The organism is Flavobacterium hydrocarbonoxydans (assembly GCF_009789235.1).
Classification (GTDB): Bacteria; Bacteroidota; Bacteroidia; order Flavobacteriales; family Flavobacteriaceae; genus Flavobacterium; species Flavobacterium hydrocarbonoxydans.
This window is the reverse complement of the sequence record NZ_WSTB01000001.1, coordinates 403701-519043: the sequence shown is the minus strand read 5'-3', so window position 1 is coordinate 519043 and position 115343 is coordinate 403701. Positions and strand designations below refer to the sequence as shown.

Sequence of the window (115343 nt, the reverse complement as noted above, 5' to 3'; positions counted from 1 at the left end):
TTTTCCGCCTTCCGGGCCAATATCGATAATATAGTCGGCAAGTTTTATGACGTCCATATTGTGTTCAATAACCAGAATCGTATTTCCTTTGTCAACCAGTTTATTAATCACGTCCATCAAAACTCTGATATCTTCAAAATGTAACCCAGTTGTAGGTTCGTCCAGAATATAAAAAGTGTTTCTAGTATCTTTTTTAGATAATTCGCCAGCCAGTTTAATACGCTGCGCCTCACCACCAGAAAGCGTGGTGCTTTGCTGACCCAACGTAATATAACCTAAACCAACATCCTGAATGGTTTTTACTTTTCGGTAAATCTTCGGAATGTTTTCAAAAAACGGAACCGCTTCGTCAACCGTCATATTCAACACATCCGAAATAGATTTTCCTTTGTATCGAATTTCGAGCGTTTCTCTGTTAAAACGTTTTCCCTGACAGGTTTCGCATTCTACATAAACGTCTGGTAAAAAGTTCATTTCGATCGTTCTTACTCCAGAACCTTCGCAGGTTTCGCAGCGACCGCCTTTTACATTAAAACTAAAACGACCCGCTTTGTAACCCCGAATCATACTTTCGGAAGTCATGGTAAACAGGTTTCTGATTTCGGTAAAAACTTCGGTATATGTCGCAGGATTCGAACGTGGCGTTCGCCCAATCGGACTTTGGTCAATATCGATTACTTTATCAATATGTTCTAAACCTTCAATTTTTTTGTAAGGCTGTGGTTTTTTGACACCATTAAAATAATAGGCGTTCAAAATAGGGTAGAGCGTCTCGTTTATCAAAGTCGATTTTCCACTTCCTGAAACTCCCGTCACGCAAATCAATTGTCCTAAAGGCAATTCTATCGAAACATTTTTAAGGTTGTTTCCAGTAGCTCCGGAGAGTTTCAAGAACTTTCCGTTTCCTTTACGACGTTCTTTCGGAATCTCCAATTTCATTTTTCCGTTCAGATATTGAGCGGTAATCGTGTTTGATTTTAAAGTCTCCGCGGGCGTTCCAATACTGATGATTTCTCCACCATATTTTCCTGCTTTCGGACCGATATCAATTACATAATCGGCACGTTCTATCATGTCTTTATCATGTTCTACCACAATAACAGAGTTGCCAATATCACGTAATTGTTCCAAAGAATGTATTAGTTTTTCATTATCTCTTTGGTGTAAACCAATACTTGGCTCGTCCAAAATATACAAAACACCAACCAATTGCGAACCAATCTGGGTTGCCAGTCGAATACGCTGTGCTTCACCGCCAGAAAGCGATTTTGAACTTCGGCTTAAAGCCAGATAATTCAAACCTACATTCATCAGGAAGTTCAAACGATCTTTAATTTCTTTGACCACTTCAGAAGCAATTAAAAGTTGTTTGTCAGATAAATGTGTATTCAAGTCCTGAAACCAAATGGTCAGATCCGAAATATCCATATCACACAATTCGGTAATGTTTTTTCCATTAACTCTAAAAAACTGCGCTTCTTTTTTTAAACGTGAACCTTCGCAAACCGGACAATTAATTTCGTCCATAAAATCTTTTGCCCAACGTTTTATAGTTGTAGAAGAAGTTTCGTCAAATTGATTTTTGATGAAATTCGAAATTCCTTCAAAATCTATTTTATAGTCACGTGTAACGCCTAAATCTTTGGAGTTTACAGTAAATTTATCTTTTCCGCCGTACAAAATCATTTCCATTGCTTCTTCCGGAATCTTCTCAATCGGATCGGTTATTTTAAATCCGAATTTTTCTCCGATAACTTCCAATTGCTTGAAAATCCAGGATGATTTATATTCGCCAAGTGGAGCAAAACCGCCGCTTTTGATAGATAATTTCGGATTTGGAATAATTTTCCTAACATTGATTTCATGCACGGTTCCCAAACCATTACAATGCGGACAAGCTCCTTTTGGAGAGTTGAAAGAGAATAAGTTCGGCTCCGGATTTTGATAGGATATTCCCGTTGAAGGACACATCAAATTTCTACTGAAATAACGCACTTCATTCGTATCCTGATCCAAAATCATCAGGACATTTTCGCCATGATGCATTGCTGTATTGATACTTTCGGACAAACGTTTTTGTGTGTCTGTGTTATCTTCAATAAGCATTCTGTCAACGACAATTTCGATATCGTGGGTTTTATAACGATCCAGTTTCATTCCGGATATCAAATCCTGAATTTCACCGTTTACGCGAACTTTCAAAAAGCCTTGTTTGGTAATTTGCTGGAATAATTCGGCATAATGCCCTTTTCTGGCTTTGATGACTGGTGCCAGAATATTGATTCGTTTTCCATTAAAATCCTGAATAATCAAATCTTTAATCTGCTCATCAGAATACGAAACCATTTTTTCGCCGGTGTTGTAGCTGTAAGCATCGGCACCACGGGCATAAAGAAGTCTCAGGAAATCATAAATTTCAGTAATGGTACCTACGGTAGAACGCGGACTCTTACTAGTTGTTTTTTGCTCAATGGCAATTACGGGCGAAAGTCCGTCGATTTTATCTACATCAGGACGCTCCAAACCACCTAAAAACTGTCTGGCATAAGCCGAAAAAGTTTCTACATAGCGACGCTGCCCTTCAGCATAAATTGTGTCGAATGCCAAAGAAGATTTTCCCGAACCAGAAAGCCCTGTAATCACTACAAGTTTCTCACGCGGAATAGAAATATCGATATTTTTCAGGTTATGAACTCTTGCACCAAGAACTTCAATAGTATTGTCTTTTTCTAACATAAATTTGAGCAAAACGCAAAGTTACCACTTTGATTTGTTCTTTTTGTACTAGAGTATAGAAGTTTATGTTAAAAATTGTAACAAAAAAACGCTAACCTAAGCTAGCGTTTTCGTTTTCTGGTTGCCATATATTCTTCGATGGCTTCTTTGGTGGTGTACCAGTTTCGGCCCTCTTTATAAGCATCAATTTTGCCGGTTCTGGCTAATAAACTTACATATTCATGACCGTAGGGAGTTTCAGGCTCACTCACGATATTGATTATAGGTTGGAAATCATAACTGCTTCCTGGCATTGCACCTAAATAAATATTAAGCGTACGCTCTAAAGCCTGACACATCAAAAGCATTAATTTTTGATAATTGCCATTATTCGCCTGATTGAGCGCTTCATAATATTTCTTACGGTCATTTTTAAGGATAATCGCTGGTGGAAAACCACAACAAATCAATAATAAATTCATACTTAAACGAACTGTACGGCCATTTCCATCAAAGAATGGATGTATCCAAACCAATTTATGATGGTAGATAGTTGCCAGCTCAATATCGTTTAGACCTAAAGGATTGGTGTTTATAAAATCAATTAATTCGTCCAGGTAATCTGAAACTTTATTAGCATTTGGAGGCATAAAATTAGCTCCCGAAATACGAACGCCACCATTTCGCAAACGTCCTGCAAAATCATCTTCGATAGAGCGTAAAACTAACCCATGAAGTGAGAGAATGTCAATGCTTCGAAGTTTATAATCGTCATTTACTATCGAATACAAATAATCAATTGCCTTGTCATGATTGTGTGTTTCAAAATGTTCCCGAAGCGATTTTCCTTTAATGGTAATGCCTTCCTGAATGACCATTTGGGTTTCTCGTAAACTCATGGTATTGCCTTCGATACTATTCGAATTGTATGTCCATTCTAGCGAAAGGCTTTCTCGAATTTTATGTAAAGCAATGTTGGGCAATGGTCTGCTGGTTTGCAAATCTTGCCTTTTTTGGTACAATCGCTCAAAGGTTGATTGAAATTCGGTTCTGTATGTTAGGTCTATGTTCCACATAATCCTACAAAAGTAATCATTAATATCGGATAATAAAAATTTTTACCCTATCCGATATTAAGCTATTCAATCGTCATAGCCCTTAATTTTGTTCGGTAAGCTTCAAGAGCAATAGATTTCGAAATAAATCCGAAATATTTATCGTTACGAAGTACAGGAATAAAAGCAGATTTTGATTTTTCGAATTTACTCATCACGATTTCCATGCTATCATGAGTAGAAATAGTAGCTGGAGGCGTTTTCATTACATCTTGTATCATCGTATATTTTACCCGGTACGAATTGAAAATTATTTCTCGTATATCATTAAAATGCACCACTCCAACAAGGTCTTTTTCGTTATTTACAACAGCAAAAACTACCTGATTAGAATGCGAAATTAAGTCAACCAATTTGCTTAAATGTTCGTCTGGAGAAACCGTTAAATAGTCGGTTTGAATGATAGAATCAATATCCAGAGTCGAAAGAATATTCGAATCTTTATTACTCGTAAAAGCATGCCCTTTTTTGGCTAAACCTTTTACGTCTAATGAATGTTTTTCAAATCGTTTAGAAATCGCAAAACTTATGGATGAAATAATCATCAAAGGTACCATCAAACCATAGCCACCAGTAATTTCGGCAATTAAGAAAATTGCGGTCAACGGAGCGTGAAATAATCCGCTTAGAATTCCTGCCATTCCAACCATTGTAAAATTACTTACAGGCAAATTCGCCAGTCCAGTCATATTAACTAATTTGGAAAAAAAGAAACCTAAATAGGATCCTAAAAAGAGTGCGGGAGCAAAATTCCCACCGTTTCCACCGCTTCCAATGGTTAATCCGGAAGCGAAAACTTTTAGCATCATCGTGAATCCAACGAATAATAATAAAACCCAATTGTTATCCTGATGCGATTTGAATAATGTATTCTCTAAAAGCTTTCCTGGTTCACTTTCTGATAATGTTTTGATACTTTCATAACCTTCACCAAAAAGTGTTGGAAAAATGAAGATTAAAACGGCTAATAAAGAAGCACCAAACAACGCTTTCTTGTAAGGGCTCATCTTTAGTTTTGAGAAATAATGCTCAACTCGTTGAAAATTTCTAGAATAATATATAGCGGTAAGCCCTGTTAATACTCCTAAAACCAAATAAAACGGAATGTTATGATAATCAAATGATTCTTGTTTTTTGAAAGATAAAAGTATGGTTTCATCCAAAACAATTGCAGAAATAATAGCACCTGTTGCAGCCGAAATCATGATAGGTGTAAAGGCTGAAATACTTACATCAACCAATAAAACTTCAATTGCAAAAAGAACACCAGCGATTGGAGCATTAAATGCCGCTGCAATTCCTGCCGCAACTCCGCAGCCAATCAGTAAAGTTCGGTCTTTGTAAGCTAATTTATAATTTTGAGCATAATTAGATCCAAAAGCGGCTCCCGTAATTACAATTGGGCTTTCCAATCCTGCAGAACCTCCTAAACCAACGGTAAGTGAGCTCGTAACAATCTGAGCATACATTTGCTTTTTTGGGATGATACTGGCTTTTTTGGCAACAGCATATAAAATTTGCGAAGTTCCTTTTTGAATGGTTCCGTTTAAAACTTTTTTGACAACCAAAACGGTTAGCAGAATACCCACGATAGGTAAAATACTGTTGATGAAACTAATTTTTAAGATTCCATTGATGTAGGTTGCGAAAGAGAAAACACTATGAGCAAAAGTTTTTAGAACGATTACCGCAAGAGAGCATGAGACACCCACTAAAACACTCGATAAAAAAATAAATTGCTTTGGAGTTAATAAAGATTGCGCCAATGCAATGATGCTTTCTAGTTTTCGAAAATATTTTTTTAGCATTATTTTTTAATAAAGTTTGGTCTAATGCAAATTTAACTCATAACATTTAAAAGTACCCGATTTAATTCATAAATCTTTCCGGCGTTAAAAACCAACTGCGGTATCATCGCCTCTAAAATCAGCTCCTCCTTCAAGTGAATTGTTGGGCAAAACCAAAATGGCATCCAATTTTCCGATTACGGGAGTTGCTTTTTCATTGATTAAATACCCTTTCGCTTTTAATGAATCAATCGTTTTTGGACTGAAAGTATCGGGCTCAAAAGTAATCAAATCTGGCAGCCATTGATGATGAAAGCGAGGCGCATTTACCGCTTCCTGCATACTCAAATTGTATTCGCGAACATTTAGAATCGCCTGTAAAACGGTTGTAATAATGGTTGAACCTCCTGGAGAACCTAAAACCATAAAAAGTTTTCCGTCTTTCTCCACAATAGTTGGTGTCATTGAGCTCAGCATTCTTTTTTGTGGAGCGATGCTGTTGGCTTCGTTTCCTACTAATCCAAACATATTTGGAGAACCAGGTTTAGCACTAAAATCGTCCATTTCGTTGTTTAAAAAGAAACCTAATTCGTCGCAATAATATTTAGAACCATAACCGTCATTGATAGTGGTTGTGGCTGCAACGGCATTTCCGTCTGCATCTACAATAGAGTAGTGGGTGGTTTCTAAACTTTCGTTATAATTTACTTTTCCTTCTTTTATTTCTGATGATAAACTGGCTTTTTCAACATTAAAAGTTGACATTCTGTCTTTTAAATAAGCATCGTCTAATAAAGCTTTTACCGGAATTTTCACAAAATCCGGGTCGCCTAAAAACTGACTTCTATCCGCGTAAGCTCTTCTTTCGGCTTCAACAATTACCTGAATTGCTTCTGGAGTATTATGTCCCATTTGGGCTAAGTCATAAGGTTCAATCATTTTCAGGATTTGTGCCAGACAAATTCCGCCACTGCTTGGTGGAGACATCGAGGTAATTTTTAAATCTTTATAATCAAACTGAAGTGGTTTTCTCCATTTGGCTTCATATTTTGCCAAATCTTTCATTGTAATGATTCCACCTCTTTTTTGAAGATAATCTACTAATATTTTAGCTGTTTTTCCTTTATAAAATTCGTCTCTTCCGTTTTTTAAAATTCGTTTTAAAGTTTCGGCAAGAGCCAGATATTTTATAGTATCATTTTTTTTGAATTCTGTAGCCAAAAGTGTTTTCGGGCCATTAATTTTTACGATAGCTCCACGATAAGCGTTCATGCTTCTTTCCTGCTTTTCGGTTACAATAACACCTTTTTCGGCAAGAGCAATAACTGGTTTTAGAATTTCTGACATCGGTAATTTACCCAATTTTTTATGCACAGCAAAAACTCCGGCAACTGTACCAGGAATACCAATAGCAAGAGCGGTTTCGGTACTTTTTCCTTTAATGACATTTCCATCTTTATCTAGAAACATATCTTTTGTGGCAGCCAATGGTGCTTTTTCACGATAATCGATAGAACCCACTTCGCCATTTGCTTTTCTATACACCATAAAACCACCACCACCAATATTTCCTGCAAACGGAAAGGCTACTGCCAAAGCCAATTCGGTACCCACCATGGCATCAAAAGCATTTCCGCCTTTTTTCATAATATCGACACCAATTTTTGACGCCTCCTCACGTGCAGAAACGACCATGGCTTTGGTAACAACTAATCCGGTTGGTTTTATTGGAGTTTGTTGTGCAAAACAACTAATAGAAATAAAGCTGATAAAAAGTGTAATCTTCTTCATAAAGAGAGTAATTTTTGTTTGGAATGCTGTCTTAAATCTTCAAAAAACAACGTAAATTCCTGTTCAAATTCGGCGTAAAATTCTTTTAATTCTTCGCTGGCAAATTGCATTTTCGATTCATTTTTGGAACGTCTGTCCATCTGAGTCAAAATTTTGTGAATTCCATCAACAGTCTGATAACTCGAAAGCCAGTTGTTTTCAATCATATAAGGCATCATACCCTGCGTTTTTTCGGTCAGGATGTCGTAATTTTCGTGTAATGACTGGTAGAATCTATTGATAAAATCATCCAGATTTTCATCTGAATATTTTGTCCAGTTTTTGGCCAAAAAATGATCGTAAACAATATCTACAATTACGCCGGCATAATGGTGGTATTTTTCGTGTAATCTTTTAGTGCTTTGTCTAAAAATGTCGTGCGAATCGGTATAAGTATCAATTGCGCGGTGCAGAATGATTCCTTTTTGTACCTCTTCAGGAAAATGCTCGAACTGTTTTCCCCGAATACCATCGGCCATAAAATTGCCAATTTTGATTAAATCATTGTCACCAGACAGATAAATGTGCGCTAAAAAATTCATTGTTTTTGGAGTTACTAAGCTTCTTAGAGGCTAATAGGCTTGGTTTACTTTCGTAAATGTATAAAATTTCTTTCATAAATTGAGTTGTTATAAAATTTAGTATTCATAAAAATCTTAGCAACTTAGAAGCTTAGTTACTCAGCAACTATTATATTTGTAAAACAATAACCATAACTCAGAAAAATGACTTTAATAAAATCTATTTCAGGAATACGAGGAACGATCGGTGGAAAAGTAGGAGATAACCTGACTCCTGTTGATGCTGTAAAATTTGCTTCGGCATACGGAACCTTTCTTAAAAATAATTCTTCAAAAGAAAAATTAACCGTTGTAATTGGTCGTGATGCTAGAATTTCCGGACCAATGATTCATAATTTGGTTGTCAATACATTAATTGGTTTAGGAATTAATGTAATTGATTTAGGGCTTTCGACTACGCCAACAGTTGAAGTTGCTGTACCATTAGAAAAAGCAGATGGCGGAATCATTTTGACGGCTTCACACAATCCGAAACAATGGAATGCTTTAAAATTACTGAATGAAAAAGGGGAATTTTTGAGCGGTGATGATGGTGCGAAAATTCTTGAAATTGCTGAGGCTGAAGCTTTCAATTTCTCGGATGTGGATAGTTTGGGCGAAATTACTTCAAATGATGCTTACATGGATATTCATATTGATGAAGTTTTAAACCTGCCATTGGTGGATATTGAAGCTGTAAAAGCAGCAAAATTTAAAGTAGTGGTTGATGGTGTAAATTCTTCTGGCGGAATTATTATTCCGAAATTATTAGAATTAATGGGCGTTGAAGTAGTAAAATTATACTGCGAACCAAACGGGCATTTTCCTCACAATCCTGAACCTTTAAAAGAACATTTGACTGATATTTCAGAATTGGTGGTGAAAGAAAAAGCGCATTTAGGAGTTGTCGTTGACCCAGATGTTGACCGTTTGGCTTTTATTTGCGAAGACGGTGAAATGTTTGGTGAAGAATATACTTTGGTAGCCTGCGCCGATTTTGTATTGGGTAAAACACCTGGAAATACGGTTTCGAACATGTCATCTTCACGTGCTTTGCGTGATGTAACGGTTGCTCACAACGGAAATTATGAAGCCAGTGCAGTAGGTGAGGTGAATGTGGTGGAATTAATGAAAAAAAATAATGCGATTATTGGTGGCGAAGGAAACGGCGGAATCATCTATCCTGAGTTGCATTACGGTCGCGATAGTTTGGTAGGAGTGGCTTTGTTTCTGACACATTTGGCTCAGAAAAAAATGTCGGTTTCGGCATTGAGAGCTTCTTATCCGGAATATTATATGAGCAAAAATAAAATAGAATTAACACCGCAAATTGATGTTGATGCTATTTTGGTTGCTATGACAGAAAAATATAAAAACGAAGATATTACGACAATTGACGGTGTAAAAATTGATTTCGCTACAGAATGGGTACATTTAAGAAAATCAAACACAGAACCTATTATTCGTATTTATACAGAAGCCCCTTCGCAAGAAAAAGCAGATGTTTTGGCACTTCGAATTATAGATGAAATAAAAGTGATTGCCGGAATTTAATCTTCTGAATTTCATTAAAAAAAAATACCTCTTTCATAAGTTTTGAAAGAGGTATTTTTTTTTTAGAACTAATTTTTAGTTTTTTATGATTTTGAGTGATTTTTTCACGGATCCGTAAGTTGCTGTCACAATGTAAACTCCAGTCGAAAGTTTATCTCCGATTTTAATGTCCTGATTGGTAAAATAGTCTTCAGAAGTGAAAAAAAGATTTCCTTTCAAATCAATAATAGCTATTTTTAAAGGTTCAGTTGTTGCTGATTTTATATGAAGTGTAGCTTGATTTTTAATTGGGTTTGGATAAATTGAAAAGGAATCGTCTTCTAATTTAGGATCATTCATTCCTAAACTTGAAGTGGAAACATCAATAAAGTTAAAAGTCATTTCGTTTGATTTGAATTTGATTTTCAGGTACACTTCTCCTTTTGGCAAAGCAATACCGGCAACCACTTTATCCGTAAAAGTTTGTGCACCACCTGTTGCAGAAAAGGTTTCGTCTGTTTTTACCACAACATCATTTACCAGAATATCAAATTTTCCGTCAATGCTGGCAGATGCTACTCTAAAACTCAAATCATAGGTTCCGGCTTCTGCAACATTCAGCATAAATTCATTCCAATCACCTTCGTTTATAAAATTTACATTTTGTACGGTTCCCGAATCGGTTGTGTTTTGTAAACCAGTTCCTTTTCGGCGATAGTGTTTATTGGCGGTAATTCTACCCGGAACATTCATTTTTTTAGCCGAGTACGTTTCGTTTATATAAGCTGTTCCGATAGGTTTTAAAACTCCGCTTGATGTGCTTAATAATTGCCCTTCAAGCATGTCTGTCCAGGTTATGGGAACGCGGCCAGTAAACCACGAATAACGATAAATATCAGGATCGTTTTCAAAACTCTTCACGATTTCTTTCATAAACGCCGTTTTTTCATCAGCAGTCTGAATGACTCTGTTGGCAAATTCGGTTACCCAAATTGGTTTGCCGTATTTTTTAAGCAATCCGGTAACACCAATAACAGAACCTGCGGTATTATCATAAGTATGAAAAGAGATATAATCCACTTTGCAGGTTGGGCATAAAGCAAAAAACTGATTGTGCCAAATCAAAGGATCACTATAGCCTCCATAATTATCAGGGCCATTATATGCTGGCGAAGCACTTACGATTTCAAGATTTTTTGCAGCGGCGATTTTTTCTACGTTTACCCAGGCATTTACCGCTTCCTGAGGTGTGAGTCTTGCACCATCATTAAAGTTAGGCTCATTAAAAGCCAAAAGATATTTAGCTCCGGGTTTTATTTTATTGATGAAAGCCTGAACATCGGCATCACTAATTTTTCCCCAAACCATGGGTACAAATTCTACACCGATTTCTTCGTAATCAGGATTGACATTCGCTTCGGGTTCCGGGCTCCAGTTGTACCACCAGGACACTCCTGGTTTTAAAGCTAATATATCTGCTTTCGAATGTTTCCCGTAGGCTATTCCTCGTTTTGGACTTTGGGCGTAAGTGTTAAAAATTAAAAAAGGTAAAAGTACTAAGAAGCATATTTTTTTCATCATAAATATAAATTTAGGGTTAAATTTGGGGATAGGCTAATATACTTCAAATGTAGTATGTTTCCTGATTTAATTATTCAAAAAAAACTTTACAAAAACTAATCAGTTTTATTTAAAATAAAAAAGTTCAAAAAACAATTACTGTCTTTTGAACTTTCTTTTGAAGAAGTATTATCTTCTGTGTTTCCATCTTTTATGAGTCCATAAATAGTATTCCGGAGCTTCTAAAATTTGTTTTTCTACTTCTTTTAAATAAATTTCAGTTATTTCGAAATCTTCATATTCTTTTGGGTTATCACAAATAGGGACAATGGTTGCTTCGTAATAACCTCTTTTTATTTTTTTTACTTTAATAAATAAAACACTTAAATCGTATTTTTTGGCCAGCATTTCGGCTCCGGTATGAACAGGAACTTCGATTCCCATAAAATCTTTCCAATGAAAAATGCGATCCATTTTTGGAGACTGGTCACTTGCTAAACCGTAAAGAGATAAAATTCCTTCTCGCTGATTTTGTGCCATCAACGGAATTGTTTTTTTAGTTTCTACCAGTTCTGCATCGAATCTTGTACGGATTTTTCTAACTAATTTATCAAAATATGGATTGGCAATTTTTTTATAAACTCCAATAGCTCTGAATTTTAGTTTTTGGGTAAGACTTAAAAGCCATTCCCAACTGGCATAATGAGAGGCAAATAAAACAATACTTTTCCCTTTTTGTTCATACTCTCTCATGACTTCGATATTGGTTACCGAGAATCTTTTTTCCATTTCTGCAGAAGAAATATTCATGGTTTTAATCATTTCCAGAAACATATCGCACATGTGCTGATAAAATTTCTTTTCGATTTCTTTTTGCTCAGCTTTGTTCAGATGAGGCAGTGTAAGGGCAATATTTTCACGAACCACTTTTTTACGGTATCCTAAAATATAATAGACGATAAAGTAGATGAAATCTGAGAGTAAGTAAAAAATGCGAAATGGAAGTATAGAGATAAGCCATAGTATAGGGTAGGCCAATATATAAACAAGAAATTGCATGTATCTTTTTTTTACAAAGATAAAGTAAAAATGAATATATGGACTCTTTTTGATAATGTTCTATTTTTTGATAAACAAGAAGAATGACTATATTTACGTTTCACATTAAATATATTGTATGAATACCATTTTGATAGGGATTATTGTTGCTAATGTTTTATTTAGCTACAAAGGTTTTAATGATTACGCTTTTTTTAGGAAATATGAGTTTCATGTGGGTAGTATACGTTCTGGTGAACAAATCCGAATGCTTTCATCGGGTTTTTTACATGTTGATATGATGCATTTGATTTTTAATATGCTGACACTTTGGTTTTTTGCTCCAACAGTTATTGATTATCTTGGTGATTTTTCGTTTGCTCTGGTTTACTTTGGAAGTTTAATTTTCGGGAGTCTGCTGACTATGATTTTTCACAAAAATGATTACAGTTATAGGGCTGTAGGGGCTTCCGGAGCTGTAACAGGAGTTTTATATTCGGCTATTTTGCTGGAACCTAACTCTACAATCGGACTTTATTTTGTCATTGATATTCCGGCTTATCTTTTTGGGATTTTATATTTGTTGTATTCTATTTATGGAATGAAAGCCCAAAATGATAACATTGGACATACGGCGCATTTTGGAGGTGCTGTAGGCGGTTATTTGATTACCCTGATAAAAAATCCTTCTTTAATGGTTGATCATAGCCTGATGACTATTTTGTTGGCAATCCCTATTTTGATACTTTTTGCAATGGCAAAATTGGGTAAATTATAATGCTGGCATAACTTTTGAAAAGCTTCAATCAAACAAATTTTAAATATATACAAGATGAAAAAATTAGCCTTATTTTTAACTATTATTTTTATGACAATGTCTTACGGTCAGGAGATCAAACAAGTTCCGCAAATTAATACAAATGGTGAGGGTAAAGTAAAAGTAGCGCCAGATCAGGTTTGTATTTCGGCTACAGTAGAAACCAAAGGAAATAATGCTAAAGACGTAAAAAAGCAAAATGACGAAAAAATGGATGCCGTTTTGAAATTCATCAAAAAAATGAATATCCCAACAGCAGATTTCAAAACCAAACAAGTTTCTTTAAATCCTATATACGATTACGAAAAAAAGAAAACGAGTTACAATGCTACGCAAACAGTAGAAATTGTAGTGAAAGATTTATCTAAATACGATGAATTGATGGAAGGTCTGGTACAACAAGGTATCAATCGTATTGATAATGTTGTTTTTGAATCTTCTAAATTAGCGCAATATCAATCAGAGGCCAGAAAATTAGCTATTAAAGATGCTAAATCAAAGGCAGAAGATTATGTGTCAGTTTTGGGACAAAAAGTTGGTAAAGCGATTACTATTACTGATAATTCACAAGTGTATCCTCCAAGACCGGTTTATATGGCGATGAAAGCGGAATCTATGGATGCTTCCGGAGCTTCAAATGAAACTTTAGCCATTGGAGAAATCGAAATTACAGCTACTGTAAGTGTGAGTTTTATTTTAGACTAACACTATATAAATTCCAATTTTTTAAAATCCAAATTCCAAATTTTTGCTTGGGATTTGGATTTTTTTTTGATTAAAAAGGAATGTTTTCGAACAAAAAAAGCCCTAATTTTCATTAGGACTTTTATCGGGAGGGCAAATTATAACTTCATATAAAACCTAATTAAATAGGTCTTTTATAAACGGTTACATCATCTACCCACATCATGGTGGTAGTAAACAGGTTTATTTTATTTGGATCTATAAAATTAGAATCTTTAGATCCCACATTCATATTTAAAATAATCGAGTGTTTTCCGAAATTATTAAAATTAAGATTGGCTGCGCTACTATTGGTGTAAGTTGCAACGGTTACATTATCCACTTTTATGGTTACGGTTACTACGTTGTTTTTCATTTTCCAGAAAGATTCATATAAATGCCATCCGTTATTTCCGTTTATATTGAAATTCGCTGGGTAGTTTCTTTCTGCCGAGTTGCCTAAAAGGTTGTTTCCTACAGAAGTTCCATAAAAAATATTCGAAGTAAAACGACTTGCATTAGGGGCAAAAGAGTATCCTTCCAGAATATCAATTTCTCCTTGCGTTGGCCAGGCATTTCCCTGCACAGACCAAAAGGCAGGCCAGGCACCGTAAGTATCTGTGAAAGATTTATAGGTCCCACCGTCCATTGCAATTAATTTGATATTGGCAGAAAGCATATACTCGGTATTGTTTTCCGGTTTGTACTGGTAATTAGAAGTAATAAAACCAGATTGGTATTTGTAGGTACTCAATTTTGTAGTTTTGATTTCCAAACATTGTTTACCATCTCTCCATTGTGTGGTAGGCACAGAGCTGTAATAATCGCAATACCAGGAATTATAATCTGCCCGTTGTTCTTTTGTCCATTGTGAAAGGTTCGAGCCTACATCGAATGTTTCCTCAAATTGTTTCACCCACGGTGCAGCAGCTACCTTACTGGTAGTGTTGTTTGTATTTACAATTGCCAATTGGTCTTCTGCTCCAGGAGTTATATTTTCCGAGCAGGACACTAATCCTAATACACAGGCTAGTGTAAAGGAGAATAAATTTAATTTTTTCATAATTTTTGTGGTTAATTTATAGTTATAGTAAAGCATTAATTATGATTGACATGAGTACTTGAGATCAGTAATCAAACGAACATTTAATTTTTTTTTAATTAATCATCAAATAATCAAGTTGGTAAACAGCCTAATCAAAGGCTGTTTTAAAAATTTAATCCAACCCTTCTAAAAATCCGGTATGCGAACTTTTTACAGCAAAATTGGAATCATATAATAACGGCCAGTCATTTCCAACATGGTTCAGTTCAGTACTATACGGAATCCAGGATTCATTATCCTTCATTCCCCAAACCGTTAAGGCATATTTATTTGCTGCCGGCAACGCATTATAGATTTTTACAATCTCTTTGTATTTTTCTTTTTGCGCCAGCCTTCTTTCATTTGTAAAAGTGGAGATGTCGTTAGATTGATTTACTTGTATGTCTAATTCAGAAATATGAATTTTCAGGCCTTTTGTCACAGCTCTGTTAAGATCGGTTTCTATTTGAGCTTTGGTTGGGCTCAAATACGTGTTGTGCATTTGAAAACCAATACCATCAATAAGATTACTTGCTTTTAAATCATCAACAATAGTAAATACTCTGTCTTGTTTTGGGATGTTAGTTGAGGTAGCATAATCATTATAAAACAATAATAAAGAGGTGTCTCCTGCCGCATTTGCAGCATCTCTTGCCCACTGAAAACAATCTTTGATATAATTAGGTCCCATTCGCTGCAGAAAAATAGTATTTCTCATGTTCCCGCCATTATCATCTGCAGCTTCATTGACTACATCCCAGGATTTTACTTTTCCTGCATAATGAGTCACAACATCCGTAATGTATTTTTTTACTTCTAATGCGAATTCGGCATCCGTACCAGAAAAATCCTTTAGCCAGTTGGGTACTGCATTGTGCCATACCAAAGCATGACCGTGAACATTGATACCATTAGCATTTCCGTAAGCCACAATTTTATCTGCAGCTGCCCAGTTGTAAACGCCACTTGCCGTAGAAATGGGATCCATTTTCATTTCGTATTCGGCAGAAATACTGCTAAATTCATTTTTCAAAATGATATCATAACCACTTCCGCTGGTTAATTGTGCTGCTTTTACTGCCATACCTACAAAAAATGGATTGGCTACTTTATTTGCTTTTACTTTTAAAAAGGTAGGATCTTCAGGAATGCCGCTTAAACCTGTAGTTACGACACTAATAACATTGGAATAGCCTGAAATTTCTGTTTCATTTTTGGCTCTGACTCTGTAAAAATATTGCGTACCTGCTGTTAAACCTACTACCACTTCGTTTAAATCAGTTACAGGTTTTGACTCGTAACCGGATACAAAAGAGGTGAAATTTTCGTTGGTAGAAACATCCAAAAGATAGCTTTTCGAATTCGAAACGTAATTCCATTTTGCTCTAAAACCATTGTCAACGACTTCTTTTGGTGCATTTGCAATTGGAGCTTCTAAAGTAGCAGCCACTTCGTTATCGTCCTTTGAGCAAGAATTCAAACAAAAGAAGAGACTGGTGAGTATTAGTAAAAATTTAATTTTCATACTGTTATTTATTATAGAATATTTTTTTTGTTGGCCTGAATACTCTTATTTATAGTTTCTGTTTTATTATTTATTATATGATGTAATCCGTTGGGTATAATGAATAAAAAAATTAATTAAACATATAGAAAACATAGATTTTATGATTTTGAAAAAAGTAAATCAAAAAGAAACTAGTTTCTCACACATAGCTATGTGTCTTAATGCAAGTGAAACGCCTTTTTTGAGTTCAATAAACTATGTTTTCTATGTGTTAAAAATAATTCACCCAACTGGTTATGATTTAGTTTTAAAAAGAGGCTGCTTTTGATGACAACCTCTTTTTAGTTAAAACATACAATGATTATTGGTAGCGAATTTTGATATTATCAAATTTTATTGCACTAGGATTAGGTGTATCACCCTGAGCGATTCCTACTTTTATTTCACTAACTTTTGAAGCATCCAACGCAGCAGCGGAATTCGCACCAAAACCGTAATTGTCTTTAAAATCAGCCAGATTTAGCGTTTTAGTAGTCCAATTGACATCGGTTACTTTAAAATTATAACCATAATTGACACCATCAATAGTATTCAGCTGAATGGCAAATTGTGCTCCTACAACATTCGCGCTTACATCAATATCAATAAAAGTTTTCGTTGCATCATTATTTGTAGCGGAAAGAAAACCAGCACCAGTTCCGGCACTGCTTCCGTTATAGCCATTGGCAGTAGAGCCAGACCAAATTAAGGTTGCATAATTTCCCGTTGGGCCACCCGTAGTATTTGCGTTAAATGTATCGATATCACCATAAGAAGTCCACTCGGTTCTAAGACCATTTCCGTCAAAATCACACACCAGAATTACGGTAGCAAAATTGATAGTTTTTGTTGCTGATCCTCCCGGTGTAGTAACCACTAACTCTGAACCTGACGTTGCATTTGCCGGTAAACCGATAATAATCGACGAAGCCGAATTTCTGGAATAACTAAGTGATTTTCCTCCTAAAGTAACCGAGGAAACATTGTAAAACCAGGTACCTTCAATTTCTAATGGAAATCCTGGAGTTGCTACTGCCGGAATTGTTTTTGTAATTGTAGGAACAGGCTGTAAAAGCTCAATTTCTTTGGTAACAGAACCCGTTGCGGTTGTAAATGTAATAGGCTGTTTTCCAAATCGGCTTCCTAGTTTTTCATCAAAGGGAATAGTGAAAATAAACGCTTTTTCAGAATTATGGTTCGGATTGAAACTGATATCAATTTTATTATCCAGCGTAATCTTTTTTAAACCTGTTAATCCCTGACCTTCGACTCTGACTTTATTTAGAGGAAAGGCCTGATTAAGTAAATCGCCGGGTTCAGCAACCATTGCATCTACATTTGCAGTAGTCATATCATCATTTTGACAGGCCGTAAAAGAAACCAAAGCCAAAAGAATTATAATGCTATATTTTATTTTATTGATCATAGTATAGATTAATTAAAGTTAAAAGGAACCGGAGCTTCTAATAGGGAAGGATTAGTATCAATAGCAGACTGCGGCAATGGCAATTCAAAATAATTGCTTCCCGGAGTTATTTTTCTGGAAATTAAATCGGTTCTGGCATCATCAGAATAAAAACCAATTTCCTGCTGCGAAATAATAGCTGTTGCTTCAGCCAGACCACGACGTTTTAAATCAAAGAAATATTGTCCTTCAAGCGCGAATTCAACCCTTCTTTCATTAAACAAATCATTTCTTGTAAGTACTGTTTTAATTGGTAATCCCGCTCTCACTCGCACTTCATTGAAAGAACTTAAAGCCACTGCAGAAGTTGTCGAATTGGCTCCAGCCAAAATCGCTTCAGCATTCATTAGTAAAACATCAGAATAGCGGAGTATAATGGTGTTTTGCGATGTTCTCATAAAAAACACATCGTTTCTTTCGGCTGCAGAACCTACAATGTATTTTCTGAAGTTAGCTCCTGTTGAGGATAAGATTTTTTTGTATATAAAGCCACCTTGATTTTTTAATAATTCAGGGTAAAAATCACCATCGGTCATGATGGTACTCTTCTTTCTGGTATCGTTGGGTTCAAATCCGCTTTGTAATGAAATAGAAGGAAGGTAAACGCCCCAGCCGTCTCCGCCACCTGTAATTCCCGTACCTCCAGGAACGATATAAGCCTGATTGGTGTTTTGAGTTCCCCATTCGGTTGCAATCGCTTTCCATTGCAAAGCAAACATACTCTCTGCACTATTATTATTTTCCGGACTGCTAAATAAGTTGCCGTAATCCTGAATTAAAGAGTATTGGTTTCCGATAATTTTCTGGGTTAAAGCTGCTGAGGCTGCATATTCATTTAAAGTCAAATGCACTTTTGCCAAAATACCCATTGCCGCGAATTTAGTCACATATCCTTTTTTTAATGATCTTTCAGGTAAATTTTGAACGGCGTATTCTAAATCCAGTTTTATAAATTTATAAACATCCGAAACCAGATTTCTTTTGGGTTGTGCTGCAGAACCTGCTTTAGCAATGATTGGCACGGCTCCAAAAGTTCTCACCAGATAAAAATAAGCATTGGCTCTCATAAATCGGGATATGGCTATAGCATTTTTATACGATGCTTCAGGCAGTTCGCTCTTTCTGTCTTCAACCAGACTCATTAAATTATTAGATTGATCAATAACCGAAAATAAAGAAACATATCCTTCGGTCAGGATGGGATTTTGAGACGTAACCTGAGCATCTTTAAACTGTGCATAAGCACCATCAAATGTAAAAGCGTTTCCGGCGTACATATCGCCTACAGCGATCAGAAATTTATCATTAAAAGTAAACCAAGGTTTAAAATATAAACTCTCGGCAATTCCGTCAAAAGCGGTAATTCCTTCGGGTAAATCTCCTGGAGTTAGCTGATTTTCTGATGGTGCATCCAAAAACTCATCGGAACAGGAAAATAAAGACAGTAATGGCAGCAGCATTCCTATCATAAAAAGTTTAAAAAGTTTTTTCATAACTATTTTTTTATATTAACGATTGTGAATCATTACGTTAAATGTGTTTTTTATCAATTTTAGAATTCCAGATTCACACCCAGAGAAGTGGTTCTTGGTACAGGGTAGCGACCTAAATCAATACCGCTCAGTGTGATGTTTTGATCTAAATTTCCTAATGCAGGATCAAAACCGGAATATTTTGTAAACGTGTATAAATTTTGAACATTTACATACAATCTGACTTTTGAGATAATGGATTTTTCGAAAATCTTACTTGGTAAATCATAGCTCAAAGAGACATTTTGAATTCTTAAATAAGAACCGTCTTCCACAAATCTGTCCGAAATTCTGCCATTACCATTTGGATCATTAAGTGTAATTCTTGGCACATCGGTATTTTCGTTTACGCCAGTTTCAAAAGCATTTAGAGCCTGAGTACTTACATTTGCAAACCGGTCTCCAAATCCAGGATAAATTCCATCTGTGTAATGACGCGTGAAGTTGTAGATTTCGTTACCCTGACTTCCGGTTAAAACCACTGATAAACTGATGTTTTTGTATTTAAAATTATTGGTAAAGGCGTACGTAAAATCAGGAATAGCACTTCCGAGTGCAGCCTGATCTTTCGCATCAATTTTTCCGTCGTTATTCATATCCTTAAAACGAATATCTCCAACTCCAGTTCCGGTTTCCTGAATTGGCCCAGCTGCTAATTCAGCGTCATTTTTGAATAATCCATCTGTAACATAACCGTAAAATTGTCCTACGGGTTCGCCTTCAGTAGTTCTGGTAACGGTATATAAATCAAACTGTACTTTTCCTAATAACGATTTGCCTTCACCCTGAAAACTGGTGAGTTCATTTTTGTATTTAGAAAAAAGAATAGTACTGTCCCAAGTGAAATTATCAGTAACAATATTTCTTGTATTCAGGGTAAGTTCGATACCTTTTGTTACGATTTCACCCGTATTCAGGTAGTAATTAAGCGCACTCTGATTCGATTCGTCATTGATTTGCTTAGTCAGGAAATCAGAAGAATTTTTAATATAATAATCAAAATCTACTTTTACTCTGTTGTTCAGCATCGCCAGTTCAAAACCAGCATTGAAAGATTTAAGAGATTCCCATTTAATATCAGGATTTCCTAAATTATCAATTGTTGGTGATACACCTCCAAAAGGAGAGGAAAGCAGCGATAAAATAGTCTGATACCTGTTGGGCGGAATATTTTGATTTCCTACCGAACCATAACCCACTCTGAATTTTAAGTAATCGATTTTATCTGATAAAGGCTCAAAGAAACTTTCGTTACTCACAGTCCATCCTCCTGAAAACGAAGGGAAATAACCCCATTTGTTATTAGGCCCAAAGTTCGACGAAGCATCTGCTCTTAAAGAAGCTGAAAAAGAATAGCGGTCTGAAAAACTATAATTTAATCTCGAAATATACGATGCCATCGACCATCTGCCAGAACCATTTCCGTTAAGGGCAGTATCAATATCACCTATGTTTAAGTTCGTAAAATCTTTGTTTAAAAACTCACCCGTTCTGTAACCGCTTAAATATTCGTAACGGCTTTCCTGAGCTTCCTGACCCAATAAGAAAGTAAAGTTGTGGTTCTCGCTTATTGTTTTATTATAAGTCAGGTAATTTTTAATGTTCCAATAATAGCTTTGATCCTGCTGTTTGAATGATTTGTTTAACAGTTCAGAGACATTTCCTAAAGTATATTTAGGGGCAAAAGACCTGTTTTTTGAAAAATTCAAATCATACCCTAATTCAGATCTGAAAACCAATCCTTTTATAAGCGTAAAATCAGCAAATAAATTTCCGTTAATTTTAAATCTTTCTGTAGTAGCATTATTGTATTCAGATAGCGCAATCGGGTTGGTAGCTTCATTTGCCGAAGATCCTAAACCACTTGTTGGTCCCGCATAAGAACCATCAGCGTATCTAACGGGTAATTCAGGAGATTGTCTTAAGGTATTCATAACCAGACCACCTCTGTCATCGTTTCGTACTACTTGTTGCGAAGAATGACTTATGGACATATTGTTACCTATTTTCAACCAGGATTTTACATTAGAATCTACATTCAATCGCATGGATAATCTACTAAAGTCGGAGTTTAAAACAATACCTTCCTGATCAAAATAATTTAGAGAGGTATAATAACGGGTACCTTCTTTTTCGCCAGAGAATGACAATTGATGATTGTACATGGTAGCGGATCTAAAGAGTTCATCCTGCCAGTTTGTTCCATTTCCTAATAAATCAGGTTTTTGATATTGATAGGGGATAGGCTCACCATTTAATTTGAAAATTTTTGACTGGTATTTGGCATATTGAGGTAAGTTTAAAACATCAACAGAATTGGTAACGTCCTGATTTGCCACATAGGTTTCGTATGTAAATTTTGACTTTCCTTTTTTACCTTTTTTGGTTGTAATCAAGACGACACCATTGGCACCATTGGCACCATAAATAGCCGTTGCCGAAGCATCCTTTAGAATATCAATAGTTTCGATATCCGAAATATTCAGACCCGACAAAGCAGAGTTTTTAGTTTGTCCGTTTCCTCCGCCTAATGCGCTAAACGAGAAAGAGTCATTGTTTTTATCTGCAAAAACAGGCGTTCCATCAATAACATACAAAGGTTCATTACCATTAATAGAGGTAATTCCTCTAATTTGTACCGAAATTCCTCCTCCAGGTGTACCGGAGTTTTGAGTTACGTTTACACCAGCAGCTTTACCTACAAGAGCCTGATCGATAGAAGTAAAGGGCTTGTCCTGAATTTCAGAAGCTTTAATAGAGGAAACAGCACCATTTATATCTTTTCTTTTTGAAGTTCCGTATCCTATAACAACTACTTCGTTTAATTTTTCCAGGTCATTAACCATGACTACCTGCATCAGCGATTTTGTATCAGCCGGCAATACTAAATTTTTATAGCCCACATAGCTAAAAAGCAACGTCGCTTTTGGTTCTACATTGTTTAAAGTAAAACTACCATCAAAATCGGTAGTTGTTCCGGTTTTTGTTCCTTGTACGAGTACACTAACACCCGGCAGGGCGTCTCCCCCTGATGTTACTTTACCTTTAACAGTTTGTGCAAAGAAAAAATTTCCCCACATACATACTATTAAACACAATAGTTTTTTTAATGTTCTTTTCTGCATAAAATTTGGTCGTTTAGAATTTTGATTTTAAATAATTAGTTAGAAAAACATTTAATACAAGGTTCATTTCTCTATTCAATATTTGAATTTTGATACGAAACCGTTTTCTTAAATATTTCTTAACGAAAGTAAAATCTAGCGTAGTGCCATCGTAGAACAGATGAAGCATATTGTGCAACAGATGTTGCAATACAAACGGCTAAGTCCCTGTAATCAGTGAAATAGAAAATAAAATCATCAAAAACTACTGCTGAAGTATTGCTAAAAAAAGGGTGTGAAAAATAGGGTTTATATAAAAATAAACAACAATGTTTTTGAAATACGGATTTTTGGTAAAACCTGAAAGTGCTTTTTTTTGAAAAATTTGACTTACAAAAAAAAATCTCTTTCAAAAAGAAATAACACTTCATTATCTTATCCAAAGGATTCTATACCATCTGGAAGAGAATAATTTTGGAATTGATTTTATAAGCAGTTTTCTTAGACATACCCAGATCAATACAACTTAATATATGTTTTTCAGAACAAGAAAAGAATGCCGGTTATAAACTTTTAAAAACTAAAATAATCGAAAATCAGAAAATTTATCTTGAAAATTACTTTTGACAAATATTTTCTGAAGACGAATCCAAAAGCTAAACGATAGATACTAGTCTAAAGATGTGGTGCACTATATGGAGAAAGTAAATTAATATATTAAAAATATTTACAATAAAAAAAAACAGTAAATTTGATTACTAATTTTACAATAAGAAATCATGTTTCTAAAAGAAATAACACTTACAAATTTTAAATGTCTTGCAGATATCAGTTTATCTTTTGAGAAGGATAAGAAGAGCAATAGAAAATGGACTTTAATTTTGGGAGAAAATGGAACGGGGAAAAGTAATGTTCTAAAAGCTATAGCCTTAGTTACTTCTGGAAGTAATGCGCTAGGAGAACTTTTAGGAAATATAGATTCTTGGATAAAATTTGGCGAAAATAATTGTTCAATTAAGGCAGTAATAGAAACAAAAAAAGGTGAAGAGCGGGATATTTCTCTAAAATTTGAAAGAGGAGATAATCTTTCGAAAGTTATTTCTAACAATAGAGAATCTTTATATTTAATTGATAGTGCTATTGAAAATGCAAATAGGAATTATTTTATTGTTGCTTACGGTGCAAGCAGAAGATTATCAAATGAAGTATTCTCTAATTTTGACAAAAACAGAAATGCACGTTCTATGAACGTTAGAAACTTATTTGATAATTCTTCAACATTAAATCCTTTAACTGCATGGATTATTGAGCTGGATTACCGTTCTGGAGAGGAAGGAATTAATTTGGTAAAAGAAGCATTGCAAGATTTTTTGCCTGGAATTGTATTTCACTCCATAGACAAAGAAAAGAAGCAAGTAATCTTTGAGACAGTTGACGGATTAATTTCGCTTGATCAATTAAGTGACGGATATCAAAATATGGCTGCCTGGATAGGAGATTTGCTTTTTAGGATTACTGAAGCTTTTAGAAGTTATAGTAAGCCGTTAGAATCAAGAGGTCTTTTATTGATAGATGAATTAGATCTGCATCTGCATCCTAAATGGCAGAGAAAGTTATTGGACTTTATAGGTAATAAACTTCCAAATTTTCAAGTTGTTGCCACAACACATTCTCCGCTTACGGCACAACAAGCAGATACGGGAGAATTATTTGCTTTAAAAAGAAATGATTCTAATGTTGTTGAAATTATACCGTTCATAGGTTCCCCGAAATCATTATTAATTAATCAATTACTAATGACTCCTATTTTCGGATTAGAAACAGATGAAAGTTATGAGATACAGAATGTTAAAAAAGAATATGAGGTTTTAAAATCTAAAGGAGATTCTTTAAATGATACGGAAAAGAAAATGATGAAGATTGTAAAAGGCAAATTAAAAAATCTGCCTCAGAGAAATCTACAAACTTCAAGTTCGAAAGAATTAGAACTGCTTGAAAAGATTGAAGAGAAACTAAAAATCAAGATGTAGTTTATGATATCTTTACAACGACTGAGAACTTCCGGAGCTATAAATGCTAAATACCGTGGCGCTGCTAAACGTGAAAGAGATATAGAATTAATGTTGGCGCAAAGATCTTTTTTAATTGACAATACTAAACCAATTTCATTTAGAAGTGCATTTTGGAAAACGGCAAAAACACAGCTAAAAAAAGAAAGTTTTGGAAAATGTGCATATTGTGAAGCTAATACTGATGTTGTAGCACATGGTGATGTAGAGCATTACAGACCCAAGAGTATTTATTGGTGGTTAGCCTACACTTATGATAATTATTTATTTGCCTGTCAAATTTGTAATCAAACTTATAAAAGTAATAATTTCCCAATTAGAGGAGTTAATTTGTACCCTTCTCCTTTACTACTTGATAGTAGTACAGACGCAGAAATTAATTTGCTTGCAGGGAATATCTCGCCTGATCCGATTGATATAGGGGAAAATTATACTCTTCAAACCTATAGCGATGAACATTTTCAAGAACAGGCTTTGTTACTCAATCCATATTTTGACAATCCTGAGGCTTACTTTGCTTATGAAGCAGACGATTTAACCCAAGAAGTAAAGATTATTCCAAGGGAAACACAATATGCAGAATACGTAAAAGCTGCGGAGGATTTTTATGGAATAAATCGTATAGAATTAAAAAACCTGAGATATTCTGTTTTTAAAAGTTTTAGGATTTTTAAAGCATCAATTCCTGCCATTTCTGACCCTAATATTAGAAGAGATTTAGAAGATCAAATAGAGGATATGCTTTCAAGTAGCTATAATTTTGCAGGGATGAACAGATATTTCAATACGATATTATAATTATGATATTTATATATTTCAAAAGAAGCTGTCTTTTCGGACTGCTTCTTTTGAAAAACTTTTAACCTTTTGAAGATTGTTTTTTTAGGTTTTATTCTTTTGTTCTTTTTTCCTGCGTAGGCAGATGCCCGTATTTTATTCTATAACATTTGGCCAGATAGGAGGGAGAAGCAAACCCTACTTTATAGCTAATTTCGTTGATGTTATTATTTCCTTGTTCGATTAATTGTTTGGCTTTTTCCAATCGTACATTTCTAATAAACTCATTGACCGAAACACCCGTTAATGTTTTTATTTTTCGATACAATTGACTTCGGCTCAAGAAGATTTTTGAGGACAATAACTCTACAGTCAGTTCTGGTTCACTAATGTTTTCATTGATAAAATGAAGAATTTTTTGAATGAATTCATTGTCCAGCGAAGTGGTTTTTTCTTTACCATCTTTTGTAATTCCGCTATAAAATTTCTTAAACATAATCTGCCTGCTTGTAATGAGCTGTGCCAGACTTGATTTTAGAATATCTAATTCAAAAGGTTTACTCAAATACATATCTGCACCAGAATCGATACCTTCTAATCGGTCTTTTACCATCGCTTTAGCCGATAACATTAATAAAGGAATGTGACTTGTTTTTAAGTCTCCTTTTATGTTTTTACACAATTGCAATCCGTCCATTACAGGCATGATGACATCGGTAATGATTAAATCCGGTAATTTTTGAACCGCAAGATCGTAACCTTTCTGACCATTTTCGGCTACCAGAACTTTATAGGTTTTACTCAGTTCCTGTTTTAAATAATTTCGTAGTTCAGGATTATCTTCTACAACCAAAACAGTGTGTGATTTTGCAGTTGAGGTGCTAGAATCTTCTATTTCCTGATCTATGAAATAATCTTCATCAGATTGATTATCAGGAGTGTCAAGCAGAAATTGATTTTTGTTTTTTTCTATTTTAAAAACCTCGTCAACGACTTCATTTTTCTTATAAAAAGATTTGCCTAACGGAAACGTTACCATAAATTGGGTGCCTTGTCCTACCTGACTTGAAACATCAATTTTGCCTTTATGAAGCTCGACAAACTCTTTTACAACCTCTAAACCAATACCTGTACTGCCGTAATAATCTTTATTGACATTGTTGACCTGATAAAATCGGTCAAAAATACGTTTCAAATCTTTTTTATGAATTCCTGAACCTGTATCGGTTATGGTTATCGAAAAGGATGGAACCCTCTCTCCATTAATTACCAGCAAGCTTTCTGTTTCTGATTTAGTTATAGCAATCGTGATAGAACCATTGTCTGGTGTAAATTTGAAAGCATTCGAAATAATATTAAAAATTATTTTTTCTAACATTTTAGGGTCCAGCCAATCTTCCAGTTCCTCTAATGTTGACTCAAAATGAATCGTAATATTTCGTGTAGCGGCTTCTTCATTAAAATAACTGATAATTTCTTCTGTAAAAGCGATCACCTCGATTTTTTTAGCCTGAAGAAATATTTTATTAAATTCTAATTTATTAAAATCCATCAGCTCATTGATAAGTCTGGAAAGCCTATCAGAACTTTTGTGTACGATTTTTAATTTATGATGCACTTCGGGAGATAATTTTTTACTTCTTAAAATATCTTCTAACGGATTGATAATTAGTGTTAAAGGTGTTCTGAATTCATGTGAAATATTAGTAAAAAACTGCAATTTCTTATTGTTTAATTTCTCTAACTGAATGGTTTTTTCTTTCTCTAAAAGGATCGCTTGCCTGGCTTTAAAACGATTCTGGTAAATTTTATTCAGATATATAATTAGGAAAACTAAAATAGCGGAATATAGTAAATAGGCCCAGATAGTTTTCCACCAGGGAGGCAGGATTTTTATTTTTAGTTCTAATTGATCATTACTCCAGGAGCCGTCTTCATTAGCCGATTTTACTTTAAAAACATAATTGCCCGGCGCCAGATTGGTGTAGGTGGCTGTTCTGTTATTTCCGGCATAATTCCAGTCTTTTTCGAAACCCTGAAGGTAATAGGCGTATTGATTTTTTTTAGAATAATTATAATTGATTCCAACATATTCAATCGTAAAAACCGATTGGGTATAGTTGAGCATAATTTCTTTAGTCTGAGAAATTACTTTGGTTAACGGCGATGCATCTTCATTGGGTTTTACAGAGCGATTGAATAATTTGAAATCACTAAAATACAAACGTGGTGCTTTTTCGGTTTTTTGGATTTCGTTTGGGTTAAAATAATTGACACCTTCGTAACTCCCAAAATACAAATCACCATTACCGTCTTTAAAGACCGCATTATTATTAAAATCGTTATCTACAAGCCCGTCATCTTTATTGAAATTGATGCTTTTTTTATTTTTTAAATCGAGTTTTGTTAATCCAGATCCGCCGCTAATCCATAAAGCACCATTGTTGTCCGCAATGATTGCACGAACTGATTTTTCTTCAAAATTTGGGAAATCGTCATAATTGGAAAACAGTTTGTTTTTTTTATTATAACTAAACAAGCCCTGAGCATCCGTTCCTATCCATATTGTTTTATCATTAGATTCATAAATCGATAAAATAGTTTGAATGCTGTTGTCCTTCGGGATGTTCCTGAACATGGCATCCCGCATTTTTGTGACTTTAAAAGCAGTATCATCTTTTAGATTTACCTGATACAATCCTAAAATAGTTCCTACCCACAAAATATCATCAGAGTCAACAAAAACCTTACGGATAAAAGCTTTATCCAAACTATTTTCTACAAAAGGTTTCGAGTCACAATGAATAAATGTATTACTCTTAGGATCAAAATAATGCAGCCCTTTTATAAAAGTTCCTATCCAGATTCGGCCTTTCGAATCTTCTGAAAAACTAAAAATCCGATTCGATTTTAATTCCGCTGTATTTCGGGTGTTGTAATTGATAAATCGGGTAATTCCATTTTTCAAAAAGTAGATGCCACGATCCCAGCTTCCTAACCAGATATTTTGTTTGCTATCAATTAGGATGGTCTGAATATCACCCGCATCGAGGCCAGAATAATAATTTTGATTGTTTTTATTTACGTGAATAAAACTTTTTGCGGCAAGATTATAAATATCCAGTCCACCGCCTTCAGTGCTTATCAGCAAATTGCCTTTTTTATCTTTTACGACAGAAGTTACATAACTGGTTTGTAAAGAATTATCATTATTAACGAGCGCTTCAAGCGAATTGAATTTGTTATTGGGTTTATCAAGTACGCCCAATCCTTTATTAAAATACCCTAACCATAAACGCTTTTCTTTATCTTCATATAAAGACCAAACCGAATTCGATTTTAAACTAAAATTATCGTACTTACTGTACAAATACTTTTTAAGCACTTGTCCTTTATAATTTACGACCAATAAGCCATCATTCTCGGTACCACAAATGATATAATCCAAGCTGCTTTGTACAATAGACAGGATTTTATTTTTGGTAATAAAATAATTTTCAAATTGGTAATTATCGGTTTCAGGTTTAATTTTTATCAGGCCGTTTTCAGTGGTTCCGAGCCATAAATACCCAAATTTATCTATAACAAGATTCTCAATATCATTCAATAAAGGTTCTCTTTTGAATTTATCTTTATAAACCTGCTTCACTTTTCCGTTCAAATCAAGTTCTAAAAGGCCATAATTTGTTCCAAAATAAATAGTACCCTGCTTATTTTTTACAGAACATTTAATTAGAAAATCGGGTCTGCTTAATAATTTTGATGGTACCAAAGAAACTTTCTGGGTTTTTATATTTAATTTGAATAACCCAAAACCATAAGCCCCAATGAATAAATTGCCGTTGTGATCCTGAATAATTGTTTTTACCGTTATAGGCTCGCGATATCCTTTCGTAATGGCATCTTCAATATTAATTTTTGTAAAATTATCAAGATCTCTATTGTACAGACACAAACCTTCATCTGTACCTACCCACAGATTATTATTAGAATCAATAAAAGTGGTAAAAATAAAGTTGCTGTTTACTGATCCTGGTTTTTTATCATATTGGTAGCCATAATAGTTTACACCATCGTACCGATACAAACCCGCACCGGTAGTTCCTATCCAAATAAAGCCATTTTTGTCCTGAATGATAGAGGAAACGGCTCTTTTTGAAGTGGTTTCCTGTATGCTTCTAAATTGATAGTTGTCAAATTTATTTTGAGAAAAAAGACAACTTACAAACACAAAATAGCATACAAGAATATATTTAATATTTTTCATGGAGATTTAAGGTCATTATTTATCAACGATGTCTGAAAATAATCTTTTGTTTTTGGATATAAAAAACAATATTACTAAAACTAAACAGAAAGCTTTGTTTTTCAGAACAAATTTTACTGTATTGCTAAAAAATAGGAGCTCGATTGATATTTTTTTAGGGATTAATCGTACCCGCAAATATACTTTTTGAGTTAGAAATTAGAATAGCAAATTTGAAGCATAAAGCAGGACAAATGATGTATTTGCTATAGAATGTTATTATAAAAACTACATTAATTAACCTCAATATTTAATTGTAGAATCTTTGAAACACAACTCTTGAATCTGAAATTTTATTTTGAATATTAAAATTTGCGCATAAAAAAAGTCCTAATTGTTATTAGGACTTTTTTTTAGTAAAAGCAGGATTTGAATTATAATATAAACCTATTTTAGTGTGCCAAAACTAAATTATCTGTTACTGCTTGAAGCGGTAATTTTTCCTAAGCGTAATCTGAAATCGGGTCTTTTAGAATCGAATATATCAACAAATGTTTCTTTGTTATCGCTTTTAGAATGTACATTAGAAAATAAAATGTTGCCATACCAGTGCTCTAAATCTTCTTCGTTTCTATTGCCATCTGTAACGATATTTGCGGTACATAAGTTGAAAAACATTTCCTCAAATTTTATTTTTTTAAGATTGGCATCATTAATTTCTGTTTTTTCGTCTATTATGACAGCAGGATTAAACCCGGAAACTACACTACGCTTCATTTCAAGAGATGCGTTTTCAGCAATGTAAACCGCTTCTTTAACTAAACCAGACTGAATATCAGCAGTAATGTTTTCGCTGTCATTTAGCAATGTAATATTGTCAGCTGTAACAAAAGTGTGTTTTTTAGTAAAATCTGTTTCATTTTTGTTTTCGTATGATTTTACTTCTAAGCAACGAGAACCATCTTTGTTACTGGATAAATAAGAAGATCTTACAGCCAATGAATTGTATAAACGACATTGAGCTCCCTGAGTAAATTTATAATCGTCGTTAATTGATTTATAGGAAACAAATTTAGTAGCATTTACATCTCCTCCATAAAAAGCAAATGAGTTACCACCACAATAGCTAACCATAATATTCTCTAGTATTGTCTGACTGCCAACACCTGCAATGGTTAAACCGTTGAAGGTATTTGTACCCTTAATGTTTTTTCCGGCAAATTCGATTCTTACAAATCTTAAAATACCAGAGTTTGAAGATGCATTCTCACCTCCGTAGGTGGTTAAGGTAGGGTCAAGATCTAAGTTATAAGAGCCAATATTTCCAAATTTATTAATAGGAGCTTCGCCAAGAAGGACAATACCTCCCCAGTCTCCCGCTTTTTTCATGCTGCGGTTTGAAGTAAATACAATTGGATCTGTTTCTAAACCGTCTGCAATAAGCTGTGCGCCTTTTGTAATAACCAGTGTTCCTTTTGTTTGGAAATCACCAATAATTAAAGTTCCCGGTTCGATCGTTAAAACAGCATTATTAGTTACATAAACGTTTCCCTGAAGAACATATACATTTTTTTTGAGCAGTTTGGTATTAACTGAAATGTTTCCTGCTAAAATTTGGTTAGGTTCTCCATATTCTACTTTATGAGGTTTAAATTCAGACCAGTTGCTCAACCAGTTTGTGTAACCAATGATTCCTTTTTCCTGTTGCGCATTCATACTTGTAACTGTTAAAAACACACAGATAATTTGGGTAATTTTTTTCATAACAAGGGGGATTTTATTCGTTTTAATTTTTGGTATTTTTTGAGAATTTTTAAAATTCTATTTGGTTTTTTTTTATATAAAACACTTATATTGATAGTGTTAGTACAAAATTTTAGGCATTTTATTCAATAGCTGGCTGTACCCGTTTCAAGTTAAGTTTCCTAAATAGTTGATAAAAGGATATACTTTTAAAAATTATCAAAGAAAAAAGCAGAGAATTCTGGGTTTAAAAAACGAAGCGTCTAGAAAAGCTGATAGAGGTGTAGATACGTATAACGTTGTATCTGATAAATGGATGGAATACCGTATATTAAGCGATTTTTAAAAATTTTAAAATCTACTAATTTAATTAGGTAAGGTGTATTTAAAGTCGTGCTTTCTGAAGTGGTAGCACGATATTTTATTTTCTTTTTAACTGTAAAAGGATCATCGTTTTCTTTAGCATCTGCTGAAGTTGATGAGGAAATAAGCTGAAGTTTAGAAGCTGTAAAGTTATTTTTAAAATTAAACTTCTTATGTTCACAAGTAGCTGTACTAAACTCTGCTTTGCTTATAAAAGCAAACAAGAGTAGTAAACTAACAACTATGAACTTTAGGTTTTTCATTTGTAAATAGGATAATTACAATTTATCTCGAAATAGGGCTTATTTTGATATGCTACAAATATAATCATTTTGAAAAAGTAATCCTTTCATAAAATTAAAAAAAGAGAAGAAATTAAAGTTTAAGTAAGTATTTGTCTGAAATTGAGGTTTTTACTGATGTTAACAAATTGCTAAACATTAAAAAAAGAGTCATAATAAAAGCTGTAGGGTATTATTCATCAAGTTGATTTAATACACATACAGCTTTTTTTTACGCTGATTGCACAAATCTTTTGTTTTAATCTATGTAATCAGCGGTTTATTTTAGGAACAGTTTTTAAGATTTATTTACCAAAATTAACTTAAAAAAAATAGTTTATTCTATCTCAATCATTTGAGAAACAAGATTACTTGTTGTTTCATTTTTTTCATCAGGCTGACTTCCTCCAATTGTGATTTTGACTTTACCTGAATGTTCTTTTAAATCTCCTTCGGCTGTAACCGATGACAAATCATCAGGGGTAAGGGTGAAGGTGATATTTTTGCTTTCGCCGGATTTTAAATTAATTCGTTCAAATCCTTTAAGGCTTTTTAGTGGCGCTTTTACAGCTGTGTTTTGATTTACGATATACAATTGGGCAACTTCTTCTCCTTCCGTTTTTCCTGTATTGGTGATTCGAACGGAAACTGGTACTGCTTCACCTTTCTTTATTTTGGAAGCTATTTTTAACTCATCATATTTAAAAGTTGTATAACTGAGTCCATACCCAAAACCATAAAGCGGACTGCCCTTAAAATAGCGATACGTTTTATTATCCATACTGTAATCAACAAAAGCAGCTAAATCCGAATCGCCTTTATAAAAAGTAACCGGCAATCTTCCGGCAGGATTATAATCGCCAAAAAGTATATCCGAGGCAGCCTCACCTGCGGCCTGACCTCCATACCACGCATTTAGTATAGCAGGAATGTTTTCGGCTTCCCAGGGAATGGCGATAGCACTACCGGTCATCATAACAAAGACCACTGGTTTTCCTGATTTTTTAAGCACTTTGAGTAGTTGGGTTTGTACTTCCGGAAGTAGGATAGAGGTACGGTCGCCACCTGAGAAGCCAGGATAATTTACAGGCATTTCTTCACCCTCAAGCTGCGGAGAAATTCCACCCACAAAAATAAAGGCATCGGCATCTTTGTTCTTATCGACAATTTTTTCAAAATCAGTTTTTTCAAAATTACCGGTATTAAGGACTACGTTTCCTTTTCCTTCTCCCTGCCAATATTCTAAAACTAATTTGTAAACCGAATTCTTTTTAGTATCTAATTTAAAGGTTTTTTCGCCCCATCTGTTTTTATCCCAGGCGTTTACGACTTCTTTTCCATTTATTAAAAAACGATATCCGTCGTCTGCACTGATTTCAAAGGTAATGGAGCCGTCCTGATCCGCTGTAAAGTCTGTCGTATAACGGGCAGAAAAATGATTGGCCTTAATCGTATTCACAACCACTTCGCCTTCCTGCCATACATTATTGATTTCCGATTCTGTTCTTACCGCTTCTGGCTTTCCTGATAGATTTTTATTGTTGAAGTACTCTGCTTTAAAACCCTGCTTTCCTTCATAACTATATTGATTTTTAAGATTTTGATACACCAGTAAAGTATCATTCGTAAAGTTGATCGCTTTTTCATAAACAATTTCAGTATTCGCACCTACTTTGTCTTTAATACCTTGTAAAACAGTTGTTAGCTTACTTGGAGTTCCGTTATAATTTCCTAAAATAGCTATGGCGTTGTCAGCATTAGGTCCAAGCACAACAATTTTCTTTAAATTTTTCTTTAACGGCAGTATGTTTTTATCATTTCTAAGCAGCACCATAGACTGTTGTGCCATTTTAAGGGCATGTGCCTTATGGTCTTCGCTTTCTAATACTGAAGAGGGAGTCTGTGCATATTTGACCATTTCTACAGGATCAAACATTCCTAATCTGAAACGAATCATAAAAAGTCTTTTTACCGAAATATCGATTTGATTTTCGCTGATTTTTCCGTTTTTTACAGCCTGAACCAAAGCTTTATAAGCATCTGTTCCACAGTCAATATCGGTACCGTGAAAAACAGCGTCTGCCGAAGCCGATTCTGCATCGGGATGTGTTTTATGGTTTTTAAAAAAATCATCGATAGCCCAACAGTCAGAGGTTACATAGCCTTCAAATTTCCATTGATTTCTTAAAATATCCGTCATCAGAATATCGCTGGCACAGCAGGGTTGTGTTCTAAAAGCATTATAAGCACACATTACACCGGCAACTTTAGACTCGGTTATTAATTTTTTAAAAGCAGGAAGATAGGTGTCCCAAAGTTCATAAGGCGTGACATCAACATCAAAAGTATGACGCAAAGATTCTGGCCCGCTGTGTACGGCATAATGCTTGGCGCAGGCTGCGGCTTTTAGGTATTTTGGGTCATCTCCCTGTAAACCTTTTACAAAATAATCTCCTAAAACAGCAGTAAGATAAGGATCTTCGCCATACGTTTCCTGGCCGCGTCCCCAACGAGGATCACGAAAAATATTAATATTCGGGGTCCAGTAGGTAAGGCCCAGATAACGTTCGTTTGTTCGGTTTAATTCGACTGCTTTATTGTATATAGCTCTTCCTTCCAGAGCAGAATAATCAGCCATTTTAAAAAGAGAATTTTTATCAAACGTAGCCGCCATTGCTATAGCCTGCGGATAAACTGTGGTTTTAAAGGGCGTTCTTGCTACTCCGTGTAAGGTTTCATTCCACCAGTCATAAGCCGGAATTCCAAGTCGGGGAATGGCAGGCGACGAATTCAGCATTTGTGCTACTTTTTCTTCCAGGGTAAGTTGCTTTACTAAATCATCGACCCGGGTTTCAAAACTCAGGCTGGTATCTTGAAAAGTATATTTTTTTGCTTGCTCCTGTGCAGTACCGTAAAATGAAATAAGAAGTAAGGTCTGAACGATAAAAATTTTGGTTTTCATGCGGTATATTTTTTTAAATGATAATTAAAATGTATAGTGCGGAAGAGCACGTTTGAAAATTTTCACAACCGATTGTGTAAAGAAATAAAAAAAATATTAATTCTGCATTTATTTTATTTAAAATTGTTTCAGAATATAAAAAAAGAGTTAATAATTTATAGTTTATTTGGTTTACTGTTTTTTGAATAAAATTATTCCAAAGAGGAATTATTATTTTTGTAAAAAAGGAATTGTATTAATAGTTATATTTACTGCCTATTTTAGTTTAAATCATGGAGGAGAATAAACATGTAACGATTTATGATATTGCCGAAAGACTAAATTTGGCCACATCAACCATATCCAGAGCTCTGAAAGACCATCACACTATAAGTGATAAAACAATAAAAAAAGTTAAAAAAACGGCCGAAGAAATGGGTTTTGTACCCAATACGCTGGCCGCAGGATTACGTGGTAATAAAACCAAAACGATTGGAGTATTGATTCCAACTGTGACGCAGCCTTTCTTATCTTCTTTGATTAGTGGTATTGAGATTACGGCTCAAAAATCTAATTATACGGTAATTATTATGCAATCGCATGATTCTTATGAGAAAGAGGTAGATATGGCGAAGTCGCTGTACAGCAATCGTGTAAGTGGTGTTATATGCTCGTTGGCGATGGAGACAAAAGATACATCGCATTTTAAGCAATTTTCGAATAACAATATTCCGCTTGTATTTGTTGACAGGGTGCCCAAAGATTACAATACTTTCAGGGTCGTTATCGATAATTTCTCGGCGGGTTATAAAGCAACAAAACACCTTATAGATCAGGGATGTAAGCGTATTGCACACCTAACAGCAGGATCGGAATACGGCAGTCTTTATAACGAAAGAAAAAGAGGCTACGTAGAGGCATTAAAAGATCACGATTTGGTTGTAGATGAAGATTTAATTATTAGCTTGGAATCGTTTACCTACGAAGAGGGAGTGAAGGCAAGCAATCAATTGTTTGATTTAAAAGATATTCCGGATGGTTTATTTGCGCCTGGAGATATTATTGCGGTAAGTGCTGTTCAGACGGCCAAAAAAAGAGGTATAAAAGTACCGGATGATTTTGCGGTGATCGGTTTTAATAATGACCCAATTTCGCAAATTATAGATCCTAATTTATCTACAATTACACATCCTGCTGAGAAAATGGGCAAAGCTTCGGCTGAAATAATCATCAAAAATTTAAAATCATTAAAAAATGAAGATGCCAAAGAAATTACTTTCTTAAATACAGAAGTACTAGTTCGGGAATCATCTGATAAAAATAAATTATAGTTTTAATTCTCTATTTTAAGATATATAGTTTATTCAGGCTGTCTGGCAATTATGTTGTCAGGCAGTTTTTTTTTGGTTTAAATAATAGCAGTTTTAGTATTAACCCGTTTGTTGGGTTGGGTGATTTTTTTTTAACACATAGAAACATAGCTTATCGAATTCAAAAAAGGCGTTTCACTTTCATTAAAACATCCCGATAGTTATCGGGACTATGTGTGAAGAAACGAGTTTCTTTTTGATTTACTTTTTCAAAATCATAAAATCTATGTTTTCTATGTGTTTAATTAAATTTTTATTCATTACAGCCAACGGATTAGTATTAATACTTTTTTCTTTTGTAAAAAAAATAGCATAACAAGTCTTCTTTTTTAATTTTTTTTCAAAAAAAGGAGCATAAAATTTTTTTCTTAAACTTCAATCTTATATTTTTACACAACCGATTGCGAAGCGCTCTATTTTTGTAATAATGTATTTTTTACAATATAATTTTGCTAAATACATTCATAATTGGGTAAAAACCTGTTTTCTAAATAAATGAAATTTAATAGTATTATCGATAAAATGGAAAGTAAAAAAAGATTTTTTTTAAAAGTAACGGCAGTATTTTTTTTAGTCTCATGGTCTTCGATAGCACAAAAGGATTATAAGTTATGGATGCAATATGATAAAATTTCAAATGCTGAAATCTTATCAAAGTACAAAGCTTCGGTTAATGGAATTGTTTCATTGGAAAACTCTGCAACTGCAAAAATTTCTTCGAATGAATTAGAAATGGCACTGAATGCGATGCTTGATTCTAAAATAGAAGTTAAATCAAAGATTGAAGCTGAAAATAGCATTATTATAGGATCAGAAAGTGTTTTGGATGCTGAAATTAGAACGCAATTGCAAAAAGATTTGACGCTTATTAATGAGGAAGGTTTTATTATTAAATCGATTTTATTTAAAAATAAAAAACAAATCGTCATCACCGGAAAGAAAGATATTGGTGTTTTGTATGGCGTTTACAGCTTTTTAAGATTAGTTCAGACGCACCAACCGATTGAGAATCTCAATATTGCAGATGCTCCAAAAACGAATATCAGAATTTTGAATCACTGGGATAATTTAGACCGAACGGTAGAACGCGGTTATGCCGGTTTTTCGTTATGGAATTGGCAAAAACTCCCAGATTTTATAGACCACCGCTATGTTGATTACGCCAGAGCTAATGCTTCGATAGGCATTAACGGAACAGTTTTGACAAATGTAAATGCAAATGCTTTGATCCTGACTCCGCAATATCTTGAAAAAGTGGAAGCTTTGGCTAATGTTTTCAGACCTTATGGCATAAAAGTGTATCTAACCGCCAGATTTTCTGCACCGATAGAAATAGGAGGTTTGAAAACCGCTGATCCAAAAGATGTAAGTGTAATGAATTGGTGGAAAGAAAAGGCAAAGGAAATTTATAAAAGAATACCTGATTTTGGAGGTTTTTTGGTAAAAGCCAATTCGGAAGGGCAGCCTGGACCTCAAAATTATGGCAGAGACCACGTTGATGGCGCCAATATGCTGGCCGATGCGGTAGCTCCTTTTGGCGGAATTGTGATGTGGAGAGCTTTTGTGTATTCCGAACATGATGCCAATGACAGAGCCAAGCAAGCCTATGCTGAGTTTGTGCCTTATGATGGAAAATTCAGGGAAAATGTGATCGTTCAGGTAAAAAACGGGGCAATCGATTTTCAACCCAGAGAACCTTTTCATCCTATGTTTGGGGCCATGCCAAAAACGCCTTTGATGATGGAGTTTCAGATCACGCAGGAATATTTAGGTTTTAGTACTCATTTGGTTTATTTACCAAAATTATTTCAGGAGGTTTTAGAATCGGATACGTATCAAAAAGGAAAAAATTCGTTGGTGGCGAAAGTGGTAGATGGCACTCTCGATAACCATAAATTAACCGGAATTGCGGGTGTTTCTAATATTGGAAATGACTTAAACTGGACCGGACATCCTTTTGCACAGGCCAATTGGTATGGCTTTGGGAGATTGGCTTGGAACCCGTATTTAGATTCCGGAGTTATTGCTGAGGAATGGATGAGAGCGACTTTTTCAAATGATGAAAAATTTATAAATCCAGTAAAAGAAATGATGCTGAAATCGCGTGAAGCGGTGGTTAATTATATGACTCCCTTAGGATTGCATCATATTATGGATACCGGGCATCATTACGGTCCAGGACCCTGGGTGAGTAATTTATCCAGACCAGAATGGAATCCCGTTTATTATCATAAAGCAGATAAAAACGGAATCGGGTTTGACCGTTCTAAAAAGGGTACTGATGCGGTTGGGCAATATGCACCAACTGTTGCCAATATTTTTGATAATCTGAAGACTTGCCCTGAAAAAGATTTATTATGGTTTCATCATGTTCCTTGGAATTACAAACTTCAAAACGGGCAAACACTCTGGAACGGTCTGGCACTTAAATATCAGGAAGGTGTCGATCAGGTAAAAGAGATGCAAACTACCTGGAAAAATGTAAAACAATATGTTGATCCAGAAAGATTTGATGAAGTAGAGATGTTACTGAACATTCAGTATAAAGAAGCTAAATGGTGGCGTGATGCGTGTTTGTTATATTTTCAGCAGTTTTCAGGAAAAGAATTACCTGACGGAGTTGAAAAACCGACACAATCATTAGACTATTTCAAATCATTACAATTTCCTTTTGCCCCGGGGAATTAATAAATTATTAAATAAAAATTATGAATACAAAAACAGCGATTGTAACCGGAGGAAATTCGGGTTTAGGATTTGCAACTGCAAAAAAACTATGCGATAATGGCGTTACAACCTATATAATTGGCCGAACAAAAGAAAAAACAGAAGAGGCCTGCAAAGAGATTGGCCCCAATGCCATTCCCGTTTTATTTGACTTAAATGATCTGGCAGGTATTCCAGCAATGATTGAAAATTTAACTAAAAACTCACCTATAGATATTTTGGTTAACAATGCCGGAATCAACCTTAAAAAAGAATTTTTAGACGTTACAGATGAAGAATTTTTAACCATCATTCACACCAATCTTTTAAGTGTTTTTGCCATCAGTAAAGCAGTGGTAAAAAACATGAAAGAAAACAAAGGCGGAAGTATTGTAAACATCAGTTCGATGGCTTCTCAATATGGTATTCCAAAAGTTATTGCGTATTCTGCCAGTAAAGGAGCCATCGAATCGATGACCAGAGCGATGGCTGTAGAATTAGCTCCGTTTGGTATTCGTGTGAACTGTGTGGCACCGGGATTTATCAAAACTAAAATGTCTGCAAAAGCATTAGACAATGACCCGGAAAGAAAAAATAAAGTGCTTTCGAGAACACCGATGGGTATTTTAGGAGAGCCATCAGATATTGCAGATGCCGTTTATTATTTTGCTTTAAACGAATCAAAATTCACTACCGGAACCATTTTGCCTGTCGATGGCGGAAATAGTATCGGATTTTAATAATTTTGGTGTTTAACAAATTAAAAAGTTAGTATTATGATAAAAATGCAGCAAACGATGCGCTGGTTTGGACCTCAGGACAGCGTGCGTTTAATCGATATTAAACAAGCCGGAGCTACCGCAATTGTAACAGCCTTGCACCAGATTCCGGTTGGCGATATCTGGACTATTGAAGCTATACAAGAAAGACAGCAAATTATTAAGGATGCCGGATTAGAATGGACAGTGGTAGAAAGTTTGCCTGTTCACGAAGAGATAAAAAGAGCAGCTGGTAATTATTTGCAATACATCGAAAATTATAAAATCAGTTTGAAAAATCTTTCCGATTGTGGGATAAAAATCATCACGTATAATTTTATGCCCATTCTGGACTGGGTAAGAACAGATCATAATTATAGCAATCAGGATAGCAGCAAAGCTTTGTTGTACAATCAATTAGCTTTTACTTTTTTTGATGTGTATTTATTAAAAAGACCAAATGCCGAAAACGAATATTCAGAAGAAGAAAAAGCAAAGGCTTTGCAATTTGGCAGCCAACTTTCAGATAGTGAAAAAGAATTGCTCTTCAAAAATGTTTTGCTAGGATTGCCGGGGAGTAAAATAAACTTTACCGCGGAGCAGATTCTTTCCTTATTAGATAATTATGCAGCTATTGATAATAAAAAATTAAGAGAGAATTTGATTTATTTTTTATCAGAAGTTGTTCCGATAGCAGCAGCATGTGGCTCTAAATTAGCAGTTCATCCGGACGATCCGCCATTTTCAGTATTAGGACTTCCGCGGATTGTTTCGACTGAAAATGATTTTAGGGAAATTTTTGAAGCAGTGCCATCATCCGCAAATGGATTGTGTTATTGCACCGGTTCTTTAGGTGCGAATCCTTCGAATAATCTGGAAAAAATAATAGACGATTTTGGTGACAGAATTCATTTTTTGCATTTACGAAATGTCATTCGTGAAAACGAGAATGTTTTTAGAGAATCGGAACACCTGAACGGAGAAGCTAAAATGGAAGCTATTATAGAAAAATTAATCGTACTGATGAACGAGCGAAACGTAAGTTTGCCCATGCGCCCGGATCACGGATTTTTGCATTCGATAGAAGAAGGAATAGAACAATATCCTGGTTATTCTTTGGTAGGAAGATTAAAAGGTCTGGCAGAATTAAGAGGTCTGGAAGCAGGTATTGGCTACAAATTGAAACAATTGAATTAGTAAATTGATGTTAAAGAAAAATAGTTCAATTTAACTCGTTGGGTAATTTTTTTTAACACATAGAAACATAGCTTATTGAAGTCAAAAAAGGCGTTTCACTCACATTAAAACACATAGCTATCTATGTGTTAAGAAACGAGTTTCTTTTTGATTTCCTTTTTTTTAAATCATAAAATCTATGTTTCTATGTGTTTAATTAAATTTTTTATTAATTACACCAACGAGTTTCAATTTAATAATTGATGATGTGGTAAAAGCAGTATAGTTTTTAAATTTAAAATGAATCGTAACCCAAATAAAAATAATAAACATGAAAGTATTTAGTCCCTTTTTACTAGCCGTGACGGCACTATTTGTCGTTAGTTGCCAATCAAAACAAGAAGAGGTTTCTTTGAAAAACAGTTACAAAGATGATTTTTATATCGGAACCGCTTTAAGTGCGGATCAAATTGAAGGAAAAGATGCCAAAGCTGATTCTTTGATTAGTAAAGAATTCAATAGTATTACTGCCGAAAATATCATGAAATCGATGTTTATTCATCCAGCAAAAGACAAATACGATTTTACGTTATCGGATAAATTTGTGGCCTATGGTGAAAAAAATAAAATGTTTATTCACGGACATACTTTGATATGGCACAGTCAGTTAGCTCCGTGGATGCAGGAAATAAAAGACAGTACAGCAATGAAAGCGTTTATGAAAGATCATATCACGACAATTGTTTCGAAATACAAAGGCCGAATCAATTCCTGGGATGTTGTCAATGAAGCTTTAAACGAAGATGGAACGCTTAGAAAATCGATTTTCTTAGAGGTTTTAGGAGAAAATTACCTAACAGATGCTTTTAAACTGGCCCAACAAGCGGACCCAAAAGTAGATTTGTATTATAACGATTATAATATAGAAGAACCTGCCAAAAGAGAAGGTACCATCCGATTAATAAAAAAAATAAAAGCAGCCGGAGGAAAAGTTGACGGAGTTGGTATTCAGGGACATTGGAGATTGGAGAGTCCTTCATTAGAGGAGATAGAAAAAAGTATTTTAGAGTATTCAGCGCTTGATTTAAAAGTAGCTTTTACAGAATTAGACATCACCGTTTTACCAAACCCTTGGGACTTGCAGGGAGCCGATGTAAACCAGAATTTTGAGGGTAATCCTAAAATGAATATGTATCCTAAAAGCCTTCCGGATTCTATCCAGACAAAATTGGCAAACCGTTATGCTTCAATCTTTAAATTGTTTTTGAAACACAAAGATAAAATAAGCAGAGTGACATTTTGGGGAGTGCATGATAAGCAGTCCTGGCTGAATGATTGGCCTATAAAAGGAAGAACCAATTATCCTTTATTGTTCGACACGCAAATGCAGCACAAAAAAGCATATAATAGTGTGATGGAATTAAAGCAAACTAAACAATAATTTAAGATAAAACAGCGGTTATAATATGGAATTTATAACAATCGGTTGTTTTTGCTTTATATATGTAAATAATGTACTCAGTATTTGTTTATTACATATATTTATATAATTTTACACAACCGATTGTTTAATTAAATAATAACATAAAAAACATCTTTATTCGGATAAAGAAATCAAGATTATTAACTTACTATTGTGATAAGAAAATCAATTGGTAACTAACTACAATAACCACAAACCATAATGAATAACATTTCTCAAAAACTTTCCATTAAAGAAAAAATAGGATACAGCCTGGGTGATTTAGCCGCAAATTTAGTTTTTCAGACCCTGATGACCTATCTGGCCTATTTTTATACCGATATATATGGATTATCACCTACGGATTCTTCCATAATCATGTTGGTAGTAGGATTAATAGCAGCCTTTATTTTTAATCCGATTATTGGAGTTTTAGCAGACAGAACTTTTAGCAAATGGGGGAAATTCAGACCATGGATTTTAGCCACCGCTATTCCGTTGGGAGTTGTTGCTTTATTAGCTTTTACAACGCCCGATTTTTCATATAAAGGAAAGGTAATCTATGCCATCGTAACCTATACATTATTATTATTGTTTTATGCAGGTAATAATTTGCCTTACAGTGCTTTAAGTGGTGTTATTACAGGTGATATGCGTGAGCGCAACAGCTTGTCTTCTTATAGATTTGTGGCGGTTATGTTTGCGCAGTTTTTTGTGCAGGTTTTTATGTTAGGAATCATTAAAAGTGCAGGAAATGGCGATAAGGCTATTGGTATAGAAAAAGTAATGACGGTTCTGGCTATCATTGGAACTATAATGTTACTGATTACTTTTTTTACTACAAAAGAACGCATCATTCCAAAACCGGAACAAAAATCCAGTATAAAAGAAGATTTGAATGATTTGATGAAAAACAAACCCTGGATAATCATGTTGAGTCTTACCACCTTAGTATTTATTACACTGGCGATGAAAGGCGGGGCTTATGTTTATTATTTCGAAAATTATGTAGATAAAGTACAGTTAGCCAGTTTTATAAAGCCCATTTTAGAAGTATTAGCCAGTTTAGGACTCAATCAGTTTGGGAATGACCCTATTGCCGCGGGATTTGGATTATTTAATGCAGGAGGAATTATTTTTATGATAGTGGGTATTACCTTATCAAAAAAACTAGCCGATAAATATGGTAAGCGTAATGTATTTGCTTCGTTTTTATTTGTTTCGACCTTATTTGTTTTAGCCTTTTACTTTTTTCCGGCAGATTCTGTTGGTCTGATGTTTTATTCTCAAATACTCCACGGATTTTTTTATGGGATAACCATACCTATTTTATGGGCCATGATCGCCGATGTTGCGGATTATTCTGAATGGCTGAACCATCGTCGCGCAACTGCGATTATTTTCTCTGCTATGATGGTGGGACTAAAAGCAGGTTTAAGTATCGGCGGTGCTTTAACGACCTTGTTTTTGGGTTATTATCATTATATCCCGAACTCATTGACTCAAACAGATACTGCTATTAATGGTATAAAATTATTAGTAAGTGTTTTTCCTGCAATACCTTTTTTAGTTGGGGTTGCCTTGTTGTTTTTTTATAAAATTAATAAAAATATGGAAGTACAAATAGAAAACGATTTAAAAGAGAGAAGAACTTAATTAGTATTAAAAAAATAAAGATTTCACTATGCCTGAAGATAGTATTGAACAAGTTAATTTTGAAGAAATTAATAAAAAAGCAATTTCGAAACCCTTGGTTTCACATATTTACACGGCTGATCCTTCAGCACATGTATTTAATAATAAGATTTACATTTATCCTTCACACGATATTGATGCCGGGATTCCGTTTAATGATAATGGAGATCATTTTGGTATGGAAGATTATCATGTTTTCTCGATGGAGAATATCACATCAGATACTGTAGATCATGGAGTTGCCTTGCATGTAGAGGATGTAGCTTGGGCAAAAAAACAAATGTGGGCACCTGATGCAGCTTGCAAAAACGGTAAATATTACTTGTATTTTCCAGCAAAACGTGCCGATGGTATTTTTCAGATTGGTGTTGCCGTGAGCGACTCTCCAGTAGGACCATTTTTGCCTCAGCCAAAACCTATAGAAGGAAGTTATAGTATTGATCCGGCTGTTTTTGAGGATGAAGATGGGAAACAGTATATTTATTTTGGCGGAATTTGGGGCGGACAGCTTCAAAAGTACCGTGACAATCAATATCATGCTGATCACGAAGAACCATCAGCAAATGAACCAGCTTTAGGACCTATTGTTGCACTTCTTACAGAAGATATGTTAGAGTTTGCAGAAAAGCCTAAAGAGATCCAGATTCTCGATCAAAACGGAAAAGTATTAGTTGCAGGAGATAACGAGCGTCGTTTTTTCGAAGCTTCGTGGGTACACAAATACAATGGTAAATATTACTTTTCGTATTCTACAGGAGATACACATTTTATTTGTTACGCTACAGGTGATAATCCTTATGGACCTTTTACGTATCAGGGCAGAATTTTAAATCCGGTTATAGGATGGACTTCACACCATTCGATATGTAAAGTTGATAATGAATGGTATTTGTTTTACCATGACTCCAGTTTATCAAAAGGAGTGACTCATTTACGAAGTATTAAGGTAACCAAAATAGAGTATCTGGAAGATGGTTCAATAGTAACCATAGATCCTTACGGAATGCAGGAATAAGCAGATTAAGATTGCTGTTTTATTAGGGATAGTATAACGATTAAAATTTTATTTTCTATGAAAAGAGGAGATGAAAAAGGCAAAAGAGCGAACAGTCATTATATTTCAAACAGTATAGAAATTGATTGTGTGATATTTAATTTTGAAGGTGAAACGCTTAAAGTTTTATTAGTTAATCAAAAAGATAATCAAGGCAACTTAAACTGGAGATTAGCCAATGACTGGATAAAAGAAGGGCAGACGATATTGAGTACTGCTCATAATATTTTAGAGGATTACATAGGCGAACAGCATTTTTATTTAGAGCAGCTTAAAGCTTTTAGTTATCCATCGCAGTCCTCAACACAGGAAGAAATTGCAATAGGATATTATGCTTTAGTAAAAAATAATGCTCAGGGTTTAACTATCAAAGAATCGATTGCAGATGCCAAATGGGTGGGTATTAATGAAGTGAATGGATTAACCGATAAGCATAAAATAATTTTAGATTACAGCGTAAAAGAGTTGCGAAAGAATATTTGCAAAAGTGCCATAGGATTTAATTTATTGCCCGAAAAATTTACATTATTACAGGTGCTGCATCTTTACGAAGAAATTTTAGGAATAGAAATAAACAAACCCAATTTTAGAAGAAAGATATTGCAAATGGGGTTGTTATATGATGCAAACGAGAAAGAAGAAGATGTATCACACAGAGCAGCAAAGTTTTACAGCTTAAACCTTAACAACAATGAATTATTATCGCAAAGAGAGATTAATTTTAATTTTAATGGTTTTTAGTGATTTATTTTAAAAAAAAATGCCAAAAAACACAATCGGTTGTGTTGTAAAATTAAGTTTTTTAGCAGAATAAGTTTTATCTTTAATAAATGATTTGTTTTTATTCAAAATATTGAAAATAAGATAGATATAGGGTTAAGGAAATTAGGCTGTAGAAATTATTAAAGTGAATAATGTGTATTTTAGATTAAAAAAATAGAAAGTAAAAAAGTATGTACTACATAGGATATGATATCGGAAGTTCTTCTGTTAAGGTAGCCCTGACAGAAGCTGCTACGGGCAAAAAAATAATTGTGCTGAATGAGCCGCAAAACGAAATGGAAATTGTGTCCTTACATTCAGACTGGGCAGAACAGGATCCGGAAATTTGGTGGCAGCACATTTGTACCGCGACTAAAAGAGCTATTCGAGATGCTAATATTGAGGCTTCAAAAATAAAAGGAATTGGTATTTCGTATCAAATGCACGGATTGGTTATTGTAGATAATAAGTGCAATCCGCTGCGTAATGCCATTATCTGGTGCGATAGCAGGGCGGTAGAAATTGGCGACAAAGCTTTCGCAGAGATTGGTAAGGAAAAGTGCGCTGAACATTTGCTCAATTCACCTGGAAATTTTACCGCTTCGAAACTAAAATGGGTAAAAGATAACGAACCTGAAATTTACAATCAGGTTTACAAATATATGTTACCGGGAGATTATATCGCGTACAAACTTACGGGGGACGTAACCACGACAAAAAATGGTTTATCTGAAGGAATGTTGTGGGATTACAAAGAAAACAAAGTAGCCAATTGGCTTTTAGATTATTATGGCATCGACCAATCGATGACACCCACAATAGTCGAAAATTTTACCAATCAAGGTGTTCTAAACGAAAAAGGAGCTAAAGAATCAGGATTGCCAGTGGGTATTCCGGTTGTTTACAGAGCAGGTGATCAGCCTAATAATGCGTTGTCTTTGAATGTTTTAAATCCCGGAGAGGTTGCCGCTACTGGTGGTACTTCGGGTGTTTTTTATGCCGTAAGCGATATTTCTACAGGAAATAAAAGCACAAGAGTAAACAATTTTGTACACGTCAATTACGATGACAAAGCACCAAAAATTGGGAAACTACTCAACATCAACGGAGCTGGAATTCAGTACCGATGGTTACGAAATAATATGGGTGATGAAACCTATGAAACCATGAACCGCAAGGCTTCGAAAATTGCGGTAGGTTCAGATGGAGTAGTAGTCATCCCGTTTGGTAATGGTGCAGAACGCATGTTCAATAACAAAAATATTGGCACACATTTTTTAAATCTAAACTTAAACATACACAACAGTTCGCATTTGTTTAGAGCTTCTCTGGAAGGAATTGCTTTTTCTTTTGTTTACGGAATGGAATGTTTAAAAGAGGATAATGCAACGATTAATGTAATCAGGGCAGGAAATGATAATTTATTTCGCTCAGAAATTTTTTCTAATACAGTTGCTACTTTGATCGGGCATGAAATCGAAATTTATAATACTACTGGAGCTGTAGGAGCTGCCAGAGCGGTGGGTCTGACAGATGGAAATTTTGAAAAATTTGGAGCCAGCATCACGACCAACGATCACGTTATGACTTTTTTACCCTTAAAAAACGCAGCCCCTTATGAAAAGGCATATCAAAATTGGAAAAAGGAATTAGAATTAATATTAACAAATAAAAAATAGAAAAATGATAGTTTTAGGCAATAAAGAATACTATAAAGGTATCGGAGAAATTAAGTTCGAAGGAAAAGAATCAGATAATCCTTTGGCGTTCAAATATTATAATCCAGATCAGGTTGTAGCTGGAAAAACCATGCGTGAGCATTTTAGATTTGCTATTGCATACTGGCACACCTTCTGCGGACAAGGAAGTGATCCGTTTGGGCCAGGAACTCAAAATTTTGCATGGGACCAGTCTTCAGACCCAATTCAGGCTGCAAAAGATAAGGCAGATGCTGCTTTTGAATTTATTAGCAAAATGGGTTTTGATTATTTCTGTTTTCACGATTATGATTTAGTTGCTGAAGGACCAACTTTTGCCGAATCAGAAAAACGTTTGGCGACGATTACAGAATACTTGAAAGAGAAAAAAGCAGCTTCTGGAATTAAACTGCTTTGGGGAACTTCAAACTGTTTTTCGAATCCAAGATTCATGAACGGTGCAGCAACCAACCCAGATTTTAATGTAGTGGCCAGAGCCGGAGGACAAGTGAAATTGGCCTTAGATGCGACAATTGCTTTAGATGGAGAAAATTATGTTTTTTGGGGAGGACGCGAGGGATACATGTCTTTACTGAATACCGATATGGGTAAAGAATTAGATAATATGGCTAAATTCCTTACTATGTCGAGAGATTATGCAAGAGCACAAGGATTTAAAGGAACGTTCTTTATCGAGCCAAAACCAATGGAGCCAACAAAACACCAATACGATTTTGACTCGGCTACGGCTATAGGTTTTTTACGTGAATATGGATTGGATAAAGATTTCAAAATCAATATTGAGGTAAATCACGCTACTTTGGCACAACATACTTTTCAGCACGAATTAGAAGTAGCTGCAAAAGCCGGAATGTTAGGAAGTATCGATGCCAACAGAGGTGATTACCAAAATGGCTGGGATACAGATCAATTCCCGAATAACATTCAGGAAACAACCGAAGCGATGCTTGTTTTCTTAAAAGCAGGAGGTTTACAAGGTGGAGGTGTTAATTTTGATGCTAAAATCAGAAGAAGTTCTACCGATATGGAAGATGTTTTCCTGGCACATATTGGCGGTGCAGACACATTTGCAAGAGCACTTTTAACAGCGGATAAAATCATTACTTCTTCTCCTTACGAAAAATTGAGAGCACAACGTTACAGTTCTTTTAGCTCTGGAAAAGGAAAAGATTTTTGTGATGGAAAATTAGATCTTCAGGATTTATATAAAATTGCTCATGAAAACGGAGAATTGGCATTGCAAAGCAGCAAACAGGAATTGTTTGAAAACATCATTAATCAATATATCTAAGAATAAAATAATCCGTTGGATGAATTTTTAACACATAGAAACATAGCTTATTGAACTTTAAAAAGACGTTTCACTTCCATTAAAACATATAGCTATGTGTGAAGAAACGAGTTTCTTTTTGATTTCCTTTTTTTAAATCATAAAATCTATGTTTTCTATGTGTTTAATTAAATTTTTATTGATTACACCCAACGGGTTAAAAGAGAATTTTGGCAATGTAATTTTTAGGTGGAAAAAGCGTTGCGGAAAAATAGTTTTTTTAGTATATGATATCTATAGAACGTTATTTTTAAGCTATCATAAAAAAAAAGAATTTTCGCAATGAGTTTTCAGAGAATGTGTGTTACGATTATGGCTTTCTTTTGAGTAAAGAATAAATCTTAGACAAATGGGTTTTAGGTTTAGTTACTATTTGGATATCGTTTATTTAGAATTCGAAAGAAAGTTGATTTAATAAAATTTAATTGCCTTTTATTAAATGTTTTTTGAAGATTAGGACACAATCTTAATGCACATTTTCGCTCACTGCTGCTTGCTAAAATCATAGGCAGTTTAATAATCAGGAATTGCGGGCTACTCAATAGTTAGTGCCAAAGCAATCCAACTTAAACAAGAGAACATGAAATTTTTTATTGACACAGCCAATTTAAATGATATTCAGGAAGCACAGTCTTTAGGAGTGTTAGATGGCGTTACGACCAATCCGTCTTTAATGGCTAAAGAAGGCATTACTGGAAAAGCCAATATATTGAAGCATTATGTAGCAATCTGTGAGATTGTTGACGGAGATGTTTCTGCTGAGGTTATTTCAACAGATTTTGAAGGAATGGTAAAAGAGGGGGAAGAATTAGCCGCTTTGCATCCGCAGATTGTAGTGAAGTTGCCTATGATTGCTGATGGAGTTAGGGCTTGCAAATATTTTTCTTCTAAAGGAATCAGAACCAATGTTACTTTGGTTTTTTCAGCAGGACAGGCTTTATTAGCCGCAAAAGCAGGAGCGACGTACGTTTCTCCATTTTTAGGAAGGTTAGATGATATCTCTACAGATGGTATGAATTTGATTTCTGAAATAAGAGAAATTTACGATAATTATGAGTACAAAACTCAAATTCTTTCGGCTTCTATAAGACATACGATGCACATTGTAAATTGTGCCAAAGTAGGATCAGATGTTATGACCGGGCCATTATCTGCTATAAAAGGATTGCTGAAGCATCCCCTGACAGACATTGGTCTGAATCAATTTATTGAAGATGCTAAAAAGATGAATATTTAATTTTTTAGGGTACCGTTTTCCCAACAAATTATACTTATTTAAAAGAAATCATTTTTTATTTTTCTAATTTTTTTTTGAAAAACTCCTTTCAGTTTGTGTTGAAGGGAGTTTTTATTTTTAACAACCGATTGTTTCTTTTGCACAATTTTATCTTCTTACTATTTTTTTGCCCAATTTGGAGCTACGGAATGTTTATTTAAATGTTATTAATCAATATTTTAGCTGTTAATTCATTTTTTTAACATTACTAATATTTCAAAATTGTCAGTTTTCAAATTAACTATTGCGGAAAAAATACACTTTGCTTTTTTATGTTTTTTTTATGATTTACAACTAAAACGTAAATTATCTACAATGTTTGTCGGTGAGATTCTTCTTTGATTATTAAAAACTTAATTTTTTTCGAATAATTTTATATATAATGTTTTTATACAGTGCTTTTTTTTAAGTATTGGTAAAAAAAAATCACACAACCGATTGTGTATTGTTTTTATTTATTTATATTTGTTTAAACAACATTTATTAATTCTTTGTTAAGAGATAGATGGGTTTTAACAAACTAACTAAACCAAAAAACGAATTTTAATTATTAAAACGAATTTTTATGACTAACTTTTTAACTATTACAAGTAAATCAAAGCATCTTAGATGCTTAGGTTTTTTGATTTTTATGTTTGTCTTTGCTGCCACCGCAAATGCACAGACAACAGTGACAGGTACAATATCGGATGTTAGTGGACCTATTCCTGGAGCTAATGTGACTCTAAAAGGGACAAAAAATGGTGTAAGTACGAGTTTCGATGGTACTTATTCTATTACCAATGTACCCAATAATGGCGTTTTGGTTTTCAGCTTTCTGGGTTTAAAAACCAAAGAAGTCTCCGTAAACGGCCAAAAACAAATAAATGTAGTACTCGAAGAAGATTTTAGTGCTCTAAAAGAAGTAGTCGTAATCGGGTACGGTGTGCAACGTAAAGAAGCCGTAACCGGATCGGTAGCTACTATTGGAGGGAAAGAACTTAACGAAGTACAATCAGCTAATATAACTCAGGCATTACAGGGTAGATTGGCAGGGGTTGAGCTAACGCAGACTTCGTCTAAACCTGGAGCGGCTATGCAGATTCGTATTCGTGGAACCAGATCACTTACAGGAAGTAATGATCCTTTAGTTGTACTGGACGGGGTTCCGTTTGCAGGTCAGATTGGTGATATTAACCCGGTTGATATTAAATCTGTTGATATTTTGAAAGACGCTTCTGCAACGGCTATTTATGGTTCTCGTGGAGCAAATGGTGTTATATTAGTAACCAGTAATAAAGGACGTAAAAACCAAAAAGCAACCTTTACCTATAATGGATTTACAGGTATCAAGCAGGTTTTTGGTAAATACGATATGATGGATGGTGCTAAATTTGCTGCACTTCGTGATTATTCTACTTTATATACTGATGGTGTTGATGAAACAAGAGATACAAATATAGACTGGCAGGATTCATTATACGGAGCTGGCGAGATGGTTAGTCATGACGTAAGTGTTTCTGGAGGTAGTGAGAGTGGTGCATACAATGCAGGATTAGGATATTACAAAGAAGAATCAGTATTACCGGGTCAAAAATACGAACGTTTTACACTAAGAGCAGGTTTAGATCAGCAATTAGGAAAATCGATCCGTATAGGATTTAATACGAATACTAATTACGCGATTACAAATGGCGATAATATTGGTACAGGAACTATTTTAGGAACTTCTCCATTAGCTAATCCTTATAATGAAGATGGATCTTTGAAAAGAACTGTTAGAATGGGAGCTGACGAAAACTGGGTTTATACAAGAGAAACGATTAGAGGTTTAGGAGATTCGTATGTAAATCAAACCAGAGCGTTTAGTTCTTATAATAATATTTTTGCAGAAGTAAAAATACCAGGTGTAGAGGGATTAAAATACCGTATGAACACCGGATTGAATTTTCGTACTTCTAACAGCGGCTATTATGAAGGATTTGGTGTATTTGATGTAAATCCAGCCACGATTTCAAATGCTTCTATTAGCAATACAATGTCAACTCAATGGCTTATCGAGAATTTATTAACGTATGATAAGACTTTTGCAGACAAACATACAATCAATTTTGTTGGGTTGTATTCAAACGAGCAGTTTACAGGAAATACTTCTCAGATAGCAAGAAACGGAATTACTTCTGATGCGTTTCAGTTTTACAACCTGGGTCAGAGTGAAGAAGAAGCCGTTATAAATCCTGCCAATCAGGATTATACACAATGGGGACTAAGTTCGTATATGGCCAGAGCGATGTATTCTTATGATAATAAATATTTTCTTTCTGCAACCGTGCGTTCAGATGGTTCATCAAGACTGGCTAAAGGAAATCAATGGGTAACGTATCCAGCTGTTTCTGCAGGATGGACTGTTTCGAATGAATCTTTTATGAAAAATCTTTCATGGGTTAATTTACTAAAATTACGTGCAGGATATGGTGAAACTTCTAATCAGGCCGTTAATCCATATGCAACTTTAGGAGCTTTGAGTACCAGACCATACAATTTTGGCAGCACAAACTCAACGGGTGTATATGTTACAGAATTGCCTAATCCGAACTTAGGATGGGAGTTTTCTACAACCTGGAATTATGGATTAGATTTTGGATTCTTTAATAATCGTTTATCCGGTACAATCGAATATTACAAAACAAATACGAAGGATATTCTGCAAAGAGTACAATTGCCTTCAACATCGGGTGTGAGCAGTTATGTTGCAAACGTAGGAGAATCTGAAAACAAAGGTTACGAAATAGCATTAAACGGTGTTATTCTGGACAATCCAGATGGACTGACCTGGTCAGTTGGTTTCAACTTTTACGCAAATGACAATAAGTTAGTAGCACTTGCTTCAGGAGCTACAAGAGATGAAGGAAACTCTTGGTTTGTAGGCCACAATATCAATTCTATTTACGATTATGAAAAAGTAGGTATCTGGCAGGAAGGTGATGCTCATATGTCTATATACGAGCCTGGTCCTACTGGTGTAAATCAACAAGGAACAGTGGTAGGGTCAATTAAAGTAAAATACACCGGAGAGTTTAATGCAGATGGTTCACCAACACGCGCCATCAATGCGAGCGACAGACAAATTATAGATACTGACCCGGATTTTCAGGGAGGTTTCAATACAAATTTAACGTATAAAGGTTTCGATTTTTCTGCCGTTGGAGCATTCAAAAGTGGCGGGGTATTAATCAGTACACTTTATGGTGGTGCTAGTTATCTTAATCTTCTTAACGGAAGAAGAAGTAACGTAGATGTGGATTACTGGACTCCTGAAAACACAGATGCTGAATTCCCTAATCCAAGAGGTATTAGAAGTGGAGATAACCCAAAATATATGTCAACAATGGGGTATTTTGACGCTTCTTATTTAAAAATTAGAGCCTTAACTTTAGGTTATACATTAGATCAGCAATTCATGAGAGATTTAGGAATTGAAAAATTGAGACTTTATGTTACAGCACAAAATCCTTTTGTACTTTTCTCTCCTTACCACAAACAGTCTGGAATGGATCCTGAAACGAATTCTTATGGAGATGAAAATCAGGCTGTAAATTCATACCAACGCAGGTTTTTGGTTATTGGAACTAATACACCTTCAACCAGAAATTTTTTATTCGGACTTAATTTAACATTTTAATCAAGAACAACCATGAAACGATATATTTATAAAAAATTAATTATAGGATCAGTAGTTTTGTTCTCCTTTGCAGGCTGCTCTGATATTTTAGAAGAAAAACCACATGACTTTTATGAGCCAGGTTATTTTAAAACAGAACAGGGAGTAATTCAGGGATTAACCTCTCATTATGCTCACTTACGCTGGATATACGGACAGGCATATTATTACAATTCTGTTCAGACCGGTACGGATGAAAATACGTACGCACAAAGTGCTGACGGAAACTTTAAAGATCATGATTTGTCTGGAGTTGGAGTTATTAATCCAAATTCGAGCAGAGCTGATGTAGTTTGGAATAATTCTTATAATGATATAAATACTGCCAGCGGAATTATTGAAAATGCTGCAGCAGTAGGTGTTGCAAGCAGTTTAATTGCGGAATCCAGATTTTTTAGAGCTTTTGATTATTTTTTATTAGTGCAAAATTTTGGAGGAGTACCTTTAGATTTAGGTGCTGGTGAATTGAAATTCAACAATCAGCCATCAAGATCTTCTAAGCGTAATACAGTTAGTGAAGTTTATACTAAAGCTATTTTTCCAGATTTGGTAACAGCTGTTAATGATTTGCCTGATGCCCCAAGATTAACTGGTACGGCAACTAAAACATTAGCCCGTTTAATGTTGGCAAAAGCTTACCTGACTTACGCCTGGTGGTTAGAAAACCCAAATAATATTCCAACTTATCCTGAAACACCTAGAACAGATCCTGATGGGCACAATGCACAATGGTATTTTCAAAAGGCTTACGATGTGGCTTTAGAAGGAATTAACAATCCGGGTACAAATGGTTTACTGGATTATTATTATGATGTTAATTTAGGATCAAATGATCGTAACAAAGAAGTCATGCTTTATGCCGATCATACTGAAGCAAGTGAATATTATAATGGTGCCAGTCTTACTTACGGAAGTGGTGGCTCACCTGATAACTTCGCTGGCTGGATGGGTACATGGAATTATACTGCAATAAGAAGTAAAAATGCAGCAGGAGGATCAGTTTCTACTGTACAGCGTGCAGCCGATCAGTTTTTAGGACGTCCTTGGACAAGAATGGCGCCACCTATTGAAGTTTTTACTAACACTTTTGCTGATAAAACAAATGATTCAAGATACGATGGAACATTTGCTGCTGTTTACCGTGGTAACTGGAATTTAAAAGGTACAGGACTAACAGATGTAGCTACACTTTACAATGCAAATTCATTACCAATAAATGCAGGTGATGCGATTTTAAGTTTCCTTAACAACGAACCTGCTACACCAATTGCATACCCTACAGGAGCAGGAGATAATGGTGTTGGTGCCGGAACTTTACCAGGAAGAGCTGATTATGTAATTTCTCCATTGGGAATAAGCAGAATTGTATATCCAGGTTTATGGAAGTTAGGACCATATCGTACAGATAACGCTGGTGGATTAGGACAACCTAATGCAGGAAGTACAAGACCTTACCCGGTTGCTAAATTTTCTGAACTTTATTTTGTAGCGGCTGAGGCTGCTGTAAAAGGAGCGACTGGTTCTATGACTGCCAGAAATCTTATCAATGTAATACGTGCACGTGCAGGAAAATGGCGTTGGGATAACAATGGTAATATGGCAAAAAGTGCAGACAATAGTGCGCTATTGACAGCTGCAACTCCTGCAGTAATTACGATTAATTATATTCTTGCGGAACGTTCTCGCGAATACTATGGCGAAGGATACCGTTGGTATGATTTAGTAAGAACTCAAAAATGGAATGAGCTTGCTGGTACGTACTCAATTGGAGGATCAAATTACGGTCAGCATACGCCAGAGGTAATTACCAGAACTATTGAGCCGCATCATTATTTACGTCCAATACCGCAAGGTCAAATAGATTTAATGGAAATGAGTGCTGCTGAAAAAGCAGAATATCAGAATCCTGGATATAACTAATTTATCATACGATGGGCAAATTTAACCATAATTATAAGTGTTGATTTTACAGAATAATGCTTTAAGTTGGTTGTGTAAGTTTGCTTAAGTTTGAAGCCGAGGGATAATTCCCTCGGCTTTTAAATTGTAAATTCAATTTAGAATAAAATGTTTTTCAGATAATTATTTTTACAGAAAATGAAGTTGATTGCAACAATCAACATTAAATATAAAACGGCATTTGTTTAAATTGAATATTTTAAAATAACCAGACATTTTTCAATAAAGAAAATGTCTATAATAAATCAGTACAAATGAAGAAATATCCTCTTTTTTTCCTACTATCATCCATATTATTTCTTTTTTCTTTTAATGGAATAACCAGCAAGGATACCCTTGTAAAAAAAACAACTCCAAAAGCACCTGTTTTTTCGAATGTGGTTTATCAGGGAGATGATGGTATTTATAAAAATAATCCATTGAAATCAGATGAATTTTATTCTCCGGTTTTACAGGGATGTTATCCTGATCCGGCTATTACCAGAAAGGGAGATGATTATTATATGGTGTGTTCCTCATTTGCCATGTTTCCGGGAGTGCCTATTTTTCATTCTAAAGATTTAGTCAATTGGACAGATTTGGGAGGAGTATTAAATAAGGTTTCGGAGTTTAATCCTCATGATACCGGTATCAGCCAGGGCGTTTATGCTCCGGGAATTACCTATAATCCTCATAATGATACTTTTTATATGATTGTAACGGCTTTTTCAGGAGGTCTGGGCAATATTATTGTTAAAACAAAAGATCCTATGAAAGGATGGGGAAGTCCTATAAAATTAGGTTTCGATGGTATTGACCCTTGTATCTTTTTTGATGATAACGGAAAAGGGTATGTAGTACACAACGATGCTCCGGATAAAGGCAAAGAATTGTATCAGGGACATCGTGTCATTAAAGTTTGGGAATATGATCTTGCAAATGATAAAGTAATTCCGGGTACGGATAAAATTATTGTAGATGGAGGAGTTGATCTTTCTAAAAAACCAATATGGATTGAAGCGCCTCACTTGTATAAAAAAGACGGACGCTATTATTTAATGTGCGCTGAAGGCGGAACCGGAGGAAATCACAGCGAGGTTATTTTTGTTAGTGATAGCCCAAAAGGACCTTTTAAACCGGCATCAAATAACCCGATTCTTACACAAAGATATTTTCCTAAAGACAGAGCCGATAAGGTAGATTGGGCGGGACATGCAGATTTGGTTCTTGGACCTGATAATAAATATTATGGTGTGTTTTTAGGCGTTCGTCCTAATGATAAAGACAGAGTAAATACAGGGCGTGAAACTTTTATGCTGCCAGTGGATTGGTCAGGAGTTTTTCCTGTTTTCGAGAATGGGTTAGTTCCTTTGGAGCCAAAAATAAAAATGCCCAACGGAGTTACTGAAAATAAGACCGGTAAAGAAGGTTTTTTCCCGAATGGAAATTTTACGTTTACCGAAAATTTTACTTCCGAAAAACTAGATTACAGATGGATAGGACTTAGAGGTCCTCGTGAAAATTTTATTTCGATAACTAAAAAAGGATTGCAGATTAATCCATTTGAAGTAAATATAAAAGAAGTAAAACCTACTTCGACACTTTTTTACAGACAAATGCACAATACTTTTTCTTTTGCCACCACTATCGATTTCAAACCGGAATCTGAAAAAGATCTGGCAGGAATTGTATGCTTACAAAATGAACGTTTTAATTATGTTTTTGGAATAACCAAAAAAGGAAAAGAAACCTATATCTTGTTAGAAAGAACAGAAAAAGGTCAATCAAAAATTATAGCAAGTACCAAAATAGAAATCAAAAAACCAATTCGTTTGCAGGTAAAAGCCACTGGAGACAGCTACCAATTTAGCTATTCACAGGATGGTGTGGTGTTCAAAAATTTAGGCGAAAGTGTTTCGGGTGACATTCTTTCGACAAATGTGGCAGGAGGCTTTACGGGAGCTTTGGTTGGATTATATGCCACTTCTGCAAATGATGCTAAGGTAGAATAAAAGAACGTTGGGTCTGTTATCAAACAAAATACTCATTATTCTTTAAAAATTAGATATGAAAAAAATATATTTTAAATGGTTATTGTTTGTACCTCTCTTCCTAATAGTTTTAGGGTGTAAATCCAGTCAGACGGCTATAAAAGAAGCAACCAAATCAACTACGGAAAATTGGGTGGGCAGCTGGGCTACGGCACAAATGTTAGTAGAACCGCATAATATGCCTCCGGCTCCAGGCCTTACAGATAATACGCTTAGGCAGATTATCAGGGTTTCAATAGGAGGAGAACGCATGAGATTGCGATTTTCAAATATATTTAGCGATCAGCCAACAGTTCTAAAATCGGTAAGTGTTGCAAATGTAGTTGCTGCTCCGGGTATTGATTCTGCAACTCAAAAAATAATTAGTTTTAATGGAAATCCCGGAATAACAATGAATCCGGAACAGGAAGTGTTTTCAGACGCCTTTGATTATACATTACAGCCAGGTCAGCTTTTAGCGATTACGATTCATTATGGCGCTGCTTCTCAAAAAACATCAGGGCATCCGGGTTCCAGAACGACCTCTTATATTTTGCCTGGTGATCATATAAATAATGCCACTTTCGAAGGGGCTATAAAGACAGATCACTGGTATTCGATTATGGGACTGGATGTTAGGGCTGATAAAAGTTCTGCGAGTATAGTTTGCTTAGGAAATTCTATTACAGACGGACGTGGATCAGGAACTAACAAACAAAACAGATGGACAGATATCTTGTCGGCCAGATTATTGGCAGATAAAAAAACAGCGAACATAGGAGTTCTCAATTTAGGAATTGGTGGCAACTGTGTCCTTAAAGGAGGATTAGGACCAACAGCATTAGATCGTTTTGACAGAGATGTATTATCTCTGAAAGGTGTAAAATGGGTATTGTTCTTAGAAGGTGTAAACGATATTGGAGGGATTAAAAATCCAGAGGATGCGCCTGTCAGAGCTCAGCAACTTATTGAAGCGTATAAAGTTATGATTGCTAAGGCTCATGCAAAAGGGATTAAAGTGTATGGCTGTACCATTTTGCCTTTCGAAAAATCATTTTATGACGCAGCACACAGACAGGAGGCCAGAGATATCGTAAACGCCTGGATTCGAAATAGTAATGCCTTCGATGCTGTAGTTGATTTTGATAAAGCAATGTCAGAAAAGGGTTCGAAAACTATTTTGTCCAATAGTCACGATGGCGATTTTTTGCATCCTAATGAACTGGGTTACCGCACTATGGGTGAAGCTATAGATTTGGATTTATTCAAATAGAAATAATTTTTAGAATTGAATTAACTCATTGGTTTGTAATTCATTGGTTTGTAATTCATTGGTTTATAATTCATTAAAAACAGATTTCTTTCACATAGATACTTATGTGTTTTGAAGTAAGTGAAACGCTTTTTTTTTTAGTGTTTAAAGCCTATGTCTCTATGTGTTAAAATTAATTCAATTGAATTTTATGAATTGATTCAGTATTTAAATGATTTTTTACAACAAAAAATACAAATAAAAATGAAGGTAATAATTAAATTTTTCGCAATCGCTGTTCTTCTTTCAATAGGACAAAAAGCCTATTCTCAGGATGCTGATTTTCATGTTTATCTGAGCCTTGGACAATCTAATATGGAAGGATATGCTAAAATAGAACCTCAGGATAAGGTAGGGGTTGACGATAGATTTCAGGTTCTGGCAGCTGTAAACTGCGCCGAAATGGATCGTAAAAAGGGAAACTGGTACACCGCAGTTCCGCCTTTATGCCGCTGCAACACAGGCTTGACTCCGATCGATTATTTTGGAAGAAATATGATTGCTAATTTGCCAAAAAACATAAAAGTTGGGGTTATAAACGTAGCCGTTGGAGGATGCAAAATTGAACTTTTTGATAAAAATAAAACGGCAGAATATGTTGCAACAGCTCCAGATTGGATGAAGGGCATATTAAAACAATACGATGACAATCCTTATCAAAGGCTTGTCGAAATGGCAAAAATTGCACAGAAAAAAGGCGTAATCAAAGGTATTTTACTGCATCAGGGAGAATCTAATACAGGTGATACACTTTGGCCAAAAAAGGTAAAAATTGTATATGACAATTTGATAAAAGACCTGAATCTGGACCCCAAAAAAGTTCCTTTACTCTCTGGAGAAACGGTGGGCGAAGAGCAGAATGGTAAATGTGCCAGCATGAATAAAATTATTGCAACACTACCTCAGACACTGCCAAATTCGTATGTAATTTCATCCAGAGGATGCACAGCCGAACCAGATATACTTCATTTTAATGCTGCGGGCTACAGAGCATTAGGAAAACGTTATGCGCAGAAAATGCTTTCTTTATTAGGATATAAATTCGAAGATCCCAAAGGAATTTTGAGAGTTCAGGCACCTCTTGGTTTCGATTTACTAAATACAAACATACCTGCGGGAAAGATAGAGACCATCAGTTATGAATCTAAAACGGTGGGATCGCAAAGAAAAGTGACCGTTTATACGCCTCCGGGATTCAATAAAAAGAAAAAATATCCTGTATTGTATCTTTTGCATGGAATAGGCGGGGATGAAAAAGAATGGCTCAACGGCGGCACACCACAGCTTATATTAGATAATCTTTATGCCGAAGGAAAAGTAGAACCTATGATTGTAGTCATGCCAAACGGCAGAGCTATGAAAGACGACAGTGCTTCTGGTAATATAATGGCAGCGGATAAAGTACAGGCTTTTGCGACTTTCGAAAAAGATTTATTAAACGATCTGATTCCTTTTATAGAAAAAAAATATCCTACGCTTAAAGACAGTCAACACCGTGCGATTGCAGGTTTGTCTATGGGCGGAGGGCAATCGTTGAATTTCGGGTTGGGCAATTTAGACCAATTTGCCTGGGTGGGTGCTTTCTCAGCTGCTCCGAATACTAAAATGCCAGAAGAGTTACTCCCAAATCCAGTAGAAGCCAAAAAGAAACTAAAACTACTCTGGATTTCCTGTGGTGATAACGATTGGTTAATTGGGAATAGCAAACGTACGCATGATTATTTATATCAAAAGGATGTACCGCATATCTATTATATCGAACCTGGTGTTCATGATTTTAAGGTTTGGAAAAATGGTTTGTATATGTTTTCGCAGTTTTTATTTAAGACTGTTGAGGAGTCAGATTTTGCAAGATATACCATTTTGGGATCACAGGCAGAAACCAATATCCGCAATGCTAAATACCCTCAAATATTGCCAGACAATCGGGTAGTTTTTAAAGTTAAAGCGCCCGAAGCTGCAAAAGTACAAATAGATTTAGGCAAAAAGTACGACATGGTAAAAGACGAAGAAGGTACCTGGAGTACAACGACAGATGTTATCAATAAGGGATTTAATTATTATTCATTACTTATTGATGGTGTAGCTGTTGCTGATCCGGCAAGTGAATCGTTTTACGGTATGGGACGTATGGCCAGCGGTATTGAAATTCCAAATAAAGAAGGTGATTTTTATGCGCTAAAGAATGTTCCGCATGGTGACATTAGAATAAAAAAATATTTTTCGAAAGCGACGAATTCCTGGCGCGAAATGTATGTTTACACGCCACCTGGTTATGATAATGGTGCACAAAAATATCCTGTTTTATACCTGTTGCATGGAGGAGGCGAAGATCAAAGCGGATGGGCAACGCAGGGAAAGGCAAATCTGATTTTGGATAATTTAATAGCAGAAAATAAAGCAAAACCAATGGTAATTGCGATGCTTGACGGCAATATGGGTAATACAGGAGGAATTGCAGGTTTTAATGAAAATGCGCTTAAAGCTTTTGAAAATGAATTAAAAAACGGCGCAATTCCGTATGTAGAAAGCAATTTTAAAGTACAAACAGATGCTAAAAACAGAGCTTTAGCAGGATTGTCTATGGGCGGATTGCAAACGCTGTATGCAGGTGTAAAAAATTCGGATTTGTTTTCCAGTATAGGAGTGTTTAGCTCTGGCTGGTGGGCTAATAATGCAACTTTATCAGCACCTCAATATGAGTTTATGAAAAACAATGCAGCAATTATTAATTCGAATATTAAAAATTTCTGGATCTCAATGGGAGGTAAAGAAGATATCGCTTATGAAAATTGCAAAATAATGATGAGTAAGTTCGATCAGCTGGGCATTAAATATAAATACAGCGAATATCCTGGCGGACATACGTGGCCAGTATGGAGACATGATTTATTTAGGTTTGCGCCATCATTGTTTAACTAAGCAAATTATTTTTTGCAAACTTTTAGAAATAACCCATTGGGTGAAATTATTTTTAACACATAGAAACATAGATTTTGTACTGTTTAAAAAGGCGTTTCACTTGCATTAAAACACATAGCTATGTGTGAAGAAACGAGTTTCTTTTTGATTTCCTTTTTTTCAAAATCATAAAATCTATGTTTTCTATGTGTTTAATTAAATTTTTATTAATTACACCCAAAACGGTTTAAATAGAATAAGACTTTACAACTTGTAAATTATTCAATTAAAAAAAATATAATGAAAAGATTTTCAACATTTATCAGCCTATTGCTCCTCATTTTTAATGCTCCTATATCAAAAGCAGCACAGCCTTTTATAACGACTAATAAAGCAGGAGATGTTATGGTATTGAAAGAGAAATCTACACCACTTTCTTTTTTTGTTAGTAACGGAACAGATACAGGAATTCTACGTGCGATTGCTAATTTACAAGCTGATTTTGAAAAAGTAACGGGAGAAAAACCTGCTGTTTTTAATCAGCAACCCAACTCTTCTTCGCCGCTGATTATCATTGGAACAATCGGAACCAATTCTGTAATTGATGATTTAATTAAAGCAAATAAAATCGACGGAAAATTACTGAAAGGCAAGAATGAAAAATTCGTTATTCAAAATATCAAAAATCCATTCAAAGGAGTAGAAGAAGCTATTGTAATTGCAGGCAGTGACAAACGCGGAACGATGTACGGAATTTACGAACTATCAGCGCAAATTGGGGTTTCTCCCTGGTATTACTGGGCTGATGTGCCTGTAGCGCAAAAAGAAAATATTTATTTTATAAAAGGAACATACAGCGATGGAGAACCAGCCGTAAAATACAGAGGGATTTTTATCAACGATGAAGCTCCGGCTTTAAGTGGTTGGTCTAAAGCAACATTTGGAGGATTTAACAGTAAGTTTTACGAAAAGGTTTTTGAATTATTACTTAGGCTGAAAGCCAATTATATATGGCCTGCGATGTGGGGAAATGCTTTTTATGATGATGATCCGGCAAGCGGACCACTGGCTAACGAAATGGGAATTGTTATTGGGACTTCGCACCATGAACCAATGGCTTTGGCACAGACTGACTGGCATCGGTACATTAAAAAAAATAATCTTCCTAATGTTTGGGACTATTCTAAAAATAAAACGGTTTTAGATGATTTCTGGAAAAGCGGAATCGAACGCAGTAAAAATTGGGAAAAAGTAGTAACCGTAGGCATGCGCGGTGATGGAGATGAGGCCATGAGTGAAGGTACCAACATAAGCTTGCTGGAAAATATTGTAAAAGAACAGCGCAAAATTTTGGCACAGGTAACCCAAAAAAAAGCCGATAAAACACCGCAGGTATGGGCTTTATATAAAGAAGTACAGGACTATTATGATCAGGGAATGCGGGTTCCGGATGATGTTATTTTATTGTTTTGTGATGATAATTGGGGAAATGTACGCAAACTTCCAGATCTTACAAAGCCTTTGCATAAAGGCGGTTACGGAATGTATTATCACTTTGATTATGTGGGAGGGCCAAGAAATTCGAAATGGATTAATATAAGTCCGATACAAAGAGTCTGGGAACAGATGAATCTTAGTTATGAACACGGGGTCGATAAAATTTGGGTGGTCAATGTAGGAGATCTTAAACCGATGGAATTCCCTATCAGTTTCTTTTTAGAAATGGCATGGAATCCTAAGAAATTCAACTCTCAGAATCTTTTTGCGTTTACCGAGAAATGGGCTCAGGATCAATTTGGAACAAAACATTCCAAAGAAATTGCCCGATTATTAAATACTTATCCGAAATACAATCGAAGAGTCACTCCGGAAATGCTGGATAGCAAAACTTACAGCCTTGAAAATTATAATGAATTCCAAACGGTAGTTACGGACTATAAGAATCTGGCACTGGATGCTTATAGAATTTACAATGATATTCCTGCGGAGTATAAAGATGCTTATTTTCAACTGGTTTTATATCCTATAGACGCCTGTAGTAATCTTTATGAAATGTATTTTGCACAGGCCAATAACAGAAAACTGGCATCAGAAAAAAACACTTTGGCCAATACTTTTGCGGATCAGGTAAAAAGCACTTTTGCAAGGGATTCAGTTCTTCAGCATAAGTACAATAATGAAATTTCAGGAGGCAAATGGACTCACATCATGGATCAGATGAGAATAGGATACAAGGCCTGGCACGACGGACCAAAAAATGTGCTGCCCGAAATTAGTTATGTATCAGAAAAAGATCAGATTGTGTCGAATGTATTTGCAGAAAAGGATGGCTATGTTGCGATCGAAGCAGAACATTTTTCGAAAGCAAATAATTCAGACAAAATTCATTGGGAAGTGATTCCTGATTTTGGAAAAACAAAAAGCGGCATTACCACTTTTCCGCAAAATAAATATCCGGGTAATCAAGAAAATGTTTTTGTAGAATATGAAATTGATTTTGTTTCAACCGGAGAATTTAATGTAGAACTGCTTTTAGCGCCTACACTTAACTTCAACAGCAATAAAGGGCTGCGTTATGAAGTTTCATTTGATGGAGAAAAACCACAGCTCATCAACTTTAACGGGCATTATCGCGGAGAATTAGGAAAATGGCAGGCAGAACACTTAATTCATTCGAATACGAAACATACGATTACAAAAAAAGGAAAACATGTTTTACGTTTCCGTGTTTTAGATCCCGGAATTGTGTTGCAGAAGATTTTGATAAATACCGGAGGACTGAAGCCATCTTATCTGGGACCGCCTGAGAGTGCAACAATCCCGCAGGACAAACTTTAAAAAAATCGTAGTTAAGACAGCAATTTTATAAAAAGGATTTCCAATTATTTGATAAGGCACGAAAATCATGAAAATATATTTTATTACCATATTGTTTTTCTTTGGATTTACATTATCTGCCCAACAGACAGATGACTTAAAGCTTTGGTATAAAACCCCTTCCGGAAAGGTTTGGGAAAATGCTTTACCAATAGGAAATGGTTTTCAGGGTGCAATGGTATATGGCAATATCGAGAAGGAAATTTTTCAGTTAAACGAAGCAACGGTCTGGAGTGGCAGTCCTAACAGAAATGATAATCCAAATGCCAAACAAGCTTTGGATGACATTAGAAAACTTCTTTTTCAGGGAGAATATACCAAAGCCGAAAAACTCATAAATGAAAATATAATTACCAAAAAATCCCACGGACAAATGTTTCAGCCCGTGGGAAATTTAGAACTGGATTTCTCCAATCAACAAGGCTATACAGATTATTATCGCGAACTGGATATAGAAAAAGCGGTAACCAAAACAGTTTATAAAAAAGCCGGTGTTACCTATACTAGGGAAGCCTTTATGTCTTTTCCTGACCGGGTTTTAGTCATACAACTTTCGGCTAATAAACCCGGAAAATTATCGTTTACGGCTGCTTTTACTTCACAGCATAAAAAACAAACACTATCGGTTACCGGTAATAATGAAATATCGCTCTCCGGCACCACAAGCGATCATGAAGGAGTTGAAGGAAAGGTGAAATTTAATGCGCTTGCCCGATTTAAAGTCAAAGGAGGCCGTGTAAATGCTGCAGGCAATTCGGTAAAAATTGAAGGAGCAGATACTGTGGTAATCTATGTTTCAATCGCTTCTAATTTTATTAATTACCAAGATATTAGTGGTGATGAAAATGAAATCGCAAAATCTTTTTTAGATAAGGCATCGGATAAAAGCTATAATAAAATGAAGAAAGATCATATAGCCTATTATCAAAAGTTTTTTAATAGAGTTTCACTTGACTTAGGAAAAACAGCCGCTTCAAAATTACCCACAGATGAAAGACTGGCAAATTTCAGAAATGTTTCAGATCCTTCTTTTGTGGCTTTGTACTATCAGTTTGGGAGATATTTATTGATTTCCTCTTCGCAGCCTGGCGGACAGCCCGCAAATCTTCAGGGAATTTGGAATCAGAGTATGAAGCCGGCATGGGATAGTAAATACACGATCAACATTAATACAGAAATGAATTATTGGCCAGCTGAAAAAACAAATTTATCTGAAATGCACGAGCCGCTCTTAAAAATGATTGGCGAACTCGCTGAAACAGGAAAAGAGACTGCAAAAGTAATGTACGGAGCACGTGGCTGGATGGCACATCATAACACCGATATATGGAGAATTAACGGCGCTGTTGACGGTGCCACCTGGGGAGTCTGGAACGCCGGAGGTGGTTGGCTGAGCCAGCATTTATGGGAGCATTATCTCTATACGGGCAATAAACAATATCTGGAATCTGTTTATGAAGTTCTTAAGGGATCGGCTGATTTTTATGCTGATTTTTTAGTTAAAGACCCTGCAAATGGATGGCTGGTTGTGGCTCCGGGTAATTCTCCTGAAAATTCCCCTGCAGCACATCAGGGTTCGGCAATGACAGCTGGTTCAACTATGGATAATCAAATTGTATTTGATGTTTTTAGCTCTGTCATAAAAGCATCAGAAATCTTAGAAAAAGATACAGAATATGCAGACAGTTTGAAAACTTTGAGAAAAAAGCTGCCTCCTATGCAGATAGGAAAATACAATCAGCTTCAGGAATGGCTTGATGATGTTGATGATCCAAAAGATAATCACCGTCATATTTCGCATTTATACGGTTTGTATCCTTCGAATCAGATTTCGCCATACAGAACTCCGGAACTTTTCGCTGCCGCAAAAAATACGCTGCTTCAGAGAGGAGATGTATCTACAGGATGGAGCATGGGCTGGAAAGTAAACTGGTGGGCCAAAATGCAGGATGGAAACCACGCTTATAAATTAATCAAAGATCAATTGACACCTGTGGGAGTAAATGAAGGAGGAGGCACGTATAACAATCTTTTTGATGCTCATCCGCCATTTCAAATAGATGGTAATTTTGGGTGTACCTCAGGAATTACAGAAATGTTGGTGCAGAGTTCTGATGGAGCAATACATATTTTTCCGGCTCTTCCTGATCACTGGACTTCAGGACGGGTTTCTGGTTTAAAAACTCGTGGAGGTTTTGAAATTGTTAATTTGGTTTGGGTAAATTCAAAACTAAAAAAGCTAGTTATTAAATCTCAATTAGGAGGTAATTTAAGATTGAGAATGGACAGTAATACCAAGTTAAAGAGTACAATTCAATTAGAAAGGGCAGTTGGAAAAAATTCAAATCCATTTTTTGAAACCGAGGAGGTTTCTCAACCTATAATTTCAAGTTTATCATCCATAAAAGTACCTGATTTGATTCCAACGACACTTTATGAGGTTCCAACAAAAACAGGGCAGGTAATAACAATCACAGCCAATTAAAATCAAAAAATAGTTGATTTAAAATTTACAAGCAAATCAGTCAAATTCTGTTTGCTGAAGTTGAGTTAAAATGCAATATTTAAATCATTTCTTTTATTTTTTTAACGTAATTTATTAAAAACAGACGATTTAAAAATACTAATGATAAAAATATAGCTTTTTTATTAAGGAATTACTTTTTTTGTTTTAAAAAGTGTTATTTTAACACTTTTTAAAACAACCGATTGTACTTGATTCATTTTGTACTTAAAAAGAGAAATAAATAGGGATGATATGTTGTTAAAAAATTAGAAAAATATTTTAAAATTAAATATTAAATATTAAAAAAAATAGAATGAAATTCAGCTTTATATTTTGTTTTTGTACACTGTTCCTGTGTCATCCTGCGAAAGCCCAAATGAAAACATTTGACTTGAATGAGGTTAGGCTAACAAAGGGACCGTTTAAGAATGCCCAGGATGTAGATCTTACGTATATTTTGGCACTCAATCCCGACAGACTTTTAGCTCCTTACCTTATAGCTTCCGGAATACCTGTAAAAGCAGAACGATACGGCAATTGGGAAAGCATGGGACTTGACGGACATATTGCAGGGCATTATCTTTCGGCCTTAGCGATGATGTATGCTTCAACCGGAAATGCAGAGATGAAAAACCGATTGGACTATATGATTTCGGAATTAGCGGTTTGTCAGGAAAAAAATGGTAATGGGTATGTGGGAGGAATTCCGCAAGGAAAGGTTTTTTGGGAACGGCTTCATAAGGGTGATATCGACGGAAGCACTTTTGGATTAAACAATACCTGGGTGCCCTTATACAATATCCATAAACTTTTTGCAGGGTTAAATGATGCGTATCAGTATGCAGATAATCAAAAAGCAAAAGATATTTTAATAAAACTCGGAGACTGGTTTATTGAACTGATACGCCCACTTTCTGACGAGCAAATTCAAAACATCTTAAAAACGGAACATGGAGGTATAAACGAATCTTTTGCCGATTTGTACAGTATCACCAAAGACAAAAAATATCTTCAGACAGCAGAAAAATTATCGCACCTGGCAATTCTGAATCCGCTATTGAAAAAAGAGGATAAATTAACAGGACTTCATGCCAATACCCAAATACCAAAAGTTATTGGTTTTGAGAAAATTGCAATACTATCTGGTAACAAAAAATGGTCGGATGCGGTAGAGTTTTTCTGGGGAAATGTTACCCAAAAACGCAGCGTTGCTTTTGGAGGGAACAGTGTTGGGGAACATTTTAATCCGATAGATGATTTTAGCAGTATGACCAAGTCAAACCAGGGCCCGGAAACCTGCAATTCGTATAACATGGAACGTTTAAGCAAGGCTTTGTTTCTGGACAAAAACGATTTGAGTTATCTCGATTTTTATGAACGAACGCTTTACAATCATATTCTGTCAAGCCAGCATCCGGAAAAAGGAGGTTTTGTTTATTTTACGCCTATCAGACCCAATCATTATCGGGTCTATTCGCAGCCCGAAACAAGTATGTGGTGCTGTGTAGGTTCTGGACTCGAAAACCATTCTAAATATGGCGAACTAATTTACAGTCATTCAGATAATGATCTTTTTGTAAATCTTTTTATTCCTTCAGTATTGCATTGGACAGAAAAAGAGATTCAGATCGAACAAACTACTAAATTCCCTTTTGAAAACACTACCAATCTTGTTTTAGAATTAAAGAAAAGCAAAACATTTTCATTGCATATCCGATTTCCTAAATGGGCTGAAAATTTTGAAGTTTTTGTAAATGGAAAAATTCAACAAATAAAAGCTGAACCAGCAACTTACGTGGTTCTTAACAGAAAATGGAAATCTGGAGATCGTATTACGGTTAAGTTCAAGACTTCGACACATTTAGAAAGTTTGCCAGACGGCTCAAATTGGAGTGCTTTTGTCAACGGACCTATTGTATTGGCTGCCAAAACATCAAACCAGGATTTAGAGGGATTATTTGCAGATGACAGCCGAATGGGACATGTTGCGGCAGGAAAATATTATCCTCTGGATCAGGCTTATGCCATGATAGGAGAAAAAGCAGATTATCTGGCAAAACTCAGGGAATTGGGCAACCTGCATTTTCGTTTAGATTCGTTAGAACTACAGCCCTTTTTTGAAATACATGATAGCCGGTATCAAATGTATTTTCAGAATTACACCCAAGAACAGTACAAGCAAAAACTTGACTTACTAAAACAACAGGAAATTGAGGCAATGGCTTTGGAATCTAAAACCATTGATAAAATTAATTGCGGAGAACAGCAGTCAGAAGTAGATCATCGTTATAAAGGTGAAAAAAGTGATTCAGGCTACGACGATGGAAAGTACTGGAGAAGTACCCGTTCTTATATTTCGTATCAATTATTAAATAAAGAAAAGTCCGGAAAATTTTTGGATATAAGCTGTATTGATGAACTTAAAATGGATGCAATTACAATTTTTGTAAACGATAAACCGGCTCAGATCATCTCTTCTGAAAATAAAATCATCAGGTTAAATATTGAGAAGATGGAAATCATAAATATCAAAATAATAGCAAAAGAGAATCAAAATTCGCCAAAAATTAATCAATTAAGAATTTTAAAATCATGAAAATCAATTATCTATATATTATAAGTTTACTGTCTTTTTTTAGTTTACAGGCACAGGAATACCCTTTTAAGAATCCGTCACTGAGTTCAACTGAACGGGCTAAAGATTTAATTTCGAGATTAACGCTTGAAGAAAAAGCAGCCTTAATGTGTGATCAAAGCGATGCAATTCCCAGATTGGGAATAAAAAAATTCAATTGGTGGAGCGAAGCCCTGCACGGTTATGCAAATAATGATAATGTTACTGTTTTTCCGGAACCCATAGGTATGGCAGCCTCATTTGACGATCAGTTGCTTTATCGTGTTTTTGATGCTGTGTCTGATGAAGCCCGTGCCAAATACAATCAGTGGATTCAGAATGGCAATGAGAACAAGCGTTTTTTAAGTCTGTCTGTCTGGACACCTAACGTAAATATCTTTAGAGATCCACGCTGGGGTCGCGGTCAGGAAACCTACGGAGAAGATCCGTACCTCACTTCACGAATGGGAGTTTCAGTGGTCAAAGGATTGCAGGGACCGGCAGATGCTAAATACCGCAAGCTTTTAGCCTGTGCGAAACATTTTGCTGTTCATTCCGGACCAGAATGGAGCCGACACGAATTGAATCTGAATAATGTGGATCCACGCGAATTATACGAAACCTATTTACCTGCTTTCAAAGCCCTGGTACAGGATGCCGATGTGCGTCAGGTGATGTGTGCCTATCAGCGTCTGGACGATGAACCTTGTTGCAGCAATACCAGATTGTTACAGCGTATTCTTCGTGATGAATGGGGGTATCAATATATGGTCGTTTCAGATTGTGGTGCCGTTACTGATTTTTATACGACTCATAAAGTTTCTTCGGATGCAACACACGCTGCATCAAAAGCCGTGCTGGCCGGAACTGATGTTGAATGTGTTTGGGATAAATATCCGTATAAAAAATTACCTGAAGCGGTTGAAAAAGATTTAATAAAAGAAGACGATATTGATAAAAGTCTGCTTCGTGTTTTAATAGGCCGTTTTGATTTAGGTGAAATGGATGATGATGCCATCGTGCCCTGGGCTCAAATTCCGGCATCGGTGTTGAATAGCAAAGAACATCAGCAGTTGGCACTTGAAATGGCTCAAAAGTCTATGACACTTTTGCAAAATAAAAACAACTTGCTGCCCTTGAATAAAAACACAAATAAAATTGCCATTATTGGTCCCAATGCTGACAATGAACCTATGTTGTGGGGAAATTACAATGGGACACCTGTAAAAACCATTACCATCAAAAGCGGAATAGAATCAAAAGTGGCCGAAAACACAATTGTTTATGATAAAGCCTGCGATTTAGTCGAGGATAAAGTGAATCAAAGTTATTTTGACCAAATTTCTTTTGAAGGAAAAAAAGGAATGAAAGCGACGTATTGGAATAACCCGAACAGAGAAGGAAAAAGTGTCGTATCGCAGCAAATTATCAATCCTATAAAAATGACTACTGCCGGACAGCATGAATTTGCTTCAGGTGTAAAATTAGAAGGTTTTTCGGCAAAATATGAAACAGAATTTTCAGCTAAAGCAAATGACACCCTTGTTTTTAAAACAGGAGCAACCGGAGTTTTCGAATTGATAGTGGATGGTAAATCGGTTGCAAAATATACCAACTGGCGAACCGTACCCGGAAATATTCCATTTGTAGTAGAAGCAGGTAAAAAATACAAAATCGAAATTCTTTTTGCCCAGTCAAACGACTGGCAGGCCAATCTTGAATTTGATTTTGGAAAAGAATTCGATATCGATTTTGGAGCTTTAATTCAAAAATTAAAAGGCATTGATACGGTAATTTTTGCAGGAGGACTTTCTACTTTGCTTGAAGGTGAAGAAATGCCGGTTTCTTATCCGGGTTTTAAAGGGGGAGACCGTACTAATATTGAGCTTCCAGCCGTTCAGAGAAAATGTTTGCAGGAGCTAAAAGCAGCAGGCAAAAAAGTAATTTTTGTAAACTGCTCAGGCTCTGCCATTGCCTTAACACCAGAGACGGCAAGCTGCGATGCTATTTTACAGGCGTGGTATCCGGGTGAATCCGGAGGACAGGCAGTTGCTGATGTTCTTTTTGGAGATTATAATCCAGCGGGTAAACTGCCTATTTCATTTTATAAAAACTCGGATAAATTAGGAGATTTTGAGGACTATTCGATGAAAGGGCGCACGTACAGATACACTACAGATGTTTTGTTTCCTTTTGGTTTTGGTTTAAACTATTCTAAATTTAGTATTGGCTCAGCAAATCTTAGTAAAACGAATATAGAAGCGAATGAAGCGACTCAATTAAATTTTTCGATAAAAAACAGCAGCAAACGCGACGGAACAGAAATTGTTCAGGTGTATGTCCGAAAAGTAAACGATACCGATGGTCCTTTAAAAACATTAAAAGCCTTTAAACGAATCGACGTAAAAGCAGGTCAAAAGCAAAATATAACCATCGATTTACCTGCCTCTTCCTTTGCATTTTATGATTCTAACACTAAAAGTCTAAAGGTAACTTCAGGCGAATATGAAGTGTATTACGGTAGTAGTTCAGATGCAAAGGATTTGCAAATGATAAAAGTAATTGTTCGATAAACCAGGATTAATCTGTTTTAACCCGTTTGGTGTAATGAATAAAAATTAAATGAAACACATAGAAAACATAGATCTTATGTTTTTGAAAAAAGGAAATCAAAAAGAAACTCGTTTCTTCACACATAGTTATGTGTTTTAATGCAAGTGAAACGTCTTTTTTGAGTTCAATAAGCTATGTTTCTATGTGTTAAAAATAATTTCACCCAATGGGTTATTTGAAATAATTATGATTTTTAAATTTTAAAATAATTACAGAAAATTACCAACTCAATACCATTAAAAAATAATAATACACAGCTTGTTATGAATTTTAAATATCTTTTATGTTTATGTCTGTTTAGTTTTTTTAAATTAAATGCACAATCGGTAAAAAGTCCCGACGGAAAACTTAAAGTGGTTCTTTCGGTTGCTAACGGAATGCCTTTTTATAGTATTTCCTATAACGAAAAAACGTTTCTTGAAAATTCGCCATTGGGTCTAAAAACGAATGTGGGTGATTTTGCTTCAGGATTAATTTTGAATCCTGAAATCCATCAGAATAAAATCGAAGACAATTATCAACTGTTTAATATTAAGGAAAGTAATGTGCATTATACAGCCAATCAAGCGGTGTTTTCTTTTACTAAAGAAAATAAACCAGCTATTGATATAGTATTCAGGGTGAGCAATAATAATGTAGCTTTTAAATATAAAATACACCCACAAAAAGAGGCACGCGCCTGTGTGGTACAGGAAGAAGCATCTGGTTTTCTGCTGCCTGATGGCACCACTACTTTTCTTTGTCCGCAGAGTAAACCCATGACGGGATATGCCAGAACAGCACCTAGTTATGAAACTTCTTATTTATACGATGCGCCCATGGGCCAAAATGGTATAGGCGAAGGTTATACATTTCCTTGTCTTTTTAAAGTAAATTCTATCGGATGGGTTTTAATATCTGAGACTGGTGTAGATAGTAATTATTGCGGCAGCAGGCTAATCGGGAAGGATAAAGGATTATATACGATAGGATTTCCAATGGAAGGAGAAAATAACGGAAACGGAACTACAGCGCCAGGCGTACCTCTTGTAGGTGAAACTCCGTGGCGTACGATTACAATAGGTGAAACACTGGCTCCCATTGTAGAAACTACGATTCCTTTTGATTTGGTTAAACCAAAATATGAAGCTTCCCAAACCTACAAATACACTAAAGGTTCCTGGAGCTGGATTATGAAAATGGATAGCAACACGACTTTTCCGGTGCAAAAGCAGTACATCGATTTTAGTGCTTCAATGGGATATGAAACTATTTTAATTGATGCCCTTTGGGATACACAAATCGGAAAAGATAAAATTGGCGAATTGGCTGCTTATGGTGCGCAAAAAGGCGTTGGTCTTTATCTATGGTACAATTCGAATGGCTATTGGAATGATGCGCCACAGGGACCGCGTGGTATGATGGATAATGCGACAAAACGTCGTCAGGAAATGGCCTGGATGAAAAGTATTGGTGTAAAGGGAATAAAAGTTGATTTTTTTGGTGGCGACAAACAAGTAACCATCAAATTATACGAAGACATCCTCACAGACGCTAATGATTTTGGGATAATGGTTATTTTTCACGGTTGTACCTTACCTAGAGGCTGGGAGCGTATGTATCCAAATTTTGCAGCAAGTGAGGCGGTTTTAGCTAGTGAAAATCTTCATTTTGGTCAGGGAAGTTGTGATAATGAAGCGGCTAATGCAGCCACTCACACTTTTATCCGAAACACAGTAGGAAGTATGGATTTTGGCGGAAGCGCCTTGAATACGTTTTACAATAGCGAAAATATTCCCAACAAAGGTTCGAAACGAATGACTTCGGATGTGTTTGCCTTAGCAACTGCGGTACTTTTTCAGAGTGGTGTACAGCATTTTGCATTGGCACCAAACAATTTGACCGATGCTCCTGACTGGGCCATAAATTTTATGAAAGAAGTGCCTACCACCTGGGATGAAGTTAGGTTTTTGGATGGATATCCAGGAAAATATGCTGTCCTTGCCCGCCGAAAAGGAACCAAGTGGTATATAGCCGGAGTAAATGCTCAAAAAGAAACTTTAAATATTAAAATTAAATTGCCTATGATTGCTGCTGGCTCTGAATTAAAATATTATTTTGATAATGACCAGTTAAACGGAAATATAAAAGCAGTAAAACTTAAAAAGAATCAGGAATTCGAAATAAAAATTCCTTGCAATGGAGCAGTAGTATTACTGAATTAAGAACAAAATTAAGGGATAAAATCCGGAAAGTTTTTTGAAGAGATAATCAACAAAAAAGTGAAATATAACTATCCGTTTCTTATACCAAACTTTTGAGAATGGCACAGATGAAACTGATTTTTACGGATTAAAGCAGTTCGTGATTTACAAAGAGCTAAGGAAAATCCGTTAGTATCGGTGCATTCCGTGTCATCTGTGTTCTGTTTTTTAATTAGTCTGCTTAGCGGACAGTCATGATAAAAAGTATGATTTAGTCTTTCACCTTAAAAAAAAATCAAATATTAGGTCAAAATAATTATTTGATTTTCAATCTAATAATGTATATTTAATCAGCTAATCATTTTTATAATGTGTACAAAAAATTGTTTAAGATTTATAGGTGTTTTATTTCTTATAGTAAATAGCCTGTTTTCTCAAAATACATTTGAAAACTATCAGTTTCGGATAGTCGATAAAGAGAATTCTAAAAGTGGTATTTATACCATTACACAGGATCAGTTTGGTATTATCTGGCTAGGAACTAATGGTGCTGGCTTATATAAATATGATGGAGTAAATTATGTAGCCTATGAGCAAAATTCGAAGGTTACAAATTCTATTAATAGCAATCTTATTTATGCAACTTACGTCGATACTCGCAACCGGTTGTGGGTAGGCACTGATGAAGGATTGTGTCTGTATAACCGAAATTTAAACTCTTTTGAAAACATCAATCTTCAAAAAAAAATAAAGAAAGATGAAAACGTAATTTCTGTAAAAAGTATTATTGAGGATACTAGCGGAAATCTTTATTTAGGAACTTTTAATAATGGTTTGCTGAAACTAAATACTGAGACTCACGAAATTACCCGACTTAAACTCGATGTTCCAGATGCCACAAATTATCTGATTAATTGTTTAGTAAAAGATAAAAAAGGAACAATTTATCTGGGGACAAACTCTGGTTTAAAAGTAGTTGATCCACTAAAAAACGAGGTTAAAAAAGTAAACATTGGCAATGATAACTCATTACTTTCCGGAACTATCATTTCGATGTATTTTGATAGCAGTCAAAACCTCTGGATTGGCAATGGATTTAAAGGATTGGTTAAGGTAGAATTATATTCAAAAGTAAAAAAAGCGCTTTCGTATCCTATTACAAAAAAAAGAATCATGTCTATACTGGCAACAGATTCTAAAACAATTCTTTGTGCCACAGAAAATGATGGACTAATCATCGTAAACGATCAGGGTGTTGTTCAGAAAAAATATGTTAACAGCAAGTTTAATAGCCGTAGTTTGAGTTCGAATTCGGTTTGGTCTTTGTTTTTAGATAAAGAAAAAAGAATCTGGTTAGGCTATTATAACAAGGGTTTAGGCATTTTTGATAAAATAAACAGCAAGGTAAATATTATCGAAAGTCTGGCAGGAAATCCGCAATCCTTACAAACCAATTGTGTTACCGGTATTGCTAAAGATAAAGAGGGGCAGCTATGGCTTTCTATGGAAGGCGGAGGAGTTGATATTTATAATCCCCGGACTAAAACCTTTAAACATATTACCAAATCAGATCCTACTTATTATTCTGGATTAACCAATGATAATATTACCAATGTTTATATTGATAAAAAGCAGAATGTATGGTTGTCGAGCTGGAATGAGGGCATTTTTATTTTAAAGAAAGGAAGCCGAAATTTCATTAACTACAGTACAAAAAATACGCCTAACCTAGTCTCAGATAATATTATGAGTGTTAGTGAAGATTCCAGAGGGGTAATGTGGATAGCAACTTTTTCTAAAGGTTTACATTATTATACGCCCTCAGATGGTAAGTTTCATCATTGTAATTCTAAACCATTTTATACTAACGGAATAGTGAATTCGGACATCAGAAAAGTAATGGTGGACTCTGATGATGTGGTTTGGGTAGGCTCAACAACGGGTTTGTACAAAGTCACGACAAAAGATTTTATTTCGTTCTCCGTAACTCCTTTTAGGGATAAAATGTCTGAGAAATACAAAAATCATAAGAGTACACATACGATTAACACCTTGTATGAAGCCAAAAACAAGGAGATTTGGATTGGTACCGATGGTGCAGGTTTGTTCAGCTACAACAAAAAGAATGATAAACTAAAATGGTACATCAACTTTAACGGACTTAATGAAAAATCAATTTCAGCAATTGTAGAATCGAATAATGGAAATATCTGGCTGAGTGGAAAAAAAGGAATTACAAAGCTTGATTTAAAAAACAACACAACTCTTAATTACTCTACTTATGACGGTTTGCTTGGAAATGATTTCAACAATAATTCGGTTTTAAAAGATGAAAACGGAATGCTTTATTTTGGTGGTTACGAAGGTTTAAATTACTTCAATCCGGCTAATATTGTTAAAAGTAAAAAACAGCTTCCGGTTTACCTGACCGATTTAAAGCTTTTTAATAAATCAGTAGGGCCACTCGAAAAAAAATCGCCACTTGTAAAAGTAATTTCTCAAACCAAAAAAATAATCCTCAGACACGATCAGTCGGTATTTACAATCGATTTTATTGCGATTAATTATTCTTTTCCTGCCCGAAATGAATTTGCTTATTATCTGGAAGGTTTCGAGGATTCGTGGAATTATGTAGGCAATAAACGCTCGGCTACTTATACCAATTTAGCACCGGGCAACTATGTTTTCAAGTTAAAAACCTCTGAAAAAAACGGAGTCTGGAGCCAAAATCCATTAGAATTAAAAATCGAAATTTTACCGCCCTGGTGGAAAACATCTTTTGCGTATCTGTTTTATACACTGTTACTGTTAGCAGCGGGTTATTTTGCAAACGAGTATTATCAAAATCGTTTTAAGCAAAAACAAATGATACAATTTGAAAAGGAAAAAGCCATTCAGATCGAAAAATTAAATAATAAAAAGCTACAATTTTTTACTAACATCTCGCATGAGTTCAGAACTCCGCTTACTTTAATTTTAAATCCATTAGGAGATATCATGAAAAACAATAGTCAGGAGTTGCCCAATGGTGTATTGAGTAAACTGCAGACGATACAAAAAAGTTCGGACAGACTTTCGAGATTAATCAATGAGTTAATGGATTTTAATCAGCTTCAGTTTAATAAAATGACTTTGAAGCTACAACTGCTTGATGTAGTTGGGTTTACAAAAGAAATGGTAAGTTATTTTGATGAAGAAGCTTTAAGCCGAGGAATTCAGCTGCAGTTTGAGTCTAACAAAACTTTATTAAAAGACTGGATAGATCCTAAAATGTTTGAAAAAATTATTTTCAATGTAATTTCAAATGCTTTTAAAGTCACTCCGGATAATGGTAAAATAAATATAAAAATAGCGTTTAATGATAACTTGAAACATTTTCCTCTGATAAGTGAAACCCATACAAATCCGTATTTTGAGATTATTATTGAAGACACCGGCGCTGGTTTAGAAAAAAAAGATATTAAACGAATTTTTGACCGTTTTTATCAGGTAAATAATTTAAACAAAGCCTATTACGGAAGTACAGGAATAGGACTGGAAGTTGTTCGTGGTTTTGTAGAAATGCACAAAGGAATAATCGAGGTAGAGAGCGAACTGGGAGTTGGTACGACTTTTAAATTATTATTTCCTATGGGAAAAGAATTTTTTAATGAAAATGAAATTTCGTTTGAAGAATTTAAAAAGGATAAAAAAATAAGTTTTACACCCATTGTCGAAAAAGCAGAGACAGAAGGAGAAGAGGAAGAAAAACACGACCGAATTTACACTATTTTGATTGTGGAAGACAATGTAGAACTTCGGAATTATTTGAAAAACGAACTTAAAAAAGAATATAAAGTTTTAGTCGCAGAAAACGGAAAGGTTGGTTTAGAATTAGCCCTGCAAAAACTACCGGATCTGATTTTGACAGATGTAATTATGCCGGTCATGAACGGCCTGGATTTGTGCAAAAATATTAAAGCGGATATAAAAACCAGTCATATTCCGTTGATGATGTTATCAGCAAAAGCATTGATTAAAGATAAATTAGAAGGAATCGATTCTGGTGCAGATATGTATTTGAGCAAACCTTTTGATATGGATATTTTGCGATCCAGTCTGGTACAATTGATCAATAGCAGGCAAATTATGTTTAATAAATTCTATAACGGAATTACGGCAAATGCGAAAGAAAAAACGACCACATTGGATAATGAATTTATAAAAAATGCCCTGAATTACATTCACGAAAATATAAGTGAGACTGATTTAAGTGTTGAGGTCTTAGCTTCTAAGGTGTTTTTGAGCCGAAGTCAGTTATATCGAAAAATAAAAACATTAACAGGTGTATCTGTCAATGAGTTTATACGAAATATTCGATTAGAAAAGGCGAACGAATTGATAGAATTAGGAAATGATAATATAACCGAGATAAGCTATAAGATGGGTTTTAGCTCTCCTTCGTATTTTACAAAATGCTACAAAGAAAAATACGGTTATCTGCCTACACATAATAACAAAAAATAGTTTTTTAAGAGAAGTATCAGAAGACGGTTTTATACCGTCTTTTTTTTGTTTTTATACTGAAATAATTAGTGCTTTTTTATTTCATCATCTCCAATTTATGAATCGGATTTTCCTTGTTTTTAAAACCGCTAAAAAAGAGAAACAGATTAGACTAAATATCGATTTTTTACCTTCAATTGTATTTTTCATAATTATTAAAAACCCATAAATCTGTCTTTCTTTTATGGATTATGAAAAAATTAAATAACAATATTATTAATATTTTATTTGTGTATTTGATTTTATAAGCTTCGTAAAATACTGAATTTGCTGATTTTTTAGCTGTTATGCTACAAATTTGATAGTTTTTGCATCAATTTTAGTATGTGAACATTATGTTAACATCATATTTTTGGATAGAACAATTTTAATAAACTAAAACCAACACTAACCATTTTTAAAACCACTATGATATGAAATGAAAACCAGATTTATTTATTGAAATCCTTTTTCTAAAATATGTTTTTAAACAACAAATAGAACTCGGAAAAATACAATTGAGAAGAAACGATAATAGCGATTTCTAAAAATTCAAAAAGACTTAGAAAATGGCTAAAATCTTAATCAATAAAATAAATAAAAATTTTGCAACCACTAATTATCTAAACCAAAACAAAAAACAATTAATATGATGTTAAAATTAAAATTTGCAATAATCGTATTGCTAATAATTAGCAATCAAAATGTGATGGCACAGTCCAAGACCATACAGGGTGTGATTACCGATTCCTCAGGATACCCTTTGCCTGGTGCCAGTGTTAATGTAGTAGGGTCAAAAAACAATACAGCAACAGATTTTGATGGGAAATATACATTAACCGGAATTAATGCTACAGACAAAATAACCTATTCGTTTGTAGGTATGGTTTCGCAAACCATTACAGTAGGAAGCCAGACAGTAATAAGCGTTAAATTAGCAGAATCTACACAAGCCTTAAATGAGGTTGTCGTTGCCTATGGTACTCAAAAGAGGACTAAAGTAACAGGAGCCATATCTACGGTAAGCGCAAAAGATATCACGGCAGTGCCTATAACGAATGCAGAATCTGCTTTACAGGGTAGAGCTGCAGGGGTTACGGTTGTCAATGGTGCACCGGGTACAAGCCCTACCGTTACTATTCGTGGATTGGCTACAATGGGTAATAGTGCTCCTTTATATGTAGTCGATGGAGTTTTAGTAGGTAACTTATCAGGATTAAACCCAAGTGATATAGAATCGATGTCGGTTTTAAAAGACGCTTCTACTACGGCTTTATATGGAGCAAAAGCGTTTAATGGGGTAATTATGGTGACTACCAAAAAAGGAAAAAAAGGACCTGGTCAGATAACGTTTAGTACCTATGTAGGTTCTCAAACGGTTACTAAAAGATATGATGTTTTAAACACACAGCAATATCTGCAGTATGCCAGCGATTTAGGAAGCAATTTAACAGCAAGAGCTGCTGAATTTGGAAATCAAACAACCGATTGGCAGGACGAAATCTTTCAGACGGGGATTATGCAGGAATATAATTTAAGTTTCTCAAACGGAACAGAGAATGCTACAAGCCGTTATTCTGCCGGATATTTGAAACAAGAAGGCGCTGTGATTGGTACCGGTTTCGAGCGTTATTCTTTCAGAGCGAATAATACACAAAATTTAGGAAAACTAAGTATAGGAAGTAATATAGGAGTTTCTTTTAATAGTACAAATCCAGAACGTGCTGCCGGAGGTAGAACTTTATTAGAACATGCTATCAAAATGGCACCTTATTTACCAGTGTACAACGCAAATAATTTAGGTGGTTATCAAGGTCCTTCAGCAGCTGATGGGCAAGATGCCGAAAACCCTGTACGTGTGGCTAATCATGGGTATCAGGAAGTTAACGGAGTATCTATAATAGGAAACATCTACGCAGAACTGGAAATCTATAAAGGTTTAAAATTCAGATCACAGGTTTCTTTAGATTATTATACAAGTAGAGATCATACATTTATACCTAGCTTCCGTGATGGATCAGCTCATTTTCAGGATTATTCCTCAACGGCTGAAATAAATTCTCAGGGACAGACTATTGTTTTTGATAATAGTTTAAACTATAAAACAACTATTGCTGATAAACATAATGTTGAAGTATTAGGGGTTATCACTAAAATCGAGAATAAAAGCCGAAATGTAACTGCAGGGAGCCGTAACTTAATTTCTGACGAAATCGATCAGTTAAGTCTTCAGAATGCAAATTTGAGTTCAAATAATTTTGAAACAAACAATTTAGGTTATATAGTTCGTGTTAATTACGATTATGATGATAAATATCTGTTTGCAGTTTCAGGACGTAGAGATGGTTCTTCCCGATTTGGATCGAATAAACGTTATGGAAATTTCTACTCAATTGCTTTGGGTTGGAATATTGCAAAAGAAAGTTTTATGGAAAATTCGATTTTTAGTACCTTAAAACTTAGAGGTTCTATCGGAACAACAGGAAATGACAGAATTGAGGATTATCGTTACAGCTCAAATTTAGCGACTAACTATACTTATCCGTTTAACGGCGAAGCAGGAATAGGAACTACTTCAGGAAGTGCGCCAAATCCAGATTTGCAGTGGGAATCTAAAAAAGATAGAAATATAGGTTTGGATTTTGGTTTATTTGACGAAAAATTCACAGGTTCGATAGAATATTTTAATAATAAAAGTAGTGATATCCTTTTTGCAGTACCGCTAGCAGCTTCTACGGGTTCTCCAGGAGGAACACAAATACAAAATATTGCCGATGTAAATGTAAACGGATACGAATTAACTCTGGGCTACAATGACAGAAAAGGCGATTTTACCTGGTCTGCAACAGCTAATTTTGGTAAAACCAAAAACGAAGTTGTAAGTTTAGCACCAGGCGTTACGAGTGTATTAGGCGGGCCATCTGGAAGAGCAGGTTTAGAGAGTTTTTCAAGACTGGAAGTAGGACAGCCTTTATTTTACTTTTGGGGTTATGAAACCAATGGAATTTATCAAAACCAAGCCGAGGTTGATGCTGTTTTAGCACCTGGACAAACTACTTTCCAGCCAGGAGATATCAGGTTTGTGGATCGTAACGGAGATAGAGTTATCAACTCAGATGATAAAACAAACATCGGAAATCCATACCCGGATTTTACTTATGGTTTGAACCTTACAGCAGCGTACAAAAAATTTGATTTTAACTGCTTTATAACTGGAGTGTCCGGAAATGACGTATTTAATTCAAATAAATTCGATTTAGAAGCCATGCAGCGTTTGTTTAACTCAGGTTCAAATGTTATGGATCGTTCAATTGTTGTAAATGGACAGGTGACTAATCCATCTGCTACATTACCTAGAGCTCTTGGTGCAAGTCAAAACTGGTCTGCAGCCAGCGAGCGCTATGTCGAAGATGGTTCTTATACAAGATTAAAAAATGTTACTATAGGATATACTTTTTCAGAAGACTCATTCGCTAAGTATTTTTCACGTTTAAGATTCTATATAAGTGGTCAAAATCTTATCACTATTACCGATTACTCTGGTCTGGATCCTGAAATTGCGCGTGTAGATGCAAATGCAAATTCAGCAGGTATAGATATTGGTAGATATCCACAACCAAAATCAGTAATTTTTGGTCTTGAAGTTACATTTTAATATATAAAAGATGATGAAAAAAATAAAATATATAGTTGTAGTATTGTCAGGAATTTTGGCAATAAATTCATGTGACACTAAGGATTTAGAATTAACAAATCCAAATGCCTTGTCTCCGGAAACTTTCTTTAAAACAAAAAATCAGGTACAGTCTGCGGTAAATGCATGTTATGCCAATTTGCAGACAAGAGGACTTTATGCAAGACATATTTTCTTCGCATTAGATTTGATGTCTCAGGAAGCCAAAGGAAATCCACAATTAGAGGGTAACAAAGTACCTTTTAGCAATTTTACTTTCGATGCAAGTAGCGATATCGTTCAGTTCTATTGGGAATCCTGTTTTCTAGGAATTTCAAAAGCCAATTTCGTATTGGATAATGAAGAGAAAATACAGGCATTATCCAATTCGATTTTAACACAAGAGCAAAAAAATAAATATTTAGGAGAAGCACATTTTCTAAGAGCCTATTATTATTTTCTTTTAGTGCCTCGTTTTGGTGATTTACCTATTTATACCACGCAAACTACTGAAGGTCTTGCCAGAAGTTCTAAAGAAGAAGTGTATAAATTGATTGAAGCTGATTTTGATTTTGCTTCTAAAAATCTGTTAAGCAAATCGGTAGAAGATAAAGGAAGAGCGACTAGAGAAGCTGCTTTTGCTTATTTAGGAAAAGTATTGTTGTATCAGAAAAAGTATGATGAAGCTTTAGTTGCTTTTAATAAAGTTACAGGATTTAGTTTAGAAACTAATTTTTACAACAACTTTATGGATGAAACAGAGCACGGTCCGGAATCTATCTTCGAGATTGAGTATGATGAAACGCTGGGAGTAGGTGATAAATGGGGTAGTGATACCGCTGGAGACGGTGTTGCTGAGTCAACGCTAAGAGGTCAGGAATACGGTAATCTGGGTTGGTTTAATGTGTATCCATCTGATGATTTATTAGATGAATATGAGGCAGGCGACAAACGTTTTGGAGAAACTTTTTATGTGCCAGGATCAGTATATAATGAAGGTAAGAATACAATGGTAGCGGCTAATTTTACTTCTTCTGCGGGTATTAGAAGAGGGGGCTGGAAAAAATACCAAAACTATTATAAACGTACCGATGAAAATCTGGATTCAAGTATCAACTTCAAAGTAATGCGTTATTCTGATGTTTTGCTTATGATGGCAGAATGTGAGAATCAAAGAGGTGGAGGTGTTCAGTCAACAGCTATTGGTTATATTAACCAGGTTCGTTTTAGAGCAGATGTGCCTTTATTAGCACTAACACTAACAAAAGATCAGGTTTTTACAGCAATCGTTCACGAGCGTAAAGTAGAATTAGCAGGAGAACAAGTTCGTTTTGATGATATTATAAGATGGGGTCTTGCAAGTACTGAACTGGCAGGAACTGGTTTTCAGGCTGGTAAAAGCGAGTTATGGCCAATACCAAACAGAGAAACATCTTCTAATCCTAATATAAAACCAAGCGATAACAATCCTGGTTATTAAGAAATTAAAATAAAGTTAAGTTTAAGTTTGAGTTAGTTTAAGTTCGTTATTTGGCAAACAGCGCATTCACGTGCGCTGTTTATCAATATATTACATTTTGTGATAATTTGATTTTTATACGAAAAACGATCTTAATTTACTTTACTGAAATTTTAAACTGAAAGACTTTTTTTACATTAATTATAAAAAAATAATTTTTACCAATTCCTGTACACAGGATACCTTTCAACTATTAAATATAATAAGCATGCTTTAAAAGAGAAGGTATTTGCAGAACCGCAATATCATCTCAAAATCTGATTCAATATTTTAATAAGGTTTTAGTAATACACCTACGTTTTATTCGATATGAAAAGAATTGCATCACTTTTTTTAACCCTGACACTGTTTTACAATGTTTTAGGATTTTATATGATGTTTGCTGAACAACAAGAGCAAATGTGGGTGAATGCTATGGAAAAAACCGATGATTCAAAATTTGAAATTATCGAAATTAAGATCGATCCTTATGCTTATGTTGTGGATTCGGGTATCGAAGAGGTAAACGAAGATTTTGTTATCGACCATAAAACCTATCATGTTTTCAAGAAAAGAATTGTAAACAATGTTTTGCAATTGTATTGCCTGAAAAAAACTCATAAAGCGGGTTTAAGCAAAGATTTAATAAAAATTGTGGATAGTCAGTTGTTTGATACGAATTCAGACAAAGAAAATTCTAATAAAAAATTGATGAAATCCTTTATTCAGGATTACATTCCAAGTAATACTATTGATTTGGTAACAAATACTACAAAATCAATTTCCCGTGTTACTTTATACCCGTACAGTCCAAAAAGAGACATTCTTTCCGGGTATTTTACCACAATTTACCCTCCTCCCGATATGGTATAGTTTTTCCTTTGATGTTAAAATTTTAAATAGAACTGATTGAAGAATCCTGTTCTGGTATTTGATCTTATGTTGTTAACCTAAGATTACATGGACTCAACACGTTGGTTGAAATTATTTTTAACACATAGAAACATAGATATTGAACTCAAAAAAGGCGTTTCACTTGCATTAAAACATCCCGATAGTTATCGGGACTATGTGTGAAGAAACGAGTTTCTTTTTGATTTCCTTTTTTCAAGATCATAAAATCTATGTTTTCTATGTGTTTAATTAAATTTTTATTAATTACACCCAACGTGTTAGGTTTATTTAAAATTTAACTTCAAAAAAAATCAATTAATTACGATTAATTGAAATGAAAGCTATTAAATAACCATATAAAAAAACCAAAATGAAAATTCATAAATTACTATTTAAGGTACTATTATTTGGTACTTTAACTACTACCATATTTGCTCAAACCAAAGAGAGTAAACCTAAGATTAAAGAACCAACAGGAGAAAATAACATGGCCTATAAATGGTCGGAAATAGCAGTTCTTGCCACTGGTAATGATACCGAAAGATTTAAACCAAGACCAACAGTAACTTCCCGTTTTTTAGGATTGACATTTGTTGCTGTTTTTGATGCCTGGAGCCGTTATGATCATAAGGCGATTCCTGTATATTTAAAAGACACAGAAAGAAGACCTAATAAGGAACAAACACTCAAAAATAAAGAGATTGCTATTAGTTATGCTGCCTATAATGCATTATGTGAATATTATTTTTCAGACAAGGATATATTTGTGGCTTTTATGGTCAAATTAGGACTGGATCCTAATGATAAATCACTAGATCCCAAAACACCTGTGGGAATAGGAAATTTAGCCGCAAAAGCAGTAATTGAGGCACGAAAACATGATGGATCAAATCAATATGGGGAAGAAAATGGTTCAAATGGAACTCCTTATTTTAACTATGTAAATTATAAACCAGTCAATTCACCTGATGAAATGACGGATGTAATTCATTGGCAGCCAAAATATTTTTCAGATGGAAAAGGCGGTAAGTTTGCACCAGAATGTGCCACTCCATTTTGGAACAAAGTAAAACCTGTAGGATTAAAATCCGGAGATCAGTTTCGTGCTATGCCTCCACCTTCATTGGATTCAGAACAACTTAAAAATGAAGTTAAAGAACTACTTGATTTACAATATAATCTAACCAACGAACAAAAAGCATTGGTAGAATTTATGCGTGATGGACCAAAATCTGTACAGCAAGCCGGACATTGGTTAAAATTTGCCCAGGATGTTTCCAGACGTGATAAACATACCTTGGATCAGGATGTAAAAATGTTTTTCTATAATCAGGTAACTGCAATGGATTGTTTTATTGCCTGCTGGGATACCAAAATGTTTTATGATTTTGCCAGACCTTATGCTTTGGTTCATCATTATTATAAAGATCAGACGATAAAAGCCTGGGGCGGACCTGGTTTTGGAAATATAGAGATGAAAGGACAAGACTGGAGACCTTACTCGCCAGATATTTTTTTATGTCCCGCTTTTCCCGGTTATGTTTCCGGACATAGTACAATTAGTGGAGGTTGCGGTGAAGCTTTAAAATTATGGACCGGAAGTGATACTTTTGGAGAATCTGCAATCTGGAGTAGCCCGGGGTCAATGACAGAACCAAATAACATCGGAAAACCTGTTGTTCTTAAGTTCCCAACTTTTACCGAAACAGCAAATATGGCCGGAATTTCCAGAGTAATGGGAGGCTATCATATTCAGGCAGATAATGTTGAAGGATTAAAGCTAGGCAGAAATGTAGCACATGAAGTTTGGAAGTTTTATAATCTTCATATAGGAAATAAAAATTTTGATAAATAGCACGATTAACCCCTCTAAAATGTTTTAATTATGAAAATTAAACAGCTACTATTGCTATTTATAACATCTGCTTTAGCACAGTCCTGCGATTATTTTTCGAATCCCAATGATAAGATGGTTAATATTTTGGAGGCCAGAAAAAAAATGTACGATGTAAAAAAGAACTCATTTGCTTCAAAAGCTGAGGTCGCATTTTACGATTCCATTATTAAAAGTTCGGATGATGGTTTTTTTAAATTATCTAATGAAATAAATAAAGGAAATGCTTTATTGAAACTAGGAAAAGAAACGGAGTCGGTTGCAAATCTGGAAGATGCCATCAACAAAATGAAAGCACTGGATGGGAGAGATAATCCTCAATCCTTAAAATTTTTGGCAATTGCCTATATGCGATTAGGCGAAAAACAAAATTGTGTCAATTATCACAATCCGGAATCGTGTATCATGCCTATTCAAAAAAAAGGGATTCACACGCTACGACAAGGTTCTCAAAAAGCAATTGAAATTTATAAAAAGTTATTAGAGATAAATCCAAAAGATTATGAATCGCAATGGCTCATCAATGTTGCGTATATGACAGTAGGTGGTTATCCGGCTGAGGTTCCCAAACAATGGCTAATTCCTAATCTGGATCAGAATAATTCGGGATATAGTATAAAACCTTTTTTAGATGTGGCTTCAAACGTAGGCATTAAAACCCGAAATATGTCGGGTGGTGTTATTGTAGATGATTTCAATAATGATGATTATTTAGATATTGTAACTTCAGACTGGAGTCTGGATGGCGTTATGCACTATTATCAAAATGATAAAAAAGGAAAATTTACCGATGTTTCTAAAAACTCCGAATTAGGCCGATTCAAAGGAGGATTGAATATGATTCAGGCGGATTACGACAATGATGGCGATACCGATATTTTTGTTTTAAGAGGAGCCTGGATGCGCCAATACGGAAGACAGCCCAATTCACTCTTACGGAACAATGACGATGGAACTTTTACAGATGTAACCATCAAAAGCGGACTGTATTCTGAATTTCCTACGCAGGCAGGTAACTGGAATGATTTTAATAATGATGGTTTTTTAGATTTGTTTATTGGTAATGAATCATCGGATACCGAATCTTACCCTTCAGAACTGTACCTGAATAATCAGGATGGAACCTTTACCAATGTGGCCAAAGAAGCAAAATGTGATATTGTTAGTTATATAAAAGGCGTAACAGCTGTCGATTATGATAATGATGGCGACATTGATTTGTTTCTTTCGGGAATGAATAAAAAGAAAATACTATTAAAGAATACGGGACTTAAAAGTGGTATTCCACAATTTAAAGAAGTTACAGATCAGGCAGGTTTAGCCGGTATCAATGTGATGACGTTTCCTACCTGGTTCTGGGATTATGATAATGACGGCTGGCAGGATATTTTTGTTTGTGGTTATCAATATACGGGTTCTGTTGCGGGCGAAATGGCTATGGAAGCTTTGAATATTCCCAACAACAGCAGTAAAATGTATTTGTATCATAATAATCAGAATGGTACTTTTTCTGATGTTTCTAATGAATCCGGATTAAGTAAAACGGTATTTGCAATGGGTTCTAATTTTGGAGATATTGATAATGATGGGTTTCTGGATATGTATCTCGGAACAGGAAATCCGGATTATAAATCGCTTACACCAAATAAATTATTCCGAAATATGGGCAATGGAAAATTTGCCGATGTAACGGTTTCCGGGCGTGTAGGGAATTTACAAAAAGGTCACGGAGTTGCTTTTAATGATCTTGATAATGATGGTAATACGGATATTTTTATCGAAATGGGAGGTGCTTACATAGGAGATTCCTTCAATAATTCTTTATATCTAAATCCGGGACAAAATAAAAATCATTGGATAAAATTACAGTTAGAAGGCACAGATAGCAATCGTTCGGCCATTGGTACCAAAGTAAAAGTGAGTTTTCGTGAAAAGGGTGTTTCGAGATCGGTTTATAGGATACTAAACTCTGGCGGAAGTTTTGGAGCATCGGCTTTAAGAATGGAAATTGGAGTAGGACAAGCCTCTATCATTGATCAAATAGAAATTACGTGGCCTAAAAGTCAGAAGAAAGAAGTATTTAAAAACATACAGCCCAACCAATACATTAAAATTATTGAGGGAGAAAAAACTTTTACGAAAGTAAATATCAAAAAAACTGTTTTTTCGACTGCAGGTATAAAATCGCCTGTTTGTATGTAAAACTATTTTTTGCAAAAGCTAAGATTTACTAATAGATAGTCTTAGAACGTTGATAAATGAAATATAAATTTTATAGCATTATAAAAAATGAAAAATATAAAAAGAAAAGCCGTTTTTTTTAGTCTGATAGGCATAATATTGCTGGCAGGCTGTTCGGGTAAAGATTCAGATCAAAAGATTTTTAAAACTTTAGATCATTCTGATACGGGGATTGATTTCAGTAATAATCTGACTGAAAATGATTCCCTGAATTACTTCACTTATAATTATATTTATTTAGGAGGTGGAGTTGCAACAGGAGACATTAATAATGATGGTCTGGAAGATATTTTCTTTACAGGTAATCAGGTTTCGAATAAATTATATCTGAACAAAGGAAATCTAAAATTTGAAGATATTACGCAAAAAGCTGGTGTCGGAGGGGATAACCGTTGGTATAACGGAGTAACGATGGCAGATGTAAATGGTGATGGTTTTTTGGATATTTATTGTAGTGTAAGCGGAAAATTTGGTCCAAAAAACAATCAGTTGTATATCAATAATGGCAACGGAACATTTACAGAAAAAGCAAAAGAATACGGTATTGATGATGTCGGGAACAGTGTTCAGGGAACTTTTTTTGATTATGATAAAGATGGTGATCTCGATTTATTTGTAGCCAATTATCCACCCACAAAATTCAATTCGGCAACAGGCGATTATGTACAAATGATGTTGCATGTCAAAGACCATGAATCAGGACATTTGTACCGAAATGAGGGAGGTCATTTTACCAATGTTTCTAAAGAAGCAGGTGTAATGGCTTACGGCTTATCATTAAGTGCAACAATTGGAGATTTAAACAACGACAGCTGGCCGGATATTTATGTTTCAAATGATTTTAATTCGCCGGATTTCATGTACATCAACAATCAGGATGGCACTTTTAAGGAAGTCGTAAAAGAGGCTACAGCACATAATTCTTTTTACGGAATGGGTGTCGATATTTCGGATTTCAATAATGATGGAAATTTGGATATTTTTCAGGTAGATATGGATGCCAAGGACAATCGTCGTAAAAAAGCGAATATGTCCAGCATGAACCCGAAACTTTTTTGGGATGTTGTAGATGCTGGTTTTAATTATCAGTACATGCATAATTGTATGCAGCTTAATACAGGAGTCAACGAGAACGGGATTCCACATTTTGGCAATGTATCCCGTATTACAGGAACATCTTCGACAGACTGGAGCTGGGGGCCTTTATTTGCTGATTTTGATAATGATGGTAATAAAGATTTATTTGTAACCAATGGAACCCGAAGAGAAATTAATAATAACGATTTCTTTAACAGTCTGGAGTCTTTGAATTTAAAACCAAAAGATTTACTTAAAAAATCACAGGAAATTCCTTCAGAGAAAATAGATAATTTCATGTTTCAGAACAATGGAAACTTGAATTTTGAACATGCAAATAAAAAATGGGGCATCGAATATAAAGGTTTTTCAAATGGTGTGGCGTATGCGGATTTAGATAACGATGGCGATTTAGATTTGGTAGTTAATAACATCGATGATTTTGCTTCAGTTTTCGAAAATTCAAGTTCTGAAATCAATAATTACATCAAAATAAATTTTAAAGGAAGTTCCAAAAATACTTATGGTTTAGGGAATCGTGTTTACATCAGAACCAAAAAAGGAACCCAAATGCAGGAACTTACCATGACAAGAGGGTTTCAATCCTCGGTGGCTCCTAATTTGCATTTTGGCTTAGCCAAAGAAAATTCAATCGATGAGGTAAAAGTTGTCTGGACGAACGGTAAGGTACAGAAAATGTCGAATGTCAAAGCCAACCAGACCATCACCTTTAAAGAACAGGATGCCAAAGAAGAAATACTAGTAAAAAAAGCGGTAAAAGCGCCTTTATTTTCAACTGAAAATAGTGTTTTTCCAGTTTTTAAACATGAAGAAAACCCTTATGATGATTTTAAAGACCAGGTTTTATTACCACATAAAATGTCTTCTTTTGGGCCAGCGATTGCCGTAGGAGATCTAAATAAAGACGGTCTTGAAGATTATTTCATTGGAGGAGCTGCTACTTATTCAGGAAAAATCTTTTTGCAGTCTAAAACAGGTTTTGCAGAAAAAAACAGTCAGGCACTCGAAAATGATAAAGCCAGTGAAGATACAGGAGCTTTGATTTTTGATGCCGATAATGACGGCGATAATGATTTGTATGTAGTGAGCGGCGGTTACGAATTTTTGATTAATGACGCAAAATTGCAAGACAGATTGTACCTCAATAACGGGAAAGGTGATTTTACAAAAGCGCCAAATGGAGTCTTACCAAGAATGCTAACCAGCGGCTCAAAAGTATATCCAATTGACTATGATAAAGATGGAAAAAAAGATCTTTTGGTATTAGGAAGACAGGTTCCGGGACAATATCCGTCACCTACAACCACGTATTTACTGCACAATATCAGCACTGCGGGATTGCCAAAATTTGAAATTTCTAAAAAAGCACCTAAAGAATTTATCAATTTAGGAATGGCTACCAGCGCAGTTATTACGGATTTTAATAACGACAAATTAGATGATATCATTATTGTAGGCGAATGGATGCCTATTAGAATTTTTGAAAACACCAAGTCAGGCTTCAACGAAGTAACCAGACAAATGGGACTTTCAGATGACACGACCGGCTGGTGGTGGAGTATTCAGCAAGGCGATTTTGATAAAGATGGCGACATGGATTATATCGTTGGGAACAATGGTTTGAATTACAAATACAAAGCCACTCCAGACGAAACCTTTGATATTTTCGTAAAAGATTTTGATAATGATAAACACAAGGATATTGTACTGAGTTACTACAATGACGGCAAACAGTATCCGGTGCGTGGTCGTGGCTGTTCGTCTCAGCAGATTCCCAATATCAAGAAGAAATTCAAAGATTACGAAAGTTTTTCACAAGCAACTCTAGTTGATGTTTATACGGAGAAATCACTTAAAGAAGCTTTACATTACAAAGTGAAATCTTTTGCCAGTATTTATTTAGAAAATAAAAACGGCAAATTTGTCATTCACGAACTGCCTGTTGAAGCTCAGCTAACTTGTATCAATCAAATTATGGTTGAGGATTACGATCACGATGGCAAACTGGATGTTTTGATAAGTGGAAACATGTACAATTCTGAAGTAGAAACGCCTAGAAATGATGCCGGTCACGGATTGTTTTTAAAAGGAGATGGCAAAGGAAAATTCAAATCGGTTTCAGCAATTGATAGTGGATTTTTTACTCCGGGAGATGTTAAAAGCATGGAGAAAATCAATGTAAAAGGGAAAACCTATCTTTTGGTCACTAAAAATAATTCGTTTTTGCAAAGTGTCAAAATCCATTAAATTCTTCATTTTGATTATGTTTTAAATTCATTTTCAAAAAAACAATCAGTTAAAATACAGTAGTTTAAACCAGGACAGCATCATGTTCTGGTTTGGGCTACGCTATACAATCAAAAAAAATGAAACAAAAATATATAAACCGTTTTTTAGATATACTAAAAAAGGGTCATCGGCTTACGATGTTGTTTTTTCTCTTGGTTTCGTGGTCTTTTTTTGGACAAAACAATACTATCGAGGGACAAATTATCGGTACTAATAAAGAAGCATTAGTGGCTTCAACAGTGCAGATTACAGAAACCAATGAAACGGTACTTACCGACGAAAATGGCTATTTTTCTTTGGTTACAAAAGCTAAATATCCAATCGCTATAACCGTTACTTCGCTGGGATATGTGACTCAGAATTTGGTTATAAAATCCAATAAAAGCATTACTGTTATACTGCAGGACAATTCGAATCAATTAGATGAAGTGCTAATTTCGAGCGGTTATTTGTCTCAAAAAAAATCGGAGTTTTCAGGTTCTGTTTCCAGAGTTTCGGCTAAACAATTAGAGAACCGTCCTACGACCAGTTTCGATCAGTTATTAGGAGGACAGGGAACCGGAATCGATGTTATTCAATCTACAAGTGTATTAAACAATACGCCAGTGATGCGGGTTCGGGGCTTGAATACCATTACCTCAGGGCTTTTTCCTTTAATTGTAGTAGATGGTGTGGCAGTTTTTACGGGTTCATTAGGTGGTTTTGTGGGGAACAACCCGCTTTCCGGAATTAATCCTAATGATATTGAGTCGATTGATGTACTCAAAGATGCTTCGGCCGCAGCCATATATGGTTCAAGAGCAGCTAATGGTGTCATGGTAATTACGACCAAAAAAGGTAAAATGGGCAAAACCAGATTCAATTACAACAATTGGTTCAGCCGAAGTACGCCTTATAATCTGCCTAAATTATTAAATGCCGAAGATTATACCATGATAAAAAATGAAGCTTTGGTGAATGCCGGAAAGGCACCTGGTTTTTTTCTGGCCAAGAATCCTGACGGAAGCACTGTAGATACAAATTGGTACGATGTAGCCTACGAACCGGGTTTTTCTAGCAACCATAATCTTAATATTTCTGGTGCCAATGAAACGACTCAGTATTATTTTTCGGTAGATTATACCAATCAGAATAGTTTTATAAAAAACAACACGTTTCAAAATTATAGCACACGATTAAACCTGAGCCATCAGGTGAATAGTTTTATTAAAGCCGGGGTTAATGTGTCGTACAGCAGGGCAAAAAATGTTGGGCCTAACACTGGCGCAGTAGCGGGTAATACGCTGTCTTCTTCAACCTATAATACCGAGTATATTACAAATGAACCTCTGGGAAGAATGACCTATGTACTGCCGCCAAATGTTCCCGTTTACAATCCGGATGGTTCCTACAGTATTCAAAACGGAATAAGCGTAGGATATGGCGCTAATATTCCATCGATTATTGGTACTATTAATGCTTACAATTTAGCGATGGTTCAGAACCTTGATTTAACGACTTCAATCAGTAAATCATTTTTAGGAAATATATACGGAGAGTTTGCTTTAACCAAAAAAATAGTTTTCAAATCCAGTTTCGGAATGAATACGATCGGGCTTGAAAACAAATTATTTTTGAATCCAATTCACGGAGGTGGAGCAGCTTACAATGGAGTCGCTACCAATATTGCATCAGATTTATCAAGAACAGACTGGACGAATACCATTACTTATAAAGATTCTTTTAACGAAAACCATAATTTTGTAATTCTTGCGGGTTACGAAAGGATTAAAACCACTGTAGATAGCTGGGGAGCTTCTCAAAGTAATGTCACGGACTCTTATTATAAAAATTACCAGGGAAGTTATGCTAATATCTCGCCTATAGGCAATGAACTTTCAGAAAATGGATTAATATCTTATTTCACCAATCTTAATTACAATTTTAAAAACAAATATTTCCTGACTTTAAATTACAGAATTGACGGTTTATCGGCTTTATCCGAAGGAAACAAATATGGAAATTTTGGAGGTGGTTCTGTAAGCTGGAACCTGATGGAAGAATCCTTTTTAAAAGATTCAAAAATAAATGGTTTTCTGAATAGTTTAAAATTGAGAGCCAGTTATGGTATTGTAGGGAATAGCGAAATAGGCAATTATCCTTCCATCGGAACCTATAATTCATCGACTTATGGCGGCGCACCAACCTTAGGATATTCTCAGACTGCAAATCCTAATCTAAAATGGGAGACCAGTTCAAAACTTGATTTGGGGATGAATTTTGCCATACTGAACAACCGTATTGCTGTTGAGTTTGATTATTTCAATAACAAAATTAAAGATTTGATTCTAAAAACGCCACAAGCACTCTCAGCAGGAATTCCGAATAATTATATCAACGAAAATGTGGGCGGCATGTACAATACCGGTTACGAAATTGGGATAAATGCGCTTGCAGTTACTACCCGAAATTTCAATTGGAATGTCAATCTGAATCTTTCAACCCTTAAAAACAAAGTTACCTCATTAGCGAGTGATGTTTTTGTGCCTAGTGTATTTGGCGTACAAAATATGACCCGGGTTGGCTATTCTATAGGATCTGTTTTTGCCGTGCCAAACAAAGGTGTAAATCCAGACAACGGCCAAATGATTTTTATAAACAGCGAAGGAAAAGAAGTACAGTACAATCATATTGGTTCACCAAAATGGACCTATCTGGATGGTACCGGAGCTCCGGCAATTGATAATTATAAAGATGGCGTTATACAAGGACCATCGTTGCCAAAAATATTTGGAGGATTAAATAACACTTTTAGTTATAAAAATTTTGTTTTAGGAGTAAATCTAACTTTTGCACAAGGAAACAAACTGTATAACGGAACGCGTGCCACCAATTCTGATCAGCGTTATTTTAATAACGGAGAATTTATCAAAAACAGATGGACAACTCCGGGGCAGATTACAGATATTCAGAAGTTATATTATGGCGACAATGTTTCGGCAGGATTTTCATTTTCCAGTACTTCAAAAGTTGAGGATGGCTCTTTTGTAAAATTCAAAAATGTGTCTTTGGGATATAATGTACCAATGAATCTTTCTTTTCTAAAAAATACGTTCAGTTCTGTTTATGTGTATGTACAAGGAAATAACCTGTACACTTTTACGAAATATAGAGGTTCTGACCCGGAAGTTTCGATCAACGGAAACTCTATTAATTCAGGAAAAGATCAAAATGTTCCGCCCAATGCGCAGGTTTATACTTTGGGTTTAAATGTTGGATTTTAATTAAAAACACACAAAATGAAAAAATATATTTTAATGAGTTGTTTTATGCTCATGTTTACAACAGCTTGTAATGACGATTTATTAGATACGCAGCCGGAAACGAGTATTCCTGAATCGATTGCTTTTAGTACGCCCGAAAAAATTTTGGCACAAACCAATAACCTGTACAAACAATTGCAAAATCAAAGTTTTTATGGCGGAAGATTTATTGTTTTTAATGAACAGCGTGCAGATCAATTTGGTCAAAATGACGGAAATGCAGCAACTGGATCCGCAGTATGGAACCAAAATGTGGCCTCAACCAATGATTTTGTCAACAGTGTGTGGTCGGTAGGATACACTGCTATTAATGCTGCTAATATTTTGATTAGTAAAATGAATGAAACGACCGTAATTTCAGAAGAACTGGCTAAAAACTACATTGCCGAGGCCAAATTTATTCGTGCTTTTTGTTATTTTAGTTTGATCCAGACCTATGCAAAACCGTATAATCAGGATAAAAATGCTTTGGGTTTGCCGCTGCGATTAACACCCATTACGACTTCAGGAAATAATGATTTGGCTCGAAGTACTGTCGAATTGGTTTACAATCAGATTTTAAAAGATTTGGATGAAGCCGAAATAGATTTACCAGTAAGTTACGCAACACCATTACTGAATGCGTCCAGAGCTAAAAAATGTACCGCAATTGCATTAAAAACGAGGGTTTTATTAGTGCAGAATCAATTTGAAAAAGTAATTTCTGAATCTGAAAAAATCGTTTCAGCTACCCTGCCGTTTCAGTATTCAGAAGGAAATCTGGTTCAAAAATTAGAGCCTAATTTTGCGGCTATTTTTGGAGGAAGTTATACCGGAACCGAAGCTGTTTTTTCTATTCCTTTTGCAAATTCTACCACCGAAACACCTTCAGCCCAATACGCACTGGCTTATAATTATCTGGCACAGCCCATTATTTTTTTAGCTGCCGAAGGAATCGTTAGTGATCCTGCTCTTAATTCAGCTACAGATGCACGCTCCAGCCTTATTGGTACAAGTGCAGCCAATCAAAAAGTATTAAAGAAATTTAGTATTACAACAGCACCTTTTAGAGATTATGTGCCGGTAATTCGCTATTCCGAAATAGTGCTGAATTATGCCGAAGCCTCTGCGAATATGGATGATTTGCTTATGGCAACGGAATTATTAAAAGCAGTAAGAAATCGTTCAGACCCAAATTATGTTTTCCCGGAAGATGAGATTTCGACCAAAGAGGCTCTAATTGCAACCATACAAAAAGAAAGAGATATTGAGCTTTTAGGCGAAGGTTTTCGTTTGATGGATTTGCAGCGAAAAGTACAAACACTGCCGGCTAAAAAAGGTTCTATCGGGACAGCACCTTTGGTATTGCCTACGAGCAGTAATTATATTTGGCCCATACCAAGCGGGGAAATAGCGGTAAATAAATTAATAGAACCAAATCCTTAAAAAAAGATATAGCCCACAGATAACACTGATTGAACAGGTAAAAACGGATTTTTTCATCGCTTTTTATAAAACACAATCAGTGTCAATCCGTTAAAATCAGTTTCCTCTGCGGGCCATGTTTTTTCTGACTCCATTTTGCATCATTTATGCTATAAAATGCTCGATTTGTGTCAGACTTTAGCTGGTTATTCGTCTATTTTTGGAAGATTATCGCAGAACTTATTTTCTCTTTAATATTTAAAAAAAATTACTTAACAGAATCCAAAAAAACATTTAAAATGAGACTACATTTCAAAGCTATTATGCTGTTTTTATTAGTATTTCAAAATTCTTTTTCGCAAACAGATGTTGCGACAGAAAAGAGAATTCAGCAGTTGATAAAAAAAATGACTTTGAAAGAAAAAGTAGGGATGCTTCATGGAAATTCTAAATTTTATACTTCGGAAATAAAACATCTTGGAATCCCAGAATGGGCTTTATCCGATGGTCCACACGGCGTTCGTGCCGAAATGAACCGTCATGACTGGAAATATACCGGACAGACTAACGACTCTTCGACCTGTTTTCCTACCGGAACTGCTATGGCGGCAAGCTGGAATCTGGAACTGGCTAAACAACGTGGAATTGTTTTAGGCGAAGAAGCCCGTTTTCGTAAAAAAGACGTTTTGCTGGGACCTGGAATCAACATTATTCGTTCTCCACTTTGTGGAAGAAATTTTGAGTATCTAAGCGAAGATCCATTTCTTATTTCGCAGCTTTCTATACATTATATAGAAGCTTTGCAAAGCCAGGATGTTGCCGCTTGTGTAAAACATTTTGTGGCTAATAATCAGGAGGAAAACCGTTTTGTTGTAGATGTAAATATGAGCGAACGAGCTTTACGCGAAATTTATTTACCGGGTTTTAAATCTTCGATAGTCGATGCAGGAGCATTGGGCGTTATGGGAGCTTATAATAAATTTAGAGGCGAATATTGTACCGAAAATGATTATTTAGGTCGCACTATTTTGCGCAATGAGTTTAATTTTAAAGGCGTTTATATGTCAGACTGGGATGCTGTTCACAGTACAGAAAAAGCGGCTTTGGCTGGTTTAGATTTAGAAATGGGAACCGAAAAGGCAAATTATAACGACTGGTATTTTGCAGATCCATTGATTAAAGCGGTTAAAGAAGGACGCGTTAGCGAAAGTATTGTAAACGAAAAAGTGGCAAACATTCTAAGAGTGATGATCAAAACGAAAGTATTAGATCCTAAAGGAAGAAAAACCGGCTCTTTGAATACTAAAGAACACCAGGAAGCCGCATATCGTTCTGCTGTTGAAGCTGTTGTTTTATTGAAAAACGACCATCAAATTTTACCATTAAACATGAATGCTATTAAATCTGTCGCGATTATTGGTGATAATGCGACCCGTACACATTGTGGAGGCGGATTTAGTTCCGAAATTAAAACGTTATATGAGGTAACACCACTTCAGGCTATGACGGCAAAATATGGAAAATCTATGCAGATCAATTTTGCACAAGGGTATGAAAAACAATCTCATGTGGTAGAAAGAAGCAGCAACGGGCAATTAAACACGGACAAGGTTGATTGGAAATTAATCGATGAAGCAGTGGCTCAGGCTAAAAAATCGGATGTAGCGATTGTTTTTGCCGGTTTGAATCATGATTTTGATTCGGAGTCATTCGACAGACTGCACATGCGTTTGCCGTACGGACAAGAAACATTGATTCAGGAAGTTGCCAAAGCAAATCCTAAAACAATAGTCGTGATTATTGCTGGTTCTCCACTTGAGTTAGCGGGTATATCCTCTCGTGTTCCTGCTCTGGTTTGGGGATGGTATGGCGGAATGGAAGCCGGTAATGCCGTTGTGGATGTACTGAGCGGTAAAGAATTTCCATCAGGAAAATTGCCTTTTACGATTCCGGTTACTTTAAGCCAATCACCTGCACATGCTTTAGGTGTATATCCCGGACATGATTTGAAGGTGAATTATGACGAAGATATTTTGGTAGGATACCGCTGGTTTGATACTAAAGGAATTGAGCCTCAATATGCTTTTGGTTACGGGATGTCTTACACTACTTTTGGAATTACCAATGTTACATCTGATAAAAAAAGTTATGGTACCAATGAGGAGATAACGGTCAAATTTGATATAAAGAATACCGGTAAAACGGATGGAGCAGAGGTCGTTCAATTGTATGTAGGTCAGACCACTTCATCAGTGATAAGACCCAAAAAAGAATTAAAAGCATTTGATAAAATATTCCTGAAACCAGGAGAACAAAAAACGGTTGATTTAAAAGTGAAAGTAAAAGACCTGGCTTTTTACGACGAGAAAACGTCCAGCTGGAAAATAGAACCAGGGGAATATGTACTTTATACCGCAACTTCTGTCCAAAATGTGGTGAGTAGTTTGACGATTAATGTGCAATAATTGGAATTGAGAAAATTTAAGAAGAGAAAATTAAAAAAGGGTATTCTATAAGATTATCGTGTTTTAATTTTCTCTTCTTTCTTTCAAATCATTTTCAATCTGAATTTCCATTTTTTTATCTATAACATAAAAACACAATAGGACGGCACTTATAATAAATATAAACCCCGGATAGATACTTACCGATAGTTTGATGCCTTCTACGGCAGCTGGAACCTGATTAGCTTCTTCGGCTACATAACCATATTTAGATAAAAAAGCAGCACCCAAAGCTCCTCCAATACTGATTCCTATTTTAAGTCCCACAAGCATTGCCGAAAAAACGGTAGCGGTTGCTCTTCGGTGGTTTTTCCATTCGCTGTAATCCGCCACATCCGCAATCATAGCCCATAATAACGGAATGGTAACGCCGTAAATAAAACCATGAAGTAACTGTGTCAAAAACACAATTGTAATAGCTGTTCTGCTGTATAAATTAAAAAGCAGTAAGCTCACAGCAGATAAAAATATAAAAGTGATGTAAATATTTCTTTTTCCAAAGTAATCTGCGAGTGATTTTGAGAATATAATTCCAAAAATCATAAAAAGAATACCTCCTGCATTAAAAAGACTAAAGGCAGAAGTAGGAACATCTTTTGGCCACTGAAAATCAACTAATCCCATTGAAATCAGTGAGTTATTCAGTTTTTCTGTAAAAGCAGTAAAACCAATATCATTCAGAAAAACAGTTTGTGCCACCGGGTCTAAGTAGTATTTAAAATAAAAAACATACATACCGCCTTTTAGTGACAAGGTTACAAATACCAGTATGGTTACCAGTACCATAACCAGCCAGGGACCGTTTTTAGACAAATCTATAAAATCCTGTTTCACAGAAGATTCCTGATTTTTTGCGGGCAGGATTCTTTCTTTGGTAGTAAAAAAAGCAATTAATAAACAAACCACCCCTATGATAGCAAATAAGATCATCGTATTTTTAAAACCAACAGCTTTATCTCCGTTTCCTAAAATTAAAACCAACGGCAATAAAAGCGACTGAATTATAAATTGGGCAATCATAACGGCTACAAAGCGATAGGAGGAAAGACTATTTCTTTCTTTCATATCACCTGTCAAAACACCGCTTAACGCTACATAAGGCAAATTGTTTGCAGAATAAATCAGTACTAAAAAAAAATAGGTCAACAGGGTGTAGATTATTTTGCCTTTTTCTCCAAAATCCGGAGTTAGAAAAGAAAGAATTGAAGCAATTCCAAAGGGTAATGCTGTCCATAAAATCCAGGGTCTGAATTTGCCCCATCGGGTATGCGTACGATCAGCAATAATTCCCATAAAGATATTAAAAAAAGCTCCCACAAAACCTCCAATAAAGATAATAACACTTGCAGTCCCGGCCGGAATTTTATAAACATCTGTATAAAAAAAAGCTAAAAAAGTCAGCAAGGTCTGAAAAATCAAATTTGCTGCGAAATCACCTAAACCATAGCCTATTTTTTCCAGCACAGAAAGCTTTTGCGATGTATTACTCATAGATATACGAATTGCTTTTTTAGAGTTCTTATGCAAAGTGTTGGTAAAATTATTAGAAAGCTATTTATCCAAAACGAACACTTCTTTTTTAAATTTTTTATTAAATGTGAATAGTAAAATTAACTTGAAAGTTGAAATATGATTGTCACTTTTGAAGCCTTTAATGGTAGATTTGAAGCATAATTTAATTGTATTAAATCTATTAAATATAAATTGTTATTTTAGCGTATGATTTTTTAAATATAATTCAAAAATTCCATCCGTTTTTTTCACATTTCATTTTATCATTATGCGTATTATTTATCGATTATTAATCATTTTATTTTTGTGTGTAAGCTGTAATAAAAAACAGGATAAGAATGAATATCACAAATATACTAATGATTTAATTAACGCAACAAGTCCGTATCTTTTGCAGCATGCGCATAATCCTGTAGATTGGAAAGCCTGGAATCAGGAAACCTTAGATAAGGCAAAAGCTGAAAACAAACTTATTATTATTTCTGTGGGCTATTCTGCCTGCCATTGGTGCCATGTCATGGAAGAAGAAAGTTTTGAAAACGATTCGGTTGCCAAATTAATGAATGATAACTTTATCAGTATAAAAGTAGATCGGGAAGAGCGTCCGGATATTGACCAGATTTATATGGATGCCGTGCAAATGATGACAGGAAAAGGTGGATGGCCGTTAAACTGCATTGCGCTTCCTGATGGGCGTCCTATTTTTGGAGGTACTTATTTTACCAAAGAGGAATGGACAAAAGCGTTAACTGAACTCTCTACTCTCTATAAGAACAATCCCAAAAAAGCCAGCGAATATGCCGATGAATTGGTAAAAGGAATTCGGAAATCGCAGTTGGTTACAGTCAATAATAGTGAGGCCGATTTTAAAAATTCGGAACTTCATGAGGGCGTAAAATTATGGCAAAACCAATGGGATTTTAAAGAAGGCGGCTTAGTAGGCGAAACCAAATTTCCTATGCCAAAATCCCTTAATTTTCTACTTCGTTACAGTATTCAAAACAAGGATAAAACGATGCAGGACTATGTGCAGACCACACTGACCAATATGGCCAATGGCGGAATTTACGACCCTATTGGTGGTGGTTTTTCGAGATATACAGTAGATGCAAAATGGCACATTCCTCATTTCGAAAAAATGCTTTACGACAATGCGCAATTAGTGAGTTTGTATGCTGATGCGTATTTGGCAACCAAAAACGAACTGTATAAAAAAACAGTGGTAGAAACACTCAGTTTTGTAGAAAATGAACTGATGGCTGCTAATGGTGCCTTTTATTCTTCTTTGGATGCCGATAGTAAAAATAAAGCAAAAAAACTCGAAGAAGGTACGTATTATGTTTGGGAAAAAGAAGAGCTGCAATCGTTATTAAAATCTGATTTTCGTCTTTTTCAGGATTATTTTAATATCAATGAAATAGGTTTATGGGAAAACGGAAACTATGTTTTATATAAAACGCAATCAGATAAAGACTTTGCGCTTCAAAACAAAATGACTTTAACCGCTTTAGATGCTAAAGTGAAAAGCTGGAAGCAAATTCTTTTGAAAGCTAGAAATAAAAGACCAAGACCTCATTTAGACGATAAAACCCTAACGTCATGGAATGCCCTGATGATAAAGGGTTATGTAAGTGCCTATCGTGCATTCAAAAATCCGCATTATAAAGAAATTGCTTTGAAAAATGCAAATTTTATTCTGACCAATCAGCTTCAAAAAGACGGAAGTTTATATCACAGTTATAAAGAAGGAAAGAGCAGTATTGCTGGTTTTTCTGAAGATTATGCAACTGTTATAGATGCGTTTATTGCAGTATATCAAATGACACTTGACGAAAAATGGCTCAACAAAGCCAAAGAGTTAACAGCTTATACGCTGAATCATTTTTGGGATAAAAAATCTAATTTATTTTATTTTACATCGAATACTTCGGCTAATTTAATCGCCAGAAAAATGGAAATTACAGACAATGTCATTCCGGGTTCGAATTCGATTATGGCGCATAATTTATTTTTGTTAGGACATTATTATTCAAATGAAAGCTATGCCAAAATTGCTCAAAAAATGTTGAACAATGTAAAAGCAGATGCCTTGCAATCACCAATAGAATATTACAACTGGCTGAATTTAATGCTTAATTATACCGATGATTATTTTGAAGTTGCCATTTCTGGAAAAGAGGCTCTTGCAAAAACGAGTCAGCTGCAAAGTTACTATTTGCCGAACATTCTGACCTCTGGAGCGACAAAAGAAAGTAAACTTCCTATTTTGGAAAATCGTTTTGTTGACAATGAAACCTATATTTATATTTGCGTTAATAACGCCTGTAAAATGCCTGAAAAAGAGGTTGTTGTGGCAGTTAACAAAATAAAAAACGGCTTGTAAGACTTTTTTTTTAGATTATAAACAATCAGTTGTGTATTGACTGCTTTTTTATTGGTTTTTGAAATAGTTAAAACTTTGTACTTTAGTGTATTTGGCTTTCAACTATTAAAAATATTTTGCCACAAATTACACAAATTCCCGCAAATTAATTTGTGTAAATTTGTGGTTAATAAAACACTAAGCTTGCAGGCTTTCAGGCTGCTAAATTCAGACTTTGGACTTTTAAATACATAATAGTTTGTTTTAACCCGTTGGGTGAAATTATTTTAACACATAGAAACATAGCTTATTGAAGTCAAAAAAGGCGTTTCACTTGTATAAAAACACATAGCTATGTGTGAAGAAACGAGTTTCTTTTTGATTTACTTTTTTTTCAAAATCATAAAATCTATGTTTTCTATGTGTTTAATTAAATTTTTATTAATTAAACACAATGGGTTTGTTTTCTTTTAAAAGCAAACTCTTGAATAGTATAGATTTAGTGTATTTTTACTTTAAATTTCATTTTTTTTCACTTTTATGAGTTTTCTAATAAAATAGAATTAACCCTTTTAATTTTATAATTTTTCACCTCAAACGCTTCAAGTAAATATTGAATATTCATTCAAATAGTATTTTTTAAATAGTAAATGTTTTTTTAAAGTAGTATTTTTTAATAATTAATAAAATATTTAAAAGCAACCGGTTGTGTGCTTCTGATTTTTATTTATATTTGTAATAATTACACTTATTAAATTTTAAGAAATTGCCCCACAATTAAAATGTAATAAGATTTTGAGTCTTTAATTAAGTTTAAGTGTTAGTTTTTTTAATTAAAAGCCGAAAGCTTAATCTCTTTTGGCTTTTTAGTTACTCCATAAACAAAATTTAATTATTAAAGTATAATTTCTGAACCGGAAACAATTTGCAATAATAGCAAAAAAGTAACGCTAAAAAGTCGGATTGATAAAAGTTGAATTTTAGTGAATTAGAATCAATTTATAAATAGTCCCCAATAATTACAACAAACCAAAGTATGAAAAGAAGAGTTCATCACATTTTCGCTTTTTTAATTTTAGTTACGCAAATGGTACTTTTTGCACAGGAAAAAAAAGCTCAAAATCCGTTAATTTTTGCTGATGTTCCTGATATGGCTATCATCAGAGTAGGTCAGAATTATTATATGAGCAGTACCACCATGCACATGAATCCTGGTGTTCCAATTATGAAATCGACAGATTTGGTAAACTGGAAACTCATTAATTATGCCTACGATACATTGGCAGATATGCCTGAATTAAATCTGACGGAAGGAAAAAGCACATACGGAAGAGGTTCATGGGCGAGTAGTTTGCGTTTTCACAACGGGATGTATTATGTCACCACTTTTGCTCAAACAACTGGAGAGACCTATATTTTTAAAACAAAAGATATCGAAAAAGGAAATTGGGAAAAGGTTTCTTTTAAGCCATCCTATCACGATCATTCGCTGTTTTTTGATGATGATGGAAAGGCTTATTTAGTCTATGGTGCCGGTAAAATCAAAATAGTAGAACTAAATGAAGCACTTACGGGAGTTAAAACAGAAGTTCCGGAGAAAGTCCTCATAGAGAACGCCAGTGCACCAGCCGGAAATAATATCATGTTAGGTGCCGAAGGTTCTCAATTATTCAAAATTAAAGGAAAATATTATTTGTTTAATATTTGCTGGCCCAAAGACGGAATGCGAACTGTTATCATACACAGGGCAGATAGTATCGATGGTCCCTGGGAAGGAAAAATTGGCCTGCAGGATTTGGGCGTTGCTCAGGGAGGACTTATCGATACTCCGGATGGACGCTGGTTTTCCTATCTTTTTCGTGATTATGGAGCTGTGGGCAGAATTCCGTATTTAGTTCCTGTAACATGGCGAGACGGTTGGCCCATATTGGGAGAGAACGGAAAAGTTCCGGAAACGTTAGATTTGCCGCCAAGCGAAGGATTAATTCCTAATTTGGTTGCTTCGGATGAATTCAATCGCAAAAAAGGAGAACAGGCTTTACCCTTAGTGTGGCAATGGAACCATAATCCGGAAAATACTCTTTGGTCTTTAAAAGAAAGAAAAGGATTCCTGCGTCTTAAAACCGGAAGAATTGACACTGATTTTCTTTTAGCCAGAAATACCCTTACACAACGCACTATAGGTCCAACGAGCTCAGCTTCTGTAGCTCTGGATATTTCTAAAATGAAAGAAGGCGATTTTGCCGGATTAGCAGCTTTACAAAAAGAATATGGTTGGGTAGGCGTGAAAATGGAAAAGGACAAAAAATCAGTAGTAATGGTTCATACGGAAAAAGATATAGCTGTAGAAGTACAGCAGATTCCTTTAGAACAAAATCAGGTTTATTTCAAAATTGATTGTGATTTTACCAATAAAAAAGACGAAGCAAATTTCTTCTATAGTTTAGATGGAAAAGTTTGGAACACGATAGGCAAAACTTTAAAAATGAAATATACTCTTCCGCATTTTATGGGATATCGTTTTGGATTATTCAATTATGCGACAAAAAACACAAGTGGATATGTTGATTTTGATTGGTTTCACATTAAATATTAAAATTTTAAAAAAAAAGAAAAAATATGATTGAAAATAAAAGTTTTAGAAGTAAAAACTGGAGTAAAATCTCCGTTTTGATATTGTTTTTAGGATTGATTTTGCCTGTTACATCTTTTAGTCAAAGCAAAAAGAAAATAGAAAAATCAACCTCTAATAGACCTCAATATCGCAATCTTTTTAAAGAAGCAGGTTATAGTCAGACAGAAATAGACCAAAAAGTAGCCAAAGCCTATTATGATGTTTTTGAAGGACCGGACAAAGTATATTTTGAGGAAGGTGATTCTTTAGGATATGTTTCGGATGTAAAAAATAAAGACGCCCGTACCGAAGGAATGTCGTACGGGATGATGGTTGCTGTTCAGTTTAATAAAAAAGAAGTATTTGATCGTTTGTGGCGATGGTCTGTAAAATACATGCAGCATCAGGACGGACCAAGAGAAGGCTATTTCGCCTGGAGTGTAAATCCTCAAACCAAAAAACAAAACTCAGCAGGCTCAGCTTCAGATGGGGAACTGTATTATATCACCAGTTTGCTTTTCGCTTCTAATAAATGGGGCAACGAAACCGGCATAGATTATTATAAGGAAGCAAGAAGAATATTGGATGCGATGTGGAAAAAAGACGGTACCGGTAACGTACATAATATTATCAATACCGAGCATAAGCAGATCTCTTTCGTGCCGGAAGGTGGCGGCTATAACTGGACAGATCCTTCTTATCATGTTCCTGCCTTTTACGAAATATGGGCTTTATATGCCAAAGATGGCCACGAACAATTTTATAGAGAATGTGCCGATGTTTCCCGTCAATTTCTGCATAAAGCCACTCATCCTGTAACCGCTTTAAATTCAGATTATACCGAATTTACCGGAGAACCGCATCCCACACCCTGGATGCCGGGAGGATTTCGTTACGATTCCTGGCGCGTTCCTATGAATATTGCGATGGATTATACCTGGTACGGAAAAGACAAACAATGGCAGGAAGATTATGCAAAAAGATTTCAAAAGTTTCTTAGATCTAAAGGTTTAGAGACTTTTGTCGATCAATACAATCTGGATGGTTCTACACCTGATTTTATTCTGCAGGCGGGTCCGGTCAAAAAGCTAAGACATTCCATCGGATTGGTTGGAACAGCAGCTACGGCATCATTAGTTAATCCTGATAAAGAAAGTCTCGATTTTGTTCACGCGCTTTGGAAGGCAAAACTAGAACCTTATGATGACGGCTACTTTGATCCTTATTATGACGGGCTGATGTACCTCTTCAGCCTCATGCATCTTAGTGGTAACTATCAGATTATATCGCCATCAGTTAATTAAATTTAAAAATATAGAAACTATGAAACAGTATTTAATTGTTATACTATCAGTATTTATTTTGTTTGGTTTTGCTGGTTTTTCACAAAACAGTCAGCCTGCTGTTGTCGAAGATTTTAAACCTTCAACAGTTAATCAGCCCGGACAGGAATATCCACAAGTCAATTCTCAGGGGTATGCCCGATTTCAAATTTCGGCACCTGAAGCCAAGTCGGTTGTAGTGAGTCTTGGATTAGGCGGGGCCAAAGGTGGAACCGTACTTGCCAAAGGAGAAGACGGTTTTTGGCGAGGTACCACAGCAGGAGCAATGGACGAGGGTTTCCATTATTATCACGTTACGGTTGATGGTGGCGTTTTTAATGATCCGGGTGCGTTAAATTTTTACGGTTCAACCCGTTGGGAAAGTGGCATCGAAATACCGGCTCATGATCAGGATTTTTATGCCTTGAAAGACGTACCTCACGGAAATGTACAGCAGATTCTTTTTCCTTCAAAAAGTACTAATACCTCTCGCAGAGCTTATGTTTATACGCCACCAGATTATGATAAAGACAAAGCGAAACAGTACCCGGTTTTGTATTTGCAGCATGGCTGGGGAGAAGATGAAACGGCCTGGAGCAATCAGGGACGCGTCAATCTGATTATGGATAATTTGATAGCAGAAGATAAAATAAAACCTTTTCTTATTGTAATGACCTACGGAATGACCAATGAAATTAAATATGGCGGTTTGGCAAGTTTCAAGATAGAACCTTTTCAGACGGTTATGGTTGAAGAATTAATCCCGTATGTGGATTCAAATTTCCGTACACTTAAAGATCAGCCTAACCGTGCTATGGCTGGTTTATCGATGGGTGGAATGGAAACCAAATCGATAACCCTTAATAAACCGGAAGTTTTCTCGCATTATGCACTTCTTAGCGGAGGAACTTATAAACCGGAAGATATTAAGGATAAATCAAAAGTAAAACTGATTTTTCTGAGTTGCGGCAGTAAAGAGCGTCCTGATGGAATTAAAAGCGCTGTAGCAGCTCTTAAAGCGGCTGACTTTAATGCGGTTTCCTATATTTCTGAAGATACCGGACATGAATTTCAAACCTGGCGCCGAAGCTTTAAGGAACTAGCACCACTTTTATTTAAAAAATAGGGTTTCAAAAGTACTAACCATTGATCTGAACACGTACAATACCAATTGCTGATGACGGAGCTGACAGTAAACAGTACAGCAAAATTCATCAGCAAAAACCAGCTGTTTGGGTTGATAAATTAAAATCTAAATTATGCGTAAACTTTGTAACGTTTCAAAAGTTTTTTTCAGTTTAAAAATAAATTCAGTAAAAAAAGTAATATTATTTATTTGCTTTTTTAGCCTGTCATATGGTTCCTTTTCTCAGAATTTAGTATTAAACGAAAAAGAATATTTCGAAACTCCGGGACTGAATGTATGGGTTTTTAACAATGAATACAACGGAATGTTTTTTGACGAAAAAACAGCCGGAATAGAATTGATTCATCATGGTGTCAGAACGGTGACGGGCGGAGCAATACGACTTCAGAATACCCCTGAACAATGGGATTTAATTCCGAAAATGATGAGCCGAAAAGTGGACAAGGCAAATAATACTATTGAAGTTGCACTACGATATGAGGAATTTAATTTTGATTCTAAAGTTATAGTAAAACCAAAAGGAAAAGGATTTGTAATTGATGTTGTATTAGATAAACCTATTCCAAAAGCATTAGAAGGAAAAGCAGGATTCAATATGGAATTTATACCTACTTCTTATGTTGAGAGTAATTATTTAGTAGATGGAAAAGCAGGAACATTTCCCAGATATCCTGCAAGCAATACCGAAATTAGACCTTTAACTGAAAAAATTCCACAGTTTGCCGGACATACCACATTTGATGATCGTGGAAGAAATGAATTTATAGCCACACTTCCTTTAGAATCGGGTAAGAATTTCATTTTTGCTCCCGAAAATCCGGAACGTACTGTCAAAATTCAGTCTGATGATTTGGATGTAATGCTTTTTGATGGAAGAAACCTGGGACAGAATGGCTGGTTTATAGCGCGCAGTATTCTTCCTTCAAACAAAAAAGGAAAAGTAATGAGCTGGTATGTTGAGCCGAATGCGATACCCAATTGGAAAAGAGAACCAGTAATAGGATTTTCGCAGGTGGGGTATATGCCAGACCAGAAGAAAGTAGCTGTTATAGAACTTGATAAAAATGATACAGTATTAAATGAAGCATCGGTTTTTAAACTTAGTGCGGACGGGAAATTTGTTGAAAAGCTAAAAACAACAGTGAAGGTTTGGGGGAATTATCTTAGGTATAATTATGCCCAATTTGATTTTAGTGCAGTAAAAGAAAAAGGGTTGTATTATATTCAATATGGAGATCAGAAAACAAATACTTTTCAGATTGAAGATGATGTTTATTCAAAGATTTGGCATCCTACGATGGACGTATGGTTTCCTGTTCAGATGGATCACATGGAGGTAAATGAGGCCTATCGGGTTTGGCATGGAAAACCATTTTTAGACGATTGTCTTCAGGCACCCTTAAATCATGAACACTTTGATGGCTATAAGCAAGGCCCTACTACAGATACCAAGTACAAGCCATTGGAGCGTATTCCCGGAATGTCTGTAGGTGGCTGGTTTGATGCAGGCGATTTTGATATACAAACTTTTTCGCACGTGAGTGTCATCAATAGTTTTGTGGAATCCTGGGAAGCATTTAAAGTAACCAGAGACGAAACTTATATTGATCAAAAAACACAGTTTGTCGATATTCACCGCCCTGATGGACAACCCGATTTATTGCAGCAAATTGAGCATGGGGTTTTAAACCTTGTAGCACAAGTTGAAAATATTGGTCATCCGGTTAGAGGCATTGTGGTACCCAATCTACATCAGTATCATCATTTGGGCGATGCTGCTACAGAAACCGATAATCTTCCGTATAATCCGGCTCTAAAACCTTATGAATCTAATGGTGTTTCCAGTGGTACGCGCGATGACAGATGGGCATTTACCAATCGTAGTTCATTTCTTGATTACAGAACCGCAGGCGCATTAGCTTCAGCAAGCAGGGCTTTAAAAGGATATAATGACGAACTTTCTGCTAAAAGTTTAGCTTTGGCCGTAAAATTAACCAACGAAGCAATCGAAATAGAAAAAAAAGCAAAACCGGATAACAGCCCAATGTCGAGATGGGGAAAAGGAAGCGATATGATTGCAACACTACAACTGTTTCTGAGTACCAAAGAAGAGCAATATAAAAAGAGTTTTTTAGATAAAATATGGAAATTACTGGATGAAAACTTAGAATTTAATATGAATCCTGCGCTCTTGGCATTACCAGCAATGGATGATGATTATAAAGTAAAATTACGTGCTTATGTCATTAAATATAAAGTGAAAACGGATAAAGAAAATGCCGAAAATCCGTATGGTGTTCCTGTCGTAAAGAGAGGCTGGGGAGGCAGTTCGCAGGTTATAAACTGGGCAAGTACCAATTATTATATTCATCAAACGTATCCTGATCTTATGGACAAAGAAAGTGTTTATCAGGGATTGAATTATATTTTGGGATGCCATCCTTATTCTAATTTGTCTTTTGTGAATGCGGTAGGAAACCGATCCAAAAAAGTGGCTTACGGAGGTAATCGTGCGGACTTCACTACAATTGCTGGTGGAGTAGTTCCGGGACTTATTTTTTTAAAACCCGATTATTTAGAAAACAAAGATGACTGGCCATTTTTTTGGGGAGAAAATGAATGTATTATAGATGGAGGTGCCTGGTATGTTTTTCTGGCAAATGCTGTAAATGATTTGGCTAAGGAAAAATAGTAAAAAGAGATTAAGCATTCGCAAGGTATTGGCCAATTTTACCACAGAGATACACAGAGATTTTACGCAGAGCCACACGGAAAAATTAAACTTTGTGAATCTCTGTGGTATTCAGCCGGGCTTTGCGGTAAAACTAATCACAACATTAAACAAATATAAAAATGAAACGATTTTTTAATAGTATCCTTATAATTTTCAGCATGTATTCTCATTCAGGCTGGAGCCAGGAAGCAAATTTGGTAACCGAAGATTTTAAACCTTCGTCAGTAAATCAGCCAGAAAAACAATTTCCACAAGTCAATTCGCAGGGACGTGTGCGTGCCAGTATTCTTGCGCCAAATGCAAACAAAGTACAGCTTGATATTGGCGGTGTAAAATATGATATGCGAAAAGACGCCAATGGAATATGGACAGGAGAATCCAATCCTCAGGATGAAGGATTTCATTATTATCAGTTAAATATAGATGGAGCTTCGGTTCCGGATCCGGGAAGTTTGTATTTTTATGGCGCCGGACGTTGGGGTAGCGGAATAGAAATTCCGGCTAAAGATCAGGAATTTTATGATTTGAAAAATGTATCACACGGTCTTGTAAGCGAAAATATTTATTTTTCTAAACTAACCAATTCTTTTAGACGCTGTTTTATTTATACACCACCGGGTTATAACGAAAATCCCAAAACACGTTACCCAGTCCTTTATTTACAACACGGAAGTTTTGAAGATGAAACAGGCTGGTCGTCTCAGGGAAAAGCAAATTTAATTTTGGATAATCTGATCGCTTCAAAAGAGGCAACTCCTATGATTATCGTTATGGATAATGGTTATGCCTATAAACCGCAAAGCAAAGATTCTAAAGAGAAAAAAGAACGTCCGGAATCTGTTTTTGAAGAGGTTCTTATTACCGAAGTGATTCCGATGATAGACACAAAGTTCCGTACTATCGCGAATCGTGAAAATAGAGCAATTGCGGGTCTTTCGATGGGAGCCAATCAAACGATGAGAATTATGATGAACCAGCTGGACACTTTTTCTTATTATGGAGGATTTAGCGGAACAGCCAATTATCCGAGTACAGAACCTATCGATACTTCTAGTTTTTTAGATGGAAAGTATAAAGAAGGAGCAGCACTCAATAAAAAAATAAAGCTTTTTTGGTTAGGTTTAGGGACTAAAGAGCCTGTTCCTTTTCCTAAATCAGTTGGCGCATTCAAAACGATGTTAGACCAGCAGGGTATTAAATATAAATACTACGAATCGCCAGAAACGGCACATGAATGGCTCACATGGCGAAGATGTTTATATCAGTTTGCATCTCAGTTATTTAAATAATTTAGAGAATTGATCTGTAATTAATTATTTTTAGAAATTTGCTGTGACACGATTTTGTCAAAAAAATCAAATAACTATTTTTTAAATTATTTGATTTTTTTGTCATCTTCAAAATTTTCCATTTCTTTCTTGACTTCTTCTAGTAATTGTTGTTCAGTCGGAAGGTATAAACGATATTGGCTTGCAATAATACTTTTGTTGCTTTCAGGTAATGTAAATTTAACTACTCCATCATTTTTATCAGCGCATAGTAATATTCCAATCGTAGGATTTTCATTTTCATTTTTCTCAATGCGGTCGTAGTAGTTAACATACATTTGTAACTGACCAATATCCTGATGCGTAAGCTTGTGGGTTTTTATTTCAATTAAAACAAAACATTGAAGCAGTCTATTATAAAATACCAGATCTGCAAAAAACTCATCTCCATCAATATGAATTCTTTTTTGCCTTGCAACAAAAGAAAATCCGTTTCCTATTTCTAGTAGAAACTCTTGAAGGTGTGTTATAATTGCCTGTTCAAGATCTTTTTCATAATATGCAGCTTCACGTTTTAAGCCTAAGAATTCCAAATACATTGGGTCTTTTATAATCTCTCGTGCATCTGAAGGTGTTTTTTCATTTTTTGCAACAGCCAGCACACTGTCTTTATCGCTACTTGCTAATAGACGTTCATATAAACTGCTGTTTATTTGACGTTCTAATTGTCTAGATGTCCAATTATTTTTTACACTTTCAGCTATATAGAATTCTCTTTTTTCTTGGGTATCAATTGATAATAATAGTTTATACTGCGTCCAGCTTAATTGCGTCCGCAGTGCGGACGCAATTGGAAAAGTTCTGTAAAACTGACGATACCGCTCTAATTGTCTTACTGAAAATCCACTACCATATTCAGGCTGTAGTTGTTCTGCAAGATATTTAATTAGATAAGTGCCATACTCAGCTCTTTCTTTTCCCTGCTGTTTTTCCTCAAAAATACGTTTCCCGATATTCCAATACATTATGGTTCTTTCGTTATCAACAGCTCTAATTGCACTCTCTCTCTTGAAGTCGCTATTATTGCTTTTATATCAGGAATTATGGATTGGTTTTGTAGCATTTTAAAAATGTATGAATGTTAGCTTTATATCTATACAAACATACAAAAAGTAATAAAAATACGACATAAAAAATCATCAAGAGCACATAAAAAAGTAGCAGAACCTATTTTGTAAAAGGATGTTGATTTTGATTTTTTTCGATGTTTAAATTTCGGATCCATAATCATTAAAATTTAAGCATAAAAAAAGTCCTAATTGCAATTTTAGGACTTTTTTTGTGGGGAGGAGCAGTATTCTAAACTTTGCTCACAAATCATGTAGCACTACTTTTAATTACTTTAAATATGAATTAGCTTTTCTCTCGCGGTAGAAACATCTACATCGTTAACTTTCTTTTTAAGAAGTAGTATTGAAGTAAATCCTATAAGTTTTTTAAATTTATTCAAAAAAGTTTAAAAATTATATTTCCCGCTCAAATTCAAGGGTGTAGGTAAAACTATCCGCTTTATAATATCCAACATTCCATTCCAGAGGCCGGCTGCCGGGATCAAAAACAAATCTTTTACGCTTCAATATGGGGTCTCCGGTTTTTATTTCTAATTTTTCAGCTAAAATTGCATCTGCGCTGATGGCACTAATCTCTTCTTTAGACAGTTTGGCAATTGAGTTATAATCCTGTCCCAGTATTTCATATAAAGGACGGGAAAAATCCTCATTTCCAGTTAAACCTATTCTAGGGTTAAAATAGGATATGAAATAGACAAAAGGGTATTCGGCTTTGCCTCTTAATCGTTCTAATTTTAAAATCCTTATATCATCTTTAATATCAAAAAACAGACAAAGTTCTTCTGTTGGTTTTACCCAGCTTAAATGCAACTCATAATTTTTGGTCTCTATCCCCAGTGTTTTCATTTCCTGAGAAAAACTTAGCCAATTTTGTGCTTTTGAACTTACAGAGGTTTTTTTTGCAAAAGTTCCAACGCCTTTTTTTCGCATGAGTAAGCCTTCATAAACCAGTTTATTTATAGACTGGCGTAATGTACTTCTGGAAATTCCTAATTGTTTAGACAAATCCATTTCGTTAGGCAATTTTACTCCTTTTTGATACTCTTCAGACGCAATTGCTACTCTTAATTGTTCCTCTATCTGAACGTGAAGCGGAATAGGACTATTGTGATTTAATGTTATT

61 protein-coding genes (2 of these 61 cut by a window edge) are annotated in these 115343 nt (G+C 35.1%); 42 read left to right on the top strand and 19 right to left on the bottom strand.

Going from position 1 to position 115343, the window contains the following annotated elements; translation table 11 throughout:
* The 5 genes from uvrA to GON26_RS02190 form a co-directional block, all read right to left on the bottom strand.
* On the bottom strand, window positions 1-2736 hold the 5' portion of the coding sequence (uvrA, locus tag GON26_RS02210; protein WP_160373078.1) for an excinuclease ABC subunit UvrA. The gene continues 96 nt to the left of window position 1, outside the view; 2736 of the gene's 2832 nt are visible here — the first part of the coding sequence; it begins with the start codon at window positions 2734-2736; its stop codon lies off the left edge, out of view.
* Between the two features lie 101 nt (window positions 2737-2837).
* Window positions 2838-3791 carry a Fic family protein gene (locus GON26_RS02205; RefSeq protein WP_160373077.1) on the bottom strand — a complete coding sequence of 318 codons (954 nt, stop codon included), beginning with the start codon at window positions 3789-3791 and terminating at the stop codon, window positions 2838-2840.
* A gap of 62 nt (window positions 3792-3853) precedes the next feature.
* Window positions 3854-5638, bottom strand: a complete 1785-nt coding sequence (locus GON26_RS02200; RefSeq protein ID WP_160373076.1) for a chloride channel protein — start codon at window positions 5636-5638, stop codon at window positions 3854-3856.
* An 84-nt stretch (window positions 5639-5722) separates the two neighbouring features.
* On the bottom strand, window positions 5723-7408 hold the full coding sequence (ggt, locus tag GON26_RS02195; protein WP_160373075.1) for a gamma-glutamyltransferase: 1686 nt from the start codon (window positions 7406-7408) through the stop codon (window positions 5723-5725).
* A complete protein-coding gene (locus GON26_RS02190) occupies window positions 7405-7989 on the bottom strand; it encodes an acyl carrier protein phosphodiesterase (protein ID WP_160373074.1) in 585 nt (194 codons plus the stop codon). The genes ggt and GON26_RS02190 overlap by 4 nt, the downstream gene beginning before the upstream one ends.
* 183 nt (window positions 7990-8172) lie before the next feature.
* Here GON26_RS02190 and glmM point away from each other — a divergent pair, with 183 nt between their 5' ends.
* Window positions 8173-9561: a phosphoglucosamine mutase gene (gene glmM, locus GON26_RS02185; protein WP_160373073.1), complete on the top strand. Its 1389-nt coding sequence runs from the start codon at window positions 8173-8175 to the stop codon at window positions 9559-9561.
* 75 nt (window positions 9562-9636) lie between these two features.
* On the opposite strand, the gene GON26_RS02180 is transcribed toward glmM, so the two are convergent.
* Both GON26_RS02180 and GON26_RS02175 read right to left on the bottom strand, forming a co-directional pair.
* Window positions 9637-11121, bottom strand: coding sequence for a glycosyl hydrolase (locus GON26_RS02180; protein WP_160373072.1), 1485 nt, complete (start codon window positions 11119-11121; stop codon window positions 9637-9639).
* 168 nt (window positions 11122-11289) lie between these two features.
* A complete protein-coding gene (locus tag GON26_RS02175; protein ID WP_160373071.1) occupies window positions 11290-12159 on the bottom strand; it encodes a lysophospholipid acyltransferase family protein in 870 nt (289 codons plus the stop codon).
* A 118-nt stretch (window positions 12160-12277) separates the two neighbouring features.
* On the opposite strand from GON26_RS02175, the gene GON26_RS02170 reads away from it, so the two are divergent.
* A complete protein-coding gene (locus GON26_RS02170) occupies window positions 12278-12916 on the top strand; it encodes a rhomboid family intramembrane serine protease (protein WP_160373070.1) in 639 nt (212 codons plus the stop codon).
* A gap of 54 nt (window positions 12917-12970) precedes the next feature.
* Window positions 12971-13660 (top strand): SIMPL domain-containing protein, encoded by a 690-nt coding sequence (locus GON26_RS02165; protein WP_160373069.1) that lies wholly within the window; start codon window positions 12971-12973, stop codon window positions 13658-13660.
* A gap of 160 nt (window positions 13661-13820) precedes the next feature.
* Here the strand turns inward: GON26_RS02165 and GON26_RS02160 are convergent, their stop codons facing one another.
* From GON26_RS02160 to GON26_RS02140, 5 genes are all read right to left on the bottom strand, one after another.
* The gene (locus tag GON26_RS02160; RefSeq protein ID WP_160373068.1) at window positions 13821-14741 is read right to left on the bottom strand and encodes a LamG domain-containing protein; all 921 of its coding nucleotides are present in this window, start codon (window positions 14739-14741) and stop codon (window positions 13821-13823) included.
* A 154-nt stretch (window positions 14742-14895) separates the two neighbouring features.
* Window positions 14896-16287, bottom strand: coding sequence for an endo-1,4-beta-xylanase (locus GON26_RS02155; protein ID WP_160373067.1), 1392 nt, complete (start codon window positions 16285-16287; stop codon window positions 14896-14898).
* A gap of 343 nt (window positions 16288-16630) precedes the next feature.
* On the bottom strand, window positions 16631-17734 hold the full coding sequence (locus GON26_RS02150) for a hypothetical protein (RefSeq protein WP_160373066.1): 1104 nt from the start codon (window positions 17732-17734) through the stop codon (window positions 16631-16633).
* An 8-nt stretch (window positions 17735-17742) separates the two neighbouring features.
* Window positions 17743-19266, bottom strand: a complete 1524-nt coding sequence (locus GON26_RS02145) for a RagB/SusD family nutrient uptake outer membrane protein (protein ID WP_160373065.1) — start codon at window positions 19264-19266, stop codon at window positions 17743-17745.
* 59 nt (window positions 19267-19325) lie between these two features.
* Window positions 19326-22430: a SusC/RagA family TonB-linked outer membrane protein gene (locus GON26_RS02140; RefSeq protein ID WP_160373064.1), complete on the bottom strand. Its 3105-nt coding sequence runs from the start codon at window positions 22428-22430 to the stop codon at window positions 19326-19328.
* A 758-nt stretch (window positions 22431-23188) separates the two neighbouring features.
* Between GON26_RS02140 and GON26_RS02135 the strand changes: the two genes are divergently transcribed.
* The gene (locus GON26_RS02135) at window positions 23189-24439 is read left to right on the top strand and encodes an AAA family ATPase (RefSeq protein ID WP_160373063.1); all 1251 of its coding nucleotides are present in this window, start codon (window positions 23189-23191) and stop codon (window positions 24437-24439) included.
* Window positions 24440-24442: 3 nt separating this feature from the next.
* A complete protein-coding gene (locus GON26_RS02130; RefSeq protein ID WP_160373062.1) occupies window positions 24443-25276 on the top strand; it encodes an HNH endonuclease family protein in 834 nt (277 codons plus the stop codon).
* 91 nt (window positions 25277-25367) lie between these two features.
* Here the strand turns inward: GON26_RS02130 and GON26_RS02125 are convergent, their stop codons facing one another.
* The 4 genes from GON26_RS02125 to GON26_RS02110 all read right to left on the bottom strand — a co-directional run bounded on the left by GON26_RS02125 (window position 25368) and on the right by GON26_RS02110 (window position 34850).
* On the bottom strand, window positions 25368-29522 hold the full coding sequence (locus tag GON26_RS02125; RefSeq protein ID WP_160373061.1) for a hybrid sensor histidine kinase/response regulator: 4155 nt from the start codon (window positions 29520-29522) through the stop codon (window positions 25368-25370).
* 450 nt (window positions 29523-29972) lie between these two features.
* Entirely contained in the window at window positions 29973-31265 is a 1293-nt protein-coding gene (locus GON26_RS02120) for a hypothetical protein (RefSeq protein WP_160373060.1), read from the bottom strand.
* A gap of 242 nt (window positions 31266-31507) precedes the next feature.
* Window positions 31508-31870: a hypothetical protein gene (locus GON26_RS02115; RefSeq protein WP_160373059.1), complete on the bottom strand. Its 363-nt coding sequence runs from the start codon at window positions 31868-31870 to the stop codon at window positions 31508-31510.
* A 355-nt stretch (window positions 31871-32225) separates the two neighbouring features.
* Window positions 32226-34850 carry a glycoside hydrolase family 3 protein gene (locus GON26_RS02110; protein WP_160373058.1) on the bottom strand — a complete coding sequence of 875 codons (2625 nt, stop codon included), beginning with the start codon at window positions 34848-34850 and terminating at the stop codon, window positions 32226-32228.
* A 272-nt stretch (window positions 34851-35122) separates the two neighbouring features.
* On the opposite strand from GON26_RS02110, the gene GON26_RS02105 reads away from it, so the two are divergent.
* From GON26_RS02105 to GON26_RS01955, 31 genes are all read left to right on the top strand, one after another.
* Complete coding sequence (locus GON26_RS02105) at window positions 35123-36160, top strand: LacI family DNA-binding transcriptional regulator (RefSeq protein WP_160373057.1); 1038 nt, start codon at window positions 35123-35125, stop codon at window positions 36158-36160.
* Window positions 36161-36814: 654 nt separating this feature from the next.
* Entirely contained in the window at window positions 36815-38887 is a 2073-nt protein-coding gene (locus GON26_RS02100) for an alpha-glucuronidase family glycosyl hydrolase (RefSeq protein ID WP_449404276.1), read from the top strand.
* A gap of 20 nt (window positions 38888-38907) precedes the next feature.
* Window positions 38908-39645, top strand: a complete 738-nt coding sequence (locus GON26_RS02095; protein ID WP_160373056.1) for an SDR family NAD(P)-dependent oxidoreductase — start codon at window positions 38908-38910, stop codon at window positions 39643-39645.
* Window positions 39646-39681: 36 nt separating this feature from the next.
* On the top strand, window positions 39682-40860 hold the full coding sequence (gene uxuA / locus GON26_RS02090; protein WP_317164672.1) for a mannonate dehydratase: 1179 nt from the start codon (window positions 39682-39684) through the stop codon (window positions 40858-40860).
* Window positions 40861-41170: 310 nt separating this feature from the next.
* Complete coding sequence (locus GON26_RS02085) at window positions 41171-42280, top strand: endo-1,4-beta-xylanase (protein ID WP_160373055.1); 1110 nt, start codon at window positions 41171-41173, stop codon at window positions 42278-42280.
* A gap of 243 nt (window positions 42281-42523) precedes the next feature.
* On the top strand, window positions 42524-43957 hold the full coding sequence (locus GON26_RS02080) for an MFS transporter (protein ID WP_160373054.1): 1434 nt from the start codon (window positions 42524-42526) through the stop codon (window positions 43955-43957).
* 28 nt (window positions 43958-43985) lie between these two features.
* A complete protein-coding gene (locus tag GON26_RS02075; RefSeq protein ID WP_160373053.1) occupies window positions 43986-45011 on the top strand; it encodes a glycoside hydrolase family 43 protein in 1026 nt (341 codons plus the stop codon).
* 57 nt (window positions 45012-45068) lie between these two features.
* Entirely contained in the window at window positions 45069-45791 is a 723-nt protein-coding gene (locus tag GON26_RS02070; RefSeq protein ID WP_160373052.1) for an NUDIX hydrolase, read from the top strand.
* A gap of 212 nt (window positions 45792-46003) precedes the next feature.
* Window positions 46004-47491 (top strand): xylulokinase, encoded by a 1488-nt coding sequence (locus tag GON26_RS02065; RefSeq protein WP_160373051.1) that lies wholly within the window; start codon window positions 46004-46006, stop codon window positions 47489-47491.
* Window positions 47492-47495: 4 nt separating this feature from the next.
* Window positions 47496-48821, top strand: a complete 1326-nt coding sequence (xylA, locus tag GON26_RS02060; protein WP_160373050.1) for a xylose isomerase — start codon at window positions 47496-47498, stop codon at window positions 48819-48821.
* Between the two features lie 619 nt (window positions 48822-49440).
* Window positions 49441-50097 carry a fructose-6-phosphate aldolase gene (fsa, locus tag GON26_RS02055; protein WP_160373049.1) on the top strand — a complete coding sequence of 219 codons (657 nt, stop codon included), beginning with the start codon at window positions 49441-49443 and terminating at the stop codon, window positions 50095-50097.
* Between the two features lie 604 nt (window positions 50098-50701).
* A complete protein-coding gene (locus tag GON26_RS02050; RefSeq protein ID WP_160373048.1) occupies window positions 50702-53797 on the top strand; it encodes a SusC/RagA family TonB-linked outer membrane protein in 3096 nt (1031 codons plus the stop codon).
* A gap of 12 nt (window positions 53798-53809) precedes the next feature.
* Window positions 53810-55756 carry a RagB/SusD family nutrient uptake outer membrane protein gene (locus GON26_RS02045; protein WP_160373047.1) on the top strand — a complete coding sequence of 649 codons (1947 nt, stop codon included), beginning with the start codon at window positions 53810-53812 and terminating at the stop codon, window positions 55754-55756.
* Window positions 55757-56049: 293 nt separating this feature from the next.
* Window positions 56050-57786 (top strand): glycoside hydrolase family 43 protein, encoded by a 1737-nt coding sequence (locus GON26_RS02040; protein WP_160373046.1) that lies wholly within the window; start codon window positions 56050-56052, stop codon window positions 57784-57786.
* Between the two features lie 55 nt (window positions 57787-57841).
* Entirely contained in the window at window positions 57842-59077 is a 1236-nt protein-coding gene (locus GON26_RS02035) for an SGNH/GDSL hydrolase family protein (protein ID WP_160373045.1), read from the top strand.
* 243 nt (window positions 59078-59320) lie between these two features.
* Entirely contained in the window at window positions 59321-62038 is a 2718-nt protein-coding gene (locus GON26_RS02030; protein WP_160373044.1) for an alpha/beta hydrolase-fold protein, read from the top strand.
* A gap of 279 nt (window positions 62039-62317) precedes the next feature.
* On the top strand, window positions 62318-64855 hold the full coding sequence (locus tag GON26_RS02025) for a glycosyl hydrolase 115 family protein (protein ID WP_160373043.1): 2538 nt from the start codon (window positions 62318-62320) through the stop codon (window positions 64853-64855).
* Between the two features lie 67 nt (window positions 64856-64922).
* Window positions 64923-67379: a glycoside hydrolase family 95 protein gene (locus tag GON26_RS02020; RefSeq protein WP_160373042.1), complete on the top strand. Its 2457-nt coding sequence runs from the start codon at window positions 64923-64925 to the stop codon at window positions 67377-67379.
* Window positions 67380-67776: 397 nt separating this feature from the next.
* Window positions 67777-69996, top strand: coding sequence for a glycoside hydrolase family 127 protein (locus GON26_RS02015; protein ID WP_230407884.1), 2220 nt, complete (start codon window positions 67777-67779; stop codon window positions 69994-69996).
* Window positions 69993-72587 carry a xylan 1,4-beta-xylosidase gene (gene xyl3A, locus GON26_RS02010; protein WP_160373040.1) on the top strand — a complete coding sequence of 865 codons (2595 nt, stop codon included), beginning with the start codon at window positions 69993-69995 and terminating at the stop codon, window positions 72585-72587. The genes GON26_RS02015 and xyl3A overlap by 4 nt, the downstream gene beginning before the upstream one ends.
* A gap of 303 nt (window positions 72588-72890) precedes the next feature.
* Entirely contained in the window at window positions 72891-74831 is a 1941-nt protein-coding gene (locus tag GON26_RS02005; protein ID WP_160373039.1) for a glycoside hydrolase family 97 protein, read from the top strand.
* A gap of 348 nt (window positions 74832-75179) precedes the next feature.
* Entirely contained in the window at window positions 75180-79316 is a 4137-nt protein-coding gene (locus GON26_RS02000) for a hybrid sensor histidine kinase/response regulator transcription factor (protein WP_160373038.1), read from the top strand.
* A 667-nt stretch (window positions 79317-79983) separates the two neighbouring features.
* Window positions 79984-82989: a SusC/RagA family TonB-linked outer membrane protein gene (locus GON26_RS01995; protein ID WP_160373037.1), complete on the top strand. Its 3006-nt coding sequence runs from the start codon at window positions 79984-79986 to the stop codon at window positions 82987-82989.
* Between the two features lie 10 nt (window positions 82990-82999).
* Window positions 83000-84487 (top strand): RagB/SusD family nutrient uptake outer membrane protein, encoded by a 1488-nt coding sequence (locus GON26_RS01990; protein WP_230407883.1) that lies wholly within the window; start codon window positions 83000-83002, stop codon window positions 84485-84487.
* A 348-nt stretch (window positions 84488-84835) separates the two neighbouring features.
* Entirely contained in the window at window positions 84836-85378 is a 543-nt protein-coding gene (locus tag GON26_RS01985) for a hypothetical protein (protein WP_160373036.1), read from the top strand.
* Between the two features lie 391 nt (window positions 85379-85769).
* Window positions 85770-87254, top strand: a complete 1485-nt coding sequence (locus GON26_RS01980) for a vanadium-dependent haloperoxidase (RefSeq protein WP_160373035.1) — start codon at window positions 85770-85772, stop codon at window positions 87252-87254.
* Between the two features lie 30 nt (window positions 87255-87284).
* Window positions 87285-89495 carry an FG-GAP-like repeat-containing protein gene (locus GON26_RS01975; RefSeq protein WP_160373034.1) on the top strand — a complete coding sequence of 737 codons (2211 nt, stop codon included), beginning with the start codon at window positions 87285-87287 and terminating at the stop codon, window positions 89493-89495.
* An 87-nt stretch (window positions 89496-89582) separates the two neighbouring features.
* Window positions 89583-92879 (top strand): VCBS repeat-containing protein, encoded by a 3297-nt coding sequence (locus tag GON26_RS01970; protein WP_160373033.1) that lies wholly within the window; start codon window positions 89583-89585, stop codon window positions 92877-92879.
* 119 nt (window positions 92880-92998) lie between these two features.
* Window positions 92999-96184 carry a SusC/RagA family TonB-linked outer membrane protein gene (locus GON26_RS01965; RefSeq protein ID WP_160373032.1) on the top strand — a complete coding sequence of 1062 codons (3186 nt, stop codon included), beginning with the start codon at window positions 92999-93001 and terminating at the stop codon, window positions 96182-96184.
* A gap of 15 nt (window positions 96185-96199) precedes the next feature.
* On the top strand, window positions 96200-97648 hold the full coding sequence (locus GON26_RS01960) for a RagB/SusD family nutrient uptake outer membrane protein (protein WP_160373031.1): 1449 nt from the start codon (window positions 96200-96202) through the stop codon (window positions 97646-97648).
* Window positions 97649-97926: 278 nt separating this feature from the next.
* On the top strand, window positions 97927-100092 hold the full coding sequence (locus GON26_RS01955) for a beta-glucosidase (RefSeq protein ID WP_160373030.1): 2166 nt from the start codon (window positions 97927-97929) through the stop codon (window positions 100090-100092).
* 63 nt (window positions 100093-100155) lie between these two features.
* On the opposite strand, the gene GON26_RS01950 is transcribed toward GON26_RS01955, so the two are convergent.
* The gene (locus GON26_RS01950) at window positions 100156-101622 is read right to left on the bottom strand and encodes an MFS transporter (protein ID WP_160373029.1); all 1467 of its coding nucleotides are present in this window, start codon (window positions 101620-101622) and stop codon (window positions 100156-100158) included.
* 289 nt (window positions 101623-101911) lie between these two features.
* On the opposite strand from GON26_RS01950, the gene GON26_RS01945 reads away from it, so the two are divergent.
* The 6 genes from GON26_RS01945 (at window position 101912) to GON26_RS01920 (ending at window position 113111) form a co-directional block, all read left to right on the top strand.
* A complete protein-coding gene (locus tag GON26_RS01945) occupies window positions 101912-104026 on the top strand; it encodes a thioredoxin domain-containing protein (protein WP_160373028.1) in 2115 nt (704 codons plus the stop codon).
* A gap of 1015 nt (window positions 104027-105041) precedes the next feature.
* Window positions 105042-106601, top strand: coding sequence for a glycoside hydrolase family 43 protein (locus tag GON26_RS01940; protein ID WP_160373027.1), 1560 nt, complete (start codon window positions 105042-105044; stop codon window positions 106599-106601).
* 23 nt (window positions 106602-106624) lie between these two features.
* Window positions 106625-107923: a glycosyl hydrolase family 8 gene (locus GON26_RS01935; RefSeq protein WP_160373026.1), complete on the top strand. Its 1299-nt coding sequence runs from the start codon at window positions 106625-106627 to the stop codon at window positions 107921-107923.
* Window positions 107924-107942: 19 nt separating this feature from the next.
* On the top strand, window positions 107943-109067 hold the full coding sequence (locus GON26_RS01930; protein WP_160373025.1) for an alpha/beta hydrolase-fold protein: 1125 nt from the start codon (window positions 107943-107945) through the stop codon (window positions 109065-109067).
* A 133-nt stretch (window positions 109068-109200) separates the two neighbouring features.
* The gene (locus tag GON26_RS01925; RefSeq protein ID WP_160373024.1) at window positions 109201-111780 is read left to right on the top strand and encodes a glycoside hydrolase family 9 protein; all 2580 of its coding nucleotides are present in this window, start codon (window positions 109201-109203) and stop codon (window positions 111778-111780) included.
* A 161-nt stretch (window positions 111781-111941) separates the two neighbouring features.
* Entirely contained in the window at window positions 111942-113111 is a 1170-nt protein-coding gene (locus GON26_RS01920) for an alpha/beta hydrolase-fold protein (protein ID WP_160373023.1), read from the top strand.
* Window positions 113112-113197: 86 nt separating this feature from the next.
* Here GON26_RS01920 and GON26_RS01915 read toward each other — a convergent pair whose 3' ends face one another.
* Together GON26_RS01915 and GON26_RS01910 are read right to left on the bottom strand one after the other, a co-directional pair.
* Complete coding sequence (locus tag GON26_RS01915) at window positions 113198-114115, bottom strand: PDDEXK nuclease domain-containing protein (protein WP_160373022.1); 918 nt, start codon at window positions 114113-114115, stop codon at window positions 113198-113200.
* A gap of 498 nt (window positions 114116-114613) precedes the next feature.
* Window positions 114614-115343, bottom strand: the 3' portion of a protein-coding gene (locus tag GON26_RS01910; RefSeq protein WP_160373021.1) for a GntR family transcriptional regulator. 5 nt of this gene lie beyond the right edge of the window; only the last 730 of its 735 coding nucleotides appear in the window; its start codon lies beyond the right edge, outside the window; its stop codon occupies window positions 114614-114616.

What these genes read in the sequence shown, in the direction of transcription:
- GON26_RS02175 (WP_160373071.1), bottom strand. Translation starts at nt 12,159, where the DNA reads ATGCAATTTCTTGTTTATATATTGGCCTACCCTATACTATGGCTTATC.
- GON26_RS02085 (WP_160373055.1), top strand. Translation starts at nt 41,171, where the DNA reads ATGAAAGTATTTAGTCCCTTTTTACTAGCCGTGACGGCACTATTTGTC.
- GON26_RS02170 (WP_160373070.1), top strand. Translation starts at nt 12,278, where the DNA reads ATGAATACCATTTTGATAGGGATTATTGTTGCTAATGTTTTATTTAGC.
- GON26_RS02040 (WP_160373046.1), top strand. Translation starts at nt 56,050, where the DNA reads ATGAAGAAATATCCTCTTTTTTTCCTACTATCATCCATATTATTTCTT.
- GON26_RS02180 (WP_160373072.1), bottom strand. Translation starts at nt 11,121, where the DNA reads ATGATGAAAAAAATATGCTTCTTAGTACTTTTACCTTTTTTAATTTTT.
- GON26_RS02080 (WP_160373054.1), top strand. Translation starts at nt 42,524, where the DNA reads ATGAATAACATTTCTCAAAAACTTTCCATTAAAGAAAAAATAGGATAC.
- GON26_RS02135 (WP_160373063.1), top strand. Translation starts at nt 23,189, where the DNA reads ATGTTTCTAAAAGAAATAACACTTACAAATTTTAAATGTCTTGCAGAT.
- GON26_RS02015 (WP_230407884.1), top strand. Translation starts at nt 67,777, where the DNA reads ATGAAAACATTTGACTTGAATGAGGTTAGGCTAACAAAGGGACCGTTT.
- GON26_RS01945 (WP_160373028.1), top strand. Translation starts at nt 101,912, where the DNA reads ATGCGTATTATTTATCGATTATTAATCATTTTATTTTTGTGTGTAAGC.
- xyl3A (WP_160373040.1), top strand. Translation starts at nt 69,993, where the DNA reads ATGAAAATCAATTATCTATATATTATAAGTTTACTGTCTTTTTTTAGT.
- GON26_RS02025 (WP_160373043.1), top strand. Translation starts at nt 62,318, where the DNA reads ATGAAAAGATTTTCAACATTTATCAGCCTATTGCTCCTCATTTTTAAT.
- GON26_RS02160 (WP_160373068.1), bottom strand. Translation starts at nt 14,741, where the DNA reads ATGAAAAAATTAAATTTATTCTCCTTTACACTAGCCTGTGTATTAGGA.
- GON26_RS01915 (WP_160373022.1), bottom strand. Translation starts at nt 114,115, where the DNA reads ATGTATTGGAATATCGGGAAACGTATTTTTGAGGAAAAACAGCAGGGA.
- GON26_RS02165 (WP_160373069.1), top strand. Translation starts at nt 12,971, where the DNA reads ATGAAAAAATTAGCCTTATTTTTAACTATTATTTTTATGACAATGTCT.
- GON26_RS01975 (WP_160373034.1), top strand. Translation starts at nt 87,285, where the DNA reads ATGAAAATTAAACAGCTACTATTGCTATTTATAACATCTGCTTTAGCA.
- GON26_RS01990 (WP_230407883.1), top strand. Translation starts at nt 83,000, where the DNA reads ATGATGAAAAAAATAAAATATATAGTTGTAGTATTGTCAGGAATTTTG.
- GON26_RS01965 (WP_160373032.1), top strand. Translation starts at nt 92,999, where the DNA reads ATGAAACAAAAATATATAAACCGTTTTTTAGATATACTAAAAAAGGGT.
- GON26_RS02075 (WP_160373053.1), top strand. Translation starts at nt 43,986, where the DNA reads ATGCCTGAAGATAGTATTGAACAAGTTAATTTTGAAGAAATTAATAAA.
- GON26_RS02005 (WP_160373039.1), top strand. Translation starts at nt 72,891, where the DNA reads ATGAATTTTAAATATCTTTTATGTTTATGTCTGTTTAGTTTTTTTAAA.
- GON26_RS01980 (WP_160373035.1), top strand. Translation starts at nt 85,770, where the DNA reads ATGAAAATTCATAAATTACTATTTAAGGTACTATTATTTGGTACTTTA.
- GON26_RS02130 (WP_160373062.1), top strand. Translation starts at nt 24,443, where the DNA reads ATGATATCTTTACAACGACTGAGAACTTCCGGAGCTATAAATGCTAAA.
- GON26_RS01940 (WP_160373027.1), top strand. Translation starts at nt 105,042, where the DNA reads ATGAAAAGAAGAGTTCATCACATTTTCGCTTTTTTAATTTTAGTTACG.
- fsa (WP_160373049.1), top strand. Translation starts at nt 49,441, where the DNA reads ATGAAATTTTTTATTGACACAGCCAATTTAAATGATATTCAGGAAGCA.
- GON26_RS02095 (WP_160373056.1), top strand. Translation starts at nt 38,908, where the DNA reads ATGAATACAAAAACAGCGATTGTAACCGGAGGAAATTCGGGTTTAGGA.
- GON26_RS02000 (WP_160373038.1), top strand. Translation starts at nt 75,180, where the DNA reads ATGTGTACAAAAAATTGTTTAAGATTTATAGGTGTTTTATTTCTTATA.
- GON26_RS02190 (WP_160373074.1), bottom strand. Translation starts at nt 7,989, where the DNA reads ATGAATTTTTTAGCGCACATTTATCTGTCTGGTGACAATGATTTAATC.
- GON26_RS02110 (WP_160373058.1), bottom strand. Translation starts at nt 34,850, where the DNA reads ATGAAAACCAAAATTTTTATCGTTCAGACCTTACTTCTTATTTCATTT.
- GON26_RS01985 (WP_160373036.1), top strand. Translation starts at nt 84,836, where the DNA reads ATGAAAAGAATTGCATCACTTTTTTTAACCCTGACACTGTTTTACAAT.
- GON26_RS02145 (WP_160373065.1), bottom strand. Translation starts at nt 19,266, where the DNA reads ATGAAAAAACTTTTTAAACTTTTTATGATAGGAATGCTGCTGCCATTA.
- GON26_RS02155 (WP_160373067.1), bottom strand. Translation starts at nt 16,287, where the DNA reads ATGAAAATTAAATTTTTACTAATACTCACCAGTCTCTTCTTTTGTTTG.
- GON26_RS02020 (WP_160373042.1), top strand. Translation starts at nt 64,923, where the DNA reads ATGAAAATATATTTTATTACCATATTGTTTTTCTTTGGATTTACATTA.
- GON26_RS02050 (WP_160373048.1), top strand. Translation starts at nt 50,702, where the DNA reads ATGACTAACTTTTTAACTATTACAAGTAAATCAAAGCATCTTAGATGC.
- GON26_RS02140 (WP_160373064.1), bottom strand. Translation starts at nt 22,430, where the DNA reads ATGCAGAAAAGAACATTAAAAAAACTATTGTGTTTAATAGTATGTATG.
- xylA (WP_160373050.1), top strand. Translation starts at nt 47,496, where the DNA reads ATGATAGTTTTAGGCAATAAAGAATACTATAAAGGTATCGGAGAAATT.
- GON26_RS02150 (WP_160373066.1), bottom strand. Translation starts at nt 17,734, where the DNA reads ATGATCAATAAAATAAAATATAGCATTATAATTCTTTTGGCTTTGGTT.
- GON26_RS02065 (WP_160373051.1), top strand. Translation starts at nt 46,004, where the DNA reads ATGTACTACATAGGATATGATATCGGAAGTTCTTCTGTTAAGGTAGCC.
- GON26_RS01950 (WP_160373029.1), bottom strand. Translation starts at nt 101,622, where the DNA reads ATGAGTAATACATCGCAAAAGCTTTCTGTGCTGGAAAAAATAGGCTAT.
- GON26_RS01930 (WP_160373025.1), top strand. Translation starts at nt 107,943, where the DNA reads ATGAAACAGTATTTAATTGTTATACTATCAGTATTTATTTTGTTTGGT.
- GON26_RS01955 (WP_160373030.1), top strand. Translation starts at nt 97,927, where the DNA reads ATGAGACTACATTTCAAAGCTATTATGCTGTTTTTATTAGTATTTCAA.
- GON26_RS01995 (WP_160373037.1), top strand. Translation starts at nt 79,984, where the DNA reads ATGATGTTAAAATTAAAATTTGCAATAATCGTATTGCTAATAATTAGC.
- GON26_RS02100 (WP_449404276.1), top strand. Translation starts at nt 36,815, where the DNA reads ATGCAATATGATAAAATTTCAAATGCTGAAATCTTATCAAAGTACAAA.
- GON26_RS02125 (WP_160373061.1), bottom strand. Translation starts at nt 29,522, where the DNA reads ATGAAAAATATTAAATATATTCTTGTATGCTATTTTGTGTTTGTAAGT.
- GON26_RS02115 (WP_160373059.1), bottom strand. Translation starts at nt 31,870, where the DNA reads ATGAAAAACCTAAAGTTCATAGTTGTTAGTTTACTACTCTTGTTTGCT.
- ggt (WP_160373075.1), bottom strand. Translation starts at nt 7,408, where the DNA reads ATGAAGAAGATTACACTTTTTATCAGCTTTATTTCTATTAGTTGTTTT.
- GON26_RS02205 (WP_160373077.1), bottom strand. Translation starts at nt 3,791, where the DNA reads ATGTGGAACATAGACCTAACATACAGAACCGAATTTCAATCAACCTTT.
- uxuA (WP_317164672.1), top strand. Translation starts at nt 39,682, where the DNA reads ATGATAAAAATGCAGCAAACGATGCGCTGGTTTGGACCTCAGGACAGC.
- GON26_RS02120 (WP_160373060.1), bottom strand. Translation starts at nt 31,265, where the DNA reads ATGAAAAAAATTACCCAAATTATCTGTGTGTTTTTAACAGTTACAAGT.
- GON26_RS02045 (WP_160373047.1), top strand. Translation starts at nt 53,810, where the DNA reads ATGAAACGATATATTTATAAAAAATTAATTATAGGATCAGTAGTTTTG.
- GON26_RS01960 (WP_160373031.1), top strand. Translation starts at nt 96,200, where the DNA reads ATGAAAAAATATATTTTAATGAGTTGTTTTATGCTCATGTTTACAACA.
- GON26_RS01935 (WP_160373026.1), top strand. Translation starts at nt 106,625, where the DNA reads ATGATTGAAAATAAAAGTTTTAGAAGTAAAAACTGGAGTAAAATCTCC.
- glmM (WP_160373073.1), top strand. Translation starts at nt 8,173, where the DNA reads ATGACTTTAATAAAATCTATTTCAGGAATACGAGGAACGATCGGTGGA.
- GON26_RS02030 (WP_160373044.1), top strand. Translation starts at nt 59,321, where the DNA reads ATGAAGGTAATAATTAAATTTTTCGCAATCGCTGTTCTTCTTTCAATA.
- GON26_RS02105 (WP_160373057.1), top strand. Translation starts at nt 35,123, where the DNA reads ATGGAGGAGAATAAACATGTAACGATTTATGATATTGCCGAAAGACTA.
- GON26_RS02035 (WP_160373045.1), top strand. Translation starts at nt 57,842, where the DNA reads ATGAAAAAAATATATTTTAAATGGTTATTGTTTGTACCTCTCTTCCTA.
- GON26_RS01920 (WP_160373023.1), top strand. Translation starts at nt 111,942, where the DNA reads ATGAAACGATTTTTTAATAGTATCCTTATAATTTTCAGCATGTATTCT.
- GON26_RS02070 (WP_160373052.1), top strand. Translation starts at nt 45,069, where the DNA reads ATGAAAAGAGGAGATGAAAAAGGCAAAAGAGCGAACAGTCATTATATT.
- GON26_RS02200 (WP_160373076.1), bottom strand. Translation starts at nt 5,638, where the DNA reads ATGCTAAAAAAATATTTTCGAAAACTAGAAAGCATCATTGCATTGGCG.
- GON26_RS01970 (WP_160373033.1), top strand. Translation starts at nt 89,583, where the DNA reads ATGAAAAATATAAAAAGAAAAGCCGTTTTTTTTAGTCTGATAGGCATA.
- GON26_RS01925 (WP_160373024.1), top strand. Translation starts at nt 109,201, where the DNA reads ATGCGTAAACTTTGTAACGTTTCAAAAGTTTTTTTCAGTTTAAAAATA.